The sequence below is a fragment of the Pseudomonas oligotrophica genome, assembly GCF_021726475.1.
GTDB classification, from domain to species: Bacteria; Pseudomonadota; Gammaproteobacteria; order Pseudomonadales; family Pseudomonadaceae; genus Stutzerimonas; species Stutzerimonas oligotrophica.
In genome coordinates, this window is the sequence record NZ_JAKJRU010000001.1 from 168359 (window position 1) to 280327 (window position 111969).

At 67.3% G+C, this 111969-nt stretch carries 112 protein-coding genes (2 of these 112 only partly in view); 76 read left to right on the top strand and 36 right to left on the bottom strand.

Features of this window, described 5'->3' with window-relative positions; translation table 11 throughout:
* The 17 genes from L3N39_RS00780 to L3N39_RS00860 form a co-directional block, all read left to right on the top strand.
* Nucleotides 1–400, top strand: the end of a protein-coding gene (locus tag L3N39_RS00780; protein WP_237255312.1) for a sigma-54 interaction domain-containing protein. Its footprint begins 989 nt before the window's first position; 400 of the gene's 1389 nt are visible here — the last part of the coding sequence; the start codon falls outside the window, past its left edge; its stop codon occupies nt 398–400.
* Nucleotides 401–418: 18 nt separating this feature from the next.
* Nucleotides 419–739: a flagellar hook-basal body complex protein FliE gene (locus L3N39_RS00785; RefSeq protein WP_237255313.1), complete on the top strand. Its 321-nt coding sequence runs from the start codon at nt 419–421 to the stop codon at nt 737–739.
* A 14-nt stretch (nt 740–753) separates the two neighbouring features.
* The gene (fliF, locus tag L3N39_RS00790) at nt 754–2436 is read left to right on the top strand and encodes a flagellar basal-body MS-ring/collar protein FliF (protein ID WP_237255314.1); all 1683 of its coding nucleotides are present in this window, start codon (nt 754–756) and stop codon (nt 2434–2436) included.
* On the top strand, nt 2408–3463 hold the full coding sequence (locus tag L3N39_RS00795) for a FliG C-terminal domain-containing protein (protein WP_237255315.1): 1056 nt from the start codon (nt 2408–2410) through the stop codon (nt 3461–3463). Before fliF ends, L3N39_RS00795 begins: the two co-directional genes overlap by 29 nt.
* Before the next feature lies 1 nt (nt 3464).
* Nucleotides 3465–4151: a flagellar assembly protein FliH gene (fliH, locus tag L3N39_RS00800; protein WP_237255316.1), complete on the top strand. Its 687-nt coding sequence runs from the start codon at nt 3465–3467 to the stop codon at nt 4149–4151.
* A 1-nt stretch (nt 4152) separates the two neighbouring features.
* On the top strand, nt 4153–5484 hold the full coding sequence (gene fliI, locus L3N39_RS00805; RefSeq protein ID WP_237255317.1) for a flagellar protein export ATPase FliI: 1332 nt from the start codon (nt 4153–4155) through the stop codon (nt 5482–5484).
* Complete coding sequence (locus tag L3N39_RS00810; RefSeq protein WP_237255318.1) at nt 5484–5909, top strand: flagellar FliJ family protein; 426 nt, start codon at nt 5484–5486, stop codon at nt 5907–5909. The genes fliI and L3N39_RS00810 overlap by 1 nt, the downstream gene beginning before the upstream one ends.
* 98 nt (nt 5910–6007) lie before the next feature.
* The gene (flgM, locus tag L3N39_RS00815) at nt 6008–6283 is read left to right on the top strand and encodes a flagellar biosynthesis anti-sigma factor FlgM (RefSeq protein WP_237255319.1); all 276 of its coding nucleotides are present in this window, start codon (nt 6008–6010) and stop codon (nt 6281–6283) included.
* Entirely contained in the window at nt 6280–6720 is a 441-nt protein-coding gene (gene flgN / locus L3N39_RS00820) for a flagellar export chaperone FlgN (protein WP_237255320.1), read from the top strand. The genes flgM and flgN overlap by 4 nt, the downstream gene beginning before the upstream one ends.
* A 234-nt stretch (nt 6721–6954) precedes the next feature.
* On the top strand, nt 6955–8226 hold the full coding sequence (fliD, locus tag L3N39_RS00825) for a flagellar filament capping protein FliD (RefSeq protein ID WP_237255321.1): 1272 nt from the start codon (nt 6955–6957) through the stop codon (nt 8224–8226).
* On the top strand, nt 8223–8618 hold the full coding sequence (fliS, locus tag L3N39_RS00830) for a flagellar export chaperone FliS (RefSeq protein ID WP_237255322.1): 396 nt from the start codon (nt 8223–8225) through the stop codon (nt 8616–8618). The genes fliD and fliS overlap by 4 nt, the downstream gene beginning before the upstream one ends.
* Nucleotides 8602–8922, top strand: a complete 321-nt coding sequence (locus L3N39_RS00835; protein WP_237255323.1) for a hypothetical protein — start codon at nt 8602–8604, stop codon at nt 8920–8922. The genes fliS and L3N39_RS00835 overlap by 17 nt, the downstream gene beginning before the upstream one ends.
* Complete coding sequence (locus L3N39_RS00840; RefSeq protein ID WP_237255921.1) at nt 8922–10028, top strand: flagellar hook-length control protein FliK; 1107 nt, start codon at nt 8922–8924, stop codon at nt 10026–10028. Before L3N39_RS00835 ends, L3N39_RS00840 begins: the two co-directional genes overlap by 1 nt.
* A gap of 32 nt (nt 10029–10060) precedes the next feature.
* Nucleotides 10061–10516 carry a flagellar basal body-associated FliL family protein gene (locus L3N39_RS00845; RefSeq protein ID WP_237255324.1) on the top strand — a complete coding sequence of 152 codons (456 nt, stop codon included), beginning with the start codon at nt 10061–10063 and terminating at the stop codon, nt 10514–10516.
* Nucleotides 10517–10526: 10 nt separating this feature from the next.
* A complete protein-coding gene (locus L3N39_RS00850; protein ID WP_237255325.1) occupies nt 10527–11261 on the top strand; it encodes a FliA/WhiG family RNA polymerase sigma factor in 735 nt (244 codons plus the stop codon).
* A 2-nt stretch (nt 11262–11263) separates the two neighbouring features.
* A complete protein-coding gene (motA, locus tag L3N39_RS00855; protein ID WP_237255326.1) occupies nt 11264–12136 on the top strand; it encodes a flagellar motor stator protein MotA in 873 nt (290 codons plus the stop codon).
* A complete protein-coding gene (locus L3N39_RS00860; RefSeq protein WP_237255327.1) occupies nt 12133–13041 on the top strand; it encodes an OmpA family protein in 909 nt (302 codons plus the stop codon). Before motA ends, L3N39_RS00860 begins: the two co-directional genes overlap by 4 nt.
* 13 nt (nt 13042–13054) lie before the next feature.
* On the opposite strand, the gene L3N39_RS00865 is transcribed toward L3N39_RS00860, so the two are convergent.
* The 4 genes from L3N39_RS00865 to flgA form a co-directional block, all read right to left on the bottom strand.
* A complete protein-coding gene (locus L3N39_RS00865; RefSeq protein ID WP_237255328.1) occupies nt 13055–13537 on the bottom strand; it encodes a hypothetical protein in 483 nt (160 codons plus the stop codon).
* Complete coding sequence (locus L3N39_RS00870) at nt 13534–14427, bottom strand: winged helix-turn-helix domain-containing protein (protein ID WP_237255329.1); 894 nt, start codon at nt 14425–14427, stop codon at nt 13534–13536. The genes L3N39_RS00865 and L3N39_RS00870 overlap by 4 nt, the downstream gene beginning before the upstream one ends.
* 262 nt (nt 14428–14689) lie before the next feature.
* Complete coding sequence (gene lafA, locus L3N39_RS00875) at nt 14690–15598, bottom strand: lateral flagellin LafA (protein ID WP_237255330.1); 909 nt, start codon at nt 15596–15598, stop codon at nt 14690–14692.
* A gap of 185 nt (nt 15599–15783) precedes the next feature.
* Nucleotides 15784–16536: a flagellar basal body P-ring formation chaperone FlgA gene (gene flgA / locus L3N39_RS00880; protein ID WP_237255331.1), complete on the bottom strand. Its 753-nt coding sequence runs from the start codon at nt 16534–16536 to the stop codon at nt 15784–15786.
* 144 nt (nt 16537–16680) lie between these two features.
* Between flgA and flgB the strand changes: the two genes are divergently transcribed.
* The 12 genes from flgB (at nt 16681) to L3N39_RS00940 (ending at nt 27239) form a co-directional block, all read left to right on the top strand.
* The gene (flgB, locus tag L3N39_RS00885; protein WP_237255332.1) at nt 16681–17043 is read left to right on the top strand and encodes a flagellar basal body rod protein FlgB; all 363 of its coding nucleotides are present in this window, start codon (nt 16681–16683) and stop codon (nt 17041–17043) included.
* Nucleotides 17043–17471 (top strand): flagellar basal body rod protein FlgC, encoded by a 429-nt coding sequence (gene flgC, locus L3N39_RS00890; RefSeq protein ID WP_237255333.1) that lies wholly within the window; start codon nt 17043–17045, stop codon nt 17469–17471. Before flgB ends, flgC begins: the two co-directional genes overlap by 1 nt.
* The gene (locus tag L3N39_RS00895) at nt 17471–18151 is read left to right on the top strand and encodes a flagellar hook capping FlgD N-terminal domain-containing protein (RefSeq protein WP_237255334.1); all 681 of its coding nucleotides are present in this window, start codon (nt 17471–17473) and stop codon (nt 18149–18151) included. Before flgC ends, L3N39_RS00895 begins: the two co-directional genes overlap by 1 nt.
* Before the next feature lie 47 nt (nt 18152–18198).
* The gene (gene flgE, locus L3N39_RS00900) at nt 18199–19389 is read left to right on the top strand and encodes a flagellar hook protein FlgE (protein WP_237255335.1); all 1191 of its coding nucleotides are present in this window, start codon (nt 18199–18201) and stop codon (nt 19387–19389) included.
* Between the two features lie 9 nt (nt 19390–19398).
* Nucleotides 19399–20127 carry a flagellar basal body rod protein FlgF gene (locus L3N39_RS00905; RefSeq protein WP_061337819.1) on the top strand — a complete coding sequence of 243 codons (729 nt, stop codon included), beginning with the start codon at nt 19399–19401 and terminating at the stop codon, nt 20125–20127.
* Nucleotides 20128–20141: 14 nt separating this feature from the next.
* Entirely contained in the window at nt 20142–20927 is a 786-nt protein-coding gene (gene flgG / locus L3N39_RS00910) for a flagellar basal-body rod protein FlgG (RefSeq protein ID WP_061337817.1), read from the top strand.
* A complete protein-coding gene (gene flgH / locus L3N39_RS00915) occupies nt 20927–21595 on the top strand; it encodes a flagellar basal body L-ring protein FlgH (RefSeq protein WP_237255336.1) in 669 nt (222 codons plus the stop codon). Before flgG ends, flgH begins: the two co-directional genes overlap by 1 nt.
* A gap of 9 nt (nt 21596–21604) precedes the next feature.
* Entirely contained in the window at nt 21605–22702 is a 1098-nt protein-coding gene (locus L3N39_RS00920) for a flagellar basal body P-ring protein FlgI (protein ID WP_237255337.1), read from the top strand.
* Between the two features lie 165 nt (nt 22703–22867).
* On the top strand, nt 22868–23860 hold the full coding sequence (locus L3N39_RS00925) for a lytic transglycosylase domain-containing protein (protein ID WP_237255338.1): 993 nt from the start codon (nt 22868–22870) through the stop codon (nt 23858–23860).
* A complete protein-coding gene (gene flgK, locus L3N39_RS00930) occupies nt 23857–25254 on the top strand; it encodes a flagellar hook-associated protein FlgK (protein WP_237255339.1) in 1398 nt (465 codons plus the stop codon). The genes L3N39_RS00925 and flgK overlap by 4 nt, the downstream gene beginning before the upstream one ends.
* Before the next feature lie 22 nt (nt 25255–25276).
* Nucleotides 25277–26191, top strand: a complete 915-nt coding sequence (gene flgL, locus L3N39_RS00935) for a flagellar hook-associated protein FlgL (RefSeq protein ID WP_237255340.1) — start codon at nt 25277–25279, stop codon at nt 26189–26191.
* 13 nt (nt 26192–26204) lie between these two features.
* Nucleotides 26205–27239: a hypothetical protein gene (locus L3N39_RS00940; protein ID WP_237255341.1), complete on the top strand. Its 1035-nt coding sequence runs from the start codon at nt 26205–26207 to the stop codon at nt 27237–27239.
* 11 nt (nt 27240–27250) lie between these two features.
* Here L3N39_RS00940 and L3N39_RS00945 read toward each other — a convergent pair whose 3' ends face one another.
* From L3N39_RS00945 to L3N39_RS00985, 9 genes are all read right to left on the bottom strand, one after another.
* Nucleotides 27251–27463, bottom strand: a complete 213-nt coding sequence (locus L3N39_RS00945; RefSeq protein ID WP_237255342.1) for a hypothetical protein — start codon at nt 27461–27463, stop codon at nt 27251–27253.
* Complete coding sequence (locus tag L3N39_RS00950) at nt 27460–28587, bottom strand: PepSY-associated TM helix domain-containing protein (RefSeq protein ID WP_237255343.1); 1128 nt, start codon at nt 28585–28587, stop codon at nt 27460–27462. The genes L3N39_RS00945 and L3N39_RS00950 overlap by 4 nt, the downstream gene beginning before the upstream one ends.
* On the bottom strand, nt 28587–30803 hold the full coding sequence (locus tag L3N39_RS00955) for a TonB-dependent receptor (RefSeq protein WP_237255344.1): 2217 nt from the start codon (nt 30801–30803) through the stop codon (nt 28587–28589). The genes L3N39_RS00950 and L3N39_RS00955 overlap by 1 nt, the downstream gene beginning before the upstream one ends.
* Nucleotides 30804–31098: 295 nt before the next feature.
* Nucleotides 31099–31314: a dodecin gene (locus L3N39_RS00960; protein WP_237255345.1), complete on the bottom strand. Its 216-nt coding sequence runs from the start codon at nt 31312–31314 to the stop codon at nt 31099–31101.
* A 98-nt stretch (nt 31315–31412) separates the two neighbouring features.
* Complete coding sequence (locus L3N39_RS00965; protein ID WP_237255346.1) at nt 31413–31628, bottom strand: KTSC domain-containing protein; 216 nt, start codon at nt 31626–31628, stop codon at nt 31413–31415.
* Nucleotides 31625–33421, bottom strand: a complete 1797-nt coding sequence (locus L3N39_RS00970) for an ABC transporter ATP-binding protein (RefSeq protein ID WP_237255347.1) — start codon at nt 33419–33421, stop codon at nt 31625–31627. Before L3N39_RS00970 ends, L3N39_RS00965 begins: the two co-directional genes overlap by 4 nt.
* On the bottom strand, nt 33418–34569 hold the full coding sequence (locus L3N39_RS00975) for a glycoside hydrolase family 1 protein (RefSeq protein WP_237255348.1): 1152 nt from the start codon (nt 34567–34569) through the stop codon (nt 33418–33420). The genes L3N39_RS00970 and L3N39_RS00975 overlap by 4 nt, the downstream gene beginning before the upstream one ends.
* Before the next feature lie 110 nt (nt 34570–34679).
* Nucleotides 34680–35921, bottom strand: a complete 1242-nt coding sequence (gene glf / locus L3N39_RS00980) for a UDP-galactopyranose mutase (RefSeq protein ID WP_237255349.1) — start codon at nt 35919–35921, stop codon at nt 34680–34682.
* Complete coding sequence (locus L3N39_RS00985) at nt 35909–37093, bottom strand: glycosyltransferase family 1 protein (RefSeq protein ID WP_237255350.1); 1185 nt, start codon at nt 37091–37093, stop codon at nt 35909–35911. The genes glf and L3N39_RS00985 overlap by 13 nt, the downstream gene beginning before the upstream one ends.
* 412 nt (nt 37094–37505) lie before the next feature.
* Here L3N39_RS00985 and galE point away from each other — a divergent pair, with 412 nt between their 5' ends.
* Entirely contained in the window at nt 37506–38567 is a 1062-nt protein-coding gene (galE, locus tag L3N39_RS00990) for a UDP-glucose 4-epimerase GalE (RefSeq protein WP_237255351.1), read from the top strand.
* Between the two features lie 33 nt (nt 38568–38600).
* On the opposite strand, the gene L3N39_RS00995 is transcribed toward galE, so the two are convergent.
* Together L3N39_RS00995 and L3N39_RS01000 are read right to left on the bottom strand one after the other, a co-directional pair.
* On the bottom strand, nt 38601–39989 hold the full coding sequence (locus L3N39_RS00995; protein ID WP_237255352.1) for a S8 family peptidase: 1389 nt from the start codon (nt 39987–39989) through the stop codon (nt 38601–38603).
* Between the two features lie 157 nt (nt 39990–40146).
* The gene (locus L3N39_RS01000; RefSeq protein WP_237255353.1) at nt 40147–41040 is read right to left on the bottom strand and encodes a LysR family transcriptional regulator; all 894 of its coding nucleotides are present in this window, start codon (nt 41038–41040) and stop codon (nt 40147–40149) included.
* A gap of 206 nt (nt 41041–41246) precedes the next feature.
* Here L3N39_RS01000 and trpB point away from each other — a divergent pair, with 206 nt between their 5' ends.
* Nucleotides 41247–42458: a tryptophan synthase subunit beta gene (gene trpB, locus L3N39_RS01005; RefSeq protein ID WP_237255354.1), complete on the top strand. Its 1212-nt coding sequence runs from the start codon at nt 41247–41249 to the stop codon at nt 42456–42458.
* The gene (trpA, locus tag L3N39_RS01010; protein ID WP_237255355.1) at nt 42455–43264 is read left to right on the top strand and encodes a tryptophan synthase subunit alpha; all 810 of its coding nucleotides are present in this window, start codon (nt 42455–42457) and stop codon (nt 43262–43264) included. Before trpB ends, trpA begins: the two co-directional genes overlap by 4 nt.
* A 284-nt stretch (nt 43265–43548) precedes the next feature.
* On the opposite strand, the gene L3N39_RS01015 is transcribed toward trpA, so the two are convergent.
* Together L3N39_RS01015 and L3N39_RS01020 are read right to left on the bottom strand one after the other, a co-directional pair.
* Nucleotides 43549–44790, bottom strand: coding sequence for a type II toxin-antitoxin system HipA family toxin (locus tag L3N39_RS01015; protein ID WP_237255356.1), 1242 nt, complete (start codon nt 44788–44790; stop codon nt 43549–43551).
* Nucleotides 44787–45023, bottom strand: a complete 237-nt coding sequence (locus L3N39_RS01020; protein WP_237255357.1) for a helix-turn-helix domain-containing protein — start codon at nt 45021–45023, stop codon at nt 44787–44789. The genes L3N39_RS01015 and L3N39_RS01020 overlap by 4 nt, the downstream gene beginning before the upstream one ends.
* 246 nt (nt 45024–45269) lie before the next feature.
* On the opposite strand from L3N39_RS01020, the gene yghU reads away from it, so the two are divergent.
* The 3 genes from yghU (at nt 45270) to L3N39_RS01035 (ending at nt 49123) form a co-directional block, all read left to right on the top strand.
* Complete coding sequence (gene yghU, locus L3N39_RS01025; RefSeq protein WP_237255358.1) at nt 45270–46112, top strand: glutathione-dependent disulfide-bond oxidoreductase; 843 nt, start codon at nt 45270–45272, stop codon at nt 46110–46112.
* Between the two features lie 168 nt (nt 46113–46280).
* Nucleotides 46281–48098 carry a bifunctional metallophosphatase/5'-nucleotidase gene (locus L3N39_RS01030; protein WP_237255359.1) on the top strand — a complete coding sequence of 606 codons (1818 nt, stop codon included), beginning with the start codon at nt 46281–46283 and terminating at the stop codon, nt 48096–48098.
* Between the two features lie 203 nt (nt 48099–48301).
* Complete coding sequence (locus L3N39_RS01035; protein WP_237255360.1) at nt 48302–49123, top strand: hypothetical protein; 822 nt, start codon at nt 48302–48304, stop codon at nt 49121–49123.
* Between the two features lie 422 nt (nt 49124–49545).
* On the opposite strand, the gene L3N39_RS01040 is transcribed toward L3N39_RS01035, so the two are convergent.
* Nucleotides 49546–51429, bottom strand: a complete 1884-nt coding sequence (locus L3N39_RS01040; protein WP_237255361.1) for a DEAD/DEAH box helicase — start codon at nt 51427–51429, stop codon at nt 49546–49548.
* A 329-nt stretch (nt 51430–51758) separates the two neighbouring features.
* On the opposite strand from L3N39_RS01040, the gene pgm reads away from it, so the two are divergent.
* Together pgm and L3N39_RS01050 are read left to right on the top strand one after the other, a co-directional pair.
* Nucleotides 51759–53423 (top strand): phosphoglucomutase (alpha-D-glucose-1,6-bisphosphate-dependent), encoded by a 1665-nt coding sequence (gene pgm, locus L3N39_RS01045; protein WP_237255362.1) that lies wholly within the window; start codon nt 51759–51761, stop codon nt 53421–53423.
* A 195-nt stretch (nt 53424–53618) separates the two neighbouring features.
* Nucleotides 53619–53945 carry a hypothetical protein gene (locus L3N39_RS01050; RefSeq protein WP_237255363.1) on the top strand — a complete coding sequence of 109 codons (327 nt, stop codon included), beginning with the start codon at nt 53619–53621 and terminating at the stop codon, nt 53943–53945.
* A 163-nt stretch (nt 53946–54108) separates the two neighbouring features.
* On the opposite strand, the gene pbpG is transcribed toward L3N39_RS01050, so the two are convergent.
* A complete protein-coding gene (pbpG, locus tag L3N39_RS01055; protein ID WP_348983386.1) occupies nt 54109–55026 on the bottom strand; it encodes a D-alanyl-D-alanine endopeptidase in 918 nt (305 codons plus the stop codon).
* 289 nt (nt 55027–55315) lie between these two features.
* Here pbpG and L3N39_RS01060 point away from each other — a divergent pair, with 289 nt between their 5' ends.
* Together L3N39_RS01060 and L3N39_RS01065 are read left to right on the top strand one after the other, a co-directional pair.
* Nucleotides 55316–55627 carry an ElaB/YgaM/YqjD family protein gene (locus tag L3N39_RS01060; protein WP_237255364.1) on the top strand — a complete coding sequence of 104 codons (312 nt, stop codon included), beginning with the start codon at nt 55316–55318 and terminating at the stop codon, nt 55625–55627.
* A 3-nt stretch (nt 55628–55630) separates the two neighbouring features.
* Nucleotides 55631–56200, top strand: coding sequence for an NAD(P)-dependent oxidoreductase (locus tag L3N39_RS01065; RefSeq protein ID WP_237255365.1), 570 nt, complete (start codon nt 55631–55633; stop codon nt 56198–56200).
* Between the two features lie 3 nt (nt 56201–56203).
* Here L3N39_RS01065 and aroE read toward each other — a convergent pair whose 3' ends face one another.
* From aroE to hemF, 5 genes are all read right to left on the bottom strand, one after another.
* On the bottom strand, nt 56204–57025 hold the full coding sequence (aroE, locus tag L3N39_RS01070) for a shikimate dehydrogenase (RefSeq protein ID WP_237255366.1): 822 nt from the start codon (nt 57023–57025) through the stop codon (nt 56204–56206).
* Between the two features lie 74 nt (nt 57026–57099).
* A complete protein-coding gene (locus tag L3N39_RS01075; RefSeq protein ID WP_237255367.1) occupies nt 57100–58623 on the bottom strand; it encodes a PepSY domain-containing protein in 1524 nt (507 codons plus the stop codon).
* A 5-nt stretch (nt 58624–58628) separates the two neighbouring features.
* Nucleotides 58629–60659, bottom strand: coding sequence for a TonB-dependent receptor (locus L3N39_RS01080; protein WP_237255368.1), 2031 nt, complete (start codon nt 60657–60659; stop codon nt 58629–58631).
* 118 nt (nt 60660–60777) lie between these two features.
* Complete coding sequence (locus L3N39_RS01085; protein ID WP_237255369.1) at nt 60778–61167, bottom strand: DUF2946 family protein; 390 nt, start codon at nt 61165–61167, stop codon at nt 60778–60780.
* Nucleotides 61168–61285: 118 nt separating this feature from the next.
* Complete coding sequence (gene hemF, locus L3N39_RS01090; protein ID WP_237255370.1) at nt 61286–62200, bottom strand: oxygen-dependent coproporphyrinogen oxidase; 915 nt, start codon at nt 62198–62200, stop codon at nt 61286–61288.
* Nucleotides 62201–62346: 146 nt separating this feature from the next.
* Between hemF and L3N39_RS01095 the strand changes: the two genes are divergently transcribed.
* Complete coding sequence (locus L3N39_RS01095) at nt 62347–63324, top strand: quinone oxidoreductase family protein (protein WP_237255371.1); 978 nt, start codon at nt 62347–62349, stop codon at nt 63322–63324.
* Between the two features lie 49 nt (nt 63325–63373).
* Here L3N39_RS01095 and L3N39_RS01100 read toward each other — a convergent pair whose 3' ends face one another.
* From L3N39_RS01100 to L3N39_RS01110, 3 genes are all read right to left on the bottom strand, one after another.
* A complete protein-coding gene (locus L3N39_RS01100) occupies nt 63374–63931 on the bottom strand; it encodes an L-threonylcarbamoyladenylate synthase type 1 TsaC (protein WP_237255372.1) in 558 nt (185 codons plus the stop codon).
* Between the two features lie 67 nt (nt 63932–63998).
* Nucleotides 63999–65096 (bottom strand): DNA-processing protein DprA, encoded by a 1098-nt coding sequence (dprA, locus tag L3N39_RS01105; protein ID WP_237255373.1) that lies wholly within the window; start codon nt 65094–65096, stop codon nt 63999–64001.
* An 85-nt stretch (nt 65097–65181) separates the two neighbouring features.
* Nucleotides 65182–66207 carry a LysM peptidoglycan-binding domain-containing protein gene (locus L3N39_RS01110; protein WP_237255374.1) on the bottom strand — a complete coding sequence of 342 codons (1026 nt, stop codon included), beginning with the start codon at nt 66205–66207 and terminating at the stop codon, nt 65182–65184.
* 146 nt (nt 66208–66353) lie between these two features.
* Between L3N39_RS01110 and def the strand changes: the two genes are divergently transcribed.
* The 9 genes from def (at nt 66354) to L3N39_RS01155 (ending at nt 74478) form a co-directional block, all read left to right on the top strand.
* Entirely contained in the window at nt 66354–66860 is a 507-nt protein-coding gene (gene def / locus L3N39_RS01115) for a peptide deformylase (protein WP_237255375.1), read from the top strand.
* Between the two features lie 61 nt (nt 66861–66921).
* Nucleotides 66922–67854 (top strand): methionyl-tRNA formyltransferase, encoded by a 933-nt coding sequence (gene fmt / locus L3N39_RS01120; protein WP_237255376.1) that lies wholly within the window; start codon nt 66922–66924, stop codon nt 67852–67854.
* On the top strand, nt 67851–69200 hold the full coding sequence (gene rsmB / locus L3N39_RS01125; RefSeq protein WP_237255377.1) for a 16S rRNA (cytosine(967)-C(5))-methyltransferase RsmB: 1350 nt from the start codon (nt 67851–67853) through the stop codon (nt 69198–69200). The genes fmt and rsmB overlap by 4 nt, the downstream gene beginning before the upstream one ends.
* On the top strand, nt 69197–70570 hold the full coding sequence (gene trkA, locus L3N39_RS01130; RefSeq protein ID WP_237255378.1) for a Trk system potassium transporter TrkA: 1374 nt from the start codon (nt 69197–69199) through the stop codon (nt 70568–70570). The genes rsmB and trkA overlap by 4 nt, the downstream gene beginning before the upstream one ends.
* Nucleotides 70571–70969: 399 nt before the next feature.
* The gene (gene ehuB, locus L3N39_RS01135) at nt 70970–71827 is read left to right on the top strand and encodes an ectoine/hydroxyectoine ABC transporter substrate-binding protein EhuB (RefSeq protein ID WP_237255379.1); all 858 of its coding nucleotides are present in this window, start codon (nt 70970–70972) and stop codon (nt 71825–71827) included.
* A 118-nt stretch (nt 71828–71945) separates the two neighbouring features.
* Complete coding sequence (gene ehuC, locus L3N39_RS01140; RefSeq protein ID WP_237255380.1) at nt 71946–72605, top strand: ectoine/hydroxyectoine ABC transporter permease subunit EhuC; 660 nt, start codon at nt 71946–71948, stop codon at nt 72603–72605.
* Nucleotides 72602–73261, top strand: a complete 660-nt coding sequence (gene ehuD / locus L3N39_RS01145) for an ectoine/hydroxyectoine ABC transporter permease subunit EhuD (RefSeq protein ID WP_237255381.1) — start codon at nt 72602–72604, stop codon at nt 73259–73261. The genes ehuC and ehuD overlap by 4 nt, the downstream gene beginning before the upstream one ends.
* Nucleotides 73258–74073, top strand: a complete 816-nt coding sequence (ehuA, locus tag L3N39_RS01150; protein ID WP_284691915.1) for an ectoine/hydroxyectoine ABC transporter ATP-binding protein EhuA — start codon at nt 73258–73260, stop codon at nt 74071–74073. The genes ehuD and ehuA overlap by 4 nt, the downstream gene beginning before the upstream one ends.
* Nucleotides 74074–74160: 87 nt before the next feature.
* Nucleotides 74161–74478 carry a tetratricopeptide repeat protein gene (locus L3N39_RS01155; RefSeq protein ID WP_237255382.1) on the top strand — a complete coding sequence of 106 codons (318 nt, stop codon included), beginning with the start codon at nt 74161–74163 and terminating at the stop codon, nt 74476–74478.
* Here L3N39_RS01155 and L3N39_RS01160 read toward each other — a convergent pair.
* Genes L3N39_RS01160 through L3N39_RS01170 form a run of 3 tightly spaced genes read right to left on the bottom strand, consistent with a single transcriptional unit; the run spans nt 74465 to nt 76296 of the window.
* Nucleotides 74465–74743: a PilZ domain-containing protein gene (locus L3N39_RS01160; RefSeq protein ID WP_237255383.1), complete on the bottom strand. Its 279-nt coding sequence runs from the start codon at nt 74741–74743 to the stop codon at nt 74465–74467. The two genes, L3N39_RS01155 and L3N39_RS01160, sit on opposite strands and share 14 nt — an antisense overlap.
* Before the next feature lie 35 nt (nt 74744–74778).
* Nucleotides 74779–75666 (bottom strand): lysophospholipid acyltransferase, encoded by an 888-nt coding sequence (locus L3N39_RS01165; RefSeq protein ID WP_237255384.1) that lies wholly within the window; start codon nt 75664–75666, stop codon nt 74779–74781.
* A 27-nt stretch (nt 75667–75693) separates the two neighbouring features.
* A complete protein-coding gene (locus L3N39_RS01170; protein WP_237255385.1) occupies nt 75694–76296 on the bottom strand; it encodes a DNA-3-methyladenine glycosylase I in 603 nt (200 codons plus the stop codon).
* A gap of 111 nt (nt 76297–76407) precedes the next feature.
* Here L3N39_RS01170 and glyQ point away from each other — a divergent pair, with 111 nt between their 5' ends.
* Genes glyQ through L3N39_RS01195 form a run of 5 tightly spaced genes read left to right on the top strand, consistent with a single transcriptional unit; the run spans nt 76408 to nt 82122 of the window.
* Nucleotides 76408–77355, top strand: coding sequence for a glycine--tRNA ligase subunit alpha (glyQ, locus tag L3N39_RS01175; protein WP_237255386.1), 948 nt, complete (start codon nt 76408–76410; stop codon nt 77353–77355).
* Nucleotides 77352–79406, top strand: a complete 2055-nt coding sequence (gene glyS, locus L3N39_RS01180) for a glycine--tRNA ligase subunit beta (protein WP_237255387.1) — start codon at nt 77352–77354, stop codon at nt 79404–79406. The genes glyQ and glyS overlap by 4 nt, the downstream gene beginning before the upstream one ends.
* 4 nt (nt 79407–79410) lie before the next feature.
* Nucleotides 79411–79953: a D-glycero-beta-D-manno-heptose 1,7-bisphosphate 7-phosphatase gene (gene gmhB, locus L3N39_RS01185; RefSeq protein ID WP_237255388.1), complete on the top strand. Its 543-nt coding sequence runs from the start codon at nt 79411–79413 to the stop codon at nt 79951–79953.
* Complete coding sequence (locus L3N39_RS01190; RefSeq protein WP_237255389.1) at nt 79950–80699, top strand: lysophospholipid acyltransferase family protein; 750 nt, start codon at nt 79950–79952, stop codon at nt 80697–80699. The genes gmhB and L3N39_RS01190 overlap by 4 nt, the downstream gene beginning before the upstream one ends.
* 46 nt (nt 80700–80745) lie before the next feature.
* Nucleotides 80746–82122: a GGDEF domain-containing protein gene (locus L3N39_RS01195; protein WP_237255390.1), complete on the top strand. Its 1377-nt coding sequence runs from the start codon at nt 80746–80748 to the stop codon at nt 82120–82122.
* Between the two features lie 72 nt (nt 82123–82194).
* On the opposite strand, the gene ahpF is transcribed toward L3N39_RS01195, so the two are convergent.
* Complete coding sequence (gene ahpF / locus L3N39_RS01200; protein ID WP_237255391.1) at nt 82195–83760, bottom strand: alkyl hydroperoxide reductase subunit F; 1566 nt, start codon at nt 83758–83760, stop codon at nt 82195–82197.
* Between the two features lie 618 nt (nt 83761–84378).
* The gene (locus tag L3N39_RS01205) at nt 84379–85428 is read right to left on the bottom strand and encodes an SEL1-like repeat protein (protein ID WP_237255392.1); all 1050 of its coding nucleotides are present in this window, start codon (nt 85426–85428) and stop codon (nt 84379–84381) included.
* Nucleotides 85429–85771: 343 nt separating this feature from the next.
* Between L3N39_RS01205 and L3N39_RS01210 the strand changes: the two genes are divergently transcribed.
* The 3 genes from L3N39_RS01210 to L3N39_RS01220 all read left to right on the top strand — a co-directional run bounded on the left by L3N39_RS01210 (nt 85772) and on the right by L3N39_RS01220 (nt 88229).
* Entirely contained in the window at nt 85772–86434 is a 663-nt protein-coding gene (locus L3N39_RS01210; protein WP_237255393.1) for a hypothetical protein, read from the top strand.
* 363 nt (nt 86435–86797) lie between these two features.
* Nucleotides 86798–87583 carry a hypothetical protein gene (locus L3N39_RS01215; RefSeq protein WP_237255394.1) on the top strand — a complete coding sequence of 262 codons (786 nt, stop codon included), beginning with the start codon at nt 86798–86800 and terminating at the stop codon, nt 87581–87583.
* Nucleotides 87584–87893: 310 nt separating this feature from the next.
* Entirely contained in the window at nt 87894–88229 is a 336-nt protein-coding gene (locus L3N39_RS01220; protein WP_237255395.1) for a hypothetical protein, read from the top strand.
* 424 nt (nt 88230–88653) lie between these two features.
* On the opposite strand, the gene gyrB is transcribed toward L3N39_RS01220, so the two are convergent.
* From gyrB to dnaA, 4 genes are read right to left on the bottom strand one after another with little or no spacing between them, the layout of a single operon-like run.
* The gene (gene gyrB / locus L3N39_RS01225; RefSeq protein ID WP_237255396.1) at nt 88654–91074 is read right to left on the bottom strand and encodes a DNA topoisomerase (ATP-hydrolyzing) subunit B; all 2421 of its coding nucleotides are present in this window, start codon (nt 91072–91074) and stop codon (nt 88654–88656) included.
* A gap of 4 nt (nt 91075–91078) precedes the next feature.
* A complete protein-coding gene (gene recF, locus L3N39_RS01230) occupies nt 91079–92185 on the bottom strand; it encodes a DNA replication/repair protein RecF (protein ID WP_237255397.1) in 1107 nt (368 codons plus the stop codon).
* 13 nt (nt 92186–92198) lie between these two features.
* Nucleotides 92199–93302, bottom strand: coding sequence for a DNA polymerase III subunit beta (dnaN, locus tag L3N39_RS01235; protein WP_237255398.1), 1104 nt, complete (start codon nt 93300–93302; stop codon nt 92199–92201).
* Between the two features lie 26 nt (nt 93303–93328).
* The gene (gene dnaA / locus L3N39_RS01240; protein WP_237255399.1) at nt 93329–94774 is read right to left on the bottom strand and encodes a chromosomal replication initiator protein DnaA; all 1446 of its coding nucleotides are present in this window, start codon (nt 94772–94774) and stop codon (nt 93329–93331) included.
* A 492-nt stretch (nt 94775–95266) separates the two neighbouring features.
* On the opposite strand from dnaA, the gene rpmH reads away from it, so the two are divergent.
* From rpmH to glmU, 19 genes are all read left to right on the top strand, one after another.
* A complete protein-coding gene (gene rpmH, locus L3N39_RS01245) occupies nt 95267–95401 on the top strand; it encodes a 50S ribosomal protein L34 (RefSeq protein ID WP_003290924.1) in 135 nt (44 codons plus the stop codon).
* Nucleotides 95402–95415: 14 nt separating this feature from the next.
* On the top strand, nt 95416–95811 hold the full coding sequence (rnpA, locus tag L3N39_RS01250) for a ribonuclease P protein component (RefSeq protein WP_237255400.1): 396 nt from the start codon (nt 95416–95418) through the stop codon (nt 95809–95811).
* On the top strand, nt 95804–96049 hold the full coding sequence (gene yidD / locus L3N39_RS01255; protein ID WP_237255924.1) for a membrane protein insertion efficiency factor YidD: 246 nt from the start codon (nt 95804–95806) through the stop codon (nt 96047–96049). Before rnpA ends, yidD begins: the two co-directional genes overlap by 8 nt.
* Before the next feature lie 2 nt (nt 96050–96051).
* Nucleotides 96052–97716 carry a membrane protein insertase YidC gene (gene yidC, locus L3N39_RS01260; protein ID WP_237255401.1) on the top strand — a complete coding sequence of 555 codons (1665 nt, stop codon included), beginning with the start codon at nt 96052–96054 and terminating at the stop codon, nt 97714–97716.
* A gap of 73 nt (nt 97717–97789) precedes the next feature.
* Entirely contained in the window at nt 97790–99157 is a 1368-nt protein-coding gene (gene mnmE, locus L3N39_RS01265; protein WP_237255402.1) for a tRNA uridine-5-carboxymethylaminomethyl(34) synthesis GTPase MnmE, read from the top strand.
* 395 nt (nt 99158–99552) lie between these two features.
* A complete protein-coding gene (gene mnmG / locus L3N39_RS01270; protein ID WP_237255403.1) occupies nt 99553–101445 on the top strand; it encodes a tRNA uridine-5-carboxymethylaminomethyl(34) synthesis enzyme MnmG in 1893 nt (630 codons plus the stop codon).
* Complete coding sequence (rsmG, locus tag L3N39_RS01275; RefSeq protein WP_237255404.1) at nt 101445–102092, top strand: 16S rRNA (guanine(527)-N(7))-methyltransferase RsmG; 648 nt, start codon at nt 101445–101447, stop codon at nt 102090–102092. Before mnmG ends, rsmG begins: the two co-directional genes overlap by 1 nt.
* 18 nt (nt 102093–102110) lie before the next feature.
* Entirely contained in the window at nt 102111–102896 is a 786-nt protein-coding gene (locus tag L3N39_RS01280) for a ParA family protein (protein WP_237255405.1), read from the top strand.
* A 9-nt stretch (nt 102897–102905) separates the two neighbouring features.
* Nucleotides 102906–103778, top strand: a complete 873-nt coding sequence (locus tag L3N39_RS01285) for a ParB/RepB/Spo0J family partition protein (RefSeq protein WP_237255406.1) — start codon at nt 102906–102908, stop codon at nt 103776–103778.
* Nucleotides 103779–103913: 135 nt separating this feature from the next.
* Nucleotides 103914–104312 carry a F0F1 ATP synthase subunit I gene (locus tag L3N39_RS01290; protein WP_237255407.1) on the top strand — a complete coding sequence of 133 codons (399 nt, stop codon included), beginning with the start codon at nt 103914–103916 and terminating at the stop codon, nt 104310–104312.
* Between the two features lie 16 nt (nt 104313–104328).
* A complete protein-coding gene (gene atpB, locus L3N39_RS01295; RefSeq protein ID WP_237255408.1) occupies nt 104329–105183 on the top strand; it encodes a F0F1 ATP synthase subunit A in 855 nt (284 codons plus the stop codon).
* Between the two features lie 57 nt (nt 105184–105240).
* The gene (gene atpE / locus L3N39_RS01300; protein ID WP_041110347.1) at nt 105241–105468 is read left to right on the top strand and encodes a F0F1 ATP synthase subunit C; all 228 of its coding nucleotides are present in this window, start codon (nt 105241–105243) and stop codon (nt 105466–105468) included.
* 94 nt (nt 105469–105562) lie between these two features.
* Nucleotides 105563–106033, top strand: a complete 471-nt coding sequence (locus L3N39_RS01305; RefSeq protein ID WP_237255409.1) for a F0F1 ATP synthase subunit B — start codon at nt 105563–105565, stop codon at nt 106031–106033.
* A 12-nt stretch (nt 106034–106045) separates the two neighbouring features.
* On the top strand, nt 106046–106582 hold the full coding sequence (locus L3N39_RS01310; RefSeq protein ID WP_237255410.1) for a F0F1 ATP synthase subunit delta: 537 nt from the start codon (nt 106046–106048) through the stop codon (nt 106580–106582).
* 15 nt (nt 106583–106597) lie between these two features.
* Nucleotides 106598–108142: a F0F1 ATP synthase subunit alpha gene (atpA, locus tag L3N39_RS01315; RefSeq protein WP_237255411.1), complete on the top strand. Its 1545-nt coding sequence runs from the start codon at nt 106598–106600 to the stop codon at nt 108140–108142.
* A 50-nt stretch (nt 108143–108192) separates the two neighbouring features.
* Nucleotides 108193–109059, top strand: a complete 867-nt coding sequence (atpG, locus tag L3N39_RS01320) for a F0F1 ATP synthase subunit gamma (RefSeq protein WP_237255412.1) — start codon at nt 108193–108195, stop codon at nt 109057–109059.
* 30 nt (nt 109060–109089) lie between these two features.
* Entirely contained in the window at nt 109090–110466 is a 1377-nt protein-coding gene (gene atpD / locus L3N39_RS01325; protein ID WP_237255413.1) for a F0F1 ATP synthase subunit beta, read from the top strand.
* Between the two features lie 75 nt (nt 110467–110541).
* Nucleotides 110542–110970: a F0F1 ATP synthase subunit epsilon gene (locus tag L3N39_RS01330; RefSeq protein ID WP_237255414.1), complete on the top strand. Its 429-nt coding sequence runs from the start codon at nt 110542–110544 to the stop codon at nt 110968–110970.
* Nucleotides 110971–111196: 226 nt separating this feature from the next.
* Nucleotides 111197–111969, top strand: partial view of a bifunctional UDP-N-acetylglucosamine diphosphorylase/glucosamine-1-phosphate N-acetyltransferase GlmU gene (glmU, locus tag L3N39_RS01335; protein WP_237255415.1) — the 5' portion only. 592 nt of this gene lie beyond the right edge of the window; only the first 773 of its 1365 coding nucleotides appear in the window; it begins with the start codon at nt 111197–111199; the stop codon falls past the right edge of the window.

A 111969-nucleotide genomic window follows, 5' to 3' on the forward strand; every position in this document is an offset into this window, starting at 1 on the left:
CGCACCGCGCGATGCGCGCGACGACCTGCTCACCGAGGACGCCTGCCGCGCGCTGCTGCAGCACGACTGGCCGGGCAATGCGCGCGAACTGGAGAACACCATCCAGCGCGCGCTGGTGCTGCGCAACGGCCTGTTCATCCAACCCAGCGACCTGGGCCTGGCACCGGCCGCCGGCGCGGTGGAGCCGCGCCTGGAGCGCCAGCTGCCGAACGCCGTCGAGGGCGGCAAGGCGGCGCTGCGGGCCAGCGGCAAGTGGGCCGAGTACCAGCACGTAATCGACACCATTCGCCGCTTCGACGGCCACAAGGCCAAGGCCGCCGCGAGCCTGGGCATGACTTCGCGCGCCTTGCGCTATCGCCTCAATGCCATGCGCGAGCAGGGCATCGAGCTGAATTTCTGACTACCGGGGGAACATCGGATGAACTCAATCACCCAGGTGCAGCAGCAGCTGCTCGGCCAGATGCAGCAGCTGGCCGGTGCGGCCGGCCATGCACCGGTGCGGCCGGCGGAGCTGCCCGTCGGCGGCATCGGCCAGACCTTCGAGGCGGCGCTGCGCAACGTCGATGCCCAGCAGCACCAGGCCGGTGCAGCGATGGCGGCGGTCGATCGCGGCGAGAGCGACGACCTGGTCGGCGCCATGCTCGAGAGCCAGAAGGCCAGCGTGTCCTTCTCCGCCCTGCTGCAGGTGCGCAACAAGCTGAGCACGGCGTTCGATGACGTCATGAGAATGCCGCTTTGACCGGGAGCCAAACCGTGCTGGACAAGATCAAGGGCCGGCTGCCGGCCGGCGGCCTGCAGCTCGACCCGCGGGTGACCCTGGCCGGCATGGCCGTGCTCGCCGCTGCCGCCGCCATCGCGGTGGTCTTCTACCTGTGGCGCGACAACGCCGCGTACCGCCCGCTGCACGGCGCCGGGGAAACCTTCCCCGCGGCCGAGGTGATGCAGGTGCTCGACGGCGAGGCGCTGGCCTACCGCATCCATCCGCAGAGCGGCCAGATCCTCGTGCGCGAGGACCAGCTGGCCCAGGCGCGCATGCTGCTCGCCGCGCGCGGGGTGAAGGTCAGCCTGCCCGAGGGCTACGAGCTGTTCGACAAGGAGGAGCCGCTGGGCACCAGCCAGTTCGTCCAGGACGTGCGCCTCAAGCGCAGCCTGGAAGGCGAGCTGGCGCGCACGGTGATGTCGCTCAAGGGCGTGCAGCACGCCCGCGTGCACCTGGCCCAGGAGGAGAACAGCTCCTTCGTCATCAGCAAGCGCGCACCGAGCAAGGCCTCGGTGATGCTGCAGCTCGAGCCCGGCCAGGTGCTCAAGGCCGAGCAGGTGGCGGCGATCGTCAACCTGGTGGCCGGCAGCGTGCCGAACCTCAAGCCCGAGGACGTCAGCGTGATCGACCAGTACGGCAGCCTGCTCTCGCGCGGGCTGAACGTCGGCGGCCAGCCGGCGCAGAACTGGCAGGCGGTCGAGGATTACCAGAACAAGGCGGTCGGCAACATCGAGCAGGTGCTGGCACCGGTGCTGGGCGCGGGCAACTACCGCATCAGCGTCGCCGCCGACATCGATTTCAGCCAGAAGGAGGAAACCTTCCAGTCCTTCGGCGACACCCCGCGCCTGCGCCGCGAGGTGCTGAGCAACGAGAGCGCGCTGGACCAGCTGGCCCTCGGCGTGCCCGGCTCGCTGAGCAACAAGCCGCTGGCGCCGCCAGCCGAGGGCGAGCAAGCGCAGGCCGCGGCACCGACCCGGGAGAACAAGGGCGTCACCTCGCTGCGCGAGGAGTCGACCCGCCAGCTGGACTACGACCAGAGCGTGGTGCACGTCAAACATGCCGGCTTCGCCCTGCGCCAGCAGAGCGTGGCGGTGGTGCTCAATGCCGGCGTGGCGCCCGAGGGTGGCTGGAGCGATGCGGCGCGCGCCGAGCTGGAGGCGATGGTCAAGAGCGCGGTGGGCTTCAACGCCGGCCGCGGCGACCTGCTGACGCTGAGCGTGCTGCCCTTCGCCGCGGTGGCCGATACCGAGCAGGTGCTGGCCTGGTGGGAGAACCCACAGGTGCATGCGCTGGCCAAGGTCGGCGTCGCCGGCCTGGTCGCCCTGTTGCTGCTGCTGATGGTGGTGCGCCCGGCGATCCGCAGCCTGACCCGGCGCGAAGCCGAACCCGCAGCGGCCCCGCTCGCCGAAGGCGCGCTGGCGGCTCCGGCAGTGGCGCCGGCGTTGGCCAGCGAGGCGCGCCCGGCGCTGGTCGGCCCGCGCATCGAGGGCAACGCAGCGACCATCTTCGGCGAGCTCAACCCGCTCTCGGAGATTCGCCTGCCGGCGCCGGGCTCCGGCCTGGAAATGCAGATCGAGCACCTGCAGATGCTCGCCAAGAACGATCCCGAGCGGGTCTCGGAAGTCATCAAGCACTGGATAGGCCGCAATGAAAGAGACCTCAACCCCGCCGGCTAACGGCACCGCCAAGGACAGCCGCGCACTGGCACAGCTGCGCTCGGTCAGCGCCCTGGAACAGGCCGCCATCCTCATGCTGAGCATGGGCGACGAGATCTCCGCGGGCATCCTGCGCAACTTCTCGCGCGAGGAGATCATCGCCATCAGCCAGGCCATGGCACGGCTGTCCAACGTCAAGCAGCCGATGGTCTCGGAGGTCATCGGCCGCTTCTTCGAGGACTACAAGGAGCAGAGCAGCATCAAGGGCGCCAGCCGTGGCTATCTGGCCGGCATGCTGTCGCGGGCGCTGGGCGGCGAGATCACCCGCTCGCTGCTCGACTCGATCTACGGCGAGGAGATCCGCGCCAAGATGGCCAAGCTGGAGTGGCTCGACCCACGCCAGTTCGCCGCGCTGATCGCCAAGGAGCACGCGCAGATGCAGGCGGTGTTCCTCGCCTTCCTGCCGCCGGGCATGGCCACCGAGGTGCTCGAGTGCATGCCCGCCGAGCGCCAGGACGAACTGCTCTACCGCATCGCCAACCTCACCGAGGTCAACAGCGACGTGATCGCCGAACTGGAACAGCTGATCGACCGCAGCCTGAAGGTGCTCAGCACCCAGGGCTCGCAGGTGCGCGGGGTGAAGCAGGCGGCCGACATCATGAATCGCTTCAAGGGCAACCGCGACCAGATGTTCGAGCTGCTGCGCGCCCACGACGAGACGCTGGTCGAGCGCATCGAGGACGAGATGTACGACTTCTTCATCCTCTCCAAGCAGAACCAGGACGTGCTGCAGGCGCTGCTCGAGGCCATCCCGCTGGAGGAATGGGTGGTGGCGCTCAAGGGCGCCGAGCCGGAGCTGATCAAGGCCATCCAGGGTGCGATGCCCAAGCGCCAGGCGCAGCAGATGGAATCGATCAATCGCCGCCAGGGCCCGGTGCCGCTGTCGCGGGTCGAGCAGGTGCGCAAGGACATCATGGCCGTGGTGCGCGAGATGAGCGCCGACGGCGAGCTGCAGGTGCAGCTGTTCCGCGAACAGACGGTGGAATGAGATGACGGTCAAGGTGATCAGGGGCGAGGGCCAGGGCTGGCGGCCGTTCCGCTTCCCGCCGCGGCTGCGCCAGGCCGCACCCGCCGACGGCGACCCGGCGACGCTGCAGCGCGCCGTCGCCGACGGCTTCCAGGAGGGCCTCGACAAGGGCTATGGCGAAGGCCTCGAGCAGGGCCGCGAGGCCGGCCACCGCGAAGGCTTCGCCCGCGGCGTCGAGGATGGTCGCGCCCTGGGCCGCGAGGAAGGCCGCCTGCAGGGGCGCCAGGCCTTCGACACGGCCGGCCAGCCGCTGGAGCGGATGATCGAGGAGTTCGCCGCCTTCCGCCTGGCCTTCGACCAGGCCCGCCGCGAGGAGCTGCTGGCGCTGGTGCAGAAGGTCGCGCGCCAGGTGATCCGCTGCGAGCTGACCCTGCACCCGACCCAGCTGCTGACCCTCGCCGAGGAAGCGCTGACCGCCATGCCCGGCGATCAGGAGGACGTGCGCATCCACCTCAATCCCGAGGAATGCGCGCGCATCCGCGAGCTGGCGCCCGAGCGCGCCGCCGCCTGGCGCCTGGTACCGGACGAGAAGCTGGCGCTCGGCGAATGCCGCGTGCTGACCGCCCAGGCCGAGGCCGATATCGGCTGCCAGCAGCGCCTGGATTCGTGCATGGACACGCTGGCCGAACACATCCGGGCCGAGGGCTGAGATGTCGCTGCGCGAGAGCTTTCGCCTCGATCAGGCGCTGCGTTCGCTGGATGCCGTGCAGCTGGCCAAGGTCAGCGGCCGACTGGTGCGCGTCTCCGGCATGCTGCTCGAGGCGCTCGGTTGCCAGCGCATGACCGGCCAGCGCTGCTTCGTCGAACAGGGCGACGGCAGCATGCTGGAGGCGCAGGTGGTCGGCTTCAACCGCGACATCACCTACCTGATGCCGTTCAAGAAGCCGGTCGGCCTGACCGCCGGCTCGCGGGTATTCCCGGCGCCGGATGACGCCAAGCTGCACATCGACGAATCCTGGCTGGGCCGCGTGCTCAACGGCCTCGGCGAGCCGCTGGACGAGTGCGGCAGGCTCGGCGGGCGCGACCCGCTACCGGTCGAGCTGCCGATGGTCAACCCGCTCCGGCGCCGCCCGGTGGCCGAGCCGCTGGACGTCGGCGTACGCGCGATCAACGCCACCCTGACCCTCGGCAAGGGCCAGCGCGTCGGCCTGTTCGCCGGCTCCGGCGTCGGCAAGAGCGTGCTGCTGGGCATGATCACCCGGCAGACCAAGGCCGATGTGGTGGTGGTCGGGCTGATCGGCGAGCGCGGCCGCGAGGTGCAGGAATTCCTCCTCCACGCGCTCGGCGAGGAGGGCCTGAAGAAGGCCGTGGTGGTGGTCGCGCCGGCCAACGAGTCGCCGCTGATGCGCCTGAAGGCCACCGAGCTGTGCCACAGCATCGCCGCCTATTTCCGCGACCAGGGCCACGACGTGCTGCTCTTGGTCGACTCGCTGACCCGCTACGCCATGGCCCAGCGCGAGATCGCCCTGGCCCTCGGCGAACCACCGGCAACCAAGGGCTACCCGCCGTCGGTGTTCGGCATGCTGCCCGAGCTGGTGGAAAGCGCCGGCAATGGCGAGAGCGATCGCGGCAGCCTCAGCGCGATCTACACCGTGCTCGCCGAGGGCGACGACCAGCAGGACCCGATCGTCGACTGCGCGCGGGCGATCCTCGACGGCCACATCGTGCTCGCCCGGCGCCTGGCCGAGGCCGGGCACTACCCGGCGATCGACGTCTGCGCCTCGGTCAGCCGCTGCATGAGCCAGGTCGGCCAGCCGGCTCACCTGGGCGCCGCGCGCCAGCTCAAGGAGCTGTACAGCACCTACGAGAAGATCCGCGAACTCATCCCGCTGGGCGGCTATACGCCCGGCGCCGACGCGCGCACCGATCGCGCGGTACAACTGGCCGCCGGCATCGAGCGCTTCCTGCGCCAGGAGGTCGGCGAAGCAGCGGAGCTGGAGACCAGCATCGCCACCCTGCAGGCCGTGCTGAGGAAAGCCTGATGAAGCAGCAGATCGATACCCTCAAGCGCCTGGCCAGCCTGCGCGGCAACCGCGTGCAGCAGATGCTCGGCCGCGTGCAGTACCAGCAGAACCTCTGCCAGCGCTACCGCAACAACATCACCGGGCTGTCGCGCCTGTGCAGCTTCAGCGTGCCGATGAACACGCCGCTGCAGCGCGACAACCAGCAGCGCTACAAGGCCACGCTGTACAAGATGGTCGAGCTGCAGCGCCGCGAGCTGGAGATCGCCGAGCAGGCCCTGGAGCGCATCCGCCGCGAGCTGCTGCAGGCGATGCGCAGCGAGAAGGTGGTCGAGCAGGTCATCGACGCCAGGCTGGCCGAGTGGCAGCTGCTGCTGGCCCGCCAGGAACAGAAGATCCAGGACGGCCTGGCCGCGCAGAGCCACCTGCGCCAGCAGGCCGGTTGAGGCCGCCGCCCCGTCCGGCGGATTTTTTCCGCGATGCGCTAAAGTTTCCGCCAGACTCGGTCGCTCATAGGCTGTAACCACCTCGTTGGAACCCGATCATGGAAATCAGCCGGCACTTCAAGCCCGCCATCAACCTTGCCGAAACCACCGCGCCGCGCCAGGCGAACGTGGCCCCCGCCAGCCCGGCCAGCAGCGCCCGCGGCAGCGAGAGCCTACCGCTCGAGCAGCTGCACGATGCGCTGCGCGCCATGCCCGAGGTCGACCTCGAGCGCGTCGCCGCACTCAAGCAGGCCTTGGCCAGCGGCGAGCTGGGCAGCGACTCCGCCGACCTGGCCGCCAGCATGCTCTCCTACCACCGCGGGACCGATGCGTGAACCAGCGTGAGCGCCTGCTGGCGGTCGTCGCCGACGACATCCGGCAGGACGGCGAGGACTACCTCGCCCTGCGCGACCTGATGCAGGCGCTGTACACCTTCCTGCTCGAGCGCGACAGCGAGGAAATCGACCGCCTCAACCTGCAGATCACCCGCCATGTCGAGGCGCTGGACCTGCGCGCGCGCCGCCGCGCCAAGGTGCTCGCCGCCTTCCGCCTGCCCGGCGACGTGGACGGCATGCAGCGCCTGCTCGCCGGCTATGCCGAGCCGCAAGCCAGCGAAGTGCGCCGCCAATGGCAGCAGCTCGGCAGCCTGGCCGCGCACTGCCAGCAGCTCAACGAGCGCAACGGCAAGCTGCTCGCCATGCACCACGACGTCCTCCAGCAGCTGCTCGGCGACCACCTCGACGCCCGCGTCTACCAGCCGCAACCCTACTGAGCCTGCCCCTCGGCGCTGCGGCGCCACGCCTTAAGCCGCACGCCGGCCGCGTCGCCTTTTCCCTGTGACCGTCCACCGCTTCGTCCGTAGCGGAAACGGCGCTTCCCCGCCTCCCCTTCGCCCGCCGAAGCGGAAGCGGGCCTTCTCCTCCAGATTCGCTAAAAGGCTTGTAAATCAAGCATTTGTGATCTGGCACCCATATTGCTAAGACTCATTCGAGGAAGGGGACCGACCATGGCGATAGATTCCGCTTACGTGCAGCAGATGGCGACGCAGCTGGCCACCTACGAAGTGCAGACTTCGCTGGACCGGCTCAATCGCAACGAAACCAGCTACAAGGCCCAGCGCACCGCGCTGAGCTCGCTGCGCAGCGCCCTGACCACCTTCAAGTCGACCCTGACCAAGCTCGGCGCCAGCACCTCCAGCATGCTGGTCAACAGCGCCAGCTTCAGCGCCGAGGGCTATGCCAGCGCCAGCGTCGGCACCACCGCGCAGCCGGGCAGCTACCAGTTCTATGTCGAGCAGTTGGCCAGCAAGCAGCAGGTCGCCGTGCAGGGCCTGGCCGACGGCAGCCTGAACGGCACCCTCACGCTCAAGGGCCAGGCCTTCGACCTCTCCGCCTACGCCACGCTGGATGACGCCGCCAAGGCCATCAATGCCACCGCCGACCTCGGCGTGCAGGCCACCCTGGTGCGCAGCAACGGCGCGGTCAGCCTGGTGCTGAGCAGTGCCGAGAGCGGCGCGGCCAACGGCTTCGCCTACGACCTGGCCGGCAGCAGCGGCAGCACCCTGGAACTGTCCCAGGCACAGGACGCGCGCATCCGCATGGGCGGTAGCTTCGGCAGCGGCGGCATCGAGATGACCAGCGCGAGCAACAGCTTCGACAACCTGGTCGACGGCCTCAGCCTCACCGTCAGCAAGGTGCACAACGCCGGCGACGCGCCGCTGGGCCTGACCATCGCCCAGGACAAGAGCGCCACCAAGACCCAGGTGCAGACCTTCATCGACGCCTTCAACACGCTGATGGGCAGCATCGACGGCCTCACCGCCAGCGGCAGCCAGAGCGCCAGCCGCGGCCCCCTGGCCGGTGACTCCAGCGTGCGCTCCATCGAGAGCCGGCTGAACGGCCTGCTGCGCACCGGCTTCGGCGGGGTGAGCCTGATCGACTTCGGCATCAGCGCCGACCGCAACGGCAAGCTGACGCTCGACGCGGCGCGCTTCGAGAAGGCGGTCGCCGCCAACCCGGACGCCTTCGAGGCGCTGTTCACCGGCAAGGACCAGCTGATCGACAGCCTGGACAAGGCGGTCGCCACCTACACCAGCAGCGCCGACGGCGTGTTGAAGAATCGCATGGACACGCTGGACCTCAACCTACGCCGCATCGACGAGCAGTTCGAGACCCTGCAGAGCCGCTACGACAACTACTACATGCGCTACCTCAGGCAGTACACCAACATGATGCAGACCATGCAGGGCATGGAGCAGACCTCGGGAATGTTCGGATGACCTACCTCCCCAACGACTGTTACGACAGCTACCGCTCGGTCGACCTGGAAGCGCGCGCCGCCTCGGCCTCGCCCTACGAACTGGTGCTGGTGCTGATGGACGGCCTGCTCGACGAGCTGGCCCGTGCCCGCGGCCACATCGAACACAAGCGCTACCAGCAGAAGGGGCAATCGCTGGAGAAGTGCATGAACATCCTCAACGGCCTCAACGGCGCGCTCGACGAGGACAACGGCGGCGAAGTGGTACAGGGCCTGGCACGGCTCTACGAGTACTGCATCTACCGGCTGTCCGACGTCAGCGTGAGCCTGTCGCTGGAAGGCCTCGACGAGGTCGTGCACCTGCTCACCACCCTGCGCGAAGGCTGGGAGGGCGTCCGTGCCGCCCGTCAGTGACGCCGCGCGCTTCGAGGCGCTGCATGCCGAGCTGGCCGACGCCCTGGCGGCCGAGGACTGGCAGGCCGTCGGCCGCGCCGACCAGGCCATCGCCGCGCGCCTGACCGAACTGCAGGGCCGCCCGCTGGACGTCGAAGCCCAGCGCGCCAGGGCACGCCTGAAAGCCCTGCACGCGCATGGCCGCGACGCCTGCGCCGCCGAGTGCGAGCGCCTGCGCCAACTGCTGCTCAACCACCTGGACTACGCCGAAGGACGCGCCGCCTACGGGCGGACCGAGCTGTTCCAGGCAGGAGAAGGCGCGTGATGCATTCCCTCCCGGTCACCGGCGCCAGCACCCAGCCGGTCGCGAGCGACCGCCAGGGCCTGCGCCCGCTGGCGGCGCTCGGCCAGGCAGCGGCCCGGCCGCTCGTGACGCGGCCGCCCGTGGCCGGATTCGCCGAGCGCCTGGACGCCCTCGGCACGGCTGCCGAGCCGCTGCCGGTCCTGCCACAGGCCCAGGCCGGAACCACTGGCGAGCCACGGCAGGTACCGACGCGGGCGGATGAAGCCGCCGAGGGCGACGCGCCGCTGACTGCCGAGCAATGGCTGCTGGGCATGCTCGGCCAGCAACAGGTGCAGGTACAGGTGCAGGGCCAGGCACGCAGCCAGCAGGACGTCGAGCCTGGCGAGCCGTTGCCGGCGGCGGCCGCCGCCCTGGCGCTTCGAATGGCACCGCCTGCCGCGCCGCGCCAGGAGCCGGGCGACCTGGCCGTGGTACCCGGCGCGACGGCGGCCCAGGGCACGCGCCTGGACGGCCTGCCGAGCACAAGCGGCGGCGAAGCCACTCCAGCGGCGCCCGCGAGCCTGGCCCCGGAGGCCGTCGCGGCGCTCGCCGAGGCGCTCGAAGACGGCGCCGGCGAGCCGTCGGGCGAGCCTGGCCCGACCGCGCTCCCGGCTGCCGAACGCGGCGCAGCCAGCCCTGCCGGCGGTGCCGAGCGCAGCCTCCGGCTGCAGGCACCCGAGGCGCGCTGGGGCGAGCAGATGCTCCAGACACTGCGCGAGAACGTCGAGCTGCAGCTGGCCCAGCGCAGCCAGAGCGCGACCATCCGCCTCGACCCGCCGGAACTGGGCAGCCTGGAAATCCTGCTCAGCCACGAATCCGGCCGGCTGCATGTGCAGCTCAGCGCGGCCAATGCCGACGTCGCGCGGCTGCTGCAACAGACCAGCGAGCGCCTGCGCCAGGAGCTGGTCGGCCAGCAGTTCGTCCAGGTGCAGGTGCAGGTCGGTGCCGAGGGCGGCAGTGGCCATGGCCAGTCGCGGCGCCAGGCGCCCTGGCTGGCCGACGAGCCGGTGGCAGCCAACTCTGCAGCGCCCGCTGAAACGGCCGGTACCAGCGGCACGCGCCCGCGCGATGTGCTGGTGACCGTCTGACCCCTTTTTCAACAAACGAATGTGAGTGAGTTATGTCGACCTCCCGTGTGGTTCTGCTGATGCTGCTGCTCAACGTCGTCACCGTTGCCGGTGGCGTGGGCGCGGCCTACTGGCTGCTGCGCCCGGGCCTGGGCGAGGCGCTGGCAGCCAGCGAGCCGGCCGCCGCCGAGCCGCTGGAGTACGAGTTCTATGCGGTGCCGAAAGTGATCGTCAGCGTGCGCGGCGACAACCGCGAGCACTACTTCGTCCTCGACCTGGCACTGCAGGCGCAGCGCGCCGAGGAGCCGCGCGACTTCGCCCAGGTCGAGCCGCTGGTGCGCAACTCGGTGGTCAGCTACCTGTCCGGCTTCGGTTTCCAGGAGCTGCGCGAGCTGAAGATCGCCGAGCTGCAGGCGCGCCTGGAGCAGGCGCTGTTCGCCGATTTCGCCAGCAAGCAGGCCGCGGTGCCCTTCGAGCACGTGCTGGTCAACAAGCTGATCGTCCAGTAGGGCAAGCGCCATGAGCCTTTCCTGCGCCATCGACTACTACGGCAATGCCCCGTCCGCCCCGGCCCTGTTCGCCCCGGGCGCCGAGCAGCGCTGGATGCTGCAGTACCTGCCGCTGGTCAAGCGCATCGTCCGCCAGCTGGCGCTGCAGACCAACCAGGTGCTCGACCGCGAGGACATGGAGCAGATCGGCATGATCGGCCTGCTCGAGTGCCTGCGTCGCTACGGCGAGCCGGACGAGGGCTTCGGCCGCTTTGCCGCGCTGCGCATCCGCGGCGCCATCCTCGATGAGCTGCGCCGCCAGGATTGGCGTCCGCGCCAGGTGCGCCAGCAGGTGCACAAGGTGCGCGACGCGATCCGCGCGCTGATGCGCCAGCTCGGCCGCCAGCCCAGCGACGAGGAAATCCGCGCCGCCACCGGGCTGGATGAGCAGGACTACCAGGACTACCTCTGGGCCGATTCGTCCGAAGCGCTCGAAAGCCTCGACGAGCTGTTGCACGACGGCCACGAACAGTTCGCCGAGCAGGGCGAGCTGCTCGAGGACCGGCTGGTCAGGGAGCGCCTGCTGCAGCAGGCCCTGGCCCGGCTGGACGAACGCGAACGGCTGGTGCTGACGCTGTACTACCAGCACGAGCTGAGCCTGAAGGAAATCGCCCTGGTGCTGGAAGTCAGCGATGCCCGGGTCTGTCAGTTGAGCAAACAGGCGATCGGCAAGTGCTGTCGCTTCCTAACCGAGAGAAGTCAGTAGTCATGCAGAAAGTTCTGGGAGCCCTGATCATCATCGCCTGCGTGCTGGGCGGCTACGCCATGGCCAATGGCGACATGCGCGTGCTCTGGCAGCCGGCCGAAGTGCTGATCATCCTCGGCGCGGCGATCGGCAGCCTGGTGGTGGGCAACCCCAAGGAAGTGCTGGTCGAGATGCTCTCGCAGATCCGCGGCGTGTTCGTCTACCAGCGCCGCGGCGAGGAGTTCCAGCGCCAACTGCTGATGCTGCTCTACGAGCTGCTGGAGATGGTCGACGTCGGCGGCCTGAAGGTGCTCGACGCGCACATCGAGGAGCCGGAGGAAAGCGACCTGTTCGCGCGCTACCCGATGATCCTCAAGGAACGCAACCTGATGGCCTTCATCGCCGACAACTTCCGCCTGATGGCCATGGGCAAGATCAGCGCCCACGAGCTCGAGGGCTTCCTCGAGCAGGAACTCGAGGCCATGGAGCACGCCCTGCTGCAACCGGCGCGCTCGCTGCACAAGGTCGGTGAGGCGATGCCCGGCTTCGGCATCCTCGCCGCGATCATGGGCATCATCATCACCATGGGCAGCATCGGCGGCTCGATCGCCGAGGTCGGCGCCCACGTCGCCGCGGCACTGGTCGGCACCTTCCTCGGCATCTTCTTCTGCTACTGCCTGGCCGAGCCGCTCTCCAACGCCATGAGCCAGCGCATCAAGACCGAGCTTTCGGCGCTCGAGTGCGTGCGCACCACGCTGGTCGCGCACCTGGCCGGCAAGCCGACGCTGCTGGCGGTGGACGCCGGGCGCAAGCTGATCGAGCAGGACGTCAAGCCGGCCTTCCGCCAGCTCGAGGTCTGGGTCAACCAGTACGAGGAAGAAAGGGACGCGGCATGAGCATGCGCGGCAAGGGCAAGGGCGGCGCCGAGCACGAGATCATCGTCAAGCGGCGCAGCAAGAAGGGCCACGACGAGGCGCACGGCGGCGCCTGGAAGGTGGCGTTCGCCGATTTCACCCTGGCGATGATGGCGCTGTTCATGGTGCTGTGGATCGTCCAGCCGCGCCTGGAGCTGACCAACCCGGCGTTCGGAAACGAGGACAGCAACCCCCTGGTGGACGGCGGCGCCGGCGTGTTCGACGGCACCAGCACCTCGCCGCTGGAGCTCGACGGCGTGCCGATCCGCCAGGCCCAGGCCGAGCCGCCGCGCGAGCGGGAGGCCGACAGCGCCGAGGACGGCAGCCGCCGCTATGGCTCGAGCGCCGAGCTGCAGGCACTGGCCGCGCTGATGAAGGATGTCGCCAAGGAAGTCGATGCGCTGGCCAACCTGGAGGTGGAGGTGGTGCCCCAGGGCCTGCGCATCCTGATCAAGGACGACCGCGAGCGCTTCATGTTCGAACGCGGCAGCGCCGTGCTCGACCCGCACTTTCGTACCCTCTTGGCACGCCTGGCCGCGGTGCTGGCCAAGGTCGACAACAAGCTGATCATCAGCGGCCATACCGACGCCACCGCCTACCGCAGCGCCGGCGGCTACGACAACTGGAACCTGTCCGGCGACCGCGCCCTGCGCGCGCGCAACGTGCTGGTGGCCTCCGGCCTGCCGGCCGCCGCGGTGCTGCAGGTGACCGCCCAGGCCGATGTGATGCCGCTCAAGCCGGACGAGCCGCAGAGCGGCGTCAACCGCCGGGTGGAGATCCTCTTGCTGACCGACTCGGCCGAGGGGTTGTATCGCGAGCTGTTCGGCGACAGCTACCAGCAGGTGCGCTTTTCCCAGGAGGGCGCGCGCTACCGCAGCGGCAGCTGAGTGCCGCGCGCCGTCACAGGCTGCCGGGCTGGCTCGCGGCGCAGTAGACCTGCTGGGTCTCCACGCCGTAGAGGCAGGCGCCGACCTGTTCGAGCGTGATGCGCGCGCCCTGGTGCTTGCCGTAGAAGAGGTTGAATACCAGCTCGTTGTCCAGCTCGCCGGCCGCCTCCAGGCCGGTGATCGAGCCCTGCTCGACCACCAGGCGGGTGCGCCCGCGCAGGTCGGTCTCGACCCGGCCGGAGGCTTCCGCCACTGCCGGCGCATTGCGCGTCAGCGCATAGAAGCGGCCATCGTGGAAAGCCAGGCTCTGGTGCACCTTGAGCACCGAGCCGTTGCTCAGCAGCACTTCGCCGCTGGAGCTGTAGTGGCCTTCGAGGGCTGCCGAGAAGTTGCTCGTGGTGCCGGTGGCGACGAACGCCCAGAGGCCCAGTGCGGTGGGCACCATCAGGCGCAGCAGGTGGCGGGTGATGGCCCCCGTTTCGATCTGGCGGGTCATTGCAGGCATCCTTGCAGCTGGGCGTCGGGCACACTGTGCAGTTGCGAATGGTGGACCTTGAGCCAGTTGATCCGCCCGTCGTCGCGCAGGCAGCGAATCTCGTAGAAGCCCGGCGAGGCATTGACGATCAGCCGGGCCGGCCGGGTGCTCATGCCGGCCAGCGCCGAGACCAGCTGACGCGTCTCGCTGACCAGCCGCTCCAGTTGCAGCGGCGTCTTGTCGATGTACAGCACCTGCAGGTCACCCAGCCCCACCGAGCGGCTGTGCGGCGCGGCAGGCGCATCCCACAGGCGCATGCCGAGGGTGGCCACGGCCAGGAGGATGGCCAGCGCACTGCCGGCCAGCAGGCCGCCGGCACGCGACCAGCCGCGCCGCACCGGCGCCGGGCTGGCCAGCGGGGCGACCGTAGCCTCGGCCTCGACCGCCATCGGGGTGATCTCCGGCAATGCTTGCACCACGGCCGCTTCCACCGGCTCCGCGTGCGGTGGCACCGCCGCTGGCGCCTGCTCCATGGCAGGGCCTTCGATGAAGGCCGGGTTGAACAGGTAGCCGCGCCGCGGCAGCGTCTGGATGATCTGGTTCGACGCATCGAACAGCATCTGGCGCAGGGTGTAGACCTGCTGGTTCAGACTGCCCTGGCTGACCACCCGGTCTTCCCAGGCGTACTGCAGCAGCTCGTCGCGCGAGACCACCTGGCCGGGCGTGCGCAGCAGGCGCTCGAGCAGGCGGCTGCCGGAAAAGCCGAGGTCCAGCCGCTCTTCGGCGCCCTCGCGACAGAGCACCAGCTGGTAGGAGCCATGCTCGAAGCGGGCGCGACACTCCGCCCTTCCGGTGATCAGAAGCGTGCAAACAACGGCATCGGTGGCCTGGGGGGTCAGGGATGGGGTCATGGTGCAAGCAAATTGGGCGCTGGTTCAGGGTCGGTATGTGACACAGTCGGCGGTATCTTGGCGTCACTTTTTTGTATGCGCAATGGAGCTCTTTTTGACACCTGCCCCTACAGGCGCCAAGACACAGGCATCAGCACCCGCCAGCCCGCATGAATAAAGACGCCAGCCGTCCGTCGATCCGTTGCGCCGACGCTTTTCCAACCCCAAAAAAAACGCCCCGCAGAAGGCGGGGCGTTCTTCAGAGCGTCGATGGCGCCAGGGCTTAGCCCAGCAGGCCCATGACCATGCTCGGCATCTGGCCGGCTTGCTTGAGCATGGAGATGCCGGACTGCATCAGCATGCTGTTCTTGGTCATGTTGGCGCTTTCCGAGGCGAAGTCGGCATCCATGATGCGACCTTTTGCCATCTCGGTGTTGTCCTTCATGTTGGCCAGGTTGTTGTTGGTGTGGTTCAGGCGGTTGATGCCAGCGCCGAACTTGGCACGCATCGAGCCGAGTTCATTCAGCGTGGTTTCGAGCAGCGTGATGGTGGCGCCAGCGTTAGCGTTAGTTGCGGTGGTCGGATCAGCGGAATTAGCGATCTCGGTACCAACTGCACCGGTGTTGAACGAGGCAGAAGCTGCTACAAGAGCGGCGCCCACTTTGCCCAGCTGGGTGCCACCGGAGAAAGCCATCGTCTCAGCTTCGCTGGCACCGATTTGGAAGGTGACGTCAGCGGAAAACTTGCCGGCCGTGCCGTTAACAGCCGTGCCATCGCTGAACAGGGTCTCACCAGCGTAGCGGGTATTCTTGACGATGTTGTTCAGTTCTTTGCCGAGCTCGTCGTATTCGCTTTGCAGGGAGATCAGGTCAGCGCCGCTGTTGGTCCCGTTAGCGCCCTGAGTCGCCAGATCCTTCATACGCTGAACGATATCGGTCATCTCGTTGAACGCGCCTTCTGCGGTCTGCAGCAGGGATACGGCGTCGCTGGTGTTGCGCATGGCCACGCCCATGCCGCGGCTCTGGGCGTTCAGGCGGGTGGCGATCTGCAGGCCGGCGGCATCGTCGGCGGCGCTGTTGATGCGCAGGCCGGTGCCCAGGCGCTGCTGGTTGGTGCCCAGGGCGTTGTTGGTCTTGCTCAGGTTGGTCTGGGTAACCAGCGAGGAGTAGTTCGTGTGGATGGACAGGGCCATGATGAAAATCCTTCGTGCTAGGTGGGCGGTAGGCGCCGGCTTGACTGCCTGCTGAAGGGGTAAGACGACAGGCCCCGAACGGCGCTTAAATCCCGGCGCCAAAAAATTTCCGACTAGCCCACGGCCCCCCGCCTGCAGCCCGCGCGGGCCGGGGCCTGCGCCGTCTGTCGCCGCTCCCGGCGGCATCAGAAGATGCTCGCCACCACCCCGCTTTCCTGCACCTTGGCATCGATCACCTTGCCGCTGCGCACGTTGCGCACGCGGATCACCTCGCCCGGCTGGCCGTCGGCCAGGGCTTCGCCGGCCGTGCTGGCCTCGATGCCGTCCTGGCTGGCGATGATCTTCACCGCCTCGCCGCGCCGCACCGCCAGGGGCTGGGCCAGCAGCGCCGGGGTAATCAGCTGGCCGGCACGGATGCGCCGCTTGGCGGCCATGCCGGCCACCTCGGCGGGTTGGTTGTAGTAGCCGCGCTGCGCCTTGGCGACGTTGATGCGCTCGAAGACGAGATCGGCCGCACCGATCGCCTGGCCGCGCTCGATCAACCCGGCGGCGTGAGCCACCGGCAACGAGACGCTGGCCTGGGCGCTGGCATCCAGCGTCCAGCCGCCCGCGTCCGGGCAGTGGATGCGCAGCTGCTGGCGCTCCAGCAGGGAGGCCGCCGCGCCGGTGGCACGCACCTCGGGCGCGGACGTGCACGCCGGCAGGTGCGTGGCGGCGGGCGGCAGCTCGAGGCGGCGGGTGATGCGCATGCCCTGCCAGCCCCGCCGCGCGGCTTCGCGGCCCAGGCCCTGCTCGAAGAACGCCCCCACGGCCTGCTCGATCTGCTGCGTCGCCGGCCCGGCGCCCCTGGCCGGCTGCGCGGTGAGCAGCAGGCCCAGCGCCAGGGCGGAAACCAGGCTTCCGCCTGCTCGCCCAAGCGACCCCGCAGGCGGAAGCACGGCGGCTTGGTGCCTCGAGTTCATTTTAAATAAATCGTTGTTTTTCAATAGGTTAACCATCTTCTACAAGCCGGCACGCTTTCTGCTAATTCATCTGCAACAAAATGCGGGCCAACGGCCTGCCCCGTTCGTACGAGGTAGCAGATGAGTATTCGGATTGACGACGCAGTGGGCGTTCACGAACGCGCCCTCGAGCTGCACATGCAGCGCAGCGAGATCCTGGCGGCGAATCTGGCCAACGAGGACACCCCCGGCTTCCAGGCCCGCGACATCGATTTCGCCCAGGAAATGCGCCGCCTGGAAGGCCGCGAGCCGCGCCTGGCGCTCGCCGGCAGCGACCCACGCATGCTCTATCGCGTGCCGACCCAGGCCTCGCAGGACGGCAACACCGTCGAGCTGGCGGTGGAACAGGCGCAGTTCTCGCGCAACTCCATGGATTTCCAGACCAGCCTGACCTTCCTGACCATGAAATTCCGCGGCCTGAAGCAGGCCATCGAGGGTCGCTGATGTCATTCGATTCCATCTACCGCATCGCCGGCTCGTCGATGAACGCGCAGACCGTGCGCCTGAACACCGTGGCCAGCAACCTGGCCAACACCGACTCGGCGGCCGCCGACCCGGCGGACGTCTACCAGGCGCGCCGGCCGCTGTTCGCCGCGGTCTACGAGAACGACTCGCTGACCCGCGGCGTCGGCCTCGGCGGCGCCCACGTGCAGGTGCTCGACGTGGTCGCCTCGGGCGCCGAACCCAAGCGCCGCTACGAGCCGGGCAACCCGCTGGCCGACGGCGAGGGCTACGTCTACTACCCCGACATCAACGAGATCGAGGAGATGACCGACATGATGTCGGCCACGCGCAGCTTCGAGACCGGCGTCGAGGTGCTCAACCGCGTGAAAAGCATGCAGCAGAGCCTGCTGCGCCTGGGAGAAGCCTGATGGGTTCGGTCAATTCGGTGCTCGATGGCAGCCTCGCCGGCAATTCGCTCGACGCGGTCAAGCGCGCGGTCAACGTCGGCGACGCGGCGACCATGGAGAACAACTTCATCAGCCTGATGGTCGCGCAGATCAAGAACCAGGATCCGACCAAGCCGGTCGACAGCACCGAGTTCCTCAACCAGTACTCGGCGATGGCGCAGGTCAAGAGCATGGAGAACATGACCGCGCTGACGCAGAACAACCTGGTGCTGCTCGACAACCTGCAGACGCTCACCGCCGCCGGCCTGGTCGGCCAGCAGGTCAGCGTCGCCGCCGAGGCGCTGGAGCTCGACGGCCAGCCGATCGAGGGCCAGTTCCAGCTCGAGCACCCGGCCGGCCGCAGTAGCCTGATCCTGACCGATTCGAACGGCAACAAGACCGCCGTCGAGCTCGGCGCGCACGGCGCCGGGCGGGTGCCCTTCAGCCTCGACCCGCAGCGCCTGGGCCTGCCGGCCGGGCGCTACGCGATCAGCCTGGAAACCGACGCCGGCGAGTACCCGCAGGCCGAAATCAACGGCCGCGTCGACAACGTGCGCGTCAGCGCCGAAGGCCCGGTCCTGCAGGTGCAGGGCGTCGGCCAGGTGCCCTTCTACAACATTCTCGAGTTCGCCCAGGCCGACGCCGGGCTGCTCGGCGGCTGAGCCGCGCCCACGCCCGCGAACCCCAAAGACAGCATCGAGAGCAGACCATGAGCTTCAATATCGCCCTGACCGGCCTGTCCGCCGTCAACGACCAACTCAGCACCATCGGCAACAACATCGCCAACGCCGGCACCGTCGGCTTCAAGTCCTCGCGCACCGACTTCGGCAGCCTCTATGCCGAGAGCCAGGCGATGGGCGTGGAAGTCACCGGGCACACCCAGAGCATCAGCCAGGGCGGCGCCCTGACCACCACCAATCGCACCCTCGACCTGGCGATCTCCGGCGGCGGCTTCTTCGTCACCCGCGCCGGCAATGGCGACGTCGCCTACACCCGTGCCGGCATCTTCGGCACCGACAAGGATAGCTTCATCACCAACAGCCTCGGCGGGCGCCTGCAGGGCTACCCGGCCGACGCCAACGGCGTGCTGCAGACCGGCACCGTCGGCGACCTGCAGCTGCGCTCGGGCGGCATCCCGGCGCGCGCCAGCGATGCCCTGAGCTTTGTCGCCAACCTCGACGCCGACGCCGAGGTGCCGGCCGTGGCCTTCGACCCGCAGGTCGCCGACAGCTACAACTCGACCTACACCACCAAGCTGTTCGACTCCCAGGGCAAGGAACACACCCTGACCCAGTACTTCGTCAAGACCGCCGACAACAGCTGGGATGCGCACTACTACGTCGACGGCGCCGCCCTCGCCGGCGGGCCGCAGGCGCTGAGCTTCGACACCGCCGGCAACCTGGCCGGCCCGCTGGCGCCGATCACCCTCAACGCCACCCTCACCGGCGGCGTCGCCCCGCTGGTCATCGCCCTGGACTACAGCGGCAGCAGCCAGTACGGCTCGGCCTTCAGCGTCACCGGCAACCGCGCCACCGGCTACGCCGCCGGCGAGCAGACCGGCATGAGCGTGGAAAAGGACGGCCGCGTCTACGCCAACTACTCCAACGGCGAGCGCATGCTCCAGGGCCAGGTGGTGCTGGCCAGCTTCGTCAACGCCGAAGGGCTGAAGAACATCAGCGGCACCGCCTGGAGCGAGACGGCCGCCTCCGGCGCCGCGCTGCTCGGCGCACCGGGCGTCGGCCAGTTCGGCACCCTGGCTTCCGGCGCGCTGGAGAGCTCCAACGTCGACCTCACCCAGCAGCTGGTCGGGCTGATGGAAGGCCAGCGCAATTACCAGGCGAACACCCAGGTCATTTCCACGAACAAGGAACTGACCCAGGCCCTGTTCGCCGCGATCTGAGGCTAGCGCATGGACCGTCTGGGCTATACCGCAATGACCGCCGCCAGCCGCACCATGATGGCGCTGCAGGTGCGTGCCAATAACCTGGCCAACGTCAACACCCCCGGCTTTCGCGCCGACCTCGAGCGCGCCGAAGCGGTGGCGGTAGAGGGCTACGGCTACGACAGCCGGCACATGGCCGTGGTCGAGAACAACGGCGTCAGCCTGGCCGGCGGCGCGCTGGTGGCCACCGGCCGCGAGCTGGACTTCGCCGTCAAGGGCAGCGGCCTGATCGTCGTCGAGGACGGCGCCGGCGAGGCCTATACCCGCCAGGGCAACCTGCAGATCGACGCCGAGGGGCGGCTGACGCTCAACGGTCGTGCGGTGCTCGGCGAGGGCGGCCCGATCGTGCTCCCCGAGCACGACAAGCTGGAGATCGGCAACGACGGCACCGTATCGATCATGGCCCCGGGCGACTGGGTGATGGCCGAGGTCGACCGCATCCGCCTGGTCGACGTGCCGGCGGCGAACCTCACGAAGAACCAGGCCGGCCTCCTGGTCACGCGCGACGGCCAGCCGGCCGCGCCGAGCGAGGAGGTGCGCCTGGCCAGCGGCTTTCTCGAGTCGAGCAACGTCTCGGCGATCGACGAGCTGGCCTCGACCATGAGCCTGAACCGCCTGTTCGAAACCCAGGTAAAGATGATGAAAGCCGCCGAGGACCTCTCCGAGGCGGGCAACCGGATGATCCGCGGCAGCTGATCGGGAGATAACGCATGAATTCCGCACTTTGGGTCAGCAAGACCGGCCTGGCCGCCCAGGACAAGGCCATGTCGACCGTCGCCAACAACCTGGCCAACGTCAACACCAACGGTTTCAAGAGCGACCGCGCGGTCTTCGAGGACCTGTTCTACACCATCGAGAAACAGCCCGGCGCCCAGGCCGACGAGATCAACACCGTGCCCTCGGGCATCCAGCTCGGCAGCGGCGTGCGGCTGGCCGGCACGCAGAAGGTGTTCACCGAAGGCAGCATGCAGACCACCGGCCAGCCGATGGATCTGGCGATCGTCGGCCGCGGCTTCTTCCAGGTCGAGGCGCCCAACGGCGACATCCTCTATACCGAGAACGGCCAGTTCCAGCTCAACGCCGAGGGCATGATGGTCAACGCCCAGGGCCTGCCGCTGACTCCGGCGATCGAAGTGCCCGAGGGCAGCACCGGCTTTACCGTCGGCGCCGACGGCATCGTCACCGCGATCCTGCCGGGCGACACCCTGCCCTCCGAGCTCGGCCAGATCACCCTGGTCAACTTCACCAACCCCGGCGGCCTGGAAGCGCTCGGCGGCAACCTCTACCGCGAGAGCGTCGCCAGCGGCGAGCCGGTCGAGGGCGTGGCCGGCGAGGAAGGCCTCGGCCAGCTCAAGCAGGGCGTGCTCGAGGGCTCCAACGTGCAGGTGGTCGAGGCCATGGTGAACATGATCGCCATCCAGCGCGCCTACGAGGCCAACGCCAAGGTGCTCGACGCCGCCAGCGGCATGCAGCAGTTCCTCAACCAGACCGTGTGATGCCGATGAAGCCGATCGCCCTGCTGCTCGCCTCCTTGCTGCTCGGTGGCTGCGCCAGCTTCGACGAGCTGCGCCCCGACGAGGATTCCAGCGAGTACGAGCCGCTGGAACTGGACTACAGCCTGCCGCCGACCACCAGCGGCGGGCTGTTCCGCGCCGGCCACGCCGGCTCGCTGCTGCACGACCGTCGTGCGGTGCGGGTCGGCGACATCCTCACCATCGTGCTCGACGAGTCGACCCAGTCGAGCAAGAGTGCCGGCACCAGTTTCGGCAAGGAATCGAGCATCGGCATCGGCGTGCCCACCGTGCTCGGCAAGCGCTACCCGGACCTGGAGACCTCGGCCTCCGGCGAGCGCGAGTTCAGCGGCTCGGCCAAGAGTTCGCAGCAGAACACCCTGCGCGGCTCGATCGCGGTCACCGTGCACCGCGTGCTGCCCAACGGCACGCTACTGGTCAAGGGCGAAAAGAAGCTGCGCCTGAACCAGGGCGACGAATACATCCGCCTCACCGGCCTGGTGCGCATGGACGACATCAATCGCTTCAACCAGGTGTCGTCGCAGAACATCGCCGACGCGCGAATTTCCTACGCCGGGCGCGGCGTGCTCAACGACAGCAACACCGCTGGCTGGCTGACGCGCTTCTTCAGCCACCCGCTGTTTCCCCTCTGAGGTCCGCCCATGCATCTGAAGGCAACCCTCGCCGCCCTCGCCCTGCTCTGGCACCTGCCGGCCGGAGCCGTACCGCTGATGGACCTGGTGGACATCGAGGGCGTGCGCGGCAACCAGCTGATCGGCTATGGCCTGGTCGTGGGCCTGGACGGCACCGGCGACAAGAACCAGGTGAAGTTCACCAGCCACTCGGTGGCGAACATGATCAAGCAGTTCGGCATCAACCTGCCGGCCAACGTCGACCCCAAGCTGAAGAACGTCGCCGCGGTGACCGTCACCGCCACCGTGCCGCCGTCCTACGGCCCCGGGCAGACGGTCGACGTGACCGTGTCCTCGCTGGGCGATGCCAAGAGCCTGCGCGGCGGCCAGCTGCTGATGACGCCGCTGCAGGGCGTCGACGGCGAGGTCTACGCCCTGGCCCAGGGCGCGCTGGTGGTCGGCGGCGTCAACGCCGAGGGCGCCAGCGGCTCGAAGGTCGCCATCAACACCTCCAACAGCGGGCTGATCCCCAACGGCGCCAGCGTCGAGCGGGTCATTCCCACCGACTTCGGCGTGCGCCCGGACGTGGTGCTGAACCTGCGCGACCCGAGCTTCCAGACCGTCAGCCATATCGTCGATGCCGTCGACGAGCGCTTCGGCAAGGGCACCGCCACGGCGCTGAACGCCACCAAGGTCAGCCTGCGCGCACCGGTCTCGAGCAACCAGCGCATGAGCTTCATGGCCATGCTCGAACGGCTGGACGTGGAGCAGGGCCGCGAGCGGCCGAAGGTGGTGTTCAACAGCCGCACCGGCACCGTGGTGGTCGGCGAGGGCGTGCGCGTGAAGGCGGCGGCGGTGGCCCACGGCACGCTGACCGTGACCATCAGCGAGCGGCCGCAGGTCAGCCAGCCGAATGCCTTCTCCGGTGGCCAGACCGCGGTGGTGCCGCAGTCCGACGTGGCCGTCGAGCAGGACCGCAAGGCGATGTTCCAGTGGCCCGAGGGCGCCAGCCTGGAAAGCATCATCAACACCATCAACAGCCTCGGCGCGACGCCCGATGACGTGATGAGCATCCTGCAGTCGCTCGAGCGCGCCGGCGCGCTCAATGCCGAACTGATCGTGATGTAGCAACAAGAGCCTGTTCACGTCTCGCGAGCTAGAAGCCTGCGAGGCGAAACAGGCGAACAAGCGCAGTTTACGGTTGTAGATGAGCATTTTTGACCGGGCTGGCGCCCCAGCCTGTTTCAACGAAGCAGGACCGAAGCGCAGCAGATTTGAATAGGTTCTTGCCGCATGAGCATCGTTTCCCTACCCCAGCACCTGGCCAGCCTGCGCACGCGCAACGAGGGGCCGAGCGCGGCGCGGCGCCAGCAGCTCGAGGCGGTCTGCGAGCAGTTCGAGGCCATGTTCCTGCAGCAGATCCTCAAGCAGATGCGCAAGGCCGGCGACGTGCTGGCCGCCGGCAATCCGCTGCGCAGCCGCGAGCTGGACACCATGCGCGACCTCTACGACGAGGCGCTGGCCGACTCGCTGGCAACCAAGCGCCAGACCGGCATCAGCGACCTGCTCGTCGCGCAGCTTTCCGGCGAGGCCGGCGCCGCGGGGCCGACAGCGCACCCGGGCGCGGCGCTGGCCGGCCTGCCGAGCGCTGGCGGCGGCCTGCATGCCCTGCGCGGTACCTGGCAGCGCGGCCTCGAGGCGCTCGACGAGGCCTGGGCCAGCGGCAAGGCCGGCTTCCAGGCGCTGGTCGACAGCGTCATCCGCCACGAATCGAGCGGCAACCTCGCCGCGGTCTCGCCCAAGGGCGCCCGCGGCCTGATGCAGCTGATGCCCGACACCGCACGCGACATGGCCGGCGAGCTCGGCCTGCCGTTCAGCGAGGCACGCCTGACCGAGGACGCCGCGTACAACAAGCGCCTCGGCTCGGCCTACCTGGAGAAGATGCTGGCGCGCTACGACGGCCACCAGGCGCTGGCCCTGGCCGCCTACAACGCCGGCCCCGGCAAGGTCGACGAGTGGCTCAAGCAGTTCGGCGACCCGCGTAGCGGCGCGATCGGCACCGCCGCCTGGGTCGAGCGCATCCCCTATGCCGAGACGCGCAACTACACACGCAACATCCTGCGCGACCTGCAGGCGGCGCCGGCCCGCCAGGCGCAGCACGACGGCGAGGCGCTTAAGCCCGCCGGCGCGCCGGTCGCCTTGCATAGCCAACGCGCCGTCGGCGGCCACCTATCGGTGGCCTTCGCGCAACCGATCCGCATCGAATCCAAGGAACCCCAGTCGTGAGCATCCTGAGTCAGATTGGCTACAGCGGCGTACGCGCCTCGCAGATCGCCCTCACCGCGACCGGACAGAACATCGCCAACGTCAACACCCCGGGCTTCAGCCGCCTGGCGCCCGAGCAGCACGCGCTCGGCGGGCAGACGCCCACCGGCATCGGCGGTGGCGTGCAGGTGACCAGCATCCGCCGGCTGGCCAGCGAGTTCCAGAACCAGCAACTGTGGCGCGCGACCACCGAAAAGCAGTACTACGGCACCACGCAGCAATACCTCGGCGCCCTCGAAGGGCTGGTCGACAGCGAAGGCTCGAGCATCAGCGTCGGCCTGGACAACTTCTATGCCGCGCTCAGCGAGGCCAGCTCGACGCCCGAGTCGATCGCCCTGCGCCAGCAGATCCTCGGCGAGGCCAGGCAGCTGGCGCAGCGCTTCAACGGCCTGAACGGCAACATCGGCATCCAGCTCGAGGCGCTGGAGGGCCAGCGCGTGTCGATGGTCAGCGAGATCAACGGCCTGGCGAGCAACATCGCCGACCTCAACAAGCAGATCCTCGAGATGGAATCCTCCGGCCGCGATACCGCGACCCTGCGCGACTATCGCGACAACCTGGTCAAGGACCTCAGCCAGTTCGTCGGCATCCGCGTGCAGGGTGCCGCTGACGGCAGCCTCACCGTGGCCCTGGCCAACGGCCAGCCGCTGGTCGCCGGCAGCACCGCCGGCACGCTGAAGGTCGGCGAGAACCTGGCCGGCGAGCAGCAGCTCAGCCTGGTCTTCGCCAAGACCAGCTTCCCCTTGGTGCAGGAGGGCCTCGGCGGCTCGCTCGGCGGTCTCTACGACATGGAATACGGTGCGCTGCGCCCGGCCCAGGCCGACCTGCACGACATGGCCGGCGCGCTGGCGCAGCGGGTCAACGACACCCTGGCCACCGGCTACGACCTGGACGGCAATCCCGGCCAGCCGCTGTTCAGCTACGACGCCAGCAGCACCAGCGCACTGCTGACCGTCAATGCGCTGTCCACCCGCCAGCTGGCGTTTTCCGCCCAAGCGCCGGGCATGGATGCCAATGGCCAGCCGGTGCCGGTGGTCGGCGACAACCAGGTGCTGCTGGCCCTGCTCGAGACCAAGGCGGCGAAGATCAGCGTGGCCGGCGACCTGGTGCCGCTCAACGATGCCTACGCCGGGCTGGTCGGGCGCATCGCCAGCGCCAGCCGGCAGAACCAGGCGGACCTGGCCGCCACCACGGTGGTCGCCGAGCAGGCCCAGGCGCAGCGCGACAGCGTCAGCGCGGTGAACCTCGACGAGGAGGCCGCCAACCTGATGGCCTACCAGCAGGCCTACCAGGCCAACATGAAGGTCATCGGTACCTCCAACGAACTGTTCAACGCCGTGCTGGCCATGTTCTGAGCCGGCCGAAGGATTCCCGACAATGCGTATCTCCAACGCCCAGATCAACGCCATGATGCACGGCTCGCTGAACCTCAGCTCCGAGAAGCTCGGCAAGCTGATGCAGCAGATGGCCACCGGCGAGCGCATGCTGCGGCCGTCCGACGACCCCATCTCCGCCGTGCGCGTGCTGCGCATCCAGCGCGAGGAAGCGACCCTGGCGCAGTACCGCACCAACATCGCCAACGTCTCGGGCAACCTGTCCAAGCAGGAGAGCAACCTCAAGGCCGCCTCGGACTCGATGCTCAGCGTGCGCGACCTCTTGCTATGGGCGGCCAACGGCAGCAACACCAGCGAAGACCTGGCGGCCATCGCCAACGAGCTGAAGACGCTCGAAGGCACCATCCTCAGCTTCGCCAACGTGCGCGACGAGGAAGGCCGCTACCTGTTCGCCGGCACCCTCAGCGACCGCCCGGCGATCACCTTCGACGCCGCCAGCGACAGCTACCAGCTCAGCGGCAACGCCGATCACCGCCAGGCGGCGGTGGCCAACGGCGTGCTGGTCGAGGAAAACGTCACCGCCGCGCAGATCTTCGGCGGCGGGGTCGACATGCTCAACCGCCTGCACGAGCTGGTCGGCATGCTCGAAGACCCGGCCCTCGACGCGGGCGACCCGGCGGTGCGCGGGCAGATCGCCGCCAGCATGACGGCCCTGGACCTGACCCACGGCGAACTGCTCGGCGCGGTCACCGACCTCGGCGGCCGGCAGAACACCCTGAGCCTGCTGACCAGCAGCAACGAGGACGTCTCGCTGGTCAACCAGAAGATCGAGGGCGAGCTGTCGCGGCTGGACTACGCCGGCGCCAGCATCGATCTGAACAACTATCAGCTGTCGCTGCAGGCCACCCAGAAGACCTACCTGAAGATCAACGACCTCTCGCTGTTCGGCCTGCTGTGAGCGGAACATGGCCATGAAGATCGACAAGCAGCTCCCCGCGGTCGGCGCCATCGATGGGCAGCAGCGCCGCCAGCCGCTGATGCCGGAAAGCCGCCCGCACCAGGCGCCGGCGCGCGAGCTGGACACCGCCACGGCCGAGGCCAGCAGCCGCAAGAGCACCAGTTTCAGCCTGCAGCTCAACCAGCAGCTGTCCTCCATGCAGTCGGCCCAGAATTACCTGGCCGACCTGCACGGCCGGCTGTCGCAGCTGAAGCTGAGCCTCGGCCGCGAACTCGCCGCGAGCGTGCCCGGTAGCGGCGCGCCGGCCATCCGCGAGGGGCTGGAGCAGGTCGGCGAGCTGTTGCGCCAGCGCAGCGAGCGCTCGGGCAACGCGCTGGACGCCGGCTTTCGCCTGCACCTGAACGAGCCGGTGCGCAGCCGCTTCAGCCTGCAGGGGCTGGAGTCGCTGCAGCGGATCCGCGAGGCGGCGCCGGAAACCCTGATCATCCGTGGCGGCCGCCAGCTGGCCGAGCCGGTGGCGGTAATCCTCGACGAGGCGATGAGCGACGAGCAGATCCTGCGGCGCTTCAATGCCAGCCTCGGCCAGGCCGGCATCCGCGCCGAACTGGACGCCAACGGCCAGCTGCGCTTCTCTGCGCGCGAAAGCGTCTGGCAGAAGCTCGAAGGCGAACTGGCGGTGCGCGGCGAGGGCAAGCTGTTTCCCGGCGAGCGCTTCCAGCGGCTGGGCAGCCATCAGGAGCAGCTGCTGGAACTGCCGGAGGCAGCGGCGCTGGACTCCTTCGCCGAGCTGCGCCGCGTGCTGGACAACGTGGTCGCCGCGCTGGACCGCATCGGCAACCTGCGCGACCAGCTCGGCCAGCGGCAGAAGGAGATCCGCGACTTCCTCGCTCGCCAGGCCGGCAACGACGAGAAGCAGTGGGCGCTGGACTTCTCGCGCTCGGTGTTCAACCTGATGCAGCGCAGCCCGTCGAGCTACGCCGCGGTCAGCCAGGCGGTCGCCGCCCAGGCCACCCTGAGCCGCTTCACCGTCGTCAGCCTGCTGGCCTGAGCGGCCGCGGTTCAGCCGCGCTCGGCGGGGCGCACGGCCGCTGCGCGGCGTGGCGCCTGAGTCGGGGCGCGGCCGCGCCACATCCCCTGCAGGCCGACCAGCGTCGGCAGCCCCAGCGCCAGCCAGCCGAACCAGTCGCCGGCGCCGTCGGAGACCAGCCCGGCGAGCAGGCCGAGGGCCGAGAGCAGGCCAAGGGCCAGTGGCCACAGCCAGATGCGCATCATCCCCGCACCTCCGTCGCGCCACGCTTGAGCCACAGGTACAGGCCGCTGCCGAGCACCACGATGGTGAGGATATCCAGCAGCGCCCAGAGGATCTTCAGCGGCAGGCCGCCGTAGTCGCCGAAGTGCAGCGGTTCGGACAACTGCAGCGCGGTGACGTACCAGGGCCGGGCGCTGGCTTCGAGCACCTCGCCATCGGCGGGGTCGACCAGCAGCGCCTGGGTCAGGCGCGAGGTCAGCGGCGTGTCGCCGCGCAGGATCACCGCGACATGCTCGGGCGTGGCGCGCAGCGTGCCGGGGTAGGCGATCATCGAGATCGCCATGCCCGGCGCGGCGGCCAGCACACGGTCGACCGCGGTCTGCAGCGAGCCGTCGGCAGCCGGGACATCGCTGGCATCCTTCGGCAGCAGCACCTGGGTCTTGCCGGCCTGCAGGGCGGCGACCTGCTCGGCCTGCCAGGCCTGGAAGATGAGGTCCGCCCAGGTGTTGATCACCCCGGTGAAGCCCACCGCCAGCGCCCAGACCAGGGTGACGATGCCGAGCAGGTTGTGCAGGTCCAGCCAGCGCGTGCGTGGCGCCCGTTCGCGGCGCACCTCGGCGAAGCGCAGCTTGCGCATGAAGGGCGCATAGAGCACCACGCCGGAGACGATGGCGACCACCAGCAGCAGGCCCATGAAGCCGAGGAACAACTTGCCGGCCAGCCCCGCGTAGAGGTCGACGTGCAGGCGGTACATCACGCTCATGAAGCCCTCGTCGAACGCCGACACGTCGACCACCTGGCCGGTGCGCGCATCGGAGAGGATCAGCAGCGACTCGCTTTCGTCGGTATCGACGCGGGTGTCGAGCTTGACGTACCAGAGGTCGGGCAGGTCTTCCTCGGCGAAGAAATACAACGGCACCAGGCCCGGGTGGGCCTTGACCGCCTCGGCGGCGACCCGGTCGAGGGCGATCTGCGGGGTGCCCGCCGGCATCGGCGGGGCCTCGATCTCGCTGCCGGCCAGGTGCTCGATCTCGTGGGAGAAGATCAGCGGCAGACCGGTCAGGCACAGCAGCAGGATGAACAGCGTAGAGACGAGGCTGGACCACTTGTGGACCCAGCCCCAGCCCCGCAGGGTGCGTGCCTGCATCAGAAGTCGACCGTGGCGCTGAGCGTGAGCGTGCGCGGGGCGCCGAGGACGAGGTAGTTGGCGTTCGGGTAGCCGCCCACCGAGGCCCAGTAGTCGCGGCCGGTGACGTTGTCCAGGCGGGCGCGCAGGGTCACATCACGCGCGTCGATGACCATCCGGTAGCGTGCGCCAAGGTCCAGGCGGGTCCAGGACGGCGCCTGCAGGTCGTTGGCCGCGTCGGCGTACTGGCTGCTGGTGTAGACCACGCGGCTGGTCAGGGTCAGGCCGTTGGTGCCCGGCACGTCCCATTCGCCGCCGACGTTGGCCTGGGTGCGCGGCACGCCGATCGCACGGTTGCCCTCGTTGAGGCCGTCCTGTGTGCTGGTCAGCTCGGCATCGAGCAGGGTGAGGCCACCGAGCAGGCGCACGCCGTAGGCCGGCTCGCCGAACACCGACAGCTCGATGCCGCGGTTGCGCTGTTCGCCGCCGTCGGTGAATACACCGTTTTCCACGGTGCTGAACGGCCGGTCGGTGGTGAACAGCGCCAGGCTGCCACCGAGGTTGCCGCCGTCGTACTTGATGCCGACCTCGGTCTGTTCGGAGACATAGGGCTCCAGCGCCTCGCCGGCATTGACGATGGCTACGCCACCGCTGCTCGCCGGAGCGATGTCGCCCTTGACCAGCCCCTCGATGTAGTTGGCGTAAACCGACAGTTCGTCGGTGAGCTGGTAGACCACGCCGGCCACCGGGCTGGTCTTGTAGCGGTTGTAGGAGGACAGCCGGCTGCCGCTGTTGTAGTCGTAGCTCTTGGCCTCGATGCCCTGGCGGCGGGCGCCGAGGGTGAGCAGCAGGCGGTCGTCGAGGAAGCCCAGGGTGTCGGCCAGCGCCAGGCTCTGGGTGTGGGTGCGTTCGGTGACGCCAGGATCGGACATCTGGCCGCCGGTCCAGGTGGTGCCTGGCATCGCCGCGTCGAACGGGTCATGGATATCGGCGGCAAGGTTGCCCGACATGCCGTAGGCGTTGCGTGCTTGCAGATCGAACATCGCCGCGGACATTACCCACTCGTGGGAGACCGCACCGGTGTTGCCACGGGCGCGCAGGCCGGCTTCGCTGGTGAAGACGTCTTCCTCGCGCACGTTGTCGAAGCGGTAGAAGGTGCCGGCGCCGGAACGGCCCGCCTTGATGCTGGCCAGGCGGTTCTTCTCCTCGCCCTCGCGCACACCGGCGGCGAGCCAGCCGGTCACGGCGTCGGAGAAGTCGTATTCGGCGCGCAAGGTGCCGAAGGTCTGCTTCTCCTTCGAGTAGGTCCAGGGCTGGGCGAAGTTGTCTTCGGCATCCGGTGCGCTGGGAATGCCGCCGTTGGGGGTGACACTCGGACGCGGCTGGTCGATGAAGTGGTACTGGTGGCCGACGTCGCCGGACAGGCGGAAGTTGTCGCCCTGGTAGTCCAGGCCGAGGGCGAACATGTCGAGGGTGCGTTCCTCGTCCTCGACGGTGGTCTCGCCGGCACGCTTGGCGGCGTTCAGGCGCACACCGAAGCGCTCCTCTTCACCGAAGCGACGGGCGATATCGGCATGGGTCATGGCCTGGCCACCGCTCTCGGCGCCGAGGGTCAGGCGGGTCAGCGGCTCGTTCGGCGCGCGCTTGGGCAGGATGTTGATCGCCCCGCCGATGCCGCTGCCGCCCGGCGCCGCGCCGTTGAGGAAGGCGTTGGCGCCGCGGAACACTTCCACGCGCTCGATGAACTCGGCGGCCACGTACTGGCGCGGTAGCAGGCCGTAGAGGCCGTTGTAGGCGATGTCGTCGGAGAACAGCGGGAAGCCGCGCACCACGTACAGTTCCTGGAAGTTGCCGAAGCCGCGCGCCACGCGCACCGAGGGGTCGTTCTGCAGCACGTCGGAGACGCTGCGCGCCTGCTGGTCCTGGATCAGCTGCGAGGTGTAGGACGTCGAGGTGAACGGCGTTTCCATGTAGTCGCGGTTGCCGAGGATGCCGACCCGGCCGCCACGGGCGACCTGCTCGCCGGCGTAGGGCGCGGTCAGGCCGTCAGCCGAGGCGTCGGCACTGGCGACGATCTCGGTTTCCGGCAGCGCCAGCGGCTGTTCGGCCTGGGCCTGGCTGTCGACAGTGGCATCCCGGTCCGTCGGGTTTGCAGCGTAGGCCGAGCCACCCATGGCCAGGCAGAGCGGAAGCAGGGCGCGAAGCGAGCCCGGTTTGCAGAGGAAGGTGCGAGACATTGGAAAAGACCTGTTGGGACCGGAAATTGCGGGGGAAATGGCGCAATTTCAAAATGCTATATTTAGCAAGAATGATTCGCAACAATATTAATCAACCAATGACTCGCGCTCTCCTGGCCTCGCACCGTGCCGCCGCACCGGCTACAGCGGCTGCAAGCCGCGACGCAGAGCGGCGCGCTTGCCAGCGCCCCGGCAACCGGAACAGGAAGGGATGAAAGGCGGGAAAGCCGACCAGGGGATGGCCGGGCATGCGGCGCATCGGCCAGGACGCGGGCGCGCCCCGGCCGCCGCTCGATCAGCTGTCGCGCAGGCGGAAGCCGATCTTCAAGGTGACCTGGAAGTGCGCGACCTTGCCGTTGGCCACGTGGCCGCGGATCTCGCCGACCTCGAACCACTCGATGTTCTCCAGCGTCTTGCTGGCCTCGGCGATGGCGTTCTGGATCGCGTCATCGACGCTGGTGCGCGACGAGCCGACGATCTCGATCTTCTTGTAGGTGTGATGGTCCGACATGCATACCCCCTGATTCTGGCGAGCCTCCGCTCGAAGGATTCGTCCTGTCTGCTTTCTGAGGCCGGCGCCGGCGACTTGGTTCAACCCCTGCGCCCGGCTCAGCGCAGGCGCCGATAGGGGAAGTGGCAGGGCTTGAACGCCTGGTTGAAGTGCCGGCCCAGCGAGTCGGCCGCCAGCAGCGCCTGCACCGCCTCGGCTGGCACCTGTTCGTAGCGGTACAGGCTGCCGTTGTGGAACTCGACTTCCAGCACCCGCTCATCCGAAGCGTAGCCCAGCGCGCGGATGCTGCTGGAGTCGACCGCGGCGCGCTTCACGTGACCGCGCCGGGTTCGCGGCTGAAGCCCTCGGCCTGCATGCGCCAGAGTGCCTCGAACTCGCCGCCGCGGCGGCGCAGCTCCTGCGGCGGGCCGTCCTCGACGATGCGCCCCTGGCGCAGCACGACGATGCGGTCGAAGCCGGCCAGGGTCGACAGCCGGTGCGCCACGGCGACCACCGTGCGGCCCCGGATCAGCTGGTTCAGCGCATCCTGGATCTCCGCCTCGGACTGCGTATCGAGCGCCGAGGTGGCTTCGTCGAGGATCAGGATCGGCGCGTCCTTGAGGAAGGCGCGGGCGATGCCCAGGCGCTGGCGCTGGCCGCCGGAGAGCATCACCCCGCGCTCGCCGACCAGCGTGCGGTAGCCCTCGGGCAGCTCGCGGATGAAGCCGTCGCAGAAGGCGTGCCGGGCCGCCTCGTGGACCTCCTCGTCGCTGGCCCAGGGGCGGCCGTAGCGGATGTTCTCGAGGATGCTGCGGTTGAACAGCGCGGTCTCCTGCGGCACCACGGCGATCTTCTCGCGCAGGCTGTCCTGGCTGACGTGGCGCACGTCCTGGCCGTCGATGAGGATCTGCCCGCCATGCACGTCGTCCAGCCGCTGCAGCAGGGCAAGCAGGGTCGACTTGCCGGCACCCGAGGCGCCGACGATGCCCACCGACTGCCCGGCCGGGATGTGCAGGCTGAAGTCCTCGAAGATCGGCGGCCGCTCCGGGTAGCCGAAGCGCACGTGCTCGAAATCGATGTCGCCGGCGTCCAGGGTCAGCGTCGGCTCCGGGTCTTCCAGGCCGTGCGGCTGGTTGATGATGCGCAGGGTGTCGGCGATCGCGCCGACCTGCTGGGTGGTGTCGACCAGCGCCAGCGCCAGGTCGCGCGAGCCGTGCAGGATGCGGAAGGTCAGCGCGCTGACCAGCACCACGTCGCCGGCGCTGACGCTGCCGCCCAGCCAGCTGCGGATCGCCCAGACCAGCATGCCGCCGGCCATCAGCGACAGGCAGATGTCATGCAGCACGCGGGCCTTCTCCAGGTACATCCAGCTGCGCCGCTGGGCGCGCGCCTCGCTGCCGATCTCCTGGGCCAGGCGCTCGGCCTCGCGGTCGCGGGCGGAGAAGGCCTTGATCGTCCAGACGTTGGACACCGCATCGACCAGCTCGCCGCCGACCCGCGCCGCCTGGGCGGCGAAGCGCTGGTGCTTGCTGCGCCCGCGGATGCCGAAGCCGGTGATCAGCAGCGCCACCACGATGACGAACACGACCAGCGCCACGGCCATGCGCCAGTCGACGGTGAGCAGCACCACCACCGCGCCGATGAAGTCGACGATCGGCGGCACGATCTTCCACGCCAGCCCGCCATAGATGGTGCCCGCCGCCTGGCCGACGGCGGAGATGCGGTTGCCCAGCGAGCCGGCGAAATGCTCGTTGAAGTAGCGCATCGGGTGGCCGGTCAGGTAGCGGAACAGGTCGACGCGGATGTCCACGCAGCTGGCCACCACGGTGCGGCAGCCGAGCCAGCCGCCGAGGCGCCAGAACACGTTCTCCACCACGATCAGGCCGAGGAACAGCCACAGCGGCATCCAGACGTTCGCCGTGCTGCGCGCGCCGCTGCCCTCGGCCATGGCATCGACCAGGAGCTTCATGCCGTACTGCACCGCCACCGCGCAGATCGCCGCGCTGATCACCAGCGTCGCCAGCCCGCCGAAATGCCAGGGCCGCTGGCAGACGTAGTGCCAGAGGAAGGCCAGCGGCCGGCTGGGCAGGACCTCGGGGACGGGCGGAACCGCGGCGGGCTTGCTCATGCGGGTGTCACGGCGGGCTCATGATGGGCTTGGACCGAGGCGAAGCGGGCCTGTTGCAGGCGCAGCTCGTCGGCCAGCCCGGCATGCTCGGGGCGCACGCCATTGGCGTCGGGGAAGCCGAACAGGCCGGTCGGGCAGTGGCGGTCGTCGTCCCAGCCGGGGTAATCGAGCACCGGGTACAGGCAGATGCCCTCCACCGCCACGCCCTGCTGCAGCGCCAGGCCGACCTGCTCGCTGACGTAGCGCAGCCAGTCGCCGCGCAGGTCGCCTTCGGCGCCGGTCTCGGCGACCAGGATCGGCCGCCCGTAGCGGCGCTGGATCTCCTTGAGGATGCCGCGGAACGGGCGGTAGTCCGGGTGGCCGCGAACGATGGTCTCGCCGCCCAGGTACCACTGGTTGTCCGAGTAGTAGTTGACCCCGACGATATCGAGGTACTCCGGCTTGCCACCGAGGCCCGGCCAGGCCTTGCCGCAGAGCATGTCCCAGGCCTCGAACTGCGCCTGGCGGGCGTTTTCCGCCTCGCGCTGGGCGGCCGGGCGCAGCACCTGGGCGCTGATGTGGATCGCCGGGTCGACCTGGACGAAGCGCGCCCGCGGCTCGACCGCGCGGATCGCCTCGATGGCCGCGATGCTGGCGCGCACCAGCTGGTGCTTGAGCTCGGCGCCACGGCCCTGGCCCAGCGGGTTGAAGCGCGCATGGTCGCCCCCGGCCCAGGCCCAGAAGGAGATCTCGTTGACCGGCGAGTAGAACGGCACCGCGTCGCTGTGCTCGCGCACCAGCCGCGCCGCCTCGCCGGCAAAGCGGGCGAAACGCTCGACGAACTCGGGGCGCCAGATGTCGATGTCGTCGGGCCAGCCGTAGTGGCACAGGTCCCAGATCACCTGGGTGCCGCTGTCGCGCGCAGCCGCGAGCATCGGCAGGAAGCTGGACCAGTCGTAGCGGCCCGGCTGGCGCTCGATCAGGTGCCAGCGCAGGCCGTCGCGGGCGCTGCGGATGCCGTGGCGCTGCAGCGCACGGTAGTCCTCGGCGACCAGCCGATCGTGGCCGGTGGCGGCCAGCAGGTCGAGCCGGCGGTTGTCGTGGCGGCGGTGCGTGGAGCACTCGAAGCCGCCGAGAAAGAAGCTGTCGAAGAGGGTCGGTTGGTACATCGCAGGCCTCTTGGAAACAGGCACGGCCGGCCGCGCCGCAAGCGCGCGACGCAGCCGGCAGGTGCCGACGGTACGATCATGGCCGCCGCAGCGCGCGGCGACCGCGGGGCTCAGCCGGCCTGTTCGGCGAGGCTGCGCGCGTGCGCGTCGCCCGCGCCGGCGGCCGGGCCGCGCTCGGCTTCCTCGATGCGTTTGTACGCCGCCAGCGCCTGGCCGACCACCTGATCCATGTTGTAGTACTTGTAGGTGCCCAGGCGACCGATGAAGGTCACGCCCGGCGTCTGCTCGGCGAGCTGCTGGTAGCGCTTGTACAGCTCGGCGTTCTCCGGGCGCGGGATCGGGTAGTAGGGGTCGCCCTCGGCCGAGGGGTACTCGTAGGTCACGCTGGTCTTCGGGTGGACCTGCCCGGTGAGGTGCTTGTACTCGCTGATGCGCGTGTAGGGCACCTCCTCGCTCGGGTAGTTGACCGTGCCGACCGGCTGGAACTGCTCCTGCTCGAGCTGCTTGTGCTCGAAGCGCAGCGAGCGGTACGGCAGCTTGCCGAAGCGGTAGTCGAAGTACTCGTCGATCGGCCCGCAGTAGACCAGGTGGTCGTACTCGACCTCGTCGCGGATCTCGCGGTAGTCGGTGTTGAGCATGACCTTGATGTTCGGATGGTCGAGCATCTTCTCGAACATCTTCGTGTAGCCGTGCCTGGGCATCTGCTGGAAGCTGTCGGTGAAGTAGCGGTCGTCGGTGTTGGTGCGCGTCGGCACCCGCGAGGTCACCGACTTGTCCAGCTGCGAGGGGTCCAGCGCCCACTGCTTGCGCGTGTAGCCGCGGAAGAACTTCTCGTACAGCTCGCGGCCGATGCCGTTGATCACCACGTCCTCGCTGGTCTGGATGTCGGCCACCGGCTCGGCGCGGCTGGCCAGGTACTCGGCGGCCTGCTCGTCGGTCTCCAGGTTCAGGCCGTAGAGCCTGTTCAGCGTGGTGCGGTTGATCGGGATCGGCACCAGTTGGCCGTCCACCTGCGCCAGCACGCGGTGCTCGTAGGGGCGCCACTCGGTGAAACGCGACAGGTAGTCGACGATGCGCTGCGAATTGGTGTGGAAGATGTGCGGGCCGTAGCGGTGGACCAGCACGCCGGATTCGTCGTGGTGATCGTAGGCGTTGCCGGCGATGTGCGGGCGTCGGTCGACTACCAGCACGCGCTTGTTCAGCCCGGCGGCCAGGCGCTCGGCGAGCACGCTGCCGGCGAAACCGGCACCGACGATGAGATAGTCGAAACCACGCCGGCGCTCGCCCGGCGCATCACCGGAGCCCCCGCCGAGACGTTCGGGATGGCGGTCTTGCGGGTTCATATCGCGCATTGGATCTTCTCCTTCATCAGGCTCCAGGTGTGGTCCCAGGACATGTCGCCGAGGATCTCGTCGGCGCGGGCCAGCAGGCGGTCGCGGTCCTCGGCATCCTTCAGCGCGGCCTCGCAGGCGGCAATGAAGGCCTCGGCGCCGTCGGCGATGCGCACGATGCCGGTGTCGCCGTAGGTGCGCACCACGTCGGTGATCGGCGTCGATACCACCGGGCGGCCGCCGGCCAGGTATTCGGGGGTCTTGGTCGGGCTGATGAAGCGCGTCGATTCGTTCAGCGCGAACGGCATGATCGCCACGTCCCAGCCCGCGAGGTACTGCGGCAGCTCGTCGTAGGTCTTGCCGCCCAGGTAGTGCAGGTTGTCGCGCCGCGGCAGCTCGGCCGGGTCGATCTTCACCACCGGGCCGATCAGCACCAGCTGCCAGTCGGGCTTGAGCCGCGCGACCTGCTCCAGCAGTTCGAGGTCCAGGCGCTCGTCGATCACGCCGTAGAAGCCCAGCCGCGGGCGCGGAATCTCGGCCTGGTCGTCCGGGTCGTGCTGCGGCCGCCGCGCGGCGGCGAAGTGCTCGACATCGACGCTGCTGGGGAAGGGATGCGCGTCGTCATGCAACTCGCGCTTGGCTTCCCAGATGCTGTAGCCGCCGGTGAACACCAGGTCGGCGCGCTTGAGCAGCTCGCGTTCGCGCTCGATCAGCTCCGGCGGCGCACCGCGGAAGGCCGAAAGCTCGTCCATGCAGTCGTAGATGGTCACGCGTGGCTCAAGGTGGGCGGAAAACGCCAGGCTCATCGGCGTGTAGTACCACAGCAGCAGGTCGTCGACGCCGAGCTTGGCCAGGTAGCCGTCGAGCAGCTCGCGCTGCACGCGGTTGGCGGCCTCGCCGGTGCAGCCGTGCGGCAGCCGCGGGATCAGCACCTGCACGCCGTTCTCTTCGGGGCGGACTTCCAGCCAGGGCTGGTCGTCCTCGGTGGCAATCGGTTCCTCGCAGAACAGCACGTTGAAATCGCGGGCGAAACGCGACATCAGATGTTGCGGGCGCTGGTAGACGAAGCTCCAGCGCAGGTGCGACAGGCACAACAGCGTCGGCACCTGCTCGTCGAAGACCACTTCGGCCGGCGTGTGCTGCGCGTTGCGGGATTTGCCGATGTCGTACTGGAAGGGGCCGGCCCAACTCATCTAACACCTCGTTCGATAGGACGCAGCCCGCGGCGATCCAGCCCGGCGACACGCCTGTAGCGGGCCCGGTAATCCCTCGCCGGGCCGCAGAGGGCGGGCGCCTGCCGTCCGTGGACGTACGTTTCGTCGGCAACTGCCCGCCGGCTATTGACGGTGATCGGCCGGTTGGGTTCCCGACCAGCCATCCGGCCGCGCCCGCCGTCGGATGGCCGCGGCGCGGTGGAACTTGGCGGCCGCTTGCCCGTCCCTAGAGCAGAAACACCTGGTTATGCCCGGCCTCGGAACCCAGCGCGCAGCTCGCTTTTGCCGTCCCGTTCCGCAGCGCCGATCCCATTTTCGGACCCCATGCGACGCCAACCGGCTGCCGCCCGCTCGCGGGTGTGTCCGCAGAAGTTCCAACGGAGGTAGACAGATGATTCTGGTGACAGGAGGAGCGGGTTACATCGGTTCCCACGCGTGCCTCGAGCTGCTCCTGGCAGGCCACGAGGTGCTGGTGCTCGACAACCTGTGCAACAGCTCGCGCCGCGCATTGGAACGGGTCGAGCAACTGGCCGGGCGCACGCTGCAGTTCGTCAAGGGCGACGTGCGCAACCGCTCGCTGCTGACCGCGCTGTTCGCCGCCTACCCGGTGAGCGCGGTGATGCACTTCGCCGGGCTCAAGGCCGTCGGCGAGAGCGTGCGCGAACCGCTGCGCTACTACGAGACCAATGTCAGCGGCAGCATCGCGCTGTGCCAGGCGATGGCCGAGGCCGGCATCTTCAAGCTGGTGTTCAGCTCCTCGGCGACCGTCTACGGCGAGAGCGCGATGATGCCGATCACCGAGCACTGCCCGACCGGCGTGCCGACCAACCCCTACGGCCAGTCCAAGCTGATGGCCGAAAGCGTACTGCGCGGCCTGGCCAACTCCGACCCGCGCTGGTCGATCGGCCTGCTGCGCTACTTCAACCCGATCGGCGCCCATGAATCCGGGCTGATCGGCGAGGACCCCAACGGCACGCCGAACAACCTCTTGCCCTACATGCTGCAGGTCGCCGTCGGCCGGCGCCGCGAGCTGAGCGTCTACGGCGACGACTACCCGACCCCGGACGGCACCGGCGTGCGCGACTACATCCACGTGGTCGACCTGGTGCAGGGCCACCTCAAGGCGCTGGAGCGGCTCGAGCAGGTCAACGGCGTCTCGGTGTGGAACCTCGGCACCGGCAAGGGCTATTCGGTGAAGGAGATGATCGGCGCCTTCGAGGCGGTCATCGGCCGCCCGCTGCCGCATGTGATCCAGCCGCGCCGCGCCGGCGACATCGCGCAGTGCTGGTCGGACCCGACCAAGGCCGCCATCGAGCTCGGCTGGCGCGCCGAGCGCGACCTCTCGACCATGCTCGCCGACGCCTGGCGCTGGCAGAGCCGCAACCCGCAGGGCTACGCCGAGACGCAGCCGGCCCGCCAGGGCGCCACGGCGCAGACCGCGCTGGCCAGCTGAGTCGCCGCCGGCCGGCGCGGTTATCGCAGCCGATCAGGGCGCGCAGGCCAGCTCGGCGCGGATCTTCGACGCATCGAGCCGGCGCGTCTGCTGCACCAGGCCGGTCAGCTGCGGGTCGCGCACCGCCAGGCGCAGCAGCGCCTCGCGGATCTGCGCGGCGCTGGCGCAGGGGTTGAGCGAGGCATACAACGCCGCGGCGCCGGTGACGTGCGGCGCGGCCATCGAGGTGCCGCTCATGTAGGCGTAGCCGCCGGCGCGCTTGCTGGTCGGCACACTGGAGAGGATGTCCACCCCCGGCGCGGCGATGTGCACGCTGTTCGGCCCGTAGTTGGAAAAGCCCGCCAGTTGCCCGCTCGGCCCGATGGCCGCCACCGCGATCAGGTTGGGCAGCGCATAGCTCGCCGGGTAGCTCGGCGTGGTGTCGTTGCTGCTGCCGCTGTTGCCGGCCGCGGCGACGAACAGGATGTTCGCCCGGCCCGCCGTCTGGATGGCGTCGTAGAGCGCCTGCGAATAACCGCCGCCGCCCCAGGAGTTGTTCGTGGCGACCAGCCTGATCTTCTTCGCCAGCTTCAGCTCGGTCAGGTAGTTGATCGCCTGCACCGCGCCGGCGGTGGTGCCGCCGTTGCTGCCGAGGAACTTGGCGCTGATCAGCCGCGCGCTGGGGCAGACGCCGAACACCCCGGTGGCGTTGTTCGCCTGCGCCGCCACGGTGCCGGCGACGTGGGTGCCGTGGTCGTCGACGGTGCTGTCGAACACGCTGGCGTTGTTGCCGACGAAATCCCAGCCGTGGATGTCATCGACCAGGCCGTTGCCGTCGTTGTCCTTGCGGTCGGCGCGGCTGCCCTCGCCCGGGTTGACCCAGACGTTGGCGCGCAGGTCCGGGTGGCTGGTCATCAGGCCCTCGTCGACGATGCCCACGTGCACCTGGCTGGAGCACAGCGCATCGGCGTTCCAGGCCGCCAGCGCGCCGCTGCCGTACGGGTGTGCCGGCGAGGTGCTCGCGCCCTGCATGCCCCACAGCTTGCCGAGCCCCGGGTCGTCGGGGTTGCTCTGCTGGCTGCGGTAGATCCAGTTGGGCTCGACGAAGTCCACCGCCGGGTCGGCCGCCAGGCGCGCCAGCAGCGCGGCATCGACCTTGCGCCCCTTGCCCAGCTGCGCCTGCACTAGGTCGCCCTTGGCGTCCTTGCGCCGGGCCTTGCCCAGCAGCGTGCGCGTCGCCTGCGCGCCCTGCCGGCCCAGCGCGGCAGCCTTGGCCGCCTCCGATGCGCCGGGCTTGAACTGCACCAGCAGCTCGCCGGCAACGAACGGCCGGCCGGCCTTGAGCGATGCCTGCACGGCCGGGCTGGTCGCCGCGGCAACCGATTCCGCCGCAGCGGCGAGCAATACGAACATGCACAGGGCGATACGCCTGTTCCCGATCATCACTGTCCTCCTCGAACGACTGCAGATGGCCGCGCCAAGGGCGGGCCTGCCGACTGTATCGGCAGCCGGGGGAGGCTTTCAGCGGGATGATGGACGAGCGGTGCAGCCTTTCGTCGGCCGCGCGCTCGGGGCTGTTCGGCACGCCGCCCGCGTCGGCTCAGCGGGCGCTGCGCAGTTCCGCGCGCAGCCACTCGGCCAGGTGCTCGGCACGCCGGTCCAAGCGCCGCGCCGGCACCCACAGCGCCAGCCGTGCGCCGGTCTCGACGAAGCCCCAGGGTGCCAGCAGGCGGCCGGCGGCGAGGTCGTCGGCGACCAGCTGCTGCGGCGCGATGGCCACGCCGAGCCCGGCCAGCGCCGCCTCCAGCAGGAAGTACAGGTGCTCGAAGCCCTGCCCCAGGCGCAGGCGCGCCGGATCCAGCGCCTGCCGCCGCGCCCAGGTCGGCCAGGCCTGCGGGCGCGAGGCGGTGTGCAGCAGCGCCTCGTCGAGCAGCGCCGCGACCGGCGCCTGGCGCAGCGCCGCGGCGCGCGGATGGTAGGGGCTGAGCACCGGGCCGATGCGCTCGGCCGCCAGCTCGAAGACCTGCATGTCCGCCGGCCAGGGCGGCTCGGCGTACCACAGCGTGGCATCCAGCCCCGGCTTGCGCGGGTCCAGCTCGCCCTCGCTGGCCGCCAGTTGCAGGCGCAGCTCGGGCAGCTCGCGGTTGAGCCGGTCCAGCCGCGGGATGAACCAGCGCGCCAGCAGGCTGCCCGGACAGCCGAGCACGAACGGCGCCTCGGCAGTCTGCCGCTGCAGCTCGGCGCAGGCGCTGCGCAGGCGCTCGAACGCCTCGCCGGCGGCCTCGCGCAGGCGCTGCCCGGCATCGGTGAGTTTTACGCCGCGCCCTTCCTTGACGAACAGGGCCAGGCCGAGGGCCTCCTCGAGCTGCTTGAGCTGCCGGCTGATGGCCCCGTGGGTGACGTGCAGCTCGCGCGCCGCCTCGCTGAAACTGCCCAGGCGGGCCGCCGCCTCGAAGGCACGCAAGGCGTTGAGCGGTGGAAGATCGCGGCTCATATATGTGAGTTTTCCTGACAGGTCTGCGCGATCTTATCGCTTTTATCCGGGCGCCGGCAGCCGTAAGCTCGCCCTCATACCTGCCGTAGGGTGGAAAACTCGCGAAGCGATTTTCCACCGTCGATCACGATGGTGGACAAGGCTGCGCCGTTGTCCACCCTACCCTCACCCCGACTGCGTGTCGGCACCCCTCCAAGGAGCCTCGCATGACCTCATACCGCACCGGCCCGGACAACCGCGGGCTGTTCGGCCGCTTCGGCGGCCAGTTCGTCGCCGAAACCCTGATGCCGCTGATCAACGAGCTGGCCGCCGAATACGAGAAGGCCAAGAACGACCCGGCCTTCCTCGAGGAGCTGGCCTACTTCCAGCGCGACTACATCGGCCGCGCCAGCCCGCTGTACTACGCCGAACGCCTGACCGAGCACTTCGGCGGGGCGAAGATCTACCTCAAGCGCGAAGACCTGAACCACACCGGCGCGCACAAGATCAACAACTGCATTGGCCAGATCCTGTTGGCCAAGCGCATGGGCAAGCAGCGCATCATTGCCGAGACCGGCGCCGGCATGCACGGCGTGGCCACCGCCACCGTGGCCGCGCGCTTCGGCATGCAGTGCGTGGTCTACATGGGCACCACCGACATCGACCGCCAGCAGGCCAACGTCTTCCGCATGAAGCTCCTGGGCGCCGAAGTGATCCCGGTCACCGCCGGCACCGGCACGCTGAAGGACGCGATGAACGAAGCCCTGCGCGACTGGGTGACGAACGTCCACAACACCTTCTACCTGATCGGCACCGCCGCCGGCCCGCACCCCTACCCGGCCATGGTGCGCGACTTCCAGTCGGTGATCGGCAATGAAGTACGCGAGCAGATCATGCAGAAGGAGGGCCGCCTGCCCGACTCGCTGGTCGCCTGCATCGGTGGCGGTTCCAACGCCATCGGCCTGTTCCACCCGTTCCTCGATGACCAGAGCGTGCAGATCGTCGGCGTCGAGGCGGCCGGCCACGGCATCGACACCGGCAAGCACGCCGCGAGCATGGCCGGCGGCGCACCGGGCGTGCTGCACGGCAACCGCACCTTCCTCTTGCAGGATGCCGACGGCCAGATCACCGATGCCCACTCGATCTCCGCCGGCCTCGACTACCCGGGCGTCGGCCCCGAGCACGCCTGGCTGCACGAGATCAAGCGCGTCGAGTACGTGCCCTGCACCGATGACGAGGCGCTCGAAGCCTTCCACCAGTGCTGCCGCCTGGAAGGCATCATCCCCGCCCTGGAAAGTGCCCACGCTCTGGCCGAGGCCTTCAAGCGCGCCGCCAAGCTGCCCAGGGAGCACCTGATGGTGGTCAACCTCTCCGGCCGCGGCGACAAGGACATGCAGACCGTGATGCACCACATGGCCGAACAGGAGAAAAAAGCATGAGCCGCCTGCAGAGCCGCTTTGCCGAGCTGAAGCAGCAGAACCGCGCCGCGCTGGTGACCTTCGTCACCGCCGGCGACCCGGACTACGCCACCTCGCTGGCGATCCTCAAGGGCCTGCCCAATGCCGGCGCCGACGTGATCGAGCTGGGCATGCCCTTCACCGATCCGATGGCCGACGGCCCGGCGATCCAGCTGGCCAACATCCGCGCGCTGGCCGCCCAGCAGAACCTGCCCAAGACCCTGCAGATGGTCCGCGACTTCCGCGAGACCAACCAGACCACCCCGCTGGTGCTGATGGGCTACTACAACCCGATCTACGCCTACGGCGTCGAGCGCTTCGTCGCCGACGCGAAAGAGGCCGGCGTCGACGGGCTGATCGTCGTCGACCTGCCGCCGGAGCATAACGACGAGCTCTGCGACCCGGCCCAGGCCGCCGGCATCGACTTCATCCGCCTGACCACCCCGACCACCGACGACGCGCGCCTGCCCACCGTGCTCAACGGCAGCTCGGGCTTCGTCTACTACGTCTCGGTGGCCGGCGTGACCGGCGCCGGTTCGGCGACGCTGGAACACGTCGAAGAGGCCGTCGCCCGCCTCAAGCGCCACACCGACATCCCCGTCTGCGTCGGCTTCGGTATCCGCACCGCGGAACAGGCCGCCAACATCGCCCGCCTCGCCGAAGGCGTGGTGGTCGGCTCGGCGCTGATCGACCAGATCGCCAGCGCCGCCAGCAGCGAGGACGCGATCAACGGCGTGCTCGGCCTGTGCCGCGAACTCAGCGCCGGCGTGCGCGGCGCCCGCAGCTGAAGGCTTTACCGCCGTAACCGAAAAGCCGCCGCCCTGGTGAGAGGGCAGCGGCTTTTCTATTTCATGCAGCGGGCAACCGTGGCCTCAGCCGTGGCGTATCCGGTGGGCTTAAACCCTCCGCAGGGCCGCATCCATCGCCACAGCTTTTGCGCAATCAGGCATGACCTGCCGGCCGTCCCGTCCTCAGCGCACGAAACCCACGTGGCGCCCCTTGCGGGCTCAGCCCTTCTCTTTCTTCTTCGGAGGCTTCAGTCGCTGCGCCGGATGCTTCATGCGCTTTGCCGCTACAGCTTGCGGTAGCGGCGGCACTGCTGGACGACGTATTTGCGCACATGCTGCACCTTCGCCCAACCCGCCTCATCCATGCCAACCGCCTGCAGTTCAGCCTGCAGCTCGGCGCTATCGGCGGCGGGCTCGAGCAGATCCAGCATTTGCCGCAGCTCCCGCAGGACGAACGGCGGCGCAAGGCCCATCGCGCGCGCCAGGTCTTCCCAATCCGCTCTGCGCAGCTGTTGCGGATGAAAGTTGCCGCCCACCGCGAAACCGAGGCTGGGACTGTAGGGCAGCACCATCGTGCATACCAGGTCATAGGCCGGCGCCAATGACCAGCGACCCTTGGCGTCCTGTAACAACGAAATGTTCTTGGCATGGCCATCGCTGTTGCCGGCCAGCACGTTGAAGATCTGCCAGCGCAACAACTGGCGCACCTGCAGCGCAGGCGTGGCAGTCACCGAGCGCAACAGCGCTGCGCAGGCGGCCAGCGTCGGGCCGCCCTCTTCCTGGTACTTGAGCCGCCGCGGATAGCCAAGCGCCTGGCACATGTCCTCCTGGTGCACCCGCTCGATCGCGTTGTCCACGCGCCGGCGATCGTAACGGGCCACGGCAAGATAGTGAGCCTTCCCTGCCTGGCCGGCATGCGAGTCGGGAACCTCGAGCCCGGCGATCCGGGCCAGGCGGTTCATGTAGAGCTCGTTGAAAACCAGCGCCGGCTTCAGCGAGAACTTGATCAGATGCGAAGAGGCGGCGGCACCGCGCGGGAGGTAGAGCCGGCCGCCGTCGAGGATCACGGGTATCTTGTCCTGGGCGCCGGCAAGCGAAAGCCGTGTCGCCTTGCCCGGCTGGAACAAGGCGTAGCGCTCCTTGCCCTGTGCCCATCGCGCCAGCTGGTTGGGGTCGACCGGCTCCTGGCCAGGCTCGATCAAGGCATCGGCACGCTCTGGATCGACGATGCGCAACGCACCGGCACAATCGCCACCAATGGCGGCCAGCAGCGAGAAGTCGTCATCGGCGATCCCAAGCCGGCTCACCAGCAGCTGCCGTGACGCTTCTTCGGGAAGCAGATTGGCAAACCAGTTATGTGCCGTGCCAAGCGCTGGCGCAAACACCCCGGTTGCCAGCGGCAAGCTGTTGGAGATGGCAATGCCTGCCGCTTCGCCATACCGAAAACCCATGCTGCGGCCATCGTCACCCAGCCACAGCTCACCGATACGGCAATCATCCCGGTAGACGCCGAGCCGTCCGCTCACAGGGCGCCCCCGTCACGTCTAGCCGCCAGCAGATCGATGCCCAGCGTATGGCACACGTTCAGCACCCGTCCGAACGAACAGCTCTCGCGGCCATTTTCCAGCTCGCTCAGAAAGCGCACGCTCACGCCACACAGGCCGGCAGCGTCCACCAGACGCAGCCCCTGCCCCTTGCGGGTGCGCTGGATCAGCTTGCCGAGTTCGGCCATGGAAGAGAATGCGACAGGTTCGGCCATTTTCCCGATCCGTACAATTTGTCATTCGAAAACAGCTCAGCTCAGCTTTTTTCCCCAGAGGGAAAAATACTCTGCGCAGCCTGCCGGCGCACTGGTTTTTTACCGATCGGGAAAATAGCTTTCACTCCGCCTCGCAGAACAAACCCCACCCATCGATGACCACTATCGACCGGCTCGATTTCGACCGCGCCGTTTCAGCGCGTAGGATGCCCTGCACATCCCCAGTCCCCGCTCGAGGAGATCGACATGCCCGATACCGCGTACATCCCGCCCAAGGTCTGGACCCACGACGCCCCCTCCGGCGGCAAGTTCGCCAACATCAACGCGCCGACCGCCGGCGCGCGCGAGGAGAAGCCGCTGCCGGTGGGCAAGCACCCGCTGCAGCTGTATTCGCTGGCCACGCCCAACGGGGTGAAGGTGGGCATCATGCTCGAGGAGCTGCTCGCCCTCGGTCACCGCGGCGCCGAGTACGACGCCTGGCTGATCCGCATCGGCGAGGGCGACCAGTTCGGCAGCGGCTTCGTCGAGATCAACCCGAACTCGAAGATCCCCGCACTGGTGGACCGCAGCGTCGACGGCGAACCGCTGCGGGTGTTCGAGTCCGGCTCGATCCTGGTCTACCTCGCCGAGAAGTTCGGCGCCTTCCTGCCGAGCGAGGTCCGCGCGCGCACCGAGACGCTGAACTGGCTGTTCTGGCAGATGGGCTCGGCGCCCTTCCTCGGCGGCGGCTTCGGCCACTTCTACGCCTACGCGCCGGAAAAGTACGAATACCCGATCAACCGCTACGCCATGGAGGTCAAGCGCCAGCTCGACGTACTCGACCGCCAGCTGGCCGGGCATCGCTACGTGGCCGGCGACGCCTACAGCATCGCCGACATGGCGATCTGGCCCTGGTACGGCGCGCTGGTGCTGGGCGAGCTGTATGGCGCCGGCGAATTCCTTTCGGTGCACGAGTACCAGCACGTGCAGCGCTGGGCCAGGGAGATCGCCGAGCGCCCGGCGGTCATCCGCGGGCGCAAGGTCAACCGCAACTGGGGCGACGAATCCGAGCAGACGCCCGAGCGCCACAGCGCCGCCGACCTCGACTGAGCCAAGCGACCGGCCAGGGGGGAAACCGGCACCAGCGTTTCCGCCCGGCCAGCCGCCGACGCCACGACCGGTCATCGGCCGGCGCGAAAACGCCAAACGACGGTCATCAGCCTGCCACCTGGGCTTCCTAGTTTTCGGTCGGACCCCCACCGTACCGAGGACACCGCCATGCGCACGCGCATCCTGGATTGGCTGCTGGCCGCCAGCCTGGTCGGCATTGCCGCCCCGGCCCTGGCCGAATCGATCCCCCAGGCCGGGCACGGCTCGCTCGAGCAGGACCAGCACGACCAGCGGCTGGAGACCCTGCAGGCCCGCCAGCAGGCCAGCCAGCGCCGCAGCTGGCGCACCCCCGACTGGCGCGCCGAGCCGACGGTCTCGATCAAGCTGCTCGGCATCAACGACTTCCATGGCCAGCTTTCCCCGCGCAGCGTCGCCGGGCGACCGGCCGGTGGTGCCGCCGTGCTGGCGGCCTACCTCAAGGCGGCCAGCAGCGCACACAGCCTGATCGTGCATGACGGCGACCAGGTCGGCGCCTCGCCGCCCAACTCCGCGCTGCTGCGCGACGAGCCGGCGATCGGCTTCCTCAACCTGCTGGTCAACGAGCATTGCCGCGCCTTCGCCTGGCAGTACCGCTTGCCGCGCCAGATGCAGCCCTACGCCCAGCAGCAGTGCAATCTGCTCGGCACCCTCGGCAACCACGAGTTCGACTACGGCAGGGACGAGCTGCTGCGCCAGCTCACCGGCGGCAACCATCCGGACGGCCCCTTCCTCGAGGCGCGCTGGCAAGGCGCGCGCTTCCCCTACGTGGCGAGCAACGTGCAAGACGCCGCCAGTGGCGACAGCCTGCTGCCGCCCTACTCGATCTACTTCGCCGATGGCGTGCGCATCGGCGTGATCGGTGCGGTGCTCAAAGAAACCCCGAGCATCGTCTCGCCCAGCGGCGTCGCCGGGCTGCGCTTCGTCGACGAGGCGCAGGCGATCAACCGGGCTGTCGCCCAGTTGCGCCGCCAGGGCGTGCGCGCCATCGTCGTCGCGCTGCACCAGGGCGGCCGGCAGGCCAGCTACCAAGGCCCGACCGACCCGGCTGCAGAGCACCTCGAAGGCCCGGTCGTGGACATCATCGAGCGCCTGGACGACGAGGTCGATGTGGTCATCTCCGGGCATGCCCACGGCTTCACCAACGCGCTGGTGGCCAATGCCAACGGCACGCCGATCCTGGTCACCCAGGCATTCTCGGCGGGCACCGCCTACGCCGATATCGATCTGGTGGTCAGCCGTCGCAGCCGCGACGTGGTCGAGAAATCCGCCGCGGTGATCACCACCTGGGCCGACCAGGGAGTCGGGCTGACCCCGGACCCGCAGGTCGCCGCGCTGGTCGCCGAGGCCGATGCCCGCGTCGAGCCGCTGGTGGCCCGGGTGATCGGCGTGGCCCGGCGTGACATTGGCCGCAGCGAGACGGCGGCCGGCGAATCCGCCCTCGGCAACCTGATCGCCGACGCCCAGCGCGTCGCCACCGCGGCGGAGATCAGCTTCATGAACCCCGGCGGCATCCGCGCCGACCTGCCCGCCGGCGAAGTCACCTGGGGCGAGCTGTTCGCCATCCAGCCGTTCGCCAACGACCTGGTCTCCATGGACCTCACCGGCGCACAGATCAGGACCCTGCTGGAACAGCAATGGCTCGGGCAGAGCTACCCGCGCCTGCTCAAGCCATCCGGCCTGCGCTACAGCTGGTCGGCCAGTCGCCCGCTGGGCAACCGCGTGGTCGAGATGCGCGACGCCCGCGGTGCGCCCATCGAACCGACGGCGAGCTACCGCGTCACCGTCAATTCCTTCCTCGCCGGCGGGGGCGACAACTTCGGCGTGCTCACCGAAGGGGGCAACCGCGTGGTCGGCCCGGTCGACCTGCAGGCGCTGGTGGACTACATCGGCACGCTGCCGCAACCGTTCGACGCCGCGGTCGAGGGCAGGATCGAGCGGCTCGATTGAGGCCGTGGCGCGCCTCCAGCTCCCGCGTGCGACGGGCCACGGCTCGCCGCGGGAGCCGGCCGACCGCTGATCCCGCCCGCTGAACTCAGGCGCCCGCCCCGCGCCCAACCTGTATGAGCGCTGCCGACGGGCGTCCGGCCTCGTCGTGCCAGCCCGGCCGCGCCGCGCTCTGCCCAGTTGTTCAGCACAACGTGAGGTGAGCCATGAAACACACACTGGTAGCAGCGTTCGCCACGCTGACCGATGCCAATCGCACCCGCGCCGACCTGATGTCGCGCGGCATCCCGCGCGAGCAGATCCATGCCGTGGGCGCCGACAGCGCCGAGATTCACGCCTATGACGCGCCCTACTCCACCGGCGACGCCACGCCTGATCGCCATGAACACGAATCCAAGATCGCGCATTTCTTCAAGTCGCTGTTCGGCCACGAACCGCACGAGGAACACCGGCGCTATGCCACCGCCTATCCCGACGCGGTGCGCCGCGGCTCGCTGGTGATCGCAGTGGACGTGGTCGACGACGATCAGCTGGTCCGCGCGCGCGATGCGCTGGAATACAACGGCGCGCTCTCCATCGATGCCCAGGGCACCGGCGCCAGCGCCGCCATGCGCGACTATCCCGGCCCGAGCAGCCCCTATGCCGGTGCGACAGGCGGCGACAGCCATCTGGACAAGCACTTCAGCGGCCGCCAGACCGTGGCCGCCGGAGCCATGGCCGGCCGCATGCAACCGAGCGAGCGCGACACCCTGGCCACGGGCAGCATGGCCAGCGAGCGCGGCGACCTCGGCGCCGGCAGCCACACGTCACGCCAGGGCGATGCCGTCAGCGGCAGCCATGGCATTGGCAGCGCCGGCAAGCGCGCCGGCACCGACTACCCGCCCACCACCGCGACCACCGCCCCGACTGGCGCCGGCACCACCGGCCACGGCGCCAACGCCGGCCCCGTCGAGGTCGCGCCCGGCGTGGCGACGCGTGAATCCGGGTTATGCAGCGACCGCGTCTGCGTCATCCAGCGGCCCAGCTAAGCAGGCCCAGCCGTAGGGTGGAAAACGGCGCAGCCTTTTCCACCACTCGGCACCTCCATGACAGCTCGGCGATAGGCGAATCCTGGCTGTTCCACCTACCGCCCGGCCCGCTGCAGCGGTCGGCAGTCGCGGCTTTGCCCCAGTGCGCTCGGCCACCCGAGCGCCGTACCGAACCTGCTCGCACTGGTGGACAAGCGAAGCGTTGTCCACCCTACGCGCTGGCTATTGGTACCTGGCACCGGTCTCCCAGGCAGAAGGCGAGGACGCTATCGCCATACGGCGCCTGACGCTGCCGAACTGATAAGCCGACACGGTAGGGTGGGCTTAAGCCCACCGCTGATTCGTATATCGGTGAGCTAAGGCCTGGCGTCAGGCAGGGCGTTTATTTAGCGAGCAAAACAAAGGGAGATCCACTTTCTAAATCACGCACAACTTTCCCGCATCACCCCCAACCCCTCCCTCACCCCACCAATCGCCTCCTGCACTCGCCTCGTAAAATCCGAATGCTCTTGATACGTCATCACCAGCCGATCAATTGCCCGCGTCATTGCCACATACAACAAGCGTGCTTCATCCGCTTCGGGCTCGCCTTTCTTCGGCATTTCGCCTAGGCCCGGTATAAGCACTAGGCCGAACTCCAGGCCTTTGCTGGAGTGCATGCTGACGATCTTCACGCTGTCTTCAGGGCCGTAGAGTTCGCTGCGGGCTTTCGAGTTGGCGCCGGAGGCGTAGGCGATACCCGCCTGGGCCAGCGCATGTTCTGCTGCCTGGGCTTGGGAGCTGCTGCGGTAGATGATCGCCATGTCGCTGAGCGCGCGGCCATTGAGCAGTTCGTCGCGGATGCGGCTGACGAGGCAGTCCCATTCCTGCCAATGGCCTTCGCAGTGGATGAGTTCGGGGAAGGCGCCGCGGCGGCCGGCGCTTTCGGGAACAATGACGGGCACGCCGTCTTCGCCGGCATCGCGCCCGGCGAGCAGCTCGGTGGCGAAGGCGCGGGCGACCGAGAGCACTTCCAGTGTGTTGCGGTAGTTGAGCTTGAGGATGGTGGTGCGGCCCTGGGCCTGGATGCCGACACTGGCGAAGCTGAAGTCCAGCCCGGTCTTCTTGCCCTTACCTCGGTAGATGGACTGGGCGTCGTCGTAGAGCACCAGCAGCGAGTTGGTGGCCGGGTCGACCATCTGCACGATGAGCTTGAACCACTCGGGCGCGAAGTCGTGGCCTTCGTCGATCAGCACGGCGGCGTACTGCGCGCGCGGGATCTGCCCGCGATCGACGCCGTCGATGGTTCTCTCCACCTGTTCGGCCGCGTACTTCGCGGCTGACGGACTCCACTTCGGCTTATCGACGTTGTAGGTCGCCAGCATCTCCGAGCACCAGCCGTGGAAATGCTGCACGGTGACTTTCTCACCCAAGCCCTTTTCGACAAGCACCTGGCGCAGGCGCCCGGCCAGCGATCGATTGAAGCAGAGCACCAGAATCGGCTTGTTTGAGACCTTGGCCAGTTGCTCGCAGCGGTAGCCGAGGATCATGGTCTTGCCGCTGCCGGCCGCGCCGTGGATCACGCGATGACCTTCGCCCAGTGAGCGGGCAAGTTGTTCCTGTTGCAGGTCCATGACCTTGATCAGGCTGGGGATCGGCGCGTCGCCCTCGGCGAACAGGCCGAACTGGCCCGGTTGGCTGTTGACGCGGACCTCGGGGTAGAGGTGGTAGCGCACGCGGTCGATCTGCGGCAGCGTCAGGGTGCAGGGGAAGACGTGGGGGAACATGCTCCACAGGCGCTGCTGGAAAGCTTCCGGGTCGGCCGTTTCGGTCATTTCGTCCTGGAAGATGACGCGCTGCGGGTCGAGTGCGTCATGCAGGTCGGTCCCTTCGAACTGGCGGCGGGTGATGTTGGTGAGCACCACGCCCCAGCCCCACGGCATGATCAGTTCGCCCGGTCGCGGCGAGCTTTTACTCTGGCGCAGCAGCGGATCTTTCTTTAGCGCTAATAGCAGCTCCAGCACATTGGTGCGGGCTTGGGTCATCGGATTGCGTTCGGTCTTGACTCCTTCGAGGGTGTGTATCCGCGCATGCCCAGGGTCGATGGTGTGGATGGTCGCCAGCTTCCAGTCCTTGACCTCGAGTACGAGGATGCCGCGACGCGGATGCAGGACAACGAAGTCGGGGTAGCGCGCCTTGGGCCCGACCGGGACGTTGCTCCAGCACAGGTAGTCGTCTTCCAGCAGCTTTTCCAGCCGCTCGGCAAAGCGCCGTTCGCCGGGTGTGTCGAACTGGCATTGCGAGCGAACGGGGAAAAAGCGCGCCATTTTTTACCTTCCTTAGTGACGCGCCGGAGGCCGCGTCCTTTACCCGCCGCAGCGAGACCTGAGCGTGCGCGTTTACCGCGCGTGACGGCACATTAGCCACTGCGTCCATACGGGTAAAGCCGACGATGGATGGCCCACCTCCGCACCGCAGTCGAGCACTGGCGCCGCGATAGCCTTCTGCCGAGAGGTTCATACCGACACAGGCGAGTACGGAACCGCTACCGTCGCCGCGGTCTTAGCTCTGGATAAACGACGCCGACTGGCGTTTCATTCGCACCGCATCCGGCCCGGAGGGCCGGCGCATTGTCTCTTCGAGAAAGGACCGCCCCATGAGCCTCGCCCCCAACGCCGGACGCCTGCCCGACCCGCACAGCCTGACCCACCTGCCGCGCCTGGTGGCGCGCTACTACAGCGACCGGCCGGCCCCGTCCGACCCGGCGCAGCGGGTGGCGTTCGGCACCTCCGGGCATCGCGGTTCTTCGCTCAAGGGCAGCTTCAACGAGTGGCACATCCTCGCCACCACCCAGGCGATCGTCGATTACCGCCGCCAGGAAGGCATCGACGGCCCGCTGTTCATGGGCATGGACACCCACGCGCTGTCCGAACCGGCGTTCATCTCGGCGCTGGAAGTGCTGGCGGCCAACGGCATCGAGACGCGCATCGACGCCGGCTGCCCGGAAACCGGCGGCGAGCCGGGCTATACGCCGACCCCGGCGATCTCCAACGCGATCCTCAGCTACAACCGCGGCCGCACCAGCGGGCTGGCCGACGGCATCGTCATCACGCCGTCGCACAACCCGCCGGGCGATGGCGGCTTCAAGTACAACCCCACCAATGGCGGCCCGGCCGACACCGGTGTGACCAAGTGGATTCAGGAGCGCGCCAATGCGCTGCTGGTCGCCGGGCTCGATGGCGTCAAGCGCATGGATTACCGCCAGGCGCTCAAGGCCTCGACCACCCAGCGCTTCGATTTCATCGACGCCTATGTCGGCGGGCTCGAGCGCGTGATCGACCTCGACGCCATCCGCGGCTCGGGACTGAAGTTCGCCGTCGACCCGCTGGGCGGCGCCGGCGTGCACTACTGGCCGCGCATCGCCGAGCGCTTCGGCCTGCCGCTGGAGGTGCTGTCCACGGTGGTCGACCCGACCTTCCGCTTCATGCGCCTGGACTGGGACGGCAAGATCCGCATGGACTGCAGCTCGCCGCACGCCATGGCCGGGCTGATCGAGAACAAGGACCGCTTCGACGTGGCCTTCGCCTGTGACACCGACCACGACCGCCACGGCATCGTCACCCGCTCCGGCGGGCTGATGAACCCCAACCATTACCTGGCGGTGGCCATCGAATACCTGTTCACCCATCGCCCGGGCTGGAGCGCCGAGGCCGGCATCGGCAAGACGCTGGTGTCCTCCTCGATGATCGACCGTGTTGCCGCCGGCATCGACCGCCGCCTGGTGGAAGTGCCGGTGGGCTTCAAGTGGTTCGCCGACGGCCTGATGGATGGCAGCCTGGGCTTCGGCGGCGAGGAGTCGGCCGGCGCTTCGTTCCTCGACAAGCAGGGCGGCGCCTGGTCCACCGACAAGGACGGCCTGATCCTCGGCCTGCTCGCCGCGGAGATCACCGCCGTCACCGGCAAGGACCCGAGCGAGCGCTACCAGGCGCTGACCGACCGCTTCGGCGCACCGGTGTACCAGCGCATCGACGCCGCGGCCAATCGCGAGCAGAAGGCACGCCTGGGCAAGCTGTCCGCGTCGCAGGTCTCGGCGAAGGAGCTGGCCGGCCAGCCGATCACGCGCATCCTCACCGAGGCACCGGGCAACGGCGCAGCCATCGGCGGGCTGAAGGTGGAGACGGCGAACGGCTGGTTCGCCGCGCGGCCGTCCGGCACCGAGGACGTCTACAAGATCTACGCCGAGAGCTTCGAGGGCGAAGCGCACCTGGCACGCATCCAGGCCGAGGCCAAGGCGCTGGTGGACTCGGTGCTGGCCGGCTGAGGGTGTCTGGCCCGCCGCTTGCGAGCGGCGGGCGCTGGCCTGACGGAATGGAAACATTTGCACACAAACTCCAGACGCGGCATTGCGCCGCACCCGGGCGAGGACTAGATTGAAGGCGAGCGCAGGGTCCGGGTGGCCCGGTGCACCGGCCGCACGCATGCGCGGCGCCCCGCTTTCCCAAGGAGGATCGCAGCCATGAAATCGTCTTCCCCGCTGTCTTTCATGCTGATCAGGCGCCCGCTGGGCGTGGTGTTCTGGCTTTACGGGGTGATCCCCAGCCACGTCCTGTGGGGCATGGCCCTGTTCGGTTATTTCAACGGCGCTTCGCTGGCGACCAACCTGATGATGTTCGGGCTGATCCTCGCCTATACGGCATGGATCATCACCGAGATCTGGCTGTGCGCCGACAACGTGCGCAACAAGCTCTACGGCGACATGGCGCGCCTGCTCACCGCGGCCTGGGCGATCAATAGCGTGCTGCTGGTGTTCTTCCTCACCGTGCAACGGCTCGGCGGCGTCTGAGCCCTTCCCCAGACAAGGCCGTTGCGCTCGATGCCAGTAGCAGCGGCCAGCCGGGATTCCTCGACAGGGCAGCCGAGCGGCTGCCCGTTTCATTCCCGACCGAAACCCACCGTGTGAACCGGCGACAGCGCCCGCTGCCCCACGCTAGGCGATCGAGCGAGGCTTACTGCGCCGCCTGCAGCAGGCCCTGGCGCTGCGCCATCTTCTGCTGCTTGTAGGCCAGCGCGGCGGCCGGCACCGGGGTGATGGTGCCGGTCTCGATCCACTTCTTCAGGCGGTTGGCATCGGCCATGTGGGTGTACTTGCCGAACGCATCGAGCACGACGAAGGCCACCGGCCGGCCGTTCATGCGGGTGCGCATCACCAGGCAGTGGCCGGCGGCGTTGGTGAAGCCGGTCTTGGTCAGCTGGATGTCCCAGTTGGGCTTGCGCACCAGGGCGTTGGTGTTGCGAAAGCCCAGGGTGTAGCCGGGCTTGCGGAAGGCCACGGTCTTCTCCGGGGTGGCGCTGAACTGGCCGAGCAGCGGGTAGTCCTGGCTGGCGCGCACCAGGCGCACCAGGTCGCGTGCGCTGGAGACGTTGCGCTCGGACAGCCCGGTCGGTTCGACGTAGCGGGTGTCGGCCATGCCCAGCGCGCGCGCCTTGGCGTTCATCGCCTGGATGAAGGCGCCGTAGCCGCCGGGGTAGTGATGCGCCAGGCTCGCCGCCGCGCGGTTCTCCGAGGACATCAGGGTCAGCAGCAGCATCTCGCGGCGGCTGATCTGGCTGCCGATGCGCACCCGGGAATACACGCCACGCATCTCCGGCACGTCGCGGATGGTGATCGGCAGCACCTCGTCCAGCGGCAGCTTGGCGTCGAGCACCACCATGGCGGTCATCAGCTTGGTCACCGAGGCGATCGGCACCACCAGCCCCGGATTGCTGGAATACAGCACTTCGTTGGTGTCGAGGTCGACCAGCAGGGCGCTGCCGGATGCCAGTTCCTGGGTAGCGGCGACCTTGGGTGCCGCGTGGCTGGCCGGAGCCAGGGCCATGCTGGTGCAGAGCAGCAGCAGGCTGAAAATCGAGTGGCGAAACTTCACTGCATTCACCGAGTTAGAGAGGCTGGACGAAACGGCGCCGGCTAGGGCGCAGCGCCGCAGTATACGGAAAAGCCCTGGCGGCTTCGCCGGCGGCGCCTGGCCAGCCGGGTGCGACGCACGGGCACCCTGCGCGGCCACCGCCGGGCCGGGCAGGCAACTAGAGTGTAGAAGAGCCGCGCCGCCACGACCGACCGTCGGGCGCCTCGGCGGCAGGCGGCCATCACAGGCGCATTGCACCTTCGGCGGCCGTTGCAGTCCAACGGTCAGGTTTATCAGGGGAGGACCCACCATGTCCCGCTTCAGCCACACGCCAACCACCCGCGAAGAGATCCAGCACGAGATCGACAGCCTGATGCGTGCCCTGGACCGCCTCAAGCACGACACCGCGCGCGAGTCGCGCCATGGCCTGGACAACCTGCGCTCGCGCGCCGAGGCGCTCTGGCACGACGTCCACTGGGACGAGCACTGCGCCGACCTGTCGCGCCGCACCCAGGACGCCGGGCGCATGGCCCGGGACTGCGCCCGCCAGCACCCGCTGGCGACCGTCGCCCTGGCCGCCGGCGCCTGTGCCTTGATCGGCTACCTGGTCACCCGGCGCTGAACCATGCTCAACGCCGAGACGCCGCGGCTGAAGTTCGCCCTGTACGGCGCGCAGGGCAGCCTCGGCAGTGCGGTGCTGGTGGAGCTGCTCAGCCGCCAGCATGAGGCGGTGGCGCTGCTCGACGACCTCAACGCGCTGACCGCGCGCCCCGGCCTGCGCACCAAGCCCGGCGACCTGCACGACCCGACCGGCGTCAGCGAGAGCGTCGCCGGGATGGACGCGGTGCTCTGCCTGTTCGACGCCGCGGCTCCGCCGGAGGCATTCGCCTCGGCGGTCAAGGCGCTGCTCGTGGGCCTGCCGCGGGTCGCGGTCGACCGCCTGCTGCTGGTGGCCGATTTCCCGCACCTCGCGGACCAGCCCCCGGTGGTGGCGGCGCTGCAGCGCCTGGCCGCCGATCCGCTGCGCTGGACACTGGTCGACGCCGCGCCGGTGCAGCCGGGGCTGGGCATCGACGACCTTGCCGCCGCCGGCGACGGGCCGCAGCTGCGCGCGCTACGCCGCCTGGCGGCCGGGATCGTCGACGAGCTGGAACAACCGCTGCACCTGCGCGAGCGGATTCGCTTCAGCGACTGAGGTTCAGGCAGCCGTCAGCTGCCGGCGCAGCTCGGCCTGCACCGCCGCGGTCTGCGGGCGTACGCCGCGCCAGAGCTCGAACGCCGCCGCGGCCTGCTCGACGAGCATGCCGAGCCCGTCGCGACAGGGCGCGCCCAACCGCTGCGCCCAGCGACAGAAGGGCGTCGGCTCGGCGCCGTACATCATGTCGTAGCAGAAGGTCTCGCCGGGCCGCACCAGGCTGTCGGCCAGCGGCGGCAGCTCGCCGCCCAGGCTCGCCGAAGTGCCGTTGACGATCACCTCGAAGGGGCCTTCGAGCGCGGCGAAGCTGCTCGCCGAGACCGGGCCAAGGGCGGCGAACTCGGTGGCCAGGGCCTCGGCCTTGTCCAGGCTGCGATTGGCGATCACCAGCGCGGCCGGGCGCTGGGCCAGCAGCGGCTCGAGGGCGCCGCGCACCGCCCCGCCGGCGCCGAGCAGCAGGATGCGCCGCCCTTGCAGGGCCACGCCGGCATTGGCGGTCAGGTCGTCGACCAGCCCGACGCCGTCGGTGTTGTCGCCCAGCAGGCGGCCGTCATCGAGCTTCATCAGCGTGTTCACCGCCCCGGCGCGCTGCGCCCGCGCGGTCAGCTGGTCGGCCAGGCGGAACGCCTGCTCCTTGAACGGCACCGTGACGTTGGCGCCGCGCCCCTCGACGAAGAACGCCCGCGCCGCCTCGACGAAACCATCCAGCGGCGCCAGCAGCGGCTCGTAGCTGAGCACCTGGCCGGTCTGCTCGGCGAACAGCCGGTGGATCTGCGGCGACTTGCTGTGGCCGATGGGGTTGCCGAATACACCGTAGCGGTCCATGGGAGTCCTCAGCTGGAAGGCAAAAGCCGGAAGCTTGCAGTTTTTTGCCAGCGGCTGCCAGCGTCGCGCGGCCCTCAGGCGTCGACCGTGCGCCGGCAGGCCGCCACACCTGCCCGGCCGGGCCGCCGCCGACGCCGCCTGAGCCGACGCCAACCGAGCAGCACGCCGCTCAGGCCGATCACCAGCGCACCCGCGCTAAAGGCCAGCAACAGGCCGTCGCGCAGCAGCGGCCGCTGCAGCAGGGGCAGCCAGTCCCAGCTGTGCAGCAGCTTGAACGCCCAGCGCACCGCACGCCGGCGCTGATCCAGCTGTTCGATGACCGCACCGCTGTAGGGATCGATGTGCAGCCAGGTCGACGCCGGATCGTCGAAGCGCACCCGCAGCAGCGGCAAGCGGCGCGGCAGATGGCTGTACAGGCTTGGTTCGCTGCGGGCGTAGTAGTGGGAATCCTCCTGCTGCAGCCACTCGAAGTGCAGCGACTGCTCCGGCCAGGCCTCGCGGACCTGGCGCTCCAGTACCGCGCGCTCAAGGTGTTCCTGCGCCGGCCCGGTGGACGCCGCGGGCAGAAGGCGCGTCTCGCCACTGGCATCGAGGCCGAGCAGATAGGGCTGATCGCCGAGCACCTGCCATTGCAGTTCCACCGGCGCGATACCGGCCTCGCGGAATCGGGCCAGCGCAGAGGCAAGGTCCATCTTGGCCGCCCCAGCGTTCAGCGGTGCGTTTCTTAGCGCGGCGGCATCGATGGTCGAGCGTTTCTCGAACAGCCCCCAGGGCTCCATCGACAGCATGCCGCTGACCAGCCAGACCAGCAGCACGACGCCGACCAGCAGCCCGCCGACGTGGTGCACACGGCTGGTGCCAGCCGGGTAGGGCGAGTGCGAGCCGTTGCGGTAGCGCCCGGTGAAGCGCCAGCGCAGCAGGCCGATCAGCATGCCCAGCAGCACCAGCACCGCGCCGAGCAGGGCGCCATAGACCAGCAGCGGCGACCAGGCGGCCTTCGGCATCACCTCGCGCAACGGATAGAGCCAGTGCAGCCAGGCGCCCAGCAGGTTCCAGGCCCGCTCGTGGGCGCTGGCATCGCGCACCACCAGCCCGCTGTGGCTGGAGACGTAGAGCAGGTGCCGTTCGGCATCGTCGGCCTGGACCCGATACAGCGGGCGCTCGCGGGCCAGCGCATGATTGCGCGTCCAGGCATCCTCCTCGACCCGGTCGAGCAGGCGCACCTTAGCCCCGTGGGTGAACTGCCGCGCGCTGGCCAGCGCCTCGGCAGGGCCGATGCGCTCGATGCGCCGACCGCTGCGCGCGTCCACCGCCAGCAGCGGTCCGTCTCCGTAGTCCAGCAGGTAGCGCGGCGAGCCGCCGGCACCGGTCAGGCGCAGGCTGAGCGGGGTACGCGGATCGCCACTGGCGGCAAGCGCCGCACCCGGCGCGATGCAGCAGCCAGAATCCAGCGGTGCCAGTCGCGCCAGATGCTCGGCCGGCGTCAGCTTGGGATAGCCGACGAAGAGCATCACCACGCCGCTGACGACCCAGGCCAGGACGAACAACCCCAGGGCGATGCCGAGCCAGCGATGCGCGAGGTACAGGTAGCGCTTCATGCCGGTCAGAAGTCCAGGGTCACGGCGGCATACAGCGCGCGGCCATCGCCCGGCGCATGCAGGGTCTGCGCGCCGTCGTACCAGACGTATTCGTGGTAGCGGTCGGTGAGGTTCTTCAGCTGCAGGTCGACGGCCAGCTGCTCGGTCAGCTGGTAGCTGGCGCCCAGGTTGAACAGCACGTAGCCGCCGTACTTGCCCTGGGTGTTCTCGCGTTCGAGGTAGTAATCGGTCTGGCCGTTGAGCCAGGCGCTGAGCTGCAGGTCCGGCGTCGCCTGATAGCTGCTGCCGGCCGAGTACAGCCGCTGCGGCACGTGGTCGATCTGCTGGCCCTGACTGGCCGGCAGGCTCGGGTCGGCCTTCTCGATTTCCGAGAACTGCCAGGAATGCGCCAGCCACAGGCTGAGCTCGGCAGTGGGGTAGAGATTGAGCTGGGCGTCATAACCCCAGCGCCGGGTCTGGCCGAGGTTCTCCGACTCGCCACTGGGATCGTTGAGCCGGCGCCGCACCTCGTCGGACGCCACCTGCTCCCAGTAGGCGACGCGGCCGTCGAGCCAGTGCGCCGGGCTGAACTTGATGCCGGTTTCCCAGCCGTCGTTGATCGACGGCGAGAGATCGCTGGTGCGCGGCGGCACCTTGTAGGCGGCAGCACCCGTGCCGATCTGGAAGGTCCGGCCCCAGTTGCCATACAGGCTCAGCTGCTCGATGGGGGTGTAGATCAGGCTGATCTTCGGCTGCTCGATGCTGCCGTAGTCGTTGATCGCGTAATCGTTGCCACTGAGCGCGTCGGTGAAATCGCCCTCGATGCGATCGACACGGAACGCCGGGATGATCTTCAGCGATTCCACCGGCTGGATCACCGCCTGCAGGTAGGCGCCGTAGCTGTCGTAGTCGAAGCGCTGGTCGCGGGTCTGGGTCACGACCTGGCGTTCGACGGTGGTGTAGCGCTCGCTGCGGTTGCGCTGCTGCTCGGTGTCCAGGCCGCCTTCGAGGGCCAGGTCATGGAGCCAGGCGACATCCGGGCGGTAGGTCAGCGCAGTGCGCGCGCCATAGTGCTTCTCCTCGCTGGTGCGCCGCTGTTGCGGTGCGGCCAAGGAGAAACGCACCCAGCGGTCGTCATCCAGGGTGTTGAGCCAGACCTTCGTCGCCCAGCTGAGGTCGCTGGCCAGCTGGCTGTCCAGGTGCAGGCTGAGCTGGTTCATGCGCCGCTCGCCCATGTCGCTGGCCGACAGCGCATAGGACTGGCGTGGCGAGTGCCGTGCGTCCTCACGGGACAGGTACCCCGGCTCGTCCGCATCGGTCTCGTAGTGCCGGGCGATCAGGCCCAGGCGCCAGTCGCCGGCGTCCGGCGTGTAGAACCATTTGCCGGACAGGCTGGTGCGCTCGCTGCCGGCATGGTCGCGGTAGCCATCGCTCTTCTGTTGGCCGATGAAGTAGTTCTGCGTCCAGTTGCCGCTTTCGATGCCCTTGGCCAGCTGCAGCTCCTGCGTGTCGTAGCTGCCGTAGCGCAACCGCCCCTTGCCGTAGTCGCCACCGATGCGCGACTGCACGGCGACGTTGCCGGCGATGTTGTACAGGCCGTAGCGCGGGTCGTTGGTGCCGCGCACCACCTCGATGCCGTCGATCTCCAGTGGGAACAGCATGTCCAGGTAGGGCATGTTGCCGTCGTTGCTGTTGCTCGGGATGCCGTCGATCAGCAGCTTGACTGCGTTGACCTCGCCCTCGCCATTGAAGCCGCGAAAGGACAGCTTGCCGGAAGTGGTGCCCTGGCCGAATTCGGTGAGCATCACCCCCGGCGCGCGGCGGAACAGCTCCCAGCTGTAGAGCACCGGCTGCTGCTCGAGGATGTCGCTGCCCAGCAGGTCCACCGAGCTGATCACGCTGCTGGTCGGCAGGCTGCCGCTGGACGGGTTCGCGGTGACGGTACTGCTGCCCAGCGACAGCGCGGTATCGGCCGAGGCCGAGGTTGAGTGGGCGCCGAGCAGGGCGCAGGCAAGCAGGCAGGGCAGCGCGGCGCGCGGCGCAGGGTGGTCGAACATCTCGCAGTTTCCTTGTGCAACAGGCAGGCCGCGGCAGGCAGCCGTCGGCAGGCGCCGCACGCCAGTTGCTGGCGGCGTGGGCGTTCGGGTGTGCAGGCAGGGAAGACGCCGGCAGGCGTCAGGCGAGCGGCGAGGCGCGCGGGTTGAGCGCCGGCCAGCGCTCGCGCGGCGACGGCCAGGCACTGTGCCGTTCGGCCCGCGCATAGGTTCGCCCGGCTGCGGCCGGCAGGATCGGTGGCGAGGCGACGGGCAGGGCGGCGAGACCCATGGCACCGCTGCAGCAACAGGGCGGCATGCCGCCGTGGCCGGCGTGCGGCTGTTCGCCGGTGCTCGCTGCGGCGTGCGCCGCGTGCCCTGGATGCGCCTCGCCTTGCGCCAGTGCCGCACGATCACCGTGCTCGAGCAGGCGGCCGTCGTCGGCCGGCCACGCACCGGCGAGCGACATGCCCAGCAGGTGCAGCAGCAGGGCCAGGCTGGCCAGCCAGGCGGGAAATCGGTGGCGCTTCATCGGCAGTCAGACACAACGCAGTCGGCGATGGGGCGCATGGTATTGAGCATGGGCATGGAAAAGAATTGAGCGAGCTCAAGAATCATTCTTGATTGCACCCGATTCAAGCCCGCCGGCGTTACCGCTCCTGCAACCAGTCGCGTTCCTGCAGGAAGTACTCGGTCAGCCGCGCCTCGGGCGTGCCAGGCTCGGGGTGCTTGTCGTAGCCCCAGCGCACCAGCGGCGGCAGCGACATGAGGATCGACTCGGTACGCCCGCCCGACTGCAGGCCGAACAGCGTGCCGCGGTCGTAGACCAGGTTGTACTCGACGTAGCGGCCGCGGCGCAGCTGCTGGAACTCGCGCTCGCGCTCGCCGTAGGGCATCGCCTTGCGGCGCTGCACGATCGGCAGGTAGGCCGTGAGGTAGGCATCGCCGACCGCGCGCATGAAGGCGAAGCTGGTGTCGAAGTCCCATTGGTTGAGATCGTCGAAGAACAGCCCGCCGATGCCGCGCGGCTCGGCGCGGTGCTTGAGGTAGAAGTAGCGGTCGCACCACTGCTTGAAGCGCGGGTAGACCTCGGCGCCGAACGGCGCGCAGGCGTCGCGTGCCACCCGGTGCCAGTGCACGCAGTCCTCGTCGAAGCCGTAATAGGGCGTCAGGTCGAAGCCGCCGCCGAACCACCAGACCGGCGGCTCGCCCTCCTTCTCGGCCATGAAGAAGCGCACGTTGGCGTGCGAGGTCGGCACGTAGGGGTTCTGCGGGTGGATCACCAGCGACACGCCGAGCGCCTGGAAGCCGCGTCCGGCCAACTCCGGGCGGTGGGCGCTGGCCGACGGCGGCAGGCCGGCGCCGAAGACATGGGAGAAGTTCACGCCGCCCTTCTCGATCAGCGTGCCGTTCTCGATCACCCGGGTGCGCCCGCCACCGCCGGCCGGGCGGGTCCAGGCGTCCTCGGCGAAGCGCGCCGAGCCGTCCTCGGCCTCCAGCGCGGCGCAGATGCGCTCCTGCAGGTCCAGCAGATAGGCTTTGACGGCGTCGATCTGTTCGTTCACGGCAGGTTTCCCATGGCAAGGGCGCCGGCCACGGCGGGTGCCGGACGGGCGGAGGCGGATCGGCCGGCAAGCATAGCACCCGAAAGATTGACGAAAGCAGGCCCGGGCAGGTTGGATAGCCGCTCACCCAGTCCTTCGGAGTCGACATGAGCAAGCGCATCCAATTCAGCCGGCACGGCGGGCCGGAAGTCCTCGAGCTGGTCGACGTCGAGCCGCCCAGGCCGGGCGCCGGCGAGGTGCTGGTCCGCAACCACGCCATCGGCCTGAACTTCATCGACACCTACTTCCGCACCGGCCTCTACGTGCCGCCGGCGCTGCCGTCGGGCCTGGGCAACGAGGCCGCCGGCGTGGTCGAGGCGGTGGGCGAGGGCGTCGACAGCGTCCGCGTGGGCGATCGCGTCGCCTATGCCACCGGGCCGCTGGGCGCCTATGGCGAGCACCATTGCCTGCCGGCACGCTACCTGGTGCGGCTGCCGGAGGCGATCAGCTACGAGCAGGCCGCGGCGGTGATGCTCAAGGGCCTGACCAGCCAGTACCTGCTGCGCCAGATCCATCCGCTGCAGGCCGGCGAGACGCTGCTGTTCCACGCCGCCGCCGGTGGCGTCGGCTCGATCGCCTGCCAGTGGGCCAAGGCCTTGGGCGCCCGCCTGATCGGCGTGGTCGGCTCGGCGGAAAAGGCCGAGCGGGCCAAGGCCCTGGGCGCCTGGGCGACCATCGACCGCAGCCGCGAGGACGTGGTGCAGCGGGTGCTGGAGCTGACCGAGGGCAGGAAGTGCCCGGTGGTCTACGACTCGGTCGGCAAGGACACTTGGGAGATCTCGCTGGACTGCGTCGCGCCGCGCGGCCTGCTGGTCAGTTTCGGCAATGCCTCCGGGCCGGTCGCCGGGGTCAACCTCGGCATCCTCGCGCAGAAGGGCTCGCTGTTCGTCACCCGGCCGACCCTGGCCGGCTACGCCGACACCCCCGAGCGCCTGCAGATGATGGCCGACGAGCTGTTCGAGATGATCACCAGCGGCCGGATCCAGGTCGAGATCGGCCAGCGCTACCCGCTCGCCGAAGCCGCCGAGGCCCAGCGCCAGCTGGCCGGCCGCGCCACGGTCGGCTCGACGGTGCTGCTGCCCTGAAGGCGGGCGGGCGGCGCGCCGATCGCCGGCCAGCCTCCCGCGCCTGCCGCTAGCTGGCCCTGATCAGCTGCCCGCTGCGCAGGTCGCGGATGGTGCTGGGGTTGCGCTGCCCGCCCAGCGGCCCGCAGAAGATGTGGTCCAGCTGATCGCCGAAATACTGCCGCACGCGCAACGCCGAACGCGCCGCCGGCCGGCCGGCCGGGTTGGCCGAGGTGGACACCAGCGGCCCGGTGAGTGCGCACAGGCGCGCCACCAGCGGATGATCGGTCACGCGCAGCGCGACGCTGTCGTGGCGCCCGGTGATCCACTGCGGCAGGCGGTCCTGGTGCGGCACCAGCCAGGTGTTGGGCCCCGGCCAGCTGCGTGCCAGGCGCTCGCGCCAGCTGCGCGGCAGGTCATCCAGCAGGAAGTCGAAGCGCTCCATGCAGTCGGCAACCAGGATCAGGCCCTTGTCCACCGGGCGGTCCTTGAGTTCGAGCAGGCGGTAGACCGCCTCGCGGTCCCACGGATCGCAACCCAGCCCCCACACCGCTTCGGTCGGATAGGCGATCACGCCGCCCTGCCGGACCACACGCGCCACCTGCTGCAAACGCCACTCGCCTGTCATCACGACCCCCGGACGGAAAAAAATCGCCGCAGTTTAGCCAAGCCGGCCAGCGGCCGCAGCCTCAGCCTCAGCCGATGCGCGCCGACCAGAGGCCGTTGTCGTTGCCGACCCGGCCCTCGATCTCCAGTTCGGTCAGCTGCGCCAGCACCTCGGCCAGCGGCCGGTCGACGGCCACGGCCAGCGCCTCGCTGCTCAGGGCGCCGGCCAGCAGCTGGCGCAGCAGCGGATGCGCTGCGGCCGCACCGGCGCTGCTCGGCGGCGCGGCCGGGGCGAGCTGCTGCCAGCCACGCAGGCCCTGCAGCACGTCCTCGACGCTTTCCACCAGGGTCGCGCCGTCACGGATCAGCTGGTGGCAGCCGCGCGCCCCGGGATGGTGGATCGAGCCAGGGATGGCATAGACCTCGCGGCCCTGTTCGGCGGCCAGCCGGGCCGTGATCAGCGAGCCGCTGGAGGGGCTGGCCTCGACCACCAGCACGCCGAGCGACAGGCCGCTGATGATGCGGTTGCGCCGCGGAAAGTTGCTGGCCTGCGGGGCGCAATCCAGCGGCAGTTCCGAGACCAGCGCGCCACCGCCCGCGATGATGGCCTCGGCCAGGCGCAGATGGCGGCGCGGATACAGCCGCTGCAGCCCGGTACCGAGCACGGCGACCGTCTTGCCGCCGGCATCCAGCGCGCCCTGGTGGGCCGCGCCGTCGATCCCCAGCGCCAGCCCGCTGGTGATGCTGAAGCCGGCACCGGCCAGGCTACGGGCGAACGCCGCGGCATTGTCCAGGCCAGGGCGCGAGGCCCGCCGGCTGCCGACCATGGCCAGCTGCGGCGTTTCCAGCAGCGCGGGGTCGCCCTCGACGAACAGCAGCGGCGGCGCATCCGGCAGTTCGGCGAGCAGGGCCGGGTAGCGCGGGTCGTCCCAGGCCAGCAGGTGCCGATGCGGCTGCTCCAGCCAGGCGAGGGCGGCGCCGGCCCGCTCGCGAATCCCGGCGCTGCGCCGCGGTTCGGCACAGCTGGCCGGCAGGCCCAGCGAGCGCCAGGCGGCGGCCGGCGCGCTCAGCGCCGAGCAGGCGTCAGGGAAGGCACTGAGCAGGCGCTGCAGGCGCCGCGGGCCGAGTTCGGGAAGCAGGTGAAGGCGCAGGCGCGCCTCGAGTTCGGCGGGGGAAATGCGGTTCATGGCGGGACATTCCTTGTCCGGGGCGGCGCATCCGCGCGCCGTCATGCAGAAACAGCGAGCCCCGCATCGGCGGGGCTCGGGACCATCAGGGGTTGCGCAGCTTGTCGTTCACCGCCAGTGAGCGGGTGGCCTGCAACACCAGGCCGTAGCTGAGCTTGTCGTAGGTGCGGAACACCATGAGCAGGCCGGCACGCTCGTCGGGAACCTTGACGTTCTCGCCGGTCACCCGGTCGCGCACCGTCTCGCCGGTCTTGTACACGGCGAGCACGTTGCCCTCGGCGAGGCCGTCGCGCGCCCCCTTGTTCAGGGTCACCACGTCGAGCTGGCCGATCTGCGTGACGCCGCGCGGCACGTCGATGATCAGGCCGTCGATCTCGCTGGCCGGCGCGCTCGGCATGAAGGTGGAGTTGACCGCGCGCTCCTCGCTGGCGAACAGGCGGTCGCCGATGCGCGCTTCCTGGGTGGTGCGGGTCAGTTCCAGCGTGGCGATGTCGCCTTCGGTCTGCTGGACCTCGACGGTGCCGACGTCATCGGCATTGATGCCGAGGAACTCGCCGGTATTGGGGTCGGTGTAGCTCTTGCCCTGGCGGAAGATGCCGTAGACCGGAATCTCGGCGGAGAAGTCGCCGCGCCCGTAGATGCGGTCGCCGGCGCCGCTGATCACCCGCTCGGCGTTGCCGGCGACGATGTAGGGCGCAGCCAGGAACTCTTCCTGCGAATCGATGATGCGGTTGCTCAGCAGGAAGCTGTTGATCGCCTCCAGCGGGATGGTCGGGATGGCCTCGGCCATCGGCGTGGTGCGCACGCCCGGCGACAGCTTGATGGTGCCGCGGCTGGCGCCACGGTTGAGCATCAGCCGTGGCTGGCCATCGACGTAGACCAGGCTCAGGCTGTCGCCGGGGTAGATCAGGTGCGGATTGTCGATCTGCGGGTTGGCGTGCCAGAGTTCCGGCCACTTCCAGGGCTGGCGCAGAAAGCGCGCGGAGATGTCCCAGAGGGTATCGCCTTTCACTACCGTATAGCGCTGCGGATAGCCTTCCTTGAGCTGGACGTCGGCCTGGGCGAGCCCGCTGGCGGCCACCAGCAGCAGGGCGAGTAGTGATTTCCTCATATGGTGAATCCCTTTATGATGTGCCTTCGCCTGAGGCGCCCAGCGCCGCAAACCCTTGTAGAACGCGGCGTCTAGCCGGTTCCGAAGCTGCCGGGCATCTTATCAGCGGCTTTTGACTTTATTCCATAAGTGCATCACAAACGCATATGGCCATTCTGAACATCCTTGAGTTTCCCGATCCGCGGCTGCGCACCATCGCCAAGCCGGTGGAGGCGGTGGACGACGCCCTCCGCCAGCTGATCGACGACATGTTCGAGACCATGTACGACGCCCCGGGCATCGGCTTGGCGGCGACGCAGGTCAATGTGCACAAGCGCGTGGTGGTCATGGACCTGTCCGAGGACAAGTCCGAGCCGCGGGTCTTCATCAACCCCGAGTTCGAGCCGCTGACCGACGAGATGGACCAGTACCAGGAGGGCTGCCTCTCGGTGCCGGGCTTCTACGAGAACGTCGACCGGCCGCAGAAGGTGAAGGTCAAGGCGCTGGATCGCGATGGCCAGCCCTACGAGCTGATCGCCGAGGGCCTGCTGGCGGTGTGCATCCAGCACGAGTGCGATCACCTCAACGGCAAGCTGTTCGTCGACTATCTTTCCAGTCTCAAGCGCGATCGGATCAAGAAAAAGCTGGAAAAGCTGCACCGGCAGCAGGCCTGACCGCCCCCCTGAATCAGCCAAAAGGCTTGCTCCGGCAAGCCTTTTTCGTAGCGAGTCCCCCATGCGTATCGTCTTTGCCGGCACTCCCGAATTCGCCGCCCAGCACCTCCAGGCCCTGCTGCAGGCCGGCCGCGAGGTGGTCGCCGTGTACACCCAGCCGGACCGCCCCGCCGGGCGCGGGCAGAAGCTTGCACCCAGCCCGGTCAAGCAGCTCGCCCTGCAGCACGACATCCCCGTGCTGCAGCCGCCGACCCTGCGTGAGCCGGCGGCCCAGGCCGAGCTGGCCGCGCTGCAGCCGGACCTGATGGTGGTGGTCGCCTATGGCCTGATCCTGCCGCAGGCGGTACTCGACATCCCGCGGCTGGGCTGCATCAACAGCCATGCCTCGCTGCTGCCGCGCTGGCGCGGTGCCGCGCCGATCCAGCGCGCGATCGAGGCCGGCGACCGCGAGAGCGGCGTCACCGTGATGCAGATGGAGGCGGGGCTGGACACCGGGCCGATGCTGCTCAAGGTCGGCACGCCGATCAGCGCCGAAGACACCGGCGGCAGCCTGCACGATCGCCTGGCCGTGCTCGGTTCCCAGGCGGTGGTCGAGGCCGTGGGCAGGCTGGCGGCCGGCGAGCTGCGCGGCGAGGTGCAGGACGACAGCCTGGCCACCTACGCGCACAAGCTGAGCAAGGACGAGGCGCGCATCGACTGGACGCGCCCGGCGCTCGAGCTGGAGCTGCTGGTGCGCGCCTTCCACCCCTGGCCGATCTGCCATAGCACGCTGGCCGGCGAAACGCTGAAGCTCCATGCCGCGCGCCTCGGCGAAGGGCAGGGCGAGCCCGGGCTGATCCTCGCCGCCGGCAAGGAAGGGCTGACCGTCGCCTGTGGCGAGGGCGCGCTGACGCTGACCCGCCTGCAACTGCCCGGCGGCAAGCCGCTGGACTTCGCCGACCTGTACAACAGCCGCCGCGAGCAGTTCGCGCCCGGCCTGGTGCTCGGCCGATGAACCCACGCCTGGCGGCGGCCCGCGCGCTGGCGGCGGTGCTCGGCGGCAAGGCATCGCTGGGCAGCAGCCTGCCCGAGGTGCTCGGCAAGGTGGACGCTCGCGACCGCGGCCTGACCCAGGAACTGGCCTTCGGCACCGCGCGCTGGCAGCCGCGCCTGGCCGGCCTGGCCAATGCGCTGCTGCAGAAACCGTTCAAGGCCGCCGACCGCGACGTCGAGGCGCTGCTGCTGGTCGGCCTCTACCAGCTGCTCTACACGCGCATCCCGGCGCATGCGGCCATCGGCGAGACCGTCGGCTGCGTCGACAAGCTGAAGAAGCCCTGGGCCAAGGGCCTGCTCAATGCCGTGCTGCGCCGGGCCCAGCGCGAGGGCGAGGCGCTGCTGGCCGAACTGGAACACGACCCGGTGATCCGCGTCGCCCACCCGCGCTGGCTGCAGAAGGCGCTCAAGGCGCACTGGCCCGAGCACTGGGAAGCCATCTGCGCGGCGAATAACGCGCACCCGCCGCTGATGCTGCGGGTCAATCATCGCCAGGCCAGCCGCGACCAGTATCTCGCCGAGCTGCAGGCCGCCGGCATCGAGGCCTTCGCCTGCCCGTTCAGCGAGGACGGCATCCGCCTGGCCAGCCCCTGCGACGTGCAGCAGCTGCCGGGCTTCGCCGAAGGGCGGGTCAGCGTGCAGGACGAGGCCGCCCAGCTGGCCGCCGCGCTGCTCGACCTGGCGCCCGGCCAGCGCGTACTGGACGCCTGCTGCGCGCCGGGCGGCAAGACCTGCCACCTACTCGAGCGCGAGCCACGGCTGGCCGGGCTGCTCGCCCTGGACCTCGAGCCCAAGCGCCTGGCGCGGGTGCGCGAGAACCTCGAGCGCCTGCAGCTCGGCGCCGACCTGGTCGTCGCCGACGCCCGTGCCACGGCGCAGTGGTGGGACGGCCGGCCGTTCCAGCGCATCCTGCTCGATGCTCCCTGCTCGGCCACCGGGGTGATTCGTCGCCACCCGGACATCAAGCTGACCCGCCAGGCCGACGACATCCCGGCGCTGGCCGCGCTGCAGGGCGAGATGCTCGATGCACTGTGGCCGACCCTGGAGGTCGGCGGCGTGCTGCTCTACGCCACCTGCTCGGTGCTGCCGACCGAGAACCGCGAGGTGATCGGCGCCTTCCTCGCGCGCACCCCCGGCGCCCGCGAGCTGGCGCTGCCGCCTGGCTTCGGCGTGCCGCAGGCGCATGGCCGGCAGCTGCTGCCGCAGGCGGACGGGCACGATGGCTTCTACTACGCCAAACTGATCAAGATCGCCGCGCAGCCACGCGGCGAGGCAGGCGATAACGCCGTTTCGGGAGTCCAGTCTTGAAGATCATCATTCTCGGTGCCGGCCAGGTCGGCGGCACCCTGGCCGAACACCTGGCCAGCGAGGCCAACGACATCACCGTGGTCGACACCGATGGCGACCGCCTGCGCGACCTGGGCGATCGCCTGGACATCCGTACCGTGGTCGGCCGCGGCTCCTTTCCCACCGTGCTGCGCCAGGCCGGCGCCGACGACGCCGACATGCTGGTGGCGGTGACCAACAGCGACGAGACCAACATGGTCGCCTGCCAGGTCGCCTACAGCCTGTTCCACACGCCGACCAAGATCGCCCGCGTGCGCGAGGCGGCCTACCTGGTGCATTCGGGGCTGTTCCAGAACGAAGCCATCCCGGTGGACGTGCTGATCAGCCCGGAGCAGGTGGTGACCAACTACATCAAGCGGCTGATCGAGCACCCCGGCTCGCTGCAGGTGATCGACTTCGCCGGTGGCAAGGCCCAGCTGGTGGCCGTGCGCGCCTACTACGGCGGCCCGCTGGTCGGCCAGGAACTGCGCCAGCTGCGCCACCACATGCCGAACGTGGACACCCGCGTCGCCGCGATCTTCCGCCGCAACCACCCGATCCTGCCGCAGGGCGATACGGTGATCGAGGCCGACGACGAGGTGTTCTTCATTGCCGCGCGTGGGCACATCCGGGCAGTGATGAGCGAGATGCGCCGGCTCGACGAGAACTACAAGCGCATCGTCATCGCCGGCGGCGGCCACATCGGCGAGCGCCTGGCCGAGGCCATCGAGAGCCGCTACCAGGTCAAGATCATCGAGATGAACCCGGCGCGCTGCCGCTACCTGTCCGACACCCTGGACAGCACCATCATCCTGCAGGGCAGCGCTTCGGACCGCGCCCTGCTGGAGGAGGAAAACATCAACGAGGCGGACGTGTTCCTCGCCCTGACCAACGACGACGAGGCCAACATCATGTCGTCGCTGCTGGCCAAGCGCCTCGGCGCGCGCAAGGTGATGTGCATCATCAACAACCCGGCCTACGTCGACCTGGTACAGGGCGGCGAGATCGACATCGCCATCAGCCCGCAGCTGGCCACCATCGGCACGCTGCTGACCCACGTGCGCCGCGGCGACATCGTCAGCGCGCACTCGCTGCGCCGCGGCGCGGCCGAGGCCATCGAGGTGGTCGCCCACGGCGATGCCCGCTCGAGCAAGGTGGTCGGCCGCGCCATCGGCAAGGTCGCCCTGCCGCCGGGCACCACCATCGGCGCGGTGATCCGTGCCGAAGAGGTGCTGATCGCCCACGACGACACCCTGATCGAGTCTGGCGACCACGTGATCCTGTTCCTCACCGACAAGCGCCACATCCGCGACGTCGAACGGCTGTTCCAGGCCGGCCTGACCTTCTTCTGATCCCTTCTGCGCGCCACCGCCACGCCCCGGGCTGACGTCCGGGGCCTGCCTAGCGGCGGGCGGTGCCATCCACCGCCCACCGCCATCGTTTAATTCCTTCAATCGATCAGCCTGCCCCAGCGCTCGGCCGCCGCTTGGCGGCATTCAAGCCAATCGCATCCGATCGCCTCAATTGACCACGCGATTTCCCATCTCGGTTCGTTTTTTGTACCCTGCCGAAGGACATTCGCGAGGCCATCACCGTCGCCAACGATTATCCAAAGCTATCGAACGGTCGGAAGGAAGGCACCTTTTCCATATACGGAAGGTCTCTCTTTCCAGCTCGTCCCCCCTTAAGACAGCGCCTCCTACGAATAACGATCCGCTCGCGGGTCTCTACAAGGAACAGGAGAACTTCCCATGAGGATCAGCACCATCCCGTCAAACACCCGCCGGTTCCTGATCGGTTGCAGCGCCCTGGCGAGCATCCTGATCGGCAGCCAGAGCCAGGCCGATACCCTGGAAGACATCAAGCAGGACAGCCGGGTCCGCATCGGCTACGCCAACGAAACCCCCTTCGCCTACACCGCACTCGACGGCAAGGTCACCGGCGAATCGCCGGAGATCGTGAAGAAGCTCTTCGAACGCATGGGTGTCGAGACCATCAAGCCGGTCCTGACCGAGTGGGGTTCGCTGATTCCGGGCCTGCGCGCCGGCCGCTTCGACCTCATCGCCGCCGGCATGTACATCACCCCCGAGCGCTGCAAGCAGGTGATCTTCACCGACCCGCACTACCGCCTGCTCGACACCCTGCTGGTCGCCGAAGGCAACCCCAAGGGCCTGCGCAGCTACGAGGACATCGCCAGGGACCCGGCGGTGAAGATCGCCATCATGTCCGGCACCGTGAACCTCGGCTATGCGCGCAAGGCCGGCATCAAGGATTCACAGATCCTCCAGGTCCCCGACACCACCTCGCAGCTGCAGGCCGTGCGCACCGGGCGCGCCGATGCCGCGATCGGTACCCAGCTGACCATGCGCGGCCTGGCCGACAAGGCCGGCGGCCAGGTCGAGGCCATCGCCGACTTCCAGGACGACCCGGCGCGCGCCGGCTACGGCGCGCTGGCCTTCCGCCCGCAGGACGCCGCCCTGCGCGACGCGGTCAACGCCGAGCTCAAGCAGTGGCTGGGCAGCGACGAGCACCTGGAGACCGTGAAGGCCTTCGGCTTCGACCGCTCCAACCTGCCGGACAAGACTGCCGAACAGCTCTGCGCCGGCTGAACCGCCGGGGCGCCAGCGACGGCGCCCCGTCCTGCAAGCGGCCGCCCGCCAGCCGAGTCCCCGCCCATTCCCGCGGGCGCGCGACGCGGCCCGGACCGCCCACTACCGGAACCCGGTCATGATCGAACTCCTTCCCCTGCTGCTGGAAGGCACCTGGGTGACCGTGAAGGTCACCTTCTGGGGCTCGCTGCTGGCGATCCTCTGTGCCCTCGTCGGCGCCTTCGGGCGGCTCTCGCCGGTCGCCCCGCTGCGCTGGCTGGCGACCGCCTACATCGAGGTCTTCCGCGGCTCGTCGCTGCTCGTGCAGCTGTTCTGGCTGTATTTCGTGCTGCCGATGCCGCCCTTCGAGGTGGAACTGAGCGCCTTCGCCGTGGCGGTGCTCGGCCTGGGCCTGAACATCGGCGCCTACGGTGCCGAGGTGCTGCGCGGCGCGATCCGCTCGGTCAACCCCGGCCAGCACGAGGCCTGCCAGGCGCTGAACATGCCGCCAGCCACACGCTTTCGCCGCATCATCCTGCCGCAGGCGCTGCTGGCAGCCATTCCGCCGGGTACCAACCTGCTGATCGAGCTGCTGAAGAACACCTCGCTGGTGTCGCTGATCACTCTCTCCGACCTGGCCTTCCGCGCCCGCCAGCTGGACCAGGCGACGCTGATGACCCTGGAGATCTTCGGCGCGGCGCTGCTGATCTACTTCGTCCTGGCGCAGCTGATCAACGCGCTGATGCGCCTGCTGCAGCGACGCCTGGCGCGCGGACAGGCGCGGGGAGGGCTGGCATGAGCTTCTTCGACTGGACCTTCGCCTGGCAGATCCTGCCGCGCCTGCTCGACGCCTCGCTCGCGACCCTGGGCATCGCCCTGGCCGGCTTCGCCATCGCCGTGGTGCTCGGCCTGTTCCTCGCCCTCGGCCGCCGCAGCCGCCTGCGTTGGCTGGCCTGGCCGATCGCCGGGCTGATCGAGTTCATCCGCAGCACACCGCTGCTGATCCAGGTGTACTTCCTGTTCTACGTGCTGCCCAACTACGGCTTCCAGCTCAGTGCCCTGCAGGCGGGCATCCTCGGCATCGCCGTGCACTACGCCTGCTACACCGCCGAGGTCTACCGCGCCGGCCTGGATGCCGTGCCACGCGCGCAGTGGGAAGCCGTCACCGCGCTGAACATGCGGCCCTGGACCGCCTACCGCGACGTCATCCTGCCGCAGGCGCTGCGTCCGGTGCTGCCGGCGCTGGGCAACTACCTGATCTCGATACTCAAGGACACGCCGGTGCTGTCGGCGATCACCGTGGTGGAAATCATGCAGCGGGCCAAGAACATCGGCTCGGAGAGCTTCCGCTACCTGGAGCCGATCACCCTGGTCGGCCTGTTCTTCCTCATCCTCAGCCTCGGCCTCGCCTGGTTCGTGCGCCGCCTGGAACAACGAATGGAGCCTGTCCGATGAACACCGCCCCGCAGATGCCACTCGCCGCCCCCGCAGCGCAGCCGATGGTGCGCTTCGCCGGCGTGACCAAGCGCTACGGCGAGCTGACCGTGCTCGACCAGCTCGACCTGGACGTCGCCCCCGGCGAGAAGGTCGCCATCATCGGCCCCAGCGGCTCGGGCAAGTCCACCCTGCTGCGCGTGCTGATGACGCTCGAGGACATCGACGACGGCGTGATCGAGGTCGACGGCGAGCCGCTGACCCACATGTCCGGGCCGGACGGTGCGCTGGTACGCGCCAGCAGCCGTCATCTGCGGCGCATGCGCGGCAAGGTCGGCATGGTGTTCCAGAGCTTCAACCTGTTCCCGCACATGGATGCGCTGCACAACGTGATGGAGGCGCCGGTGCAGGTGCTCGGCCTGCCCAAGGCCGAGGCCCGCGAACGCGCCGAGGAGCTGCTGGCGATGGTCGGCCTGCAAGACAAGCTCGAGCACTTCCCGGCGCAGCTCTCCGGCGGCCAGCAGCAGCGCGTGGCGATCGCCCGGGCGCTGGCGATGCGCCCGCAGGTGATGCTGTTCGACGAGGTGACCTCGGCGCTCGACCCGGAACTCTGCGGCGAGGTGCTCAACGTGATCCGCCGCCTCGGTGACGCACACAACCTGACCATGCTGATGGTGACCCACCAGATGGGCTTCGCCCGCGAGTTCGCCGATCGCGTGTGCTTCTTCCACCAGGGCCGCATCCACGAGCAGGGCACGCCGGAAGCGTTGTTCGGCGATCCGCAGCAGGAGCGCACCCGCGAGTTCCTCAGCGCGGTCAACGAAGCCCACTGACGCGACGGCGAGGCGCAGCCTGCCTGTTTGCCGGCGCTGCGCTTTTCACTAAAGTGAAGGCTCGCCGAGCCAGATTGCAGGTGCGCCATGCTCGAATCACTGGAAAAAATGCTCGCCCAGGGCATCGACAACCCCATGCTGCGCCTGGGCCTGGGCAAGGGTTACCTGGATGCCGATCAGCCGGGCCGGGCGGCCGAGCACCTGCGCCGCTGCGTGGAGCTCAACCCACGCTACTCGGCGGCGTGGAAGCTGCTGGGCAAGGCCTTGCAGGCCGCCGGCGACGTCGAGGGTGCCCGCCAGGCCTGGGAGCAGGGCATCGCCACCGCCGCGGCGCAGGGCGACAAGCAGGCCGAGCGCGAGATGAGCGTGTTCCTCAAGCGCCTCGGCCGGCTCACGCCGGATTGAGCGGGTCGTCGACGAAGCTCAGGCCGGCACCCTCCTCATCCACCCGAGTGACCCGCAGGCGCAGCACCGGCGCGGGGATCGGCAGGTCCTGCAGCTGGCCGCTGACGATCGCCCCGGGCGCCAGGCCGGCCAGTTGCGGATGGTGGACATAGACGCCAGCGTCGGACAGGTCGCGGGTCTGCCCGAGCAGCTCGCCGAAGGATTCGTGACGGATCAGGATGCGCGCCCTGAGCGGGGTTCGCGGATGCTGGCGCTGGTTGCTCATGCTGGACGTCCTTGTTGTTGTTCTGCCAGCGGCGCTCAGTACCAGCGCGGCTCGCCGGGCGGGCGCTTCTTGAAGCGCTTCATGGTCCACATGTACTGCGTCGGGTAGGCACGCACGTACTTCTCGATCATCGCGCTCATGGCCGCCACGCCGGTCTCGGCGTCCTCGCTGTACATGCCCTCGGGCGCGGCCTCGAGGATCACCCGGTAGCCCGAGCCATCCTCCAGGCGCACGGCATGCAGGAACACGCCGACCGCCTTGCCGCCGGCCAGCATGCCGGGGACGAACTTGCTGGTCAGCGCCTGGATGGCGAGGAAGGGCACGAACAGGCCGCTGCCTTCGCTGGGCTCGGGGTCGGCGGGAATGCCCACGGCGCCGCCGCGGCGCACTTCCTTGATCACGCTGAGGATGCCCTCGCGGGTCGAGGGCGCGACGCGGTTGCCCAGTTGCACGCGCTGGCGCTGCAGCAGCTCGTCCACCGCCTTCAGCTTGGGCCGGCGATAGAAGATGATCGGCTTGCACTGCGCGCAGTAGAAGTGGTTGAGCACTTCCCAGTTGCCCAGGTGGCTGGTGATGCCGACCACGCCCTTGCCCGAGGCCAGCGCCTGCTCCAGCACCTCCAGCCCCTCGACCTGCTTGACCAGGGCGAGGGTCTTGTCCGCCGGCCAGATCCAGGCGCAGGCACTCTCGGTGAAGGTCTTGCCGATGCCCTTGAGGCTCTTGCCCAGCAGGCGCTCGCGGGCCTGTTCGTCGAGATCGGGAAAGCACTTGCCGAGGTTGATCCGTGCCACCTCGCGCGAGCGATTGGGCAGCTTCCACATCAGCCAGCCGATCGCCGCGCCGAGCGCCTGCACCAGCGGCCAGGGCAGCAGTGCCACCAGCCGCAGCACCCAGACCACCACGGCACCTTTGAGTTTTTCCACGCCGGACTCCCGAACAAAAGCGCTAGTTTACCCGCTTGCACCCGGTGCGCGACCGGCCCGCGGCACGTCGTCGCCATCGGGCCTGGCGAGGTCCGCATGCCGCTCGCAGTCGAGCAGATGATCCATGACCATCCCGCAGGCCTGCATGTAGGCGTAGCAGATGGTCGGGCCGACGAAGCTGAAGCCGGCGCGCTTGAGCGCCTTGCTCATGGCCGCGGCTTCGGTGGAGACGGCCGGCACCTGATCGATGCGCGCGAAGCGGTTGATCTGCGGCCGGCCGTCGACGAATGCCCAGAGGAAGGCCGCCGGGTCCTCCAGGGCCAGCCAGGCCCGGGCGTTGCTGCGCGCCGCCTCGAGCTTGCGGCGGTTGCGGATGATGCCCGGATCCTGCATGAGCGCGTCGATCTCGGCATCGCTCATGCTCGCCAGGCGCGCGGCATCGAAGCCGAACAGCACCTGCCGGTAGCGCTCGCGCTTGCGCAGCACGGTGATCCACGACAGGCCGGCCTGGAAGCCCTCGAGCAGGAGGAATTCGAAGAGCACCTGCGGGTCACGCGTGGGCACGCCCCATTCCTCGTCGTGGTAGCGGATGTACAGCGGATCGTCGCTGCACCAGGCGCAACGGGGCATGCTTTCCTCGCATCGCAGGCGGCCGGCCAGGCGGGCCGAAACAATCGCAACCACAGGCGGGCCGCGGGTATACTTCGAGGCTTTCTGTCGAAGCCCAGCACAGGTGAAATTTTGAGCCAGACTACGCCTGCCGTGCGCACCTTCCAAGACCTGATCCTCGCCCTGCAGAGCTACTGGGCCGAGCAGGGTTGCGTGGTTCTGCAGCCCTACGACATGGAAATGGGCGCCGGTACCTTCCACACCGCCACCTTCCTGCGCGCCATCGGTCCGGAGACCTGGAACGCCGCCTACGTCCAGCCCTCGCGCCGCCCGGCCGACGGCCGCTACGGCGAGAACCCCAACCGCCTGCAGCACTACTACCAGTTCCAGGTGGTGTTGAAGCCCAACCCGGACAACATCCAGGACCTCTACCTCGAGTCGCTGCGCCGCATCGGCGTCGACACCAGCGTGCACGACGTGCGCTTCGTCGAGGACAACTGGGAATCGCCGACCCTCGGCGCCTGGGGCCTGGGCTGGGAAGTCTGGCTCAACGGCATGGAAGTCACCCAGTTCACCTACTTCCAGCAGGTCGGCGGCGTCGAGTGCTACCCGGTCACCGGCGAGATCACCTACGGCCTCGAGCGCCTGGCCATGTACCTGCAGGGCGTCGACTCGGTGTACGACCTGATCTGGGCCGACGGCCCGTTCGGCACCGTGACCTATGGCGACGTGTTCCACCAGAACGAGGTGGAGCAGTCGACCTACAACTTCGAGCACGCCAACGTCGACAAGCTGTTCGAACTGTTCGATTTCTACGAGAGCGAAGCCAACCGGCTGATGGGCCTGGAGTTGCCGCTGCCGGCCTACGAAATGGTGGTCAAGGCCTCGCACACCTTCAACCTGCTCGACGCGCGCCGCGCCATCTCGGTGACCGCGCGCCAGCAGTACATCCTGCGCGTGCGCAGCCTGGCGCGCTCGATCGCCCAGAGCTACCTGCTGGCCCGGGCCCGTCTCGGTTTCCCGATGGCGACTCCCGAACTGCGTGACGAAGTGCTGGCCAAGCTGGAGGCTCAAGAATGAGTGCATTGGATTTTCTGGTCGAACTGGGTACCGAAGAGCTGCCGCCCAAGGCGCTCAAAAGCCTGGGCGATGCCTTCCTCGCCGGTATCGAGAAGGGCCTGAAGGACGCCGGTCTCGGCTATGCCGGCGCCCGGGTCTTCGCCGCGCCACGCCGCCTGGCGGTATTGGTCGAGCAGCTGGCGACCCAGCAGCCGGATCGCAGCGTCAACCTCGACGGCCCGCCGCTGCAGGCCGCGTTCAACGCCGAGGGCGAGCCGACCCAGGCTGCCCTGGGCTTCGCCCGCAAGTGCGGCGTGGACCTGGCCGAGATCGACCGCAGCGGGCCGAAGCTCAAGTTCAGCCGCACCATCGAGGGCCAGCCGGCCGCCCAGCTGCTGCCGGGCATCGTCGAGACCTCGCTCGCCAACCTGCCGATTCCCAAGCGCATGCGCTGGGCCGCACGCAAGGACGAGTTCGTCCGCCCGACCCAGTGGCTGGTGATGCTGTTCGGCGAGCAGGTGCTCGACTGCGAGATCCTCGCCCAGCGCGCCGGTCGCGAATCGCGCGGCCACCGCTTCCACAGCCCGGCTCAGGTGCATATCTCCAAGCCCTCCAGCTACCTTGAAGACCTGCGCGGCGCCCATGTGATCGCCGACTTCACCGAGCGCCGCGAGCTGATCGCCAAGCGCGTCGAGCAGCTGGCGGCCGAGCAGAACGGCACGGCCATCGTGCCGCCGGCGCTGCTCGATGAAGTGGCCGCGCTGGTCGAATGGCCGGTGCCGCTGGTCTGCTCGTTCGAGGAACGTTTCCTCGAGGTACCGCAGGAAGCGCTGATCGCCACCATGCAGGACAACCAGAAGTATTTCTGCCTGGTCGACGCCGACGGCAAGCTGCTGCCGCGCTTCATCACCGTGGCCAACATCGAGTCGAAGGACCCGGCGCAGATCGTCGCCGGCAACGAGAAGGTGGTGCGCCCGCGCCTGACCGACGCCGAGTTCTTCTTCAAGCAGGACAAGAAGCAGCCGCTGGAACGCTTCAACGAGCGGCTGAAGAACGTGGTGTTCCAGGCCCAGCTCGGCACCGTGTTCGACAAGGCCGAGCGCGTCTCGCGCCTGGCCGGGCTGATCGCCGAACGCACCGGCGGCGACCGGGCGCGCGCCTCGCGTGCCGGCCTGCTGTGCAAGGCCGACCTGGCCACCGAGATGGTCGGCGAATTCCCCGAGATGCAGGGCATCGCCGGCTACTACTACGCGCTGCACGAGGGCGAGCCTGAGGACGTGGCGCTGGCGCTCAATGAGCAGTACATGCCGCGCGGCGCCGGCGCCGAGCTGCCGGGCACGCTGACCGGCGCCGCGGTGGCGGTGGCCGACAAGCTCGACACCCTGGTCGGCATCTTCGGCATCGGCATGCTACCGACCGGCTCCAAGGACCCCTACGCGCTGCGTCGCGCCGCCCTCGGCGTGCTGCGAATCCTCATCGAGAAGCAGCTCGACCTCGACCTGGTCGAGGCGGTGAACGTCGCCATCGGCCAGTTCGGCGACAGGGTCAAGCAGCAGGGTCTGGCCGACCAGGTGCTGGAATTCATCTTCGATCGCCTGCGCGCGCGCTACGAGGACGAGGGCATCGACACCGCCGCCTACCTCGCGGTGCGTGCCGTGCAGCCGGGCTCGGCGCTGGACTTCGACCAGCGCGTGCAGGCGGTGCAGGCGTTCCGCCGGCTGCCCGAGGCCGAGGCGCTGGCCGCGGCCAACAAGCGCGTATCCAACCTGCTGGCCAAGTTCGAGGCCAGGCTGCCCGAAGCGGTCGAGCCGCGCTGGTTCGACAACGCCACCGAGTTCTCGCTGTACTCGGCGATCCAGCAGGCCGAGCAGGCGGTACAGCCACTCGCCGCCGCCCGCCAGTACCGCGAGGCGCTGGAACGCCTGGCGCACCTGCGCGGTCCGGTGGATGCCTTCTTCGAAGCGGTGCTGGTCAACGCCGAGGACGCTTCGGTTCGCGCCAATCGCTATGCCCTGCTGGCCCGGTTGAGAGGACTGTTCCTTGGTGTCGCCGATATTTCCGCACTTGGCTAAACCCTTGAAGCTGATCGTCCTGGACCGCGACGGGGTCATCAACGAGGACTCCGACGCGTACGTCAAGTCGGTGGACGAGTGGATCCCCATCCCCGGCTCGATGGCGGCGATCGCGCGGCTGTGCAAGGCCGGCTGGACGGTGGCGGTGGCCACCAACCAGTCGGGCCTGGCACGTGGCAAGTTCGACCTGAGCACGCTCGGCGACATGCACCTGAAGATGCAGCAGCTGGCGATGGAGGCGGGCGGGCGCATCGACCTGATCGTGCACTGCCCGCACGGCCCGGATGACGGCTGCGACTGCCGCAAGCCGCTGCCCGGGTTGTTCCGCCGCATCGCCGAGCACTACGGCCTGGCCGATCTGAAGGGCGTGCCGGTGGTGGGTGACAGCCACCGCGACCTGCATGCCGGCCTGGTGCTCGGCGGCGTGCCCTACCTGGTACGCACCGGCAAGGGCCAGCGCACCCTGCAGGGCGTGCTGCCGCCGGGCACCCAGGTCTTCGATGACCTGGCCGCCGTCGTCGACCATCTTCTCGGAAGCACCCGATGAGCGCCCTCTATCCGCTTCGCATCCTGCTGTTCTATACCCTGCTGGCGCTGAGCGCCTTCGTCTGGTGCCTGGTGAGCATGCTGGTCGCGCCACTGCTGTCGTTCCGCAGCCGCTACCGCTTCGTGATCCAGACCTGGTGCCGCTGCGCCGTCTGGCTGGCCGGCAGCATCCTCGGCATCCGCTACGCGGTGCGCGGCCAGGAGCACGTGCCCGAGCGCCCCTGCGTGATCCTCGCCAAGCACCAGAGCACCTGGGAGACCTTCTTCCTCTCGGCCCACTTCGAGCCGTTGACCCAGGTCCTCAAGCGCGAGCTGTTGCGCGTGCCGTTCTTCGGCTGGGCGATGATGCTGCTCAAGCCCATCGCCATCGATCGCGACAACCCCAAGGCGGCGCTGCGCCAGGTCGCCAAGCAGGGCCACGAACGCCTGGAGCAGGGCATCTGGGTACTGATCTTCCCGGAGGGCACCCGCGTGCCGGTCGGCCAGCCCGGCAAGTTCTCCCGCGGCGGCACGGCGCTGGCGGTGAATGCCGGACTGCCGGTCCTGCCGATCGCCCACAACGCCGGGGTGTTCTGGCCCAAGGCCGGCTGGGGCAAGCGGCCCGGGGTGATCGATGTGGTCATCGGCCCGCCCATGCAAGCCGAAAGCGACGGCCCGCGCGCCATCGCCGAACTCAACCAGCGCGCCGAAGACTGGATCAACGCCCAGGTAGCCGAACTCGAGGCCGCCGCCCGCCTGCGCGACTGACCGAACGCGGCAGGCCTGGCCTGCCGCCGCAATGCGAGGCCACGCCATGCAGATATCCAACGAAGAACTGGTCGGCGAATGGCAGCGCCTGTGCGCGGCCTATCCGCTGGCCGCCGCTCAGGCGCTGCGCCAGCTGGCCGAACGACAGAGCGCCGAGCTGGCGCGCTATTTCTATGCGCAGATGCTGGCCGACCCGCAATCGGCACTGTTCCTCAACCATGAGCAGGTCAAGACCCGCCTCAGCCAGTCGATGCAGCGCTGGGTCTGCAATGTGTTCCGCGCGCCGGACGCGGCCGGCTTCGTCGAGGTGGTCGAGCAGCAGCGCAAGGTCGGCGAGATCCACGCGCGCATCGAGATCCCGGTCAGCCTGGTGCTGCGCGGCGCCCGTGCGCTGAAACAGCGCCTGCGCGAGCTGCTCGAGGAGCACGGCCTGGAAGAACCGCTGCGCCGCCAGGCCGCACGCCTGGGCGCCGATGTCATCGACCTGGCGATCGAGATCATGTGCTTCGCCTTTTCCCAGTCCCACGACCGCAATTCGCGCGCCGAGGAGGCCTACCGGCTGTTCTCCGTCTCGCAGAACGTCGGCGTCGAGAAGGAGCGCCAGCGTGCGGCGCTGCTGGACTGGGAGAACCAGCTGATGTTCGACCTGGCGGTGGGCAACACCGCCGTCGGTCTGCCCCAGCTGGCCGGCTCCGAGTTCGGCCTGTGGTTCCGCCACAAGGCCTCGCACGCCTTCCAGGGCTCACCGGAGAGCGCCAGCATCCTCGACTACATCGCCGGCATCGATCGTGCGCTGTTGCAGCTGCGCGGTGGCTGCGAGACGAGTGGGGAGGGCAGCCTGGACCTGCTGCACCAGATCCGCGAGCAGACCCGCGCGATCAGGTTCCTGCTCGACAGCCTGTTCGAACAGGCCAGCGACCTGGAAGCCGGCAGGGACGTGCTCACGCGCCTGCTCAATCGCAAGTTCCTGCCGGTGGTGCTGGGCAAGGAGGTGCTCTACAGCCGGCAATCAGGCAGCTGCTTCGGCGTGTTGGCGATTGACGTCGACCACTTCAAGCAGGTCAACGACCGCCATGGCCACGATGGCGGCGACCAGGTCCTGCAGCAGATCGCGACGTTGCTGGCGAGCAACTCGCGCGGCGGCGACTACGCGTTCCGCCTGGGCGGCGAGGAATTCCTCATGGTGCTGGTGGACATCGACGCGAGCAAGGCGCTGCAGATCGCCGAGAAGCTGCGCAAGCGCATCGCCAGCGAAACCCTGCGGCTGCAGAAGGGCGGCGAACTGCGGGTCACGGTGAGTATCGGCATGGCCGTGCATGACGGCCACCCCGACTACGAGCGCCTGCTCAAGCGCGCCGACCAGGCGCTGTACCAGGCCAAGCGCGAGGGGCGCAACCGCTGCGTGGTGCACGGCGGCGACTAAGCCGCAACGCTGTGGATGAACAAGGGAGCAGGCCGTCAGGCTGCTCCCTTTTTTTATTGCGCGGCAGGCGCCTCAGACCACCGGTGCGCTGCTGCGGATCAGGTGGTCGAAGGCCGACAGCGAGGCCTTGGCGCCTTCGCCCACCGCGATGACGATCTGCTTGTACGGCACCGTGGTCACGTCGCCGGCGGCGAACACGCCGGGCAGGCTGGTCTGGCCCTTGGCGTCGACCACGATCTCGCCGAAGCGCGACAGCTCCAGGGTACCCTTGAGCCATTCGCTGTTGGGCAGCAGGCCGATTTGCACGAAGATGCCTTCCAGCTCGACGTCGTGCAGCGCGTCAGTGTGGCGGTCCTTGTAGACCAGCCCGGTGACCTTCTGCCCGTCGCCCTTGACCTCGGTGGTCTGCGCCATCTTCAGCACCGTGACGTTGGGCAGGCTGAACAGCTTGCGCTGCAGCACCGCGTCGGCGCGCAGGCTTTCGCCGAACTCCAGCAGGGTGACGTGGGCGACGATGCCGGCCAGGTCGATGGCCGCCTCCACACCGGAGTTTCCGCCGCCGATCACCGCCACGCGCTTGCCCTTGAACAGCGGGCCGTCGCAGTGCGGGCAGTAGGCCACGCCACGGCCGCGGTATTCCTGCTCGCCGGGCACGTTCATCTCGCGCCAGCGCGCGCCGGTGGCGAGGATCAGGGTCTTGGCCTTGAGCTCGCCGCCGTTGTCGAAGCGCACGGTTTGCAGGCCGTCGTCGCCAGCCGGGACCAGCTGGCTGGCGCGCTGCAGGTTCATCACGTCGACCTCGTAGGCGCGCACGTGTTCTTCCAGGGCACGGGCCAGTTTCGGGCCTTCGGTTTCCTGCACCGAGATGAAGTTCTCGATGGCCATGGTGTCGAGCACCTGGCCGCCGAAGCGCTCGGCGGCGACGCCGGTGCGGATGCCCTTGCGCGCCGCGTAGATCGCCGCCGCGGCGCCAGCCGGGCCACCACCGATGACGAGCACGTCGAAGGCGCTCTTGGCCTTGAGCTTCTCGGCATCACGCGCACCGGCGCCGGTGTCGAGCTTGGCGAGGATCTCCTCGACGCCCATGCGCCCCTGGCCGAAGGGTTCGCCGTTGAGGTAGAGGCTCGGCACCGACATGATCTGCCGTGCCTCGACCTCGTCCTGGAACAGCGCGCCGTCGATGGCCACGTGGTGGATGTTGGGGTTGAGCACCGCCATCAGGTTCAGCGCCTGGACCACGTCCGGGCAGTTCTGGCAGGACAGCGAGAAGTAGGTCTCGAAGCGGTATTCGCCCTCGAGCGCCTGGATTTGCTCGATCAGCTCGGCCGACAGCTTCGACGGGTGGCCGCCAACCTGCAGCAGCGCGAGCACCAGCGAGGTGAACTCATGGCCCATGGGCAGGCCGGCGAAACGCAGGTCGATCTCGCGGTCGTGGCGCACCAGGGCGAACGACGGGCGGCGCTCATCGTTGCCGGCGGTGTTCAGGCTGATCTTGTCGCTCAGGCCGTTGATGTCGTTCAGCAGCGCGAGCATTTCCTCGGACTTGGCGCTGTCGTCGAGCGAGGCGACGATCTCGAACGGCTGGGTGACCTTTTCCAGGTAGGCCTTCAGTTGGGTCTTGAGATTGGCATCGAGCATGCGGTGTTCCCCTATCAAAATGTGCCTTCGGCCTGCCGGCCTGTTTCATGGGGCTAAACCTACGCCTGCTTCGCCAGCGATAGAAATTGATTGAGACACTTGGACTTATTTATCCAGGCTATCGGCAAGAAACCGACAACCCCTAACGAGCAACGCCCCGGCAGCTGGAGCTGCCGGGGCGTTGCATGGACGAATCAAAGGAGCGTGTGCTGCTGTAGGCGGGCAAAGATAATCGTCCTTGTCGCACCTAAATACGGGGTTATACGCGAGTTCGGCCAAAGTTCTTTTCTCACTTGGCCAAAGTTGGTATGCCGAAACCTACATTCGGCCAAAGTAAATTGCGGAGCCAGAAACGGCGCGGCTTGCAGAGCACGATGAGAGCGTTGCTCAACGCAGCAACGACGTGTCTCGGGAGAGTTTTGACAACTTGTCAATTCGTGCGGTGAGTGTACTGCGCCCGCAAATCTGCAACCTCTGAGGGTCAGCCGGTAGGAAAGGAGAACCCAGGGCAAGGCGGCTCGTCCACCTTCGTTAAAAGAAGAAAAGCCCGCCGAAGCGGGCTTACCAAGCGAGAGAAGCAGCTATCTGCATGCAGAGCAAACCGATGCGATCTAGAAGTCAGCGACCTTCAATGCGGCTGAAGAGCTGCTGAGCAACCCGCCGGGCCTCAAGCTCCTGCTCCGTACTGATCGATGCGAGATCGACTCCTTCATCTCCATCAACGTAAAGCGGGCCACCCTGGTCGTCGTCATACAACTGCCCAGCGTACATACCGCCGTCATGGTAGGCCTGAAGCGTGCTCTGCCGAAGGTCGCTCCCTAGCAACTCCGATAGGTAGACCCAGACCCAATTCTGGAAGAGGTTGCTCTGATCGTATGTGTAAATCAGTGCCCGCATCGCATCGACGTCTCCGAGGGATGCCGCCTCGGCGTAGGATCTCTTAGCGGCTTCGAAGTCATTGGTCTCCTCAGCCTCGTAAGCAGAGCAGAGGGACAGCTCCAACCGAGCTTCACTGCACCCTAAGCTAGCGGCCTCACGGAGATGGAAGGCCTCACGCTCGGAGTCCGACACCTGTTGCCGGTAGGCCATCGCCCACTCCAACTCGATGCCCGTTAACTGTCGACCCTGAAGCATTTGCGAGTGCCAATATTCGGAGCCCTCCGTCTCTTCAAGCTCATCTCCTCGATATAGAAGTGCTAAGGCGAAGTGAGCCTGGGCGTGGTTGCGTTGTGCGGCAATGACAAGGCTGTCTGCCAAGAGGCCGATCCGCTCCCAGTCAATTCCAGGCTGGCTGGGATTGCCGAAGTCATCCGCTTCCCAGTCCGCGTCTGCCCACTCTTCACCGCTCAACTCCCGAACTACCGCCTCAATAGGTACAGCACCAAGCCGCAGCTCATGAACGAGCTGTAGCAAGGCGGTGCCTGCTGTGTCTGCAACCGACGAATACCCCAACTCGGTCAGACGTTTTTGCAGCGTCGCTAAGCATTCAGGGGAGGGAGCAAGAGGTGCATCGAAGACCACCAGGACGTGATCAGTGCTCAGTGATGCCTGAGACTTGAAGCCAAAACACGCAGCCAGGAGCTCGTGTACGTGGGCGTGCCGAAAGGGATGCTGCGTGGCCGACTCAAGCTGTCGCTTGGCGTTATAGGCAAGCTCTTTAATAACCATGAAACCGTCCTCAGTGCCCGGCCGTCTGGAGCAAGCGGCACACGTTTAAGCCCCATACGAGCGGGCTTTGGAGGTTTCAGAGAGCAAAGGAGGGGGATGTCGCGCCTTTTTTAACTCGTGTGCAAGTTGGGCGGGCGCCTGGCCGCATTCTAGCGAGCGGCGAACCGGAAAGTCGAGCCAACTCATTGGCACCCCTCTATCGACTCTCCCAATGAACCAAAGCCGGGCACGGGTCAGTACCTAGCAGCACGGCAAAATATTCCAAAACGAACAACACATTCCATTGACAATAGAATTCAAGCGGAGCAGGCTATGCACATTCCAATCGAAATGGAACATAGGCATGCAGCAGTTCTTCGAGACCTTCATCCAAACAGACCGTCACCTTTCACTGGAGCAGGTGCTCCAGGAGGCCCGAGATACCTACCGAGGCCACCTAGAATCGATGATTCATCAATACAGGTCGATCCATAAGCTTTCGGAGCTCGACGAAATTTTCGACGGGGAGCAGCAAATCGTATCCACGGCGAGAGCTTGCTACGAGTACGCAATCAACGGCTGGATTCCTCTCGCCAAAACGGAGGCCGAAGCAGACGCCCAAAGCCATGACTGGATGGCACTAGCTGCTCTCTTACTCTCCGCTCGCTATGGCATCGAATTCTTCAGTCCCGAGGTAGACGGCAAAACCATCGGTGTTCCCGTATTTCTTGAGCAGATCTACTTCCAGGCGATCCTCCGCGCGCGGCTGGATATCGACACCCGACCAGACCTCGACGAGGAGATGCTACCTAGACCTCTGCGCTATCAAAGCACTGGCTACCTGAACCTGAATGAAGTGGCTGCGCTGGCCCAGATGCACCAGAAATCGGTTCGCAATGCCACCCAACCCACAGCAACAGATCGCCTGCACACACGCAAAGACGGGGCACGCACGGTCGTTGATTCCCCGGAGGCCCTGCGGTGGCTTAGCGGCCGACGCAACTTCAAACCCAGTGAGCTGGTTTGAGGCAGCTATGCACTTAACCAAGCATGCGGAAGATCGAATCAAACAACGTCATATTAGCGCAGAGCAACTCGATTGGTTGCTCTCGTACGGTACCGTCGGCCATGGCAAAGGCGTTTGCTTCTTCTATTTCGACCGGGATGGCTTTGCACATCTCTTGCGGGAAGTGGAACCAAGCCGTGAAGGGCTAGCACTGCGCAGCCGGAACATCTATGCCGTCGTTTCAGCGGACGCAGTAATCACAGTTGGGCATAGAGATGACCGCCTAAAGTCCCGCAAGGCGCAGAGACACCGTCGACAGGGCGTGGCTTCGCATCCAGCTGCCCGCCGGATCCAGCACCAGACTCATTAACAAGGAACGCTGATATGAGCCACTTTGAACAGTTTAGCCATCTGCTGGCTGATGCCGCTTTTACCCTGAACGGCAACCCTCTCGCGCGTGACCTCCTGCTGTCATCCGAGGGTGCACTGGAGACCTTTTATGCGCCGTTCGACCACATCAATACCCAAGCCCGGGTCACCATCTGTGGCATCACACCCGGTCTTCAGCAGGCGATGAATGCGCTGAACGAAGCGAGAAAACAGCTCGCAGCCGGGGCAAGCGTCGAGGAGGCCAAGCGCTGTGCAAAAGAAACCGCGAGCTTCTCCGGCCCAATGCGCAGCAATCTAATTGCCATGCTGGATCACATTGGGCTCAACACGCTGTTGCACATCGACAGCTGTGAACGGTTGTTCAGTACCCACCGGCATCTGGTGCACTACACCTCAGCCCTTCGGTACCCGGTATTCGTGAACGGCGCCAACTACAGTGGCAGCCCCTCGATGCTTAGCTGTGCGTCGCTTCGGCACCAGGTGGATAACCACCTTGCAGCAGAAGTAAAGGCGCTCGGAGAAAACTGCATCTACGTTCCGCTAGGGCCGAAGGTGGCCGAGGTGCTGTTACGTCTGCAAACACAGGGGCTGCTGAAGCCCGAGCAGATCCTTGCCGGCCTGCCTCATCCATCGGGCGCAAACGCCGAAAGAATCAGCTACTTCTTGGGCAACAAGGCTCGTGAGCAACTTTCACCAAAGACCAATGCAGCTACCCTTGATGCCGCGCGGGAAAAGCTGACTTCACAGATCGCCTTTCTTGCCAAGCAAGGGTACCTGTAATGCGGTCAGTCCTGACCTACCCGCTGGTATTTCTGCTCTCGCTGAAGTGCGGCTTGATGGGCGTCTTCTTGAAGATGGCTCGGGAGCAGACCCTAGACGCAATGAATCCATTGCGCAACATGCAAAGGTGCAGAAAGCGCCTGCCCGAATCGCAGCTGTGGTGTTCAACGGCTAAGAGACCGTGAGCAGCTGCTATGGGCAGAAGTTTTCAAGATCAGGGCCCGGGTCTCGAAGCTGCGCGGCCTCTAAACACCATTGCCGATCAAACGCCCACGGAAGGGCTTCACCCTATCTCCCGACAGAGGTCGCTATGTCTCAGCTTGCCAAAGCAGCAGAGGCGCTCTGCGCTTCTAAATACAAGCGCACTGCTACCCCCTCCCAGTACATCGCAGGCTTCAATACCAGGCTCGGCCGTCAGCTAGCGCTTCATCGGACACAACATGCGATCTATTGCTGGACGCAGGTGATACCGCTGATAGGTGCACCGGCATCCCCGATCCGTCAGTACGCAGCACGTGACACCCGCAACTCCAATCTCAACGCCAAAAATGCCCCGAGCCTTTGCCTCGGGCATGCCGCCCATTACTGGAAGTTCGGGGACACCACCTCCTTCGAATCCTTCCTAGACTGGTACACCCATGCGTAAGGAAGACGGCACGCTGTGTAGCAGCAACGAGTAGGCGGGAATTGCGCGTTATTGCCGTCGCAGCCGGTAAGCAAAATCGGCCCTACCCGCCTCTCGAATTAGCTCCACCGCGACGATCTGAACTCGACTCATTTGGAAAAACTCTTCCAGGCATCGCAGTCGAGCCCAGGGCCGAAGTGCCTGGCTCGAAATTCGCCAACCGGTAGGCACTCCGGGGCCACTCCCGACCGGTATTGCTCCAAGACAACCCTTGCGTCGAGGCATCTACCGGTTGCATCACGATCAATGGCGACTGGGCTATCGAAAGGGTGCTGTTAAGGCGGTCTCCGGATGCTCACTATCCGCAAGCGCCTTTAGCTCCTCCACCAAGTCTTCTTTTACGTGCGCAGGGAACAGCCAGTTCTTGTACTCAGCCACAGCTGCTTCAGAAGTCCAGATTGGAAACCGCCAGGGCGTTGGACTCGATGAAGTCTCGACGAGGCTCCACCGCATCGCCCATCAGGGTGTTGAAGATCTGGTCCGCGGCGATGGCGTCCTCGATGGTCACCTTGAGCATGCGTCGTACTGCCGGGTCCATGGTGGTCTCCCAGAGCTGCTCCGGGTTCATCTCGCCGAGTCCCTTGTAGCGCTGCACGCTGTGCCGGCGAGTGCCCTCGGTCATCAGCCAGTCCAGCGCTTCCTTGAACGAGGCCACCGGCTTCTTGCGCTCGCCGCGCTGCACATAGGCACCTTCTTCCAGCAGTGCGTTGAGCTTCTCGCCCAGCGCCACCATCGAGCGGTAATCGTTGCTGGCGAAGAATTCGCGGTTGAAGGTGACGAAGCTGGCCAGGCCATGGGAAGTGACCTCGACCTCCGGCAGGAACAGGTGGCGCTCCTTGTCCTCATGCAGCCTGGCGCTGTAGCTGAGGCCGGAGCGCTCGACATCCTTGAGTTGCGCGGCATAGCGCTCCAGCCAGAGCTGCATCGCGCCCTCGTCGGCAAGCTGCTCGGCGCTCACCCGCGGCAGGTAGATGAAGTGCTCGGTCAGCTCCTGCGGATAGATGCGCGAGAGTCGCTTGAGCGTCTTCATCACGCCGCGGTACTCCTGCACCAGGCGCTCGAGGGCCTCGCCGGCCAGGCCCGGCGCATCCTCGTTGACATGCAGGCTGGCGTCTTCCAGGGCCGACTGGGTCAGGTATTCCTCCATCGCCTCGTCGTCCTTGATGTACTGCTCCTGCTTGCCACGCTTGACCTTGTACAGCGGCGGCTGGGCGATGTAGACGTAGCCGCGCTCGATCAGCTCGGGCAGCTGGCGGAAGAAGAAGGTCAGCAGCAGGGTGCGGATGTGCGAACCGTCGACGTCGGCATCGGTCATGATGATGATGTTGTGGTAGCGCAGCTTGTCGATGTTGTACTCCTCGCGCCCGATACCGCAGCCCAGCGCGGTGATCAGCGTGCCGACTTCGGCGGAGGAGAGCATCTTGTCGAAGCGTGCCTTCTCGACGTTGAGGATCTTGCCCTTGAGCGGCAGGATCGCCTGGGTCTTGCGGTTGCGGCCCTGCTTGGCCGAGCCGCCCGCGGAGTCACCCTCCACGATGTAGAGTTCGGACAGCGCAGGATCCTTCTCCTGACAGTCGGCGAGCTTGCCGGGCAGGCCGGCGATGTCCAGCGCGCCCTTGCGACGGGTCATCTCGCGCGCCTTGCGCGCCGCCTCACGGGCGCGGGCGGCGTCGATCATCTTGCCGACCACCGACTTGGCTTCATTCGGGTGCTCGAGCAGGAAGTCGCCGAAGTACTTGCCCATTTCCTGCTCCACCGCGGTCTTCACCTCGGAGGAGACCAGCTTGTCCTTGGTCTGCGAGCTGAACTTCGGATCCGGCACCTTGACCGAGATGATCGCGGTCAGCCCTTCGCGCGCATCGTCGCCGGTGGTGGCGACCTTGTGCTTCTTGGCCAGGCCTTCCTGCTCGATGTAGTTGTTCAGGTTACGGGTCAGCGCTGAACGGAATCCGGCGAGGTGGGTGCCACCGTCGCGCTGGGGAATGTTGTTGGTGAAGCAGAGGATGTTCTCGTTGAAGCTGTCGTTCCACTGCAACGCCACCTCGACGCCCACGCCATCCTCTTCACGCTGGACGTTGAAGTGGAAGACCTGGTTGATCGCGGTCTTGTTGGTGTTGAGGTATTCGACGAAGGCGCTGAGACCGCCTTCGTACTTGAACAGCTCTTCCTTGGCCGAGCGCTCGTCGCGCAGCAGGATGCCGACGCCGGAGTTGAGGAACGACAGTTCGCGCAGCCGCTTGGCCAGGATGTCCCAGCTGAAATGGATGTTCTTGAAGGTGGCGCCGGACGGCTTGAAGTGAATTTCGGTGCCGGTACCCTCGGTTTCGCCGATGGCCTTGAGCGGCGCCTGGGGCACGCCATGCTGATAGACCTGTTCCCATACCTTGCCTTCACGGCGGATGGTCAGGATCAGCTCCTCGGAGAGCGCATTCACCACCGAGACGCCGACACCGTGCAAGCCACCGGACACCTTGTAGGAGTTGTCGTCGAACTTACCGCCGGCGTGGAGCACCGTCATGATGACTTCGGCAGCCGAGACGCCTTCTTCCTTGTGGATATCCACCGGAATGCCGCGACCGTTGTCGCGCACGGTGATCGATTCATCGGCATGGATGGTAATCGAGATCTCGCTGCAATGGCCTGCCAGCGCTTCGTCGATCGAGTTGTCGACCACTTCGAAGACCATGTGATGCAGGCCGGTGCCGTCGTCGGTGTCACCGATGTACATGCCAGGACGCTTACGTACGGCATCCAGTCCCTTGAGTACCTTGATGCTGGACGAATCGTACGCGTGGTTTTCGCTCATGCCTTCACTCCCGAGGGGTCGTGGCCTGGGTTATTGACCCATGTTCCACGTGAAACATTGAGACTGGCGTCTGTTCACGCCAGACTGCTTGCAAAACTTCTGAATCGACGCAGGTGATGAATACCTGACATTCCAGCTGCTCGAGCAACTGGCAAAGCGCTTGGCGATGCTGCTCATCGAGTTCGGACGGCAGATCATCGACCAGATAGATGCACTGGCTACGTTTCGCCTCGCTGAGCAATCGCCCCTGGGCGATGCGCAGCGCCGCGACAACCAGTTTCTGCTGACCACGGGACAATATCTCGACCGCATTGTGGCCGGCCAAGCGGAGCCTGAGATCGGCACGCTGCGGGCCCGCCTGCGTGTGCCCCAACTGCCGGTCGCGTTCGATGGATGCGTCCAGCACATCTGCCAGGGGCCGTTCCCTGTCCCAGCCGCGGTAATAGCTCAACTGCAGGTCGTCCAGCGCGATCAGCCTGTCGAGCACCGCTTGGAAAACCGGCTTGAGCACCTGGATATAGCTGCGCCGATACTGGTCGATCTCTTCGGCAGCCGCGACCAGCTCCCGGTCCCATGCCGCGCGCAAAGCGGCGTCCAGTGTACCATGGCGCAACCAGGAGTTCCTTTGCCGCAGCGCCTGCTGCAGTCGCTGCCAGGCGCCGATGAAGCGTGGTTCCACGTGGAACACACCCCAGTCGAGGAACTGCCGGCGCAGCTTGGGCGCGCCTTCGAGAAGGCGAAAGCTGTCCGGATTGATCAGCTGCAGGGGCAAGGCAGCCGCCAGTTCGGCGGCACTGCGCACGTTTTCCCCATCGATGCGGATGCGCGCTTCGCCACCCTGGCGCTCCCGCGCGACGCCGACCGCACTGCGCCGGCCGTCGGCACGCAGCACTTCGCCGAACACCGTGCAACCGTCGAGTTGGTGGGTGATCACCGGGGCAAGCCGCAGGCTGCGAAACGAGCGGCCGAGACCGAGCAGGTGAATGGCTTCCAGCAGGCTGGTCTTTCCGCTGCCGTTCTCGCCGTAAAGAATGTTGATGCGCGGGGAGGGAATCAGCGTCACCGGGTGAAGATTGCGCACACCGGTGACGGCGATGCGACTCAGGGACATCTAGCGGCGCAGATCACAGACGCATCGGCATGACGACATAGGCCGAGTCATCGTTATCGGATTCCTGGATCAGCGCGCTGCTGTTGGAATCCGACAGGGTCAGGCGCACGCTTTCGGCCGTCATCACGCCCAGCACATCGAGCAGGTAGCTGACGTTGAAGCCGATCTCCAGCGAGGCGCCGGTATAGTCGACAGCGACTTCTTCTTCCGCTTCCTCCTGCTCCGGGTTGTTGGCCTGGATCTTCAACAGACCGCTTTCCAATTGCAGGCGGATGCCGCGGTACTTCTCGTTCGACAGGATCGCCGTACGGCTGAACGCCTCGCGCAGCGTCTGCCGATCGCCCACCACCAGCTTGTCCCCACCACGCGGCAGCACGCGCTCGTAATCGGGGAACTTGCCGTCAACCAGCTTGGAGGTGAAGGTGAATTCCCCGGTGGTGGCGCGGATGTGGTGCTGGCCCAGCACGACGCTGACCTCGGCGTCCTGCTCGGTGAGCAGGCGTGCCAGCTCGAGGATGCCCTTGCGCGGCACGATGACCTGATGGCGGTCGGGTTGCTCGATACCCGCCTGCATCGAACACATTGCCAGGCGATGGCCATCGGTGGCGACCGCACGCAGCATGCCGTTGAACACTTCGATCAGCATGCCGTTGAGGTAGTAGCGGACATCCTGCTGCGCCATGGCGAAGCCGCTGCGTTCGATCAGCCGGCGCAGCTTGCCCTGCTCGACGCTGAAGCTCAGCGAACCTGGGCCTTCCTCGACGGTGGGGAAATCCGACGCCGGCAGCGTCGACAGCGTGAAGCGACTGCGCCCGGACTTGATCAGCGCCTTCTGCTCGTCAAGCCGTACATCGATCAGTGCATCGCTCGGCAGGCTCTTGCAGATGTCCATGAGCTTGCGTGCCGGCACGGTGATCTCGCCCGGCTCGGCGGCATCCTCCAGGGCAACGCGCCCGACCAGCTCGACCTCCAGATCCGTACCGGTCAGCGACAGTTGCTGACCTTCGACCACCAGGAGGACATTGGAAAGCACCGGCAGGGTCTGCCGACGTTCGACGACGCCGGCAACCAGCTGCAGCGGTTTCAACAGGGCTTCGCGCGAAATGGTGAAATGCATGAGGTCTGATCCCTTGCCTGTAGATGTCAGGTGGTCAAAGTTCGCAGCAGATTCTTGTAATCTTCGCGTATATCGGCATCAATTTCCCGCAATTCGGCAATTTTACGGCAAGCATGCAGGACCGTGGTGTGATCCCGCCCACCGAAGGCATCGCCGATTTCCGGCAGGCTGTGGTTGGTCAATTCCTTGGCCATCGCCATCGCCACCTGCCGCGGTCTGGCCACCGAGCGCGAACGCCTCTTGGACAGCAGATCGGAAATCTTGATCTTGTAGTACTCGGCCACGGTGCGCTGGATATTGTCGACGCTGACCAGCTTGTCCTGCAATGCCAGCAGGTCCTTGAGCGACTCGCGGATCAGCTCGATGGTGATGTCGCGGCCCATGAAGTGGGCATGGGCGATGACCCGCTTCAACGCCCCCTCGAGTTCACGAACGTTCGAGCGAATCCGCTGGGCAATGAAGAAGGCTGCATCATGGGGCAACTCGACCTTGGCCTGGTCGGCCTTCTTCATCAGGATCGCCACCCGGGTTTCCAGCTCGGGCGGCTCGACCGCCACCGTCAGGCCCCAACCGAAACGGGACTTCAGCCGTTCCTCGAGCCCGTCGATTTCCTTCGGGTAGCGGTCGCTGGTGAGGATCACCTGCTGGCCACCCTCGAGCAGGGCATTGAAGGTATGGAAGAACTCCTCCTGAGAGCGCTCCTTCTTGGCGAAGAACTGGATGTCGTCGATCAGCAGCGCGTCGACCGAACGGTAGAAGCGCTTGAATTCATTGATGGCATTGAGCTGCAGCGCCTTGACCATGTCGGCGACGAAGCGCTCGGAGTGCAGGTAGACCACCTTGGCGTTGGGGTTCTTCTTCAGCAGATGGTTGCCCACCGCGTGCATCAGGTGGGTCTTGCCCAGACCGACACCGCCATAAAGGAACAGCGGGTTGTAGCCATGCTTGGGATTGTCCGCCACCTGCCAGGCCGCCGCGCGGGCGAGCTGGTTGGACTTGCCCTCGACGAAGTTCTCGAAGGTAAAGGTGCGGTTGAGGTAGCTGGTGTGCTTGAGACCACCCTCGACCTGCACGGTGCGCTCGGTGGCAGGCGCAGGGTCGGTCGCCACCGGCTGGTCCGCCGTGGGCTTGTCCGGCAAGGGCCTGGCGGCTGACAGCGGCTCGTCGACCGGCATGCTCGGCTGCTGGGCACGTGCCACCGCGGCCGGAGGTAGTGCTGACGACGGCCGCTTGCTGCCAATCAACAGGGACAGCTGCGGCGGTGCCTGGGTCGCGCGCTCGCCCAGCAGTTCGAGCAGGCGGGTCAGGTACTTCTCGTTGACCCAGTCGAGCACGAAGCGGTTCGGCGCATAGACCCGCAGCTCATCGCCATGAGCCTCCACCTGCAGCGGCCGGATCCAGGTATTGAACTGCTGGGCAGGCAGCTCATCGCGCAGCAGCTCGATACATTGCTGCCATAGTTCCACCGACACGAACCACCTCGATCATCTGACGCAGGAAGCCGGCAATTGTACCCGTCGGCAGGCCTGTTATCCACAAGCCGACATCGACAGACAAGGTTTTCGACGCACAACTGGCGCAGGAGCCCTGTTGATAAACCGGCCTCAGCTGTGTTCATAAGGCAGTGGGCAGCCGGGCTTGCAACCGCCCCTGTGTATAACTTCGCCATCCATCCCCAGGCCATCCAGCGCCTACCCCAAGAAGACGCACCTGAACCGCACAGGCTTTTCGGTCGTGCCAGGCCAGGCCAGCCGGCGCTCGCAAGGGGTTATCCACAGAAACACCGGCGACCATTCATAAACACAGCTTCCAGAAAGCTCTCTTTTCTTTCTTCTTGTCTTCTATCTGTCGTTTGCCGGTGGCGAGCGAGCAGAAATTGACCTGCCCTTTGCGCTTCTCTACAATCGCCGGTCTCTTAAAAGGGGGCCATTCCGGCTCGCAACGAATCACCAGGTAACCGCATCATGAAACGCACTTTCCAACCCAGCACCATCAAGCGCGCTCGTACCCATGGCTTCCGTGCTCGTATGGCCACCAAGAATGGTCGTCAGGTTCTGTCGCGTCGTCGCGCCAAGGGCCGCAAGCGCCTGACCGTCTGAATTCGTTTCAGGTGGTGAGTCGAGGCTTCGGCCGGGAGAAGCGCCTGCTGCGACCCGGCCAGTTCAAGGCGGTCTTCGACTCACCTACCGGCAAGGCGACGGGTCGCAACGTCCTGCTGCTGGCTCGGGACAATGATCTGGGGCTTGCTCGCCTTGGCCTGGTGATAGGCAAGAAGAGTGTCAAGCTCTCGGTCGAACGCAATCGCATCAAGCGCCAGATTCGCGAAAGCTTTCGTAGCCACCAGGATGAACTCTGCGGCCTGGACATCGTGATCGTCGCGCGCAAAGGCCTGGCCGAGCTGGACAATCCCGAACTGGCCCGTCAGTTCGCCAAGCTCTGGCGACGCCTGGTCGGCAAGCAGTCGCGAACTGCCGATGGAGCGGGAACCGCCAATGATTCCCATGCGTAGATTGGCCACAGCGCCCATCCGGTTCTATCGCTATGCCATCAGTCCGATGATGGCCAGCCATTGCCGCTTCTACCCCACCTGCTCCTGCTACGCCCTGGAAGCCATCGAACAGCATGGCGTTCTGCGCGGCAGCTGGCTGGGCCTGTGTCGCCTGGGCCGCTGTCACCCCTGGAATGCCGGCGGTTACGATCCCGTGCCTCCTCCCGAAACCTCCAATACATCATCGATGGCCGAGTAACCATGGATATCAAACGCTCGATCCTGCTCGTCGCCCTTGCAGTCGTCGCCTATCTGCTGGTTCTGCAATGGAACCAGGATTATGGCCAGGCCGCGCTGCCAAGCCCGACGTCAACGACCCAGTCGTCCGCACCGGCGCTGCCCGATTCCCCCACCGCAGCGACCCCGGGCAACGACGTGCCTTCGGTTGCCAACGGCCAGCCCGAGCAGAGCCTGCCGGCCGCGCAGCCCAGCCAGCAGCTGATCCGCGTGCGTACCGACGTGCTCGATGTGGCCATCGACCCGCGTGGCGGTGACATCGTCGAGCTCCTGCTGCCGCAGTACCCGCGCCGCCAGGACCGTCCCGACGTGCCGTTCCAGCTGTTCGAGCGCAGCAGCGAGCGCACCTACGAGGCGCAGAGCGGCCTGATCGGCGACGGCCCGGACCAGGCCAGCGGACGTCCGCAGTACAGCAGTGCGAAGAGCGAATACGTGCTGGCCGATGGCCAGGACCAGCTGGTCGTCGACCTCACCTACAGCGCCGAAGGCGTCAACTACACCAAGCGTTTCGTCTTCGAACGCGGTGACTACGACCTCGGCGTGCGCTACCTGATCGACAACCAGAGCGACAAGTCCTGGACCGGCTACCTGTTCGGCCAGCTCAAGCGCGACAACAGCGGCGACCCCTCGTCGAGCACCGCCACCGGCACCGCGACCTACCTGGGCGCGGCGATGGGGACCAAGGACGAGCCGTACCGCAAGGTGTCGCGCGGCGACATGGATGACAAGAGCGTCCGCGAGACCGTGCAGGGCGGCTGGATCGCCTGGCTGCAGCACTACTTCGTCACCGCCTGGATCCCGCAGCCGCAGGACACCACCCAGGTGCAGACGCGCAAGGATGCCCAGGGCAACTACATCATCGGCTTCACCGGCCCGGCGGTCACCGTGGCCCCTGGCGCCCAGGGCGAAACCGGTGCGCAGCTGTACGCCGGGCCGAAGATCCAGGACAAGCTGGAAGCGCTCGCCCCGGGCCTGAACCTGACCGTGGACTACGGCATCCTCTGGTTCATCGCCCAGCCGATCTTCTGGCTGCTGAGCACCATCCACTCGCTGCTCGGCAACTGGGGCTGGTCGATCATCGTCCTGACGCTGATCATCAAGCTGGCGTTCTTCCCGCTGTCTGCGGCCAGCTACAAGTCGATGGCGCGCATGCGTGCCGTTTCGCCAAAGATGCAGGCGCTGAAGGAGCAGTACGGTGACGATCGCCAGAAGATGTCCCAGGCGATGATGGAACTGTACAAGAAGGAGAAGATCAATCCGCTGGGCGGCTGCCTGCCGATCGTGGTGCAGATGCCGGTGTTCCTGGCGCTGTACTGGGTGCTGCTGGAGAGCGTGGACATGCGCCAGGCGCCCTGGATGTTCTGGATCACCGACCTGTCGATCAAGGATCCGTACTTCATCCTGCCGATCATCATGGGCGTGACCATGTTCATCCAGCAGCAGCTCAACCCGACACCGCCGGATCCGATGCAGGCCCGGGTGATGAAGCTCCTGCCGATCATCTTCACCTTCTTCTTCCTCTGGTTCCCGGCGGGCCTGGTGATCTACTGGGTGGTCAACAACATCCTGTCGATTGCCCAGCAGTGGTACATTACCCGGCAGATCGAGGCGTCGACGAAGACGGCCTGACGCCCAGCGAGCCCCTCGAAACGCCCCTTCACCGGGGCGTTTTGCTATCCAGCGTTTTTACAGGAGAGCCGCCATGCGCAGCCCACGTGAAACCATTGCCGCCGTCGCCACCGCACCGGGTCGCGGCGGCGTCGGCATCGTCCGGGTCTCCGGCCCGCGGGCCAAGGCGCTGGCGATCACCCTGACCGGCCGCGAACCGCTACCGCGCCATGCCCATTACGGGCCCTTCCATGCCGATGATGGCGAGGTCATCGACGAAGGCCTGATGCTGTTCTTCCCCGGCCCGCACTCGTTCACCGGCGAGGACGTGCTGGAACTGCATGGCCATGGCGGCCCGGTGGTGCTGGACATGCTGCTGCAGCGCTGCCTGGAACTCGGTACCCGCCAGGCCCGGCCCGGTGAGTTCAGCGAGCGCGCCTTCCTCAACGACAAGCTGGACCTGGCGCAGGCCGAAGCCATCGCCGACCTGATCGAGGCCAGCTCGGCGCAGGCTGCCCGTAATGCCGTGCGCTCGCTGCAGGGCGAGTTCTCCCGCCGCGTGCAGGCACTGGTCGAGCAGCTGATTCGCCTGCGCATGTATGTCGAGGCGGCCATCGACTTTCCCGAGGAAGAGATCGACTTCCTCGCCGACGGCCATGTGCTGGCCGAGCTGCAGGCCCTGCGCGAGGCGCTGGCCCGGGTCCTGCGCGAGGCCGGGCAGGGTGCGCTGCTGCGCGAGGGCATGACGGTGGTCATCGCCGGCCGGCCGAACGCGGGCAAGTCGAGCCTGCTCAACGCGCTGGCCGGTCGCGAGGCCGCCATCGTCACCGAGATCGCCGGCACCACGCGCGACGTGCTGCGCGAGCACATCGTCATCGATGGCATGCCGCTGCACGTGATCGACACCGCCGGCCTGCGCAAGACCGAGGATCGGGTCGAGCAGATCGGCGTGCAGCGCGCCCTCGGGGCGATTGGCGAGGCCGACCGGGTGCTGCTGGTGGTCGATGCCAGCGCGGCCGAGGCGGCCGACCCGGCGGCACTCTGGCCGGAATTCCTCGACTGTCCGCCGCCACCGGGCAAGGTGACGGTCATCCGCAACAAGGTCGATCTCAGCGGCGAGGCCGTGGTGCTGCGCATCGATGCCGACGGCCAGGCGACGCTGGCGATGTCCGCGCGCGACGGCGAGGGCCTGGAACTGCTGCGCGAGCACCTGAAGACCTGCATGGGCTTCGACCAGACCGCCGAGAGCAGCTTCAGCGCCCGGCGCCGGCACTTGCAGGCCCTGCGCCAGGCTGATGAGCACCTGGCCCACGGGCATGCACAACTGGTCGCTGCCGGCGCCGGCGAGCTGCTGGCCGAGGACCTGCGCATGGCCCAGCAAGCCCTCGGCGAGATCACTGGTGCGTTCAGCTCCGACGACTTGCTCGGGCGAATCTTCTCGAGCTTCTGCATCGGCAAGTGAGCCTCCCCCGCGCCTCCATGAGCTTTGTGGATAACCACGGCTGAAATAGGTCGACAAGCCTGTCGAAAAACCCTTCGCCAATGCGCCTGTGGATAGATCATCATTCTACCCACAGGCCGTCAACCTGAAACGCCCAGCTCCCGCGCAGTCACCGCACAACCTTTACTCAGCCTGAAAGCCTGATGGGCCGGCCGTTCTGCAGGGTTATCCACAGAAAGCCGCGTCACCAGACATAAACATATAAACAAGCTTTTCTTTTCTTTCTTCTCATTTATCTCTTTCTGGCTCATCTCACCGTTTGGTCATTTTTTGTCCAGAGCCCTTCATTCAGGCCGGCTAACTCCCTATACTTCGCCGCCTTCCCCATTCCCCCACTCAACAGGCACGAGGTGCGTGTGGATTTCCCATCCCGTTTCGATGTGATCGTCATCGGTGGCGGCCATGCCGGTACCGAGGCCGCGCTGGCCTCTGCACGCATGGGCGTGCGGACCCTGCTGCTGACGCACAATGTCGAGACGCTCGGGCAGATGAGCTGCAACCCGGCGATCGGCGGCATCGGCAAGAGCCACCTGGTCAAGGAGATCGACGCGCTGGGCGGCGCCATGGCCAGCGCTACCGACAAGGGCGGCATCCAGTTCCGCGTGCTCAACAGCCGCAAAGGCCCGGCGGTGCGCGCGACCCGTGCCCAGGCCGACCGCATCCTCTACAAGGCGGCCATCCGCGAAATCCTCGAGAACCAGCCGAACCTGTGGATATTCCAGCAGGCTGCCGATGACCTGATCGTCGAACACGACCAGGTCAAGGGCGTGGTCACCCAGATGGGCCTGCGCTTCCTCGCGGACAACGTGGTGCTGACCACCGGTACCTTCCTCGGCGGACTTATCCACATCGGCCTGCAGAACTATTCCGGTGGCCGCGCTGGCGACCCGCCGTCGATCGCACTGGCTCGGCGCCTGCGCGAACTGCCGCTGCGCGTCGGCCGGCTGAAGACCGGGACGCCGCCACGCATCGATGGTCGTTCGGTGGACTTCTCGCAGATGACCGAGCAGCCCGGCGACACGCCGCTGCCGGTGATGTCCTTCCTCGGTTCGCGTGAGCAGCACCCGGCGCAGGTCAGTTGCTGGATCACCCACACCAATGCGCGTACCCACGAGATCATCGCCAGCAACCTGGACCGCTCGCCAATGTACTCCGGGGTGATCGAAGGCATAGGTCCGCGCTACTGCCCGTCGATCGAGGACAAGATCCACCGCTTCGCCGACAAGGACAGCCATCAGGTTTTCCTCGAGCCCGAAGGCCTGACCACCCACGAGCTGTATCCCAACGGCATCTCCACCTCGCTGCCGTTCGATGTGCAGCTGGAGATCGTCCGCTCGATCCGCGGCATGGAGAACGCCCACATCGTGCGCCCGGGCTATGCCATCGAGTACGACTACTTCGACCCGCGCGACCTGAAGTACAGCCTGGAGACCAAGGTCATCGGCGGGCTGTTCTTCGCCGGCCAGATCAATGGCACCACCGGCTACGAGGAAGCCGGCGCCCAGGGCCTGCTTGCCGGAGCCAACGCTGCGCTGCGTGCGCAGGGCAAGGACAGCTGGTGTCCGCGCCGCGACGAGGCCTACCTCGGCGTGCTGGTCGACGACCTGATCACCCTGGGTACCCAGGAGCCGTACCGCATGTTCACCTCGCGCGCCGAGTACCGGCTGGTGCTGCGCGAGGACAATGCCGACCTGCGCCTGACCGAGAAGGGCCGCGAGCTGGGCCTGGTCGATGATGCGCGCTGGGCGGCCTTCTGCGCCAAGCGCGAAGGCATCGAGCGCGAGGAGCAGCGGCTCAAGAGCACCTGGGTGCGCCCGGGCTCGGCCGAGGGCGCGGCGATTGCCGCGCGTTTCGGCAGCCCGCTGACCCGCGAGTACAACCTGCTCAACCTGCTTGCCCGGCCGGAGATCGACTACGCCAGCCTGGCCGAGCTGACCGGCGATGCCGGCGTCGACCCGCAGGTCGCCGAGCAGGTGGAGATCAGCACCAAGTACGCCGGCTACATCGAGCGCCAGCGCGACGAGATCGAGCGCCTGCGCGCCAGCGAGGACATCGCCCTGCCGGTCGACCTCGACTACCAGGGCATCTCCGGGCTGTCCAAGGAAATCCAGCACAAGCTGACCCAGGCGCGCCCGCAGACCCTCGGCCAGGCCTCGCGCATCCCCGGGGTGACGCCCGCGGCGGTGTCCCTGCTGATGATCCACCTGAAGAAGCGCAATGCTGGCCAGCAACTGGAGCGGAGCGCCTGATGGAAACGCCGAACCCGCGCCATGCCGCCGAACTGAGCGAAGGCGCGAAAGCCCTCGGCATCGAGCTCGAGGCCGAGCAGCAGCGCCTGCTGCTGGCCTACCTGGCCCTGCTGATCAAGTGGAACAAGGCCTACAACCTGACCGCCGTGCGCGACCCCGACGAGATGGTCTCGCGCCATCTGCTCGACAGCCTGAGCGTGGTGCCCCATGTCGCCGAAGGCGGCACGCGCTGGCTGGACGTGGGCAGCGGCGGTGGCATGCCCGGCGTGCCGCTGGCCATCCTGTTCCCCGACCGCGACTTCACCCTGCTCGACTCGAACGGCAAGAAGACGCGCTTTCTCACCCAGGTCAAGCTCGAGCTCGGGCTGCGCAACCTGCAGGTCGTCCACGACCGGGTCGAGCACTACCGGCCGGCACAAGCCTTCGATGGCATCACCTCGCGGGCCTTCAGCGCGCTGGCCGACTTCACTGGCTGGACACGTCACCTCGGCGACGGCGAGACCCGGTGGCTGGCGATGAAGGGCGTGCACCCGGACGACGAACTGCAGGCGCTGCCGGCCGACTTTCGCCTGGAGCGCTGCCACGTCCTGCAGGTGCCCGGTTGCCAAGGCCAGCGCCATCTGTTGATACTGCGCCGCATTTCATGACCCCGGACAGACGCTGACATGGCCCGAGTATTCGCCATCGCCAACCAGAAAGGCGGCGTGGCCAAGACCACTACCTGCATCAACCTGGCGGCTTCGCTGGTGGCCACGCGTCGCCGTGTCCTGCTGATCGACCTCGACCCGCAGGGCAATGCCACCACCGGCAGCGGGGTCGACAAGCTGGACCTGGAGTACTCGATCTACGACGTGCTTATCGGCGAGTGCACGCTGGTCGACGCCATGCAGTTCTCCGAACACGGCGGCTACCAGCTGCTGCCGGCCAACCGCGACCTCACCGCCGCCGAAGTCGGCCTGCTCAAGCTGCCGGCCAAGGAGCAGCGCCTGCGCGAAGCGCTGGCGCCGGTGCGCGAGAACTACGACTACATCCTCATCGATTGCCCGCCGTCGCTGTCGATGCTGACGGTCAACGCGCTGGCCGCGGCCGATGGCGTGATCATCCCGATGCAGTGCGAGTACTACGCCCTCGAGGGGCTCACCGACCTGGTCGACTCGATCCAGCGCATCGGCCGGGCACTCAATCCGAGCCTGACGATCGAAGGCCTGCTGCGTACCATGTACGACCCGCGCAGCAGCCTGACCAACGACGTCTCCGAGCAGCTGCGTGCGCATTTCGGCGACAAGCTCTACGACACGGTCATCCCGCGCAACGTGCGCCTGGCCGAAGCGCCCAGCCACGGCATGCCGGCGCTGGTGTACGACAAGCAATCCAAGGGTGCGCAGGCCTACCTGGCGCTGGCCGGGGAGCTGTCCAGGCGACAGCGCAAGGCCGCGCGCGCCCTCGCATAAGGAATTCTCATGGCGACCAAGAAAAGAGGCCTGGGACGCGGACTGGACGCGCTGCTCGGCGGCTCCAGCGTCGCGGCGCTGCAGGAGCAAGCCGCCCAGGTCGACAGCCGCGAACTGCAGCACCTGCCTCTGGACCTGATCCAGCGTGGCAAGTACCAGCCACGCCGCGACATGGATCCTGCCGCGCTCGAGGAACTGGCCAGTTCCATCCGCGCCCAGGGCGTCATGCAGCCCATCGTCGTGCGTTCGCTCGACGGCGGGCGCTACGAGATCATCGCCGGTGAACGCCGCTGGCGGGCCAGCCAGCAGGCGGGCCTGGAAAAAATCCCGGCGATGGTGCGCGACGTGCCGGACGAGGCGGCGATCGCCATGGCGCTGATCGAGAACATCCAGCGCGAGGACCTCAATCCGGTCGAGGAAGCGCTGGCACTGCAACGCCTGCAGCAGGAATTCCAGCTGACCCAGCAACAGGTCGCCGACGCGGTGGGCAAGTCGCGGGTGTCGGTGAGCAACCTGCTGCGCCTGATCGGCCTGCCGGAGGAGATCAAGACGCTGCTGTCGCACGGCGACCTGGAAATGGGCCACGCCCGCGCGCTGCTCGGCCTGCCGGCCGAACGCCAGGTCGAAGGGGCGCGGCATGTTGTCGCACGCGGGCTGACCGTGCGCCAGACCGAGGCGCTGGTACGCCAGTGGCTGAGCGACAAACCGGCGCCCAAGGCCGAGACGAAGGCCGACCCCGACATCAGCCGTCTGGAGCAGCGCCTGGCAGAGCGCCTGGGCTCTCCGGTGCAGATCCGCCATGGCGCCAGGGGCAAGGGACAGCTGGTGATCCGCTACAGTTCGCTGGACGAATTGCAGGGCGTACTGGCCCACATCCGCTGATACAAAGTTTTTGTAGTGCCGGTCGGAAAAAACTACCGAACGGTTGAACAGGTGGTGCCCTGCTCCTATACTCGCCGCGCTTTTTTGGGACTGCGGCCAGCAGCCAGGCGCATCTCGATACCGCGGTGGATACCGGTGAACATACGCAACAAGACACCCTTCCATCGCCTGCCGGCGTTCCGCGGCCTGGTGGTCCAGGCGCTCGTGGCGCTGGCTGGGACGCTGCTCTGCGGCGTCGTGTTCGGGGTGGTGGCCGGTTACTCGGCGTTGCTCGGCGGTCTGATCGCCCTCTCGGCGAATGCGTATTTCGCGTACAAGGCCTTTCGTTACTTTGGCGCGCGTTCGACCCGGGCGATCATCCAGTCCTTCTGGGCTGGGGAGATGGGAAAACAGATTCTGGCAGCAGCGCTGTTTGCGCTGGTGTTCGTGGGGGTGCGACCGCTGGAGCCGGTTGCCTTGTTCGCTGGCTACGTGCTGGTGCTGGGCACCGCAGCAAGCGCGCTCCTGCTGATGAAAAACAATCCGAAGCATTGAGCATTGAGGCGCGCATATGGCGAGTACCCCGGCTGAATATATCCAGCATCACCTGCAGAACCTGACCTACGGCAAGCTGCCGGCCGGTTACGAACGCGCCGATGGCGCGGTCCTCGAGCAGGCCACCTGGACCATCGCCCAGAACGGCGCCGAAGCCCGCGAGATGGGCTTCATGGCCGTGCACCTGGATACCCTGGGCTGGTCGGTGCTGATGGGCCTGATCTTCATCCTGGTGTTCCGCTCCGCGGCCAAGGCGGCCACCTCCGGCGTGCCGGGCAAGCTGCAGAATCTCGTCGAGATGTGCGTCGAGTTCGTCGAGGGCGTGGTCAAGGACACCTTCCACGGCCGCAACCCGGTCATCGCTCCGCTGGCCCTGACCATCTTCGTCTGGGTGTTCCTGATGAACAGCCTGAAGTGGATCCCGGTCGACTACATCCCGGGCATCGCCGGCCTGGCCGGCCTGCCGGCGTTCAAGATCGTGCCGACCGCCGACCCCAACGGTACCTTCGGCCTGTCGCTCGGCGTGTTCATCCTGATCCTGTTCTACAGCGTCAAGGTCAAGGGCTTCGGTGGCTTCACCAAGGAACTGGCGTTCACCCCGTTCAACCACTGGTCTCTGGTGCCGTTCAACCTGTTCCTCGAGATCCTCGGTCTGCTGACCAAGCCGCTCAGCCTCGCACTGCGTCTGTTCGGCAACATGTACGCCGGTGAGGTGGTGTTCATCCTCATCGCACTGCTGCCGTTCTACGTGCAGTGGACCCTGAACGTGCCTTGGGCGATCTTCCACATCCTGGTGATCCCGCTTCAGGCCTTCATCTTCATGGTACTGACGGTGGTGTACCTGAGCTCTGCCCATGAAGAACATCACTGAAACCCACCAAACGCTTTAAACCGAAAAACCTTAACCCCTTAGCTTCAGGAGCTTTACATGGAACTCGTCTACATCGCCGCTTCCCTCATGATCGGTCTGGGTGCTCTGGGCACCGGCATCGGCTTCGCCCTGCTGGGCGGCAAGCTGCTGGAATCCACCGCTCGTCAGCCTGAGCTGGCTCCGCAGCTGCAGACCAAGACCTTCCTGATGGCCGGCCTGCTCGACGCCGTACCGATGATCGGCGTTGGTATCGCGATGTACCTCATCTTCGTTGTCGCCGGTTAATCATTTTTCCGGTTTGAGATGGGGTTCGCCGGGCGAGCCCCGTCGCCGTGGAATGACTCCCCGCGTTGAACGAGATAGCACGAGGTAAACCGCTGTGAACATTAACTTGACGCTGTTCGGTCAAACGCTCGCCTTCGCTATCTTCGTCTGGTTCTGCATGAAGTTCGTCTGGCCGCCGATCACGGCCGCCATGAGCGCACGCCAGAAGAAGATCGCCGAGGGGCTGGATGCGGCAGGCCGCGCGCAGCAGGACCTGAAACTGGCTCAGGACAAGGTGACCAACACCCTGCGTGAGACCAAGGAGCAGGCTGCCCAGATTCTCGAGCAGGCGAACAAGCACGCCAACGCGATCATCGAGGAAGCCAAGCAGCAAGCCCGTGCCGAGGGCGAGCGCCTGGTAGCCGGTGCCCGCGCCGAGATCGAACAGGAAGTGAACCGTGCCAGGGACCAACTGCGCAGCCAGGTCGCGGCTCTTGCCGTCGCCGGTGCGGAGAAGATCCTGGAGTCCCAGGTGGACGCCAAGGTACACAACGAACTGGTCGAAAAACTGGCCTCCCAACTCTAAGCGAGGCAAGCGATGATCAATACCCAGACGCTTGCTCGGCCCTACGCGAAAGCCGCTTTCGAGTTCGCCAGCTCGGCCGGCCAGACTCAGGCCTGGTCGAAGATGCTGAATCTGGCTGCCGTCGCTGTTGAAGTCCCCGAAGTCCATGCGTTGCTCAACGATCCGCGCCTGACCAGCGACAGCAAGGTCGAGGTGCTGGTTCGTGTGCTTGGCAACGATGCGGACGAAGCCTTCCGCAATTACGTCAGGACCCTGGGCGAGAACGATCGCCTGGCCGTTCTGCCGACCGTGTGGGAGCTGTACGAGGACATCAAGGCGCAAGCCGAGAAAACGCTCGAGGCAGAAGTAGAAACTGCCTACGAGCTCAGCAACGAGCAACTCCAAACCTTGGCTGCCGCCCTGTCCAAGCGGCTAGATCGCACCGTCAACCTCCAGCAGGCCGTGAATCCTGCGCTGATCGGCGGCGTACTCATCCGCGCCGGTGACGTGGTTGTCGACGGTTCGGTCCGCGGCAAACTGAGCCAGTTGGCCGAATCGTTGAAATCCTGATTTGAGGGTCATGGCATGCAGCAACTGAATCCTTCCGAGATTAGTGAAATCATCAAGCAGCGCATCGAGAGTTCGAATGTCGCTGCGCAAGCCCGCAACGAGGGCACCGTCGTCAGCGTTTCCGACGGTATCGTACGCATCTACGGTCTGGCCGACGTCATGTACGGCGAGATGATCGAGTTCCCTGGCGGCATCTTCGGCATGGCCCTGAACCTGGAGCAGGACTCCGTCGGTGCCGTGGTTCTGGGTAACTACCAGGGCCTGACCGAAGGCATGAGCGCCAAGTGCACCGGTCGCATCCTCGAGGTTCCGGTCGGTCCGGAACTGCTGGGTCGCGTGGTCGACGCACTGGGCAACCCGATCGACGGCAAGGGCCCGATCGATGCCAAGCTGTCCGACGCGGTCGAGAAGGTCGCTCCGGGCGTGATCTGGCGTAAGTCGGTCGACCAGCCGGTGCAGACCGGCTACAAGTCGGTCGACGCCATGATCCCGGTAGGCCGTGGCCAGCGCGAGCTGATCATCGGCGACCGTCAGATCGGCAAGACCGCCCTGGCCATCGACGCCATCATCAACCAGAAGAACAGCGGCATCCGCTGCGTCTACGTGGCCATCGGTCAGAAGCAGTCGACCATCGCCAACGTGGTACGCAAGCTGGAAGAGCACGGCGCCCTGCAGAACACCATCGTGGTGGCTGCCTCGGCTTCCGAATCCGCTGCGCTGCAGTACCTGGCTCCCTACGCCGGCTGCACCATGGGCGAGTACTTCCGCGACCGCGGCGAAGACGCGCTGATCGTGTACGACGACCTGTCCAAGCAGGCCGTGGCCTACCGCCAGATCTCCCTGCTGCTGCGCCGTCCGCCGGGCCGTGAAGCCTACCCGGGCGACGTGTTCTATCTCCACAGCCGCCTGCTGGAGCGTGCTTCGCGCGTTTCCGAGGAGTATGTCGAGAAGTTCACCAACGGTGCCGTGACCGGCAAGACCGGCTCGCTGACCGCGCTGCCGATCATCGAGACCCAGGCCGGCGACGTTTCCGCGTTCGTTCCGACCAACGTGATCTCGATCACCGATGGCCAGATCTTCCTCGAGTCCGCCATGTTCAACTCGGGCATCCGCCCGGCGGTCAACGCCGGTATCTCGGTATCCCGTGTCGGTGGTGCGGCGCAGACCAAGATCATCAAGAAGCTGTCCGGTGGCATCCGTACCGCCCTGGCCCAGTACCGTGAACTGGCGGCCTTCGCCCAGTTCGCCTCGGACCTCGACGAAGCCACCCGCAAGCAGCTCGAGCATGGTCAGCGCGTCACCGAGCTGATGAAGCAGAAGCAATACGCGCCGATGTCCATCGCCGAGATGTCCGTGTCGCTGTACGCCGCCGAGCGTGGCTTCCTGACCGACGTGCCGGTAGCCAAGGTTGGCGCCTTCGAGCAGGCCCTGATCGCCTTCTTCAACCGCGAGCTCGCCGACCTGATGGCGAAGATCAACGTGAAGGGTGACTTCAACGACGAAATCGACGCAGGCCTGAAGACCGGCATCGAGAAGTTCAAGGCCACTCAGAGCTGGTAAGCCGCAGCGGGAGCCCTCGGGCTCCCGCCTGCTAACCCGAAAGGTGTCAAATGGCAGGCGCAAAAGAGATTCGCAGCAAGATTGCGAGCATCAAAAGCACGCAGAAGATCACCAGCGCCATGGAGAAGGTGGCGGTCAGCAAGATGCGCAAGGCACAGATGCGCATGGCTGCCAGCCGTCCCTACGCGGAGCGGATCCGGCAGGTGATTGGCCATCTGGCCAACGCCAACCCCGAGTACCGTCACCCGTTCATGGTTGAGCGTCCGGTCAAGCGTGTCGGTTATATCGTCGTGTCTTCCGATCGTGGCCTGTGCGGCGGCCTGAACATCAATCTGTTCAAGGTCCTGGTCCGCAGCATGAAGGAATGGCATGACCAGAAGGTCGAAGTCGACCTGTGCGTCATCGGCAACAAGGGTGCGAGCTTTTTCCGCAGCTTCGGCGGCAACGTCGTCGCGGCGATCGGCAACCTGGGCGAGGAGCCGTCGGTCAACGACCTGGTCGGCAGCGTCAAGGTCATGCTGGACGCCTTCAACGAAGGCCGCCTGGATCGCCTGTACCTGGTTTCCAACAAGTTCATCAACACCATGACCCAGAAGCCGACCATCGATCAGCTTCTGCCGCTGGCTGAAGTCGAAGACGCGCAGTCGGTGAAGAAGGGTCAGTGGGACTACCTCTACGAGCCGGATGCCCAGCTGCTGCTGGATGCCCTGCTGGTTCGCTTCATCGAGTCCCAGGTCTACCAGGCGGTAGTTGAGAACGGCGCAGCCGAACAGGCGGCGCGGATGATCGCCATGAAGAACGCAACCGACAACGCCGGTGATCTGATCAGCGATTTGCAGCTGGTCTACAACAAGGCCCGTCAGGCTGCGATCACTCAGGAAATCTCGGAAATCGTCGGCGGCGCTGCCGCGGTTTAAGAACGGTTCAAATATTCAGAGGAACCAAACATGAGTAGCGGACGTATCGTTCAAATCATCGGCGCCGTTATCGACGTGGAGTTTCCGCGCGATCAGGTGCCGAACGTCTATGACGCGCTGAAAGTACAAGGCGCGGAAACCACCCTGGAAGTCCAGCAGCAGCTGGGCGACGGCATCGTCCGTTCCATCGCCATGGGTTCGACCGAAGGCCTCAAGCGTGGCCTGGACGTGACCAATACCGGCGCAGCCATCTCCGTTCCGGTCGGCACCGCCACCCTCGGCCGCATCATGGACGTGCTGGGCAACCCGATCGACGAAGCCGGCCCCATCGGCGAAGAAGAGCGCTGGACCATCCACCGCGCGGCCCCGTCCTACGCCGAGCAGGCTGGCGGCAACGACCTGCTGGAAACCGGCATCAAGGTGATCGACCTGGTCTGCCCGTTCGCCAAGGGCGGCAAGGTTGGCCTGTTCGGCGGCGCCGGCGTGGGCAAGACCGTGAACATGATGGAGCTGATCCGCAACATCGCCATGGAGCACAGCGGTTACTCCGTGTTCGCTGGCGTGGGCGAGCGGACTCGTGAAGGTAACGACTTCTATCACGAGATGAAGGACTCCAACGTTCTGGACAAGGTCGCCCTGGTCTACGGCCAGATGAACGAGCCGCCGGGCAACCGTCTGCGCGTGGCCCTGACCGGTCTGACCATGGCCGAGAAGTTCCGTGACGAAGGCCGCGACGTTCTGCTGTTCGTCGACAACATCTACCGCTACACCCTGGCCGGTACCGAAGTGTCCGCGCTGCTGGGGCGTATGCCGTCGGCGGTGGGTTACCAGCCGACCCTGGCCGAGGAAATGGGCGTCCTGCAGGAGCGCATCACCTCCACCAAGGTAGGCTCGATCACCTCCGTGCAGGCCGTCTACGTTCCCGCGGACGACCTGACCGACCCGAGCCCGGCGACCACCTTCGCCCACCTCGACGCCACCGTGGTTCTGTCGCGTGACATCGCCTCCCTGGGTATCTACCCGGCGGTCGATCCGCTCGACTCCACCTCGCGCCAGCTGGACCCGCTGGTGATCGGCCAGGAGCACTACGACACCGCTCGCGGCGTGCAGTACGTGCTGCAGCGCTACAAGGAGCTGAAGGACATCATCGCCATCCTCGGCATGGACGAACTGTCCGAAGCCGACAAGCAGCTGGTGTCCCGTGCCCGTAAGATCCAGCGTTTCCTGTCCCAGCCGTTCTTCGTGGCCGAAGTCTTCACCGGTTCGCCGGGCAAGTACGTGCCGCTGAAGGAAACCATCCGTGGTTTCGCCGGCATCCTCAATGGCGACTACGATCACCTGCCGGAGCAGGCGTTCTACATGGTCGGTTCCATTGACGAAGCCATCGAGAAGGCCAAGAAACTGTAACTGGCGCACCCGTTCACGGGTGCGGTCCCAGCCTGACCGGCCAGCGCCGGCCAGGCTGACTACCGAGGCATGAATATGGCTATGACAGTCCATTGCGACATCGTCAGTGCGGAAGAAGAGCTGTTCTCGGGGCTGGTGGAAATGGTCATCGCCCACGGGAACCTCGGTGACATCGGTATCCTGCCGGGCCACGCGCCGCTGCTGACCGATCTCAAGCCCGGTCCGGTGCGAGTGATCAAGCAGGGTGGCGACGAGGAGATCTTCTACATCTCCGGCGGCTTCATCGAAGTGCAGCCGAACATGGTGAAGGTGCTCGCCGACACCGCGACGCGCGCCAAGGACCTCGACGAAGCCGCCGCCCAGGCTGCCGTCAAGGCTGCCGAGAAGGCCCTGCACGAGAAGGGTGCGGAGTTCGACTATGGTTCCGCCGCCGCTCGCCTGGCCGAGGCCGCAGCCCAGCTGCGTACCATCGAGGCACTGCGCAAGAAGTACGGCCGGCACTGATCGGTTCGCCGCTTCATCGCGCATGAGTAAAAGGGTAGCCTTGGCTACCCTTTTTCTTTGCCCGCAGGTTTTGCCCGGCGTGTGCCGGGTGCGCCGCGCGCAGCGATGAACCGTTCGACGTCCGCGGGTGCGCATGGCGCGCCCGACGCGGATGCCGGCGACAGCAATTTCCACCCGTAGCCGTTTAACCCCGGGCCGGTTCCCGGGTCGTTCAGGATCCGCTCTTATGTCCCTCGATATCGTTATCCTCGCCGCCGGCCAGGGCACCCGCATGCGTTCCGCCCTGCCCAAGGTGCTGCATCCCGTGGCCGGCAAAAGCATGCTGGGGCACGTCATCGATACTGCCCGCGCGCTGCAGCCGCGCAGCATCCAAGTGGTGATCGGCCACGGTGCCGAGCAGGTGCGCGCCCAGCTTGGCGCCGATGACCTCGCGTTCGTCCTCCAGGCCGAACAGCTCGGCACCGGCCATGCTGTGGCCCAGGCGCTGCCGCAGCTCGGTTCCGAGCGCGTGCTGATCCTCTACGGCGACGTCCCGCTGATCCAGGCGCAGACGCTGGAGCGCCTGCTGGCCAAGGTCACTGCCGACCAGTTGGCGCTGCTGACCGTCGAACTGGCCGATCCCACCGGCTATGGCCGTATCGTCCGCGATGAGCGGGGTGAGGTGCAGGCGATCGTCGAGCACAAGGACGCCAGCCCCGAGCAGCGCGCCATCCGCGAGGGCAACACCGGCATCCTGGCGGTGCCCGGCTGCCGTCTCGGTGATTGGCTGGGCCGGCTCTCCAATGGCAACGCCCAGGGCGAGTACTACCTCACCGACGTGATCTCCATGGCGGTCGCCGAGGGCCTGCGGGTGGCCACCGAGCAGGCGCAGGACGCGATGGAAGTGCAAGGCGCCAACGACCGCATCCAGCTCGCCGAGCTCGAGCGCCACTACCAGTGGCGCATGGCGCGGCAGCTGATGGCGCAGGGCGTCACCCTGCGCGACCCGGCGCGTTTCGA

Bases quoted from the DNA above. Each gene is read 5' to 3' on its own strand.
- L3N39_RS00785 (WP_237255313.1), top strand. From the start codon at position 419: ATGAACTCAATCACCCAGGTGCAGCAGCAGCTGCTCGGCCAGATGCAG.
- L3N39_RS00795 (WP_237255315.1), top strand. From the start codon at position 2,408: ATGAAAGAGACCTCAACCCCGCCGGCTAACGGCACCGCCAAGGACAGC.
- fliH (WP_237255316.1), top strand. From the start codon at position 3,465: ATGACGGTCAAGGTGATCAGGGGCGAGGGCCAGGGCTGGCGGCCGTTC.
- fliI (WP_237255317.1), top strand. From the start codon at position 4,153: ATGTCGCTGCGCGAGAGCTTTCGCCTCGATCAGGCGCTGCGTTCGCTG.
- L3N39_RS00810 (WP_237255318.1), top strand. From the start codon at position 5,484: ATGAAGCAGCAGATCGATACCCTCAAGCGCCTGGCCAGCCTGCGCGGC.
- flgM (WP_237255319.1), top strand. From the start codon at position 6,008: ATGGAAATCAGCCGGCACTTCAAGCCCGCCATCAACCTTGCCGAAACC.
- fliD (WP_237255321.1), top strand. From the start codon at position 6,955: ATGGCGATAGATTCCGCTTACGTGCAGCAGATGGCGACGCAGCTGGCC.
- fliS (WP_237255322.1), top strand. From the start codon at position 8,223: ATGACCTACCTCCCCAACGACTGTTACGACAGCTACCGCTCGGTCGAC.
- L3N39_RS00840 (WP_237255921.1), top strand. From the start codon at position 8,922: ATGCATTCCCTCCCGGTCACCGGCGCCAGCACCCAGCCGGTCGCGAGC.
- L3N39_RS00845 (WP_237255324.1), top strand. From the start codon at position 10,061: ATGTCGACCTCCCGTGTGGTTCTGCTGATGCTGCTGCTCAACGTCGTC.
- L3N39_RS00850 (WP_237255325.1), top strand. From the start codon at position 10,527: ATGAGCCTTTCCTGCGCCATCGACTACTACGGCAATGCCCCGTCCGCC.
- motA (WP_237255326.1), top strand. From the start codon at position 11,264: ATGCAGAAAGTTCTGGGAGCCCTGATCATCATCGCCTGCGTGCTGGGC.
- L3N39_RS00860 (WP_237255327.1), top strand. From the start codon at position 12,133: ATGAGCATGCGCGGCAAGGGCAAGGGCGGCGCCGAGCACGAGATCATC.
- L3N39_RS00865 (WP_237255328.1), bottom strand. From the start codon at position 13,537: ATGACCCGCCAGATCGAAACGGGGGCCATCACCCGCCACCTGCTGCGC.
- L3N39_RS00870 (WP_237255329.1), bottom strand. From the start codon at position 14,427: ATGACCCCATCCCTGACCCCCCAGGCCACCGATGCCGTTGTTTGCACG.
- lafA (WP_237255330.1), bottom strand. From the start codon at position 15,598: ATGGCCCTGTCCATCCACACGAACTACTCCTCGCTGGTTACCCAGACC.
- flgB (WP_237255332.1), top strand. From the start codon at position 16,681: ATGAGTATTCGGATTGACGACGCAGTGGGCGTTCACGAACGCGCCCTC.
- flgC (WP_237255333.1), top strand. From the start codon at position 17,043: ATGTCATTCGATTCCATCTACCGCATCGCCGGCTCGTCGATGAACGCG.
- L3N39_RS00895 (WP_237255334.1), top strand. From the start codon at position 17,471: ATGGGTTCGGTCAATTCGGTGCTCGATGGCAGCCTCGCCGGCAATTCG.
- flgE (WP_237255335.1), top strand. From the start codon at position 18,199: ATGAGCTTCAATATCGCCCTGACCGGCCTGTCCGCCGTCAACGACCAA.
- L3N39_RS00905 (WP_061337819.1), top strand. From the start codon at position 19,399: ATGGACCGTCTGGGCTATACCGCAATGACCGCCGCCAGCCGCACCATG.
- flgG (WP_061337817.1), top strand. From the start codon at position 20,142: ATGAATTCCGCACTTTGGGTCAGCAAGACCGGCCTGGCCGCCCAGGAC.
- flgH (WP_237255336.1), top strand. From the start codon at position 20,927: ATGCCGATGAAGCCGATCGCCCTGCTGCTCGCCTCCTTGCTGCTCGGT.
- L3N39_RS00920 (WP_237255337.1), top strand. From the start codon at position 21,605: ATGCATCTGAAGGCAACCCTCGCCGCCCTCGCCCTGCTCTGGCACCTG.
- L3N39_RS00925 (WP_237255338.1), top strand. From the start codon at position 22,868: ATGAGCATCGTTTCCCTACCCCAGCACCTGGCCAGCCTGCGCACGCGC.
- flgL (WP_237255340.1), top strand. From the start codon at position 25,277: ATGCGTATCTCCAACGCCCAGATCAACGCCATGATGCACGGCTCGCTG.
- L3N39_RS00940 (WP_237255341.1), top strand. From the start codon at position 26,205: ATGAAGATCGACAAGCAGCTCCCCGCGGTCGGCGCCATCGATGGGCAG.
- L3N39_RS00945 (WP_237255342.1), bottom strand. From the start codon at position 27,463: ATGATGCGCATCTGGCTGTGGCCACTGGCCCTTGGCCTGCTCTCGGCC.
- L3N39_RS00950 (WP_237255343.1), bottom strand. From the start codon at position 28,587: ATGCAGGCACGCACCCTGCGGGGCTGGGGCTGGGTCCACAAGTGGTCC.
- L3N39_RS00955 (WP_237255344.1), bottom strand. From the start codon at position 30,803: ATGTCTCGCACCTTCCTCTGCAAACCGGGCTCGCTTCGCGCCCTGCTT.
- L3N39_RS00960 (WP_237255345.1), bottom strand. From the start codon at position 31,314: ATGTCGGACCATCACACCTACAAGAAGATCGAGATCGTCGGCTCGTCG.
- L3N39_RS00970 (WP_237255347.1), bottom strand. From the start codon at position 33,421: ATGAGCAAGCCCGCCGCGGTTCCGCCCGTCCCCGAGGTCCTGCCCAGC.
- L3N39_RS00975 (WP_237255348.1), bottom strand. From the start codon at position 34,569: ATGTACCAACCGACCCTCTTCGACAGCTTCTTTCTCGGCGGCTTCGAG.
- glf (WP_237255349.1), bottom strand. From the start codon at position 35,921: ATGCGCGATATGAACCCGCAAGACCGCCATCCCGAACGTCTCGGCGGG.
- L3N39_RS00985 (WP_237255350.1), bottom strand. From the start codon at position 37,093: ATGAGTTGGGCCGGCCCCTTCCAGTACGACATCGGCAAATCCCGCAAC.
- galE (WP_237255351.1), top strand. From the start codon at position 37,506: ATGATTCTGGTGACAGGAGGAGCGGGTTACATCGGTTCCCACGCGTGC.
- L3N39_RS00995 (WP_237255352.1), bottom strand. From the start codon at position 39,989: ATGATCGGGAACAGGCGTATCGCCCTGTGCATGTTCGTATTGCTCGCC.
- L3N39_RS01000 (WP_237255353.1), bottom strand. From the start codon at position 41,040: ATGAGCCGCGATCTTCCACCGCTCAACGCCTTGCGTGCCTTCGAGGCG.
- trpB (WP_237255354.1), top strand. From the start codon at position 41,247: ATGACCTCATACCGCACCGGCCCGGACAACCGCGGGCTGTTCGGCCGC.
- trpA (WP_237255355.1), top strand. From the start codon at position 42,455: ATGAGCCGCCTGCAGAGCCGCTTTGCCGAGCTGAAGCAGCAGAACCGC.
- L3N39_RS01020 (WP_237255357.1), bottom strand. From the start codon at position 45,023: ATGGCCGAACCTGTCGCATTCTCTTCCATGGCCGAACTCGGCAAGCTG.
- yghU (WP_237255358.1), top strand. From the start codon at position 45,270: ATGCCCGATACCGCGTACATCCCGCCCAAGGTCTGGACCCACGACGCC.
- L3N39_RS01030 (WP_237255359.1), top strand. From the start codon at position 46,281: ATGCGCACGCGCATCCTGGATTGGCTGCTGGCCGCCAGCCTGGTCGGC.
- L3N39_RS01035 (WP_237255360.1), top strand. From the start codon at position 48,302: ATGAAACACACACTGGTAGCAGCGTTCGCCACGCTGACCGATGCCAAT.
- L3N39_RS01040 (WP_237255361.1), bottom strand. From the start codon at position 51,429: ATGGCGCGCTTTTTCCCCGTTCGCTCGCAATGCCAGTTCGACACACCC.
- pgm (WP_237255362.1), top strand. From the start codon at position 51,759: ATGAGCCTCGCCCCCAACGCCGGACGCCTGCCCGACCCGCACAGCCTG.
- L3N39_RS01050 (WP_237255363.1), top strand. From the start codon at position 53,619: ATGAAATCGTCTTCCCCGCTGTCTTTCATGCTGATCAGGCGCCCGCTG.
- L3N39_RS01060 (WP_237255364.1), top strand. From the start codon at position 55,316: ATGTCCCGCTTCAGCCACACGCCAACCACCCGCGAAGAGATCCAGCAC.
- L3N39_RS01065 (WP_237255365.1), top strand. From the start codon at position 55,631: ATGCTCAACGCCGAGACGCCGCGGCTGAAGTTCGCCCTGTACGGCGCG.
- aroE (WP_237255366.1), bottom strand. From the start codon at position 57,025: ATGGACCGCTACGGTGTATTCGGCAACCCCATCGGCCACAGCAAGTCG.
- L3N39_RS01075 (WP_237255367.1), bottom strand. From the start codon at position 58,623: ATGAAGCGCTACCTGTACCTCGCGCATCGCTGGCTCGGCATCGCCCTG.
- L3N39_RS01080 (WP_237255368.1), bottom strand. From the start codon at position 60,659: ATGTTCGACCACCCTGCGCCGCGCGCCGCGCTGCCCTGCCTGCTTGCC.
- L3N39_RS01085 (WP_237255369.1), bottom strand. From the start codon at position 61,167: ATGAAGCGCCACCGATTTCCCGCCTGGCTGGCCAGCCTGGCCCTGCTG.
- L3N39_RS01095 (WP_237255371.1), top strand. From the start codon at position 62,347: ATGAGCAAGCGCATCCAATTCAGCCGGCACGGCGGGCCGGAAGTCCTC.
- L3N39_RS01100 (WP_237255372.1), bottom strand. From the start codon at position 63,931: ATGACAGGCGAGTGGCGTTTGCAGCAGGTGGCGCGTGTGGTCCGGCAG.
- dprA (WP_237255373.1), bottom strand. From the start codon at position 65,096: ATGAACCGCATTTCCCCCGCCGAACTCGAGGCGCGCCTGCGCCTTCAC.
- L3N39_RS01110 (WP_237255374.1), bottom strand. From the start codon at position 66,207: ATGAGGAAATCACTACTCGCCCTGCTGCTGGTGGCCGCCAGCGGGCTC.
- def (WP_237255375.1), top strand. From the start codon at position 66,354: ATGGCCATTCTGAACATCCTTGAGTTTCCCGATCCGCGGCTGCGCACC.
- fmt (WP_237255376.1), top strand. From the start codon at position 66,922: ATGCGTATCGTCTTTGCCGGCACTCCCGAATTCGCCGCCCAGCACCTC.
- rsmB (WP_237255377.1), top strand. From the start codon at position 67,851: ATGAACCCACGCCTGGCGGCGGCCCGCGCGCTGGCGGCGGTGCTCGGC.
- ehuB (WP_237255379.1), top strand. From the start codon at position 70,970: ATGAGGATCAGCACCATCCCGTCAAACACCCGCCGGTTCCTGATCGGT.
- ehuC (WP_237255380.1), top strand. From the start codon at position 71,946: ATGATCGAACTCCTTCCCCTGCTGCTGGAAGGCACCTGGGTGACCGTG.
- ehuD (WP_237255381.1), top strand. From the start codon at position 72,602: ATGAGCTTCTTCGACTGGACCTTCGCCTGGCAGATCCTGCCGCGCCTG.
- ehuA (WP_284691915.1), top strand. From the start codon at position 73,258: ATGAACACCGCCCCGCAGATGCCACTCGCCGCCCCCGCAGCGCAGCCG.
- L3N39_RS01155 (WP_237255382.1), top strand. From the start codon at position 74,161: ATGCTCGAATCACTGGAAAAAATGCTCGCCCAGGGCATCGACAACCCC.
- L3N39_RS01160 (WP_237255383.1), bottom strand. From the start codon at position 74,743: ATGAGCAACCAGCGCCAGCATCCGCGAACCCCGCTCAGGGCGCGCATC.
- L3N39_RS01170 (WP_237255385.1), bottom strand. From the start codon at position 76,296: ATGCCCCGTTGCGCCTGGTGCAGCGACGATCCGCTGTACATCCGCTAC.
- glyS (WP_237255387.1), top strand. From the start codon at position 77,352: ATGAGTGCATTGGATTTTCTGGTCGAACTGGGTACCGAAGAGCTGCCG.
- L3N39_RS01190 (WP_237255389.1), top strand. From the start codon at position 79,950: ATGAGCGCCCTCTATCCGCTTCGCATCCTGCTGTTCTATACCCTGCTG.
- L3N39_RS01195 (WP_237255390.1), top strand. From the start codon at position 80,746: ATGCAGATATCCAACGAAGAACTGGTCGGCGAATGGCAGCGCCTGTGC.
- ahpF (WP_237255391.1), bottom strand. From the start codon at position 83,760: ATGCTCGATGCCAATCTCAAGACCCAACTGAAGGCCTACCTGGAAAAG.
- L3N39_RS01205 (WP_237255392.1), bottom strand. From the start codon at position 85,428: ATGGTTATTAAAGAGCTTGCCTATAACGCCAAGCGACAGCTTGAGTCG.
- L3N39_RS01210 (WP_237255393.1), top strand. From the start codon at position 85,772: ATGCAGCAGTTCTTCGAGACCTTCATCCAAACAGACCGTCACCTTTCA.
- L3N39_RS01215 (WP_237255394.1), top strand. From the start codon at position 86,798: ATGAGCCACTTTGAACAGTTTAGCCATCTGCTGGCTGATGCCGCTTTT.
- L3N39_RS01220 (WP_237255395.1), top strand. From the start codon at position 87,894: ATGTCTCAGCTTGCCAAAGCAGCAGAGGCGCTCTGCGCTTCTAAATAC.
- gyrB (WP_237255396.1), bottom strand. From the start codon at position 91,074: ATGAGCGAAAACCACGCGTACGATTCGTCCAGCATCAAGGTACTCAAG.
- recF (WP_237255397.1), bottom strand. From the start codon at position 92,185: ATGTCCCTGAGTCGCATCGCCGTCACCGGTGTGCGCAATCTTCACCCG.
- dnaN (WP_237255398.1), bottom strand. From the start codon at position 93,302: ATGCATTTCACCATTTCGCGCGAAGCCCTGTTGAAACCGCTGCAGCTG.
- rpmH (WP_003290924.1), top strand. From the start codon at position 95,267: ATGAAACGCACTTTCCAACCCAGCACCATCAAGCGCGCTCGTACCCAT.
- yidD (WP_237255924.1), top strand. From the start codon at position 95,804: ATGCGTAGATTGGCCACAGCGCCCATCCGGTTCTATCGCTATGCCATC.
- yidC (WP_237255401.1), top strand. From the start codon at position 96,052: ATGGATATCAAACGCTCGATCCTGCTCGTCGCCCTTGCAGTCGTCGCC.
- mnmE (WP_237255402.1), top strand. From the start codon at position 97,790: ATGCGCAGCCCACGTGAAACCATTGCCGCCGTCGCCACCGCACCGGGT.
- rsmG (WP_237255404.1), top strand. From the start codon at position 101,445: ATGGAAACGCCGAACCCGCGCCATGCCGCCGAACTGAGCGAAGGCGCG.
- L3N39_RS01280 (WP_237255405.1), top strand. From the start codon at position 102,111: ATGGCCCGAGTATTCGCCATCGCCAACCAGAAAGGCGGCGTGGCCAAG.
- L3N39_RS01285 (WP_237255406.1), top strand. From the start codon at position 102,906: ATGGCGACCAAGAAAAGAGGCCTGGGACGCGGACTGGACGCGCTGCTC.
- atpB (WP_237255408.1), top strand. From the start codon at position 104,329: ATGGCGAGTACCCCGGCTGAATATATCCAGCATCACCTGCAGAACCTG.
- atpE (WP_041110347.1), top strand. From the start codon at position 105,241: ATGGAACTCGTCTACATCGCCGCTTCCCTCATGATCGGTCTGGGTGCT.
- L3N39_RS01310 (WP_237255410.1), top strand. From the start codon at position 106,046: ATGATCAATACCCAGACGCTTGCTCGGCCCTACGCGAAAGCCGCTTTC.
- atpA (WP_237255411.1), top strand. From the start codon at position 106,598: ATGCAGCAACTGAATCCTTCCGAGATTAGTGAAATCATCAAGCAGCGC.
- atpG (WP_237255412.1), top strand. From the start codon at position 108,193: ATGGCAGGCGCAAAAGAGATTCGCAGCAAGATTGCGAGCATCAAAAGC.
- atpD (WP_237255413.1), top strand. From the start codon at position 109,090: ATGAGTAGCGGACGTATCGTTCAAATCATCGGCGCCGTTATCGACGTG.
- L3N39_RS01330 (WP_237255414.1), top strand. From the start codon at position 110,542: ATGGCTATGACAGTCCATTGCGACATCGTCAGTGCGGAAGAAGAGCTG.